The 115343-nt window shown below is 63.5% G+C and carries 92 protein-coding genes (2 of these 92 cut by a window edge); 43 read left to right on the top strand and 49 right to left on the bottom strand.

Going from position 1 to position 115343, the window contains the following annotated elements; translation table 11 throughout:
- The 4 genes in view from ACFQ00_RS11510 to ACFQ00_RS11495 are tightly spaced (at most 1 nt apart) and all read right to left on the bottom strand, a layout consistent with a single transcriptional unit that may run on beyond the window.
- Window positions 1-417 carry the 5' portion of a DODA-type extradiol aromatic ring-opening family dioxygenase gene (locus ACFQ00_RS11510; protein ID WP_381490629.1) on the bottom strand. Its footprint begins 402 nt before the window's first position, so 417 of the gene's 819 nt are visible here — the first part of the coding sequence; the start codon lies at window positions 415-417; its stop codon lies beyond the left edge, outside the window.
- A 1-nt stretch (window position 418) separates the two neighbouring features.
- Complete coding sequence (locus ACFQ00_RS11505; RefSeq protein WP_381490626.1) at window positions 419-745, bottom strand: aromatic ring-opening dioxygenase subunit LigA; 327 nt, start codon at window positions 743-745, stop codon at window positions 419-421.
- Window positions 742-1500, bottom strand: coding sequence for a fumarylacetoacetate hydrolase family protein (locus ACFQ00_RS11500; RefSeq protein WP_381490623.1), 759 nt, complete (start codon window positions 1498-1500; stop codon window positions 742-744). Before ACFQ00_RS11500 ends, ACFQ00_RS11505 begins: the two co-directional genes overlap by 4 nt.
- Window positions 1497-2129, bottom strand: coding sequence for a fumarylacetoacetate hydrolase family protein (locus tag ACFQ00_RS11495; RefSeq protein WP_381490620.1), 633 nt, complete (start codon window positions 2127-2129; stop codon window positions 1497-1499). The genes ACFQ00_RS11500 and ACFQ00_RS11495 overlap by 4 nt, the downstream gene beginning before the upstream one ends.
- Before the next feature lie 80 nt (window positions 2130-2209).
- Here ACFQ00_RS11495 and hpaR point away from each other — a divergent pair, with 80 nt between their 5' ends.
- Window positions 2210-2665, top strand: a complete 456-nt coding sequence (hpaR, locus tag ACFQ00_RS11490) for a homoprotocatechuate degradation operon regulator HpaR (protein ID WP_381490617.1) — start codon at window positions 2210-2212, stop codon at window positions 2663-2665.
- Window positions 2666-2681: 16 nt separating this feature from the next.
- Here hpaR and hpaE read toward each other — a convergent pair whose 3' ends face one another.
- The 8 genes from hpaE to ACFQ00_RS11450 form a co-directional block, all read right to left on the bottom strand.
- Entirely contained in the window at window positions 2682-4184 is a 1503-nt protein-coding gene (gene hpaE, locus ACFQ00_RS11485; protein ID WP_381490614.1) for a 5-carboxymethyl-2-hydroxymuconate semialdehyde dehydrogenase, read from the bottom strand.
- 85 nt (window positions 4185-4269) lie between these two features.
- Window positions 4270-5679, bottom strand: a complete 1410-nt coding sequence (locus ACFQ00_RS11480; protein WP_381490611.1) for an amidohydrolase family protein — start codon at window positions 5677-5679, stop codon at window positions 4270-4272.
- A gap of 29 nt (window positions 5680-5708) precedes the next feature.
- A complete protein-coding gene (locus tag ACFQ00_RS11475) occupies window positions 5709-7022 on the bottom strand; it encodes an amidohydrolase (protein ID WP_381490900.1) in 1314 nt (437 codons plus the stop codon).
- A gap of 49 nt (window positions 7023-7071) precedes the next feature.
- Window positions 7072-9303: a TonB-dependent receptor gene (locus ACFQ00_RS11470; protein WP_381490608.1), complete on the bottom strand. Its 2232-nt coding sequence runs from the start codon at window positions 9301-9303 to the stop codon at window positions 7072-7074.
- Window positions 9304-9529: 226 nt separating this feature from the next.
- Window positions 9530-10888 (bottom strand): spinster family MFS transporter, encoded by a 1359-nt coding sequence (locus ACFQ00_RS11465; protein ID WP_381490605.1) that lies wholly within the window; start codon window positions 10886-10888, stop codon window positions 9530-9532.
- A gap of 26 nt (window positions 10889-10914) precedes the next feature.
- Window positions 10915-12594, bottom strand: coding sequence for a thiamine pyrophosphate-binding protein (locus ACFQ00_RS11460; protein ID WP_381490602.1), 1680 nt, complete (start codon window positions 12592-12594; stop codon window positions 10915-10917).
- A 30-nt stretch (window positions 12595-12624) separates the two neighbouring features.
- Window positions 12625-13749, bottom strand: coding sequence for a histidinol-phosphate transaminase (hisC, locus tag ACFQ00_RS11455; RefSeq protein WP_381490598.1), 1125 nt, complete (start codon window positions 13747-13749; stop codon window positions 12625-12627).
- Between the two features lie 75 nt (window positions 13750-13824).
- Complete coding sequence (locus ACFQ00_RS11450; protein WP_381490595.1) at window positions 13825-15000, bottom strand: Rieske 2Fe-2S domain-containing protein; 1176 nt, start codon at window positions 14998-15000, stop codon at window positions 13825-13827.
- 167 nt (window positions 15001-15167) lie between these two features.
- Here ACFQ00_RS11450 and ACFQ00_RS11445 point away from each other — a divergent pair, with 167 nt between their 5' ends.
- Entirely contained in the window at window positions 15168-15653 is a 486-nt protein-coding gene (locus tag ACFQ00_RS11445; protein ID WP_381490592.1) for a MarR family transcriptional regulator, read from the top strand.
- 25 nt (window positions 15654-15678) lie between these two features.
- Here the strand turns inward: ACFQ00_RS11445 and ACFQ00_RS11440 are convergent, their stop codons facing one another.
- Entirely contained in the window at window positions 15679-16383 is a 705-nt protein-coding gene (locus tag ACFQ00_RS11440; protein WP_381490589.1) for a helix-turn-helix transcriptional regulator, read from the bottom strand.
- A gap of 51 nt (window positions 16384-16434) precedes the next feature.
- On the opposite strand from ACFQ00_RS11440, the gene ACFQ00_RS11435 reads away from it, so the two are divergent.
- From ACFQ00_RS11435 to ACFQ00_RS11410, 6 genes are all read left to right on the top strand, one after another.
- A complete protein-coding gene (locus ACFQ00_RS11435) occupies window positions 16435-18387 on the top strand; it encodes a TonB-dependent receptor domain-containing protein (RefSeq protein ID WP_381490586.1) in 1953 nt (650 codons plus the stop codon).
- A gap of 26 nt (window positions 18388-18413) precedes the next feature.
- On the top strand, window positions 18414-19361 hold the full coding sequence (locus tag ACFQ00_RS11430) for a glycerophosphodiester phosphodiesterase family protein (protein ID WP_381490583.1): 948 nt from the start codon (window positions 18414-18416) through the stop codon (window positions 19359-19361).
- Window positions 19358-19924 (top strand): cytochrome b/b6 domain-containing protein, encoded by a 567-nt coding sequence (locus tag ACFQ00_RS11425; RefSeq protein ID WP_381490580.1) that lies wholly within the window; start codon window positions 19358-19360, stop codon window positions 19922-19924. The genes ACFQ00_RS11430 and ACFQ00_RS11425 overlap by 4 nt, the downstream gene beginning before the upstream one ends.
- On the top strand, window positions 19921-21921 hold the full coding sequence (locus ACFQ00_RS11420) for a TonB-dependent receptor domain-containing protein (RefSeq protein ID WP_381490577.1): 2001 nt from the start codon (window positions 19921-19923) through the stop codon (window positions 21919-21921). Before ACFQ00_RS11425 ends, ACFQ00_RS11420 begins: the two co-directional genes overlap by 4 nt.
- Window positions 21922-22281: 360 nt before the next feature.
- Window positions 22282-23532, top strand: a complete 1251-nt coding sequence (locus ACFQ00_RS11415) for an aminotransferase class III-fold pyridoxal phosphate-dependent enzyme (protein ID WP_381490574.1) — start codon at window positions 22282-22284, stop codon at window positions 23530-23532.
- A 47-nt stretch (window positions 23533-23579) separates the two neighbouring features.
- Window positions 23580-25331 carry a flavin-containing monooxygenase gene (locus ACFQ00_RS11410; protein WP_381490571.1) on the top strand — a complete coding sequence of 584 codons (1752 nt, stop codon included), beginning with the start codon at window positions 23580-23582 and terminating at the stop codon, window positions 25329-25331.
- A 55-nt stretch (window positions 25332-25386) separates the two neighbouring features.
- Here ACFQ00_RS11410 and ACFQ00_RS11405 read toward each other — a convergent pair whose 3' ends face one another.
- Together ACFQ00_RS11405 and ACFQ00_RS11400 are read right to left on the bottom strand one after the other, a co-directional pair.
- On the bottom strand, window positions 25387-26262 hold the full coding sequence (locus tag ACFQ00_RS11405; RefSeq protein WP_381490568.1) for an SDR family oxidoreductase: 876 nt from the start codon (window positions 26260-26262) through the stop codon (window positions 25387-25389).
- 25 nt (window positions 26263-26287) lie between these two features.
- Entirely contained in the window at window positions 26288-28531 is a 2244-nt protein-coding gene (locus ACFQ00_RS11400) for a TonB-dependent receptor (protein WP_381490565.1), read from the bottom strand.
- 345 nt (window positions 28532-28876) lie between these two features.
- Here ACFQ00_RS11400 and ACFQ00_RS11395 point away from each other — a divergent pair, with 345 nt between their 5' ends.
- On the top strand, window positions 28877-30067 hold the full coding sequence (locus ACFQ00_RS11395) for an MFS transporter (RefSeq protein ID WP_381490562.1): 1191 nt from the start codon (window positions 28877-28879) through the stop codon (window positions 30065-30067).
- 34 nt (window positions 30068-30101) lie between these two features.
- Here the strand turns inward: ACFQ00_RS11395 and ACFQ00_RS11390 are convergent, their stop codons facing one another.
- The 7 genes from ACFQ00_RS11390 to ACFQ00_RS11360 all read right to left on the bottom strand — a co-directional run bounded on the left by ACFQ00_RS11390 (window position 30102) and on the right by ACFQ00_RS11360 (window position 37840).
- Window positions 30102-30785 (bottom strand): TetR/AcrR family transcriptional regulator, encoded by a 684-nt coding sequence (locus ACFQ00_RS11390; protein WP_381490560.1) that lies wholly within the window; start codon window positions 30783-30785, stop codon window positions 30102-30104.
- A 272-nt stretch (window positions 30786-31057) separates the two neighbouring features.
- A complete protein-coding gene (locus ACFQ00_RS11385) occupies window positions 31058-32551 on the bottom strand; it encodes an aldehyde dehydrogenase family protein (protein WP_381490557.1) in 1494 nt (497 codons plus the stop codon).
- A 10-nt stretch (window positions 32552-32561) separates the two neighbouring features.
- Window positions 32562-34172: a GMC family oxidoreductase gene (locus ACFQ00_RS11380; RefSeq protein WP_381490554.1), complete on the bottom strand. Its 1611-nt coding sequence runs from the start codon at window positions 34170-34172 to the stop codon at window positions 32562-32564.
- Between the two features lie 28 nt (window positions 34173-34200).
- Complete coding sequence (locus tag ACFQ00_RS11375) at window positions 34201-34458, bottom strand: hypothetical protein (protein ID WP_381490551.1); 258 nt, start codon at window positions 34456-34458, stop codon at window positions 34201-34203.
- Between the two features lie 107 nt (window positions 34459-34565).
- Window positions 34566-34982 carry a c-type cytochrome gene (locus ACFQ00_RS11370; protein ID WP_381490548.1) on the bottom strand — a complete coding sequence of 139 codons (417 nt, stop codon included), beginning with the start codon at window positions 34980-34982 and terminating at the stop codon, window positions 34566-34568.
- Between the two features lie 14 nt (window positions 34983-34996).
- A complete protein-coding gene (locus ACFQ00_RS11365; RefSeq protein ID WP_381490546.1) occupies window positions 34997-36541 on the bottom strand; it encodes an FAD-binding oxidoreductase in 1545 nt (514 codons plus the stop codon).
- Window positions 36542-36559: 18 nt separating this feature from the next.
- On the bottom strand, window positions 36560-37840 hold the full coding sequence (locus ACFQ00_RS11360; protein WP_381490543.1) for an MFS transporter: 1281 nt from the start codon (window positions 37838-37840) through the stop codon (window positions 36560-36562).
- A 241-nt stretch (window positions 37841-38081) separates the two neighbouring features.
- Between ACFQ00_RS11360 and ACFQ00_RS11355 the strand changes: the two genes are divergently transcribed.
- From ACFQ00_RS11355 to ACFQ00_RS11340, 4 genes are read left to right on the top strand one after another with little or no spacing between them, the layout of a single operon-like run.
- Entirely contained in the window at window positions 38082-39530 is a 1449-nt protein-coding gene (locus ACFQ00_RS11355) for a 4-hydroxyphenylacetate 3-hydroxylase N-terminal domain-containing protein (RefSeq protein ID WP_381490540.1), read from the top strand.
- A 22-nt stretch (window positions 39531-39552) separates the two neighbouring features.
- Window positions 39553-40074, top strand: a complete 522-nt coding sequence (locus ACFQ00_RS11350) for a flavin reductase family protein (RefSeq protein WP_381490537.1) — start codon at window positions 39553-39555, stop codon at window positions 40072-40074.
- A 16-nt stretch (window positions 40075-40090) separates the two neighbouring features.
- Window positions 40091-40729, top strand: coding sequence for a TetR/AcrR family transcriptional regulator (locus tag ACFQ00_RS11345; RefSeq protein ID WP_381490534.1), 639 nt, complete (start codon window positions 40091-40093; stop codon window positions 40727-40729).
- A 41-nt stretch (window positions 40730-40770) separates the two neighbouring features.
- Window positions 40771-42171, top strand: coding sequence for an aldehyde dehydrogenase (locus ACFQ00_RS11340; RefSeq protein ID WP_381490531.1), 1401 nt, complete (start codon window positions 40771-40773; stop codon window positions 42169-42171).
- A 58-nt stretch (window positions 42172-42229) separates the two neighbouring features.
- Here ACFQ00_RS11340 and ACFQ00_RS11335 read toward each other — a convergent pair whose 3' ends face one another.
- Window positions 42230-43705, bottom strand: a complete 1476-nt coding sequence (locus ACFQ00_RS11335; RefSeq protein ID WP_381490528.1) for a carotenoid oxygenase family protein — start codon at window positions 43703-43705, stop codon at window positions 42230-42232.
- Between the two features lie 325 nt (window positions 43706-44030).
- Here ACFQ00_RS11335 and ACFQ00_RS11330 point away from each other — a divergent pair, with 325 nt between their 5' ends.
- The 5 genes from ACFQ00_RS11330 to ACFQ00_RS11310 all read left to right on the top strand — a co-directional run bounded on the left by ACFQ00_RS11330 (window position 44031) and on the right by ACFQ00_RS11310 (window position 50854).
- Window positions 44031-46343 (top strand): TonB-dependent receptor, encoded by a 2313-nt coding sequence (locus ACFQ00_RS11330; RefSeq protein ID WP_381490524.1) that lies wholly within the window; start codon window positions 44031-44033, stop codon window positions 46341-46343.
- A 205-nt stretch (window positions 46344-46548) separates the two neighbouring features.
- Entirely contained in the window at window positions 46549-47439 is an 891-nt protein-coding gene (locus ACFQ00_RS11325; RefSeq protein ID WP_381490521.1) for a fumarylacetoacetate hydrolase family protein, read from the top strand.
- A 1-nt stretch (window position 47440) separates the two neighbouring features.
- Window positions 47441-48385, top strand: coding sequence for a cupin domain-containing protein (locus tag ACFQ00_RS11320; protein WP_381490519.1), 945 nt, complete (start codon window positions 47441-47443; stop codon window positions 48383-48385).
- A gap of 49 nt (window positions 48386-48434) precedes the next feature.
- Window positions 48435-49631: an FAD-dependent monooxygenase gene (locus ACFQ00_RS11315; RefSeq protein ID WP_381490516.1), complete on the top strand. Its 1197-nt coding sequence runs from the start codon at window positions 48435-48437 to the stop codon at window positions 49629-49631.
- Between the two features lie 2 nt (window positions 49632-49633).
- Window positions 49634-50854 carry a CaiB/BaiF CoA transferase family protein gene (locus ACFQ00_RS11310; RefSeq protein WP_381490513.1) on the top strand — a complete coding sequence of 407 codons (1221 nt, stop codon included), beginning with the start codon at window positions 49634-49636 and terminating at the stop codon, window positions 50852-50854.
- A gap of 11 nt (window positions 50855-50865) precedes the next feature.
- On the opposite strand, the gene ACFQ00_RS11305 is transcribed toward ACFQ00_RS11310, so the two are convergent.
- The gene (locus ACFQ00_RS11305) at window positions 50866-51588 is read right to left on the bottom strand and encodes an IclR family transcriptional regulator (RefSeq protein ID WP_381490510.1); all 723 of its coding nucleotides are present in this window, start codon (window positions 51586-51588) and stop codon (window positions 50866-50868) included.
- Between the two features lie 116 nt (window positions 51589-51704).
- Between ACFQ00_RS11305 and ACFQ00_RS11300 the strand changes: the two genes are divergently transcribed.
- The 5 genes from ACFQ00_RS11300 to ACFQ00_RS11280 all read left to right on the top strand — a co-directional run bounded on the left by ACFQ00_RS11300 (window position 51705) and on the right by ACFQ00_RS11280 (window position 59852).
- Entirely contained in the window at window positions 51705-52661 is a 957-nt protein-coding gene (locus ACFQ00_RS11300; protein ID WP_381490507.1) for a hydroxymethylglutaryl-CoA lyase, read from the top strand.
- A gap of 2 nt (window positions 52662-52663) precedes the next feature.
- A complete protein-coding gene (gene acnA, locus ACFQ00_RS11295; protein ID WP_381490504.1) occupies window positions 52664-55246 on the top strand; it encodes an aconitate hydratase AcnA in 2583 nt (860 codons plus the stop codon).
- Between the two features lie 127 nt (window positions 55247-55373).
- Window positions 55374-56558, top strand: a complete 1185-nt coding sequence (locus ACFQ00_RS11290) for an HlyD family efflux transporter periplasmic adaptor subunit (RefSeq protein ID WP_381490501.1) — start codon at window positions 55374-55376, stop codon at window positions 56556-56558.
- Window positions 56559-56563: 5 nt separating this feature from the next.
- Window positions 56564-58753, top strand: a complete 2190-nt coding sequence (locus tag ACFQ00_RS11285; protein WP_381490499.1) for a glycosyltransferase — start codon at window positions 56564-56566, stop codon at window positions 58751-58753.
- A 109-nt stretch (window positions 58754-58862) separates the two neighbouring features.
- Window positions 58863-59852, top strand: coding sequence for a bile acid:sodium symporter family protein (locus tag ACFQ00_RS11280; RefSeq protein ID WP_381490496.1), 990 nt, complete (start codon window positions 58863-58865; stop codon window positions 59850-59852).
- On the opposite strand, the gene ACFQ00_RS11275 is transcribed toward ACFQ00_RS11280, so the two are convergent.
- On the bottom strand, window positions 59819-60679 hold the full coding sequence (locus tag ACFQ00_RS11275; RefSeq protein WP_381490493.1) for an alpha/beta fold hydrolase: 861 nt from the start codon (window positions 60677-60679) through the stop codon (window positions 59819-59821). The two genes, ACFQ00_RS11280 and ACFQ00_RS11275, sit on opposite strands and share 34 nt — an antisense overlap.
- 272 nt (window positions 60680-60951) lie before the next feature.
- Between ACFQ00_RS11275 and ACFQ00_RS11270 the strand changes: the two genes are divergently transcribed.
- The 7 genes from ACFQ00_RS11270 to ACFQ00_RS11240 all read left to right on the top strand — a co-directional run bounded on the left by ACFQ00_RS11270 (window position 60952) and on the right by ACFQ00_RS11240 (window position 70305).
- Window positions 60952-63567 carry a TonB-dependent receptor plug domain-containing protein gene (locus tag ACFQ00_RS11270; RefSeq protein ID WP_381490490.1) on the top strand — a complete coding sequence of 872 codons (2616 nt, stop codon included), beginning with the start codon at window positions 60952-60954 and terminating at the stop codon, window positions 63565-63567.
- A 76-nt stretch (window positions 63568-63643) separates the two neighbouring features.
- Window positions 63644-64474, top strand: a complete 831-nt coding sequence (locus tag ACFQ00_RS11265) for an aspartate dehydrogenase (protein ID WP_381490487.1) — start codon at window positions 63644-63646, stop codon at window positions 64472-64474.
- Between the two features lie 67 nt (window positions 64475-64541).
- Complete coding sequence (locus ACFQ00_RS11260; RefSeq protein WP_374598556.1) at window positions 64542-65273, top strand: TenA family transcriptional regulator; 732 nt, start codon at window positions 64542-64544, stop codon at window positions 65271-65273.
- Between the two features lie 69 nt (window positions 65274-65342).
- A complete protein-coding gene (locus tag ACFQ00_RS11255) occupies window positions 65343-65684 on the top strand; it encodes a Rieske (2Fe-2S) protein (RefSeq protein WP_381490484.1) in 342 nt (113 codons plus the stop codon).
- Between the two features lie 25 nt (window positions 65685-65709).
- Window positions 65710-67272, top strand: a complete 1563-nt coding sequence (locus ACFQ00_RS11250; RefSeq protein WP_381490481.1) for an FAD-dependent oxidoreductase — start codon at window positions 65710-65712, stop codon at window positions 67270-67272.
- A gap of 80 nt (window positions 67273-67352) precedes the next feature.
- Window positions 67353-68795, top strand: a complete 1443-nt coding sequence (locus ACFQ00_RS11245) for a hypothetical protein (RefSeq protein ID WP_381490478.1) — start codon at window positions 67353-67355, stop codon at window positions 68793-68795.
- A gap of 10 nt (window positions 68796-68805) precedes the next feature.
- On the top strand, window positions 68806-70305 hold the full coding sequence (locus ACFQ00_RS11240; RefSeq protein WP_381490475.1) for a gamma-glutamyltransferase: 1500 nt from the start codon (window positions 68806-68808) through the stop codon (window positions 70303-70305).
- Between the two features lie 143 nt (window positions 70306-70448).
- On the opposite strand, the gene ACFQ00_RS11235 is transcribed toward ACFQ00_RS11240, so the two are convergent.
- From ACFQ00_RS11235 to ACFQ00_RS11195, 9 genes are all read right to left on the bottom strand, one after another.
- Entirely contained in the window at window positions 70449-71213 is a 765-nt protein-coding gene (locus tag ACFQ00_RS11235; RefSeq protein ID WP_381490472.1) for an SDR family NAD(P)-dependent oxidoreductase, read from the bottom strand.
- Complete coding sequence (locus ACFQ00_RS11230) at window positions 71210-71968, bottom strand: TSUP family transporter (protein ID WP_381490468.1); 759 nt, start codon at window positions 71966-71968, stop codon at window positions 71210-71212. The genes ACFQ00_RS11235 and ACFQ00_RS11230 overlap by 4 nt, the downstream gene beginning before the upstream one ends.
- Before the next feature lie 18 nt (window positions 71969-71986).
- A complete protein-coding gene (locus tag ACFQ00_RS11225) occupies window positions 71987-73435 on the bottom strand; it encodes an aldehyde dehydrogenase family protein (RefSeq protein WP_381490465.1) in 1449 nt (482 codons plus the stop codon).
- A complete protein-coding gene (locus ACFQ00_RS11220) occupies window positions 73432-73902 on the bottom strand; it encodes a GlcG/HbpS family heme-binding protein (protein WP_374598540.1) in 471 nt (156 codons plus the stop codon). Before ACFQ00_RS11220 ends, ACFQ00_RS11225 begins: the two co-directional genes overlap by 4 nt.
- 99 nt (window positions 73903-74001) lie before the next feature.
- On the bottom strand, window positions 74002-74703 hold the full coding sequence (locus ACFQ00_RS11215) for a GntR family transcriptional regulator (RefSeq protein ID WP_381490462.1): 702 nt from the start codon (window positions 74701-74703) through the stop codon (window positions 74002-74004).
- Between the two features lie 181 nt (window positions 74704-74884).
- Complete coding sequence (locus ACFQ00_RS11210) at window positions 74885-76507, bottom strand: long-chain fatty acid--CoA ligase (RefSeq protein ID WP_381490459.1); 1623 nt, start codon at window positions 76505-76507, stop codon at window positions 74885-74887.
- 45 nt (window positions 76508-76552) lie between these two features.
- On the bottom strand, window positions 76553-77767 hold the full coding sequence (locus ACFQ00_RS11205) for an acyl-CoA dehydrogenase family protein (protein ID WP_381490457.1): 1215 nt from the start codon (window positions 77765-77767) through the stop codon (window positions 76553-76555).
- 128 nt (window positions 77768-77895) lie between these two features.
- Window positions 77896-78285, bottom strand: a complete 390-nt coding sequence (locus ACFQ00_RS11200; protein ID WP_381490454.1) for a nuclear transport factor 2 family protein — start codon at window positions 78283-78285, stop codon at window positions 77896-77898.
- A 40-nt stretch (window positions 78286-78325) separates the two neighbouring features.
- A complete protein-coding gene (locus ACFQ00_RS11195) occupies window positions 78326-79360 on the bottom strand; it encodes an AraC family transcriptional regulator (protein WP_381490451.1) in 1035 nt (344 codons plus the stop codon).
- A gap of 414 nt (window positions 79361-79774) precedes the next feature.
- Here ACFQ00_RS11195 and ACFQ00_RS11190 point away from each other — a divergent pair, with 414 nt between their 5' ends.
- Window positions 79775-82087 carry a TonB-dependent receptor gene (locus tag ACFQ00_RS11190; RefSeq protein WP_381490448.1) on the top strand — a complete coding sequence of 771 codons (2313 nt, stop codon included), beginning with the start codon at window positions 79775-79777 and terminating at the stop codon, window positions 82085-82087.
- 43 nt (window positions 82088-82130) lie between these two features.
- On the opposite strand, the gene ACFQ00_RS11185 is transcribed toward ACFQ00_RS11190, so the two are convergent.
- From ACFQ00_RS11185 to ACFQ00_RS11175, 3 genes are all read right to left on the bottom strand, one after another.
- A complete protein-coding gene (locus ACFQ00_RS11185) occupies window positions 82131-82814 on the bottom strand; it encodes a TetR/AcrR family transcriptional regulator (RefSeq protein ID WP_381490445.1) in 684 nt (227 codons plus the stop codon).
- Between the two features lie 82 nt (window positions 82815-82896).
- Window positions 82897-83712 carry an alpha/beta fold hydrolase gene (locus ACFQ00_RS11180; RefSeq protein ID WP_381490442.1) on the bottom strand — a complete coding sequence of 272 codons (816 nt, stop codon included), beginning with the start codon at window positions 83710-83712 and terminating at the stop codon, window positions 82897-82899.
- 45 nt (window positions 83713-83757) lie between these two features.
- Complete coding sequence (locus ACFQ00_RS11175; protein ID WP_381490439.1) at window positions 83758-84798, bottom strand: hypothetical protein; 1041 nt, start codon at window positions 84796-84798, stop codon at window positions 83758-83760.
- Between the two features lie 311 nt (window positions 84799-85109).
- Between ACFQ00_RS11175 and ACFQ00_RS11170 the strand changes: the two genes are divergently transcribed.
- The 3 genes from ACFQ00_RS11170 to ACFQ00_RS11160 are packed head-to-tail and all read left to right on the top strand — an operon-like array spanning window position 85110 to window position 89210.
- On the top strand, window positions 85110-85616 hold the full coding sequence (locus ACFQ00_RS11170) for a hemerythrin domain-containing protein (protein ID WP_381490436.1): 507 nt from the start codon (window positions 85110-85112) through the stop codon (window positions 85614-85616).
- Window positions 85616-87904 (top strand): glycosyltransferase family 4 protein, encoded by a 2289-nt coding sequence (locus ACFQ00_RS11165; protein ID WP_381490897.1) that lies wholly within the window; start codon window positions 85616-85618, stop codon window positions 87902-87904. Before ACFQ00_RS11170 ends, ACFQ00_RS11165 begins: the two co-directional genes overlap by 1 nt.
- Before the next feature lie 22 nt (window positions 87905-87926).
- Window positions 87927-89210 carry a glycoside hydrolase family 130 protein gene (locus tag ACFQ00_RS11160; protein WP_381490433.1) on the top strand — a complete coding sequence of 428 codons (1284 nt, stop codon included), beginning with the start codon at window positions 87927-87929 and terminating at the stop codon, window positions 89208-89210.
- On the opposite strand, the gene ACFQ00_RS11155 is transcribed toward ACFQ00_RS11160, so the two are convergent.
- The 5 genes from ACFQ00_RS11155 to ACFQ00_RS11135 all read right to left on the bottom strand — a co-directional run bounded on the left by ACFQ00_RS11155 (window position 89207) and on the right by ACFQ00_RS11135 (window position 94778).
- A complete protein-coding gene (locus ACFQ00_RS11155) occupies window positions 89207-89860 on the bottom strand; it encodes a glutathione S-transferase family protein (RefSeq protein ID WP_381490430.1) in 654 nt (217 codons plus the stop codon). The two genes, ACFQ00_RS11160 and ACFQ00_RS11155, sit on opposite strands and share 4 nt — an antisense overlap.
- A gap of 72 nt (window positions 89861-89932) precedes the next feature.
- Window positions 89933-91174, bottom strand: coding sequence for a threonine ammonia-lyase (locus ACFQ00_RS11150; protein WP_381490417.1), 1242 nt, complete (start codon window positions 91172-91174; stop codon window positions 89933-89935).
- A gap of 4 nt (window positions 91175-91178) precedes the next feature.
- The gene (locus ACFQ00_RS11145; protein ID WP_381490414.1) at window positions 91179-92327 is read right to left on the bottom strand and encodes an alpha/beta hydrolase; all 1149 of its coding nucleotides are present in this window, start codon (window positions 92325-92327) and stop codon (window positions 91179-91181) included.
- A gap of 26 nt (window positions 92328-92353) precedes the next feature.
- Entirely contained in the window at window positions 92354-93277 is a 924-nt protein-coding gene (locus tag ACFQ00_RS11140; protein ID WP_381490412.1) for an alpha/beta hydrolase, read from the bottom strand.
- 1 nt (window position 93278) lies between these two features.
- The gene (locus ACFQ00_RS11135) at window positions 93279-94778 is read right to left on the bottom strand and encodes a S10 family peptidase (RefSeq protein WP_381490409.1); all 1500 of its coding nucleotides are present in this window, start codon (window positions 94776-94778) and stop codon (window positions 93279-93281) included.
- A 198-nt stretch (window positions 94779-94976) separates the two neighbouring features.
- Between ACFQ00_RS11135 and ACFQ00_RS11130 the strand changes: the two genes are divergently transcribed.
- The 4 genes from ACFQ00_RS11130 to ACFQ00_RS11115 all read left to right on the top strand — a co-directional run bounded on the left by ACFQ00_RS11130 (window position 94977) and on the right by ACFQ00_RS11115 (window position 100329).
- Window positions 94977-95852 carry an alpha/beta hydrolase gene (locus tag ACFQ00_RS11130; protein WP_381490406.1) on the top strand — a complete coding sequence of 292 codons (876 nt, stop codon included), beginning with the start codon at window positions 94977-94979 and terminating at the stop codon, window positions 95850-95852.
- Between the two features lie 29 nt (window positions 95853-95881).
- Entirely contained in the window at window positions 95882-97048 is a 1167-nt protein-coding gene (locus ACFQ00_RS11125) for an alpha/beta hydrolase (protein WP_381490403.1), read from the top strand.
- 177 nt (window positions 97049-97225) lie between these two features.
- Window positions 97226-98878, top strand: a complete 1653-nt coding sequence (locus ACFQ00_RS11120) for a tannase/feruloyl esterase family alpha/beta hydrolase (protein ID WP_381490400.1) — start codon at window positions 97226-97228, stop codon at window positions 98876-98878.
- A 5-nt stretch (window positions 98879-98883) separates the two neighbouring features.
- Complete coding sequence (locus ACFQ00_RS11115) at window positions 98884-100329, top strand: multicopper oxidase family protein (RefSeq protein ID WP_381490397.1); 1446 nt, start codon at window positions 98884-98886, stop codon at window positions 100327-100329.
- Between the two features lie 21 nt (window positions 100330-100350).
- On the opposite strand, the gene ACFQ00_RS11110 is transcribed toward ACFQ00_RS11115, so the two are convergent.
- Window positions 100351-101649, bottom strand: a complete 1299-nt coding sequence (locus tag ACFQ00_RS11110; protein WP_381490394.1) for an amidohydrolase — start codon at window positions 101647-101649, stop codon at window positions 100351-100353.
- A gap of 167 nt (window positions 101650-101816) precedes the next feature.
- On the opposite strand from ACFQ00_RS11110, the gene ACFQ00_RS11105 reads away from it, so the two are divergent.
- The 3 genes from ACFQ00_RS11105 (at window position 101817) to ACFQ00_RS11095 (ending at window position 104397) form a co-directional block, all read left to right on the top strand.
- Complete coding sequence (locus ACFQ00_RS11105) at window positions 101817-102305, top strand: GlcG/HbpS family heme-binding protein (RefSeq protein WP_381490391.1); 489 nt, start codon at window positions 101817-101819, stop codon at window positions 102303-102305.
- 120 nt (window positions 102306-102425) lie between these two features.
- Window positions 102426-103760: an MFS transporter gene (locus ACFQ00_RS11100; RefSeq protein ID WP_381490388.1), complete on the top strand. Its 1335-nt coding sequence runs from the start codon at window positions 102426-102428 to the stop codon at window positions 103758-103760.
- Between the two features lie 4 nt (window positions 103761-103764).
- Entirely contained in the window at window positions 103765-104397 is a 633-nt protein-coding gene (locus tag ACFQ00_RS11095) for a ChuX/HutX family heme-like substrate-binding protein (RefSeq protein ID WP_381490385.1), read from the top strand.
- A gap of 24 nt (window positions 104398-104421) precedes the next feature.
- Here the strand turns inward: ACFQ00_RS11095 and ACFQ00_RS11090 are convergent, their stop codons facing one another.
- Both ACFQ00_RS11090 and ACFQ00_RS11085 read right to left on the bottom strand, forming a co-directional pair.
- Window positions 104422-105597: an alpha/beta hydrolase gene (locus ACFQ00_RS11090; protein ID WP_381490382.1), complete on the bottom strand. Its 1176-nt coding sequence runs from the start codon at window positions 105595-105597 to the stop codon at window positions 104422-104424.
- Entirely contained in the window at window positions 105594-106703 is a 1110-nt protein-coding gene (locus ACFQ00_RS11085) for a DODA-type extradiol aromatic ring-opening family dioxygenase (RefSeq protein ID WP_381490379.1), read from the bottom strand. The genes ACFQ00_RS11090 and ACFQ00_RS11085 overlap by 4 nt, the downstream gene beginning before the upstream one ends.
- Window positions 106704-106781: 78 nt before the next feature.
- On the opposite strand from ACFQ00_RS11085, the gene ACFQ00_RS11080 reads away from it, so the two are divergent.
- On the top strand, window positions 106782-108755 hold the full coding sequence (locus ACFQ00_RS11080) for a copper amine oxidase (protein WP_381490376.1): 1974 nt from the start codon (window positions 106782-106784) through the stop codon (window positions 108753-108755).
- 4 nt (window positions 108756-108759) lie between these two features.
- Window positions 108760-110385, top strand: coding sequence for a tannase/feruloyl esterase family alpha/beta hydrolase (locus tag ACFQ00_RS11075; protein WP_381490373.1), 1626 nt, complete (start codon window positions 108760-108762; stop codon window positions 110383-110385).
- Window positions 110386-110394: 9 nt separating this feature from the next.
- On the opposite strand, the gene ACFQ00_RS11070 is transcribed toward ACFQ00_RS11075, so the two are convergent.
- The 4 genes from ACFQ00_RS11070 to ACFQ00_RS11055 form a co-directional block, all read right to left on the bottom strand.
- On the bottom strand, window positions 110395-111753 hold the full coding sequence (locus ACFQ00_RS11070; protein ID WP_381490370.1) for an alpha/beta hydrolase: 1359 nt from the start codon (window positions 111751-111753) through the stop codon (window positions 110395-110397).
- A gap of 11 nt (window positions 111754-111764) precedes the next feature.
- Window positions 111765-112385 (bottom strand): ChuX/HutX family heme-like substrate-binding protein, encoded by a 621-nt coding sequence (locus ACFQ00_RS11065; protein ID WP_381490367.1) that lies wholly within the window; start codon window positions 112383-112385, stop codon window positions 111765-111767.
- Window positions 112386-112468: 83 nt separating this feature from the next.
- Complete coding sequence (locus tag ACFQ00_RS11060) at window positions 112469-113212, bottom strand: GntR family transcriptional regulator (RefSeq protein ID WP_381490365.1); 744 nt, start codon at window positions 113210-113212, stop codon at window positions 112469-112471.
- A 93-nt stretch (window positions 113213-113305) separates the two neighbouring features.
- On the bottom strand, window positions 113306-115343 hold the 3' portion of the coding sequence (locus ACFQ00_RS11055) for a TonB-dependent receptor domain-containing protein (protein ID WP_381490362.1). The gene runs 917 nt beyond the window's last position; 2038 of the gene's 2955 nt are visible here — the last part of the coding sequence; the start codon falls outside the window, past its right edge; the stop codon is at window positions 113306-113308.

Genomic DNA, 115343 nt, shown 5'->3' with positions numbered 1-115343 from the left:
GATCAGTTCGTTGTGCGGATCGAGGAAATGCAGGGGCACCATGATGCCGTGATCAAACCGCCATTCCTCGCAGAAGGCGACATCTACCGTCTGCTGCACCTCGCGGATGAGGCGCTGCGAAAGCGATGGATCGCCCATCGCCTTGCGCTTTGGAATCGCAAGCCATTCGGGGTCCTCGATCGGCCCTTCGTAGCTTTCGCCCATGCCTAGCGCATAGGCGGGCATGTTGTTCATGAAGAAGTTCGCGAAATGCTCTGCCGCGATCACGATGATCGCATCGGGCTTTGCTGTCTGGAGCCGTGCGCGCATATCGTCGAAAGCGGCGTAAAGTGCATCCTTCTGGTCCGCCGGTGCACGCGCCGCGCGACCGGTGATCCCAGGCGCATGACTGCAAACGCCGCTGAAAACAAGGCTCATCTCAAGCTCCCGCGATCTTTTCGTCAACGGATGTGGTCATGGCGTAAATGCCCGCGCGAACAGGTCCGTGCTGCTTCACGCCGTCCCGCATCCGCTGGAGATAGTCCGACCATTCGATCCCGCAGAGCGCCGCGAAGTGCATGAGGATCTGGCCGTTGACACCGAGCACATAAAGCAGCCCGATATCGGGACGGAGGATTGCCTCCCGCTCCTCCTCGCTGAGCGTATAGCCCGAAACGATATCGCGCGGGTCGGCACGGAATCGAGTCTTCAGCGTGTCGTCCCGATTAAGCTCGTAGAGCAGCTTGCTCAGTTGGTAGAGGCTCATGCTGCCTTGTCCCCGACCAGCCTATTGGAAAGCCTGCCAATGCCCTCGATCTCGCAGACGATCCTGTCGCCGGCCTCGCAGTAGTAAACACCCTGCGGCGTACCGGTGAGAATGAGGTCGCCCGGCATCAAGGTCATCGTGGCTGACAGATAAGAAATCAGCCCGGCGACGCTCATCACCATGTCGGCGGTCGAACCGTCCTGCACGGTTTTGCCATTCACCGTCGTTCTCAACGCAAGCGCCTGCGGATCGGCGATATCAGCGGCATCCATGACCCATGGTCCGAGCGGCGTCGCGCCGTCGCGATTCTTCACGCGCGCGTTCGGACGGTAATAATTCTCCAGATACTCGCGCACGGCGTAGTCGCAGGCGATCGTATAGCCGGAAACATGATCGAGTGCCCGAACGACTGATACGCTGCGTGCAGGCTTGCCGATCACGGCGACGAGTTCACATTCCGGATGCATCTGGTTTGCATCGGTAGGACGCAAAGTCGTGCCGTTGTGGCCGGAAAGCGTGTTCGGGCCCTTCAGGAACACCAGCGGCGGCTCCTTGGATTGGAAACCGAGTTCCTTGTTGTGGTCGGCATAGTTAAGGCCGAGCGCGAAGATGGTTGCGCCCGGTGTGACCGGCGGTAGCCAGACGGCGTCCGCGGCTTTCACGCTTCCACCATCCGGCAGGCGGAGCACTTCGCCGTCTTCCACGACCTCCACCCACAGCGCGCGGCCTTCATGTGCGATCCGTGCGCGCTTCACCAGGCGTCTCCTGCGTTGAACTGCGCCTTCAATGTGGGAAGCGATCCCGATGTCACCGTTACGCTCTGGCCCGCCCGTACGCATGGCGCATCATATGGAAGACCGATGAGCAGCACATCGCCTGCCGCCAGGGTCATGAACGCGGAGAGATCGGCGATCAGCGTAGCGGCATCGCGCACGAGACGCGTGGGCGCCCAGCGATGCACGCTGTTTCCATCTACTGAGGTCACAATTTCCGTGGTGAGGATGGACGGCGCGAACGCGGCGAAATCCCCAAGCGGCAAAAAGCCGTCGCGGCAACGCAGCGGTACAACCGGCCGATAGTAGCTCTCGTGCGGCACCGTGACATCAAGAGCAAGGCAGACGCCTGCCACATGCGCCAGCGCATCCGCTGCCGCAGTTCGAGCCGCATCACGCCCGATCAGCAAACCTAGCGTTGCCGCAACCTCAACGTCTTCATCGCCGATGAAAACCTCAGCACCCGAGCGCGCGAAACAATTGCGCGGCTTGATGTAGACAACAGGCGCTTCCGGCGGCGCCTTGTAGGGAGGGGCCGCAAAGACTTCAGCGAGCCTCGCGCGTTCGTCCCGATCGTTAAGGACCACTCCGTAGACCGTACCCGCTAACATTCTTCCCGCCCGTCGCTGGATTTCATTTTATTTAACACGCTAACTTGTAAACTGCCACAAGCGCTGGCACTCGAAACGTCATGACGAACGCCCGACGGAAACTTCTTCCCTATCGCCAATCCCTGGCCGGGACGCTTCTTGCCGCACGCGAAGCTGTGATGGCGCCGCTGCGCCCGATGCTTCGCGAAGCGGGCGTGACCGAGCAGCAATGGCGTGTCCTCCGCGTTATCAACGACTCGGAACCGGTCGACGCCACCGCGCTTGCTGACGCCGCATTGCTGTTCGGCCCCAGCGTCACGCGCATCCTGAAGGAACTGACCGATCGCGGCCTCATCACGCGCGACACGGACGCGCGCGATCGGCGCCGCTCCATCGTTACGTTGACCGCCGAAGGGCGCAGGCTGATCGAACACACGGCGAGCCGGACCGTGCGCGAACTCGATCGCTACGCGGAACGCTTCGGCTCCGAACGGCTCGAAGCGCTGAAAACCGAACTTCGCGCCTTCATCGCAGCGATCGGTCCGTCTTCCACCTGAAACCACAGGCACGGCGTCAAACGCCCAGTTTCTGGATCGCGTGATCGTCGTGCGCGAGCGCGATGTTCTTCGTCTCCATATAGAAATCGAAGCTCCAGTCGCCGCCATCGCGGCCGATCCCGCTCGCCTTCACACCGCCGAACGGCGTCGGCAGGTGGCGAACGTTCTCGCTGTTCACCCAGACCATGCCGGCTTCCAGCGCCTGAGACACGCGAAGCGCCCGGCCGAGATCGCGCGTCCAGACGTAACCGGCGAGGCCGTATTCAACATCGTTGGCCTTGGCGACGGCATCGGCTTCGTCGTTGAACGAAATCACCGTCAGCACGGGCCCGAAGATCTCTTCATGCGCGATCCGCATGGCCTGCGCCGCATCGGTGAACAACGTGGGCTTGAAGAAATAGCCTTCACCGTCCATCCGTTCGCCGCCGACGGCAACGTTCGCACCATCGGCGCGCGCGATCTCCATGTAGCTCGCAACCTTGTCGAGGTGACGCAGGTGGATCAGTGGTCCCACCTCCGTTTCCGGATCGAGCGGATCACCCACCTTGAGGCGCGCGACACGCTCGGCAAGCTTTGCCACGAACGCCTCACGGATCGATTCCTGAACCAGGAGCCGCGATGACGACGTGCAGCGCTGACCGTTCAGCGAATAGATCATGAACACGACCGCATCGAGCGCGCGGTCGAGATCGGCATCTTCAAACACCACCACGGGATTCTTGCCCCCGAGCTCGAAGTGAACCCGTTTCAGCGTGTCGGCGCCCTGCTTCATGATCGCCGAGCCCGTGCGCGATTCACCGACGAAAGCGACGGCCTTGATATCCGGGTGCTCGGTGAGCCGCCTGCCGGTCGTCTCGCCCAGCCCGTTCACGGAATTGAACACACCTGCCGGAAGGCCCGCCTCGTGCGCAATCTCGACGAGCAGGCGCGCGGAATAGGGCGACCACTCGGCAGGCTTGTGGACAACCGTGCATCCCGCAGCGAGCGCAGGGGCGATCTTCCAGGTGGAGAGCATGAACGGCGTGTTCCACGGCGTGATGACACCAACAGGACCGATCGGCAGACGTGTCGTTACGTTCATCATGCCGCTTGTGGGAAGCGCCTGCCCATCGCGTGCGCCAGGAGCGCGGTCTGCGAAGAAGCGGAAATTTTCCGCGCCGCGGATCGCCGCCTTCGACATGAAACGCCAGCACTGGCCCGAATCCACGCACTCCACCGCGGCGATCTCGTCTGCCCGCTCAATGATCAAATCGGCGATCCGGTGAAGCACGGCGCGCCGCTTGTCACCGGAGACGGAGGCCCAATCCGGGAACGCATCTTTTGCGGCTTTCACGGCGGCATTCAGCTCGCCCTCCGTCGCATCCGCAGCCTTGCCCAACGGAGCGCCCGTTGCGGGTTCCCAGACATCGAAGGCCTGCCCTGCTCCGTTTACGGCTTTTCCGCCGATGAAGTGGCCGAGGCTGTCCGAGTCGATTGCGTGAATGCGGCGGATAGCAGCGCTGCGGCGATCGTTGATCATGAAACTCTCCAAAAACTCTAAGGAGCCCTAGATACTTAACATGTTAAGTTCAATCAAGCGCCAAGATGGCTGTCGTCCGGTGGAATCAGTTCGCTATCGCGCCATCCCGAACGGGAAAGAACAGGTCTTTCAGGGCGGCCGATTGGGCCGGCTCGGCCCGGTAAACGATGCCGTCCTTCATCACGAAGCGCATATTTTCCAGCGCATCGATGTTGACGGTGGGATCGCCGGAAACCGCAACAATATCGGCAAGATAGTCTGCCTTGATCTGCCCCAGACGGTCTTCGACGCCGATCGCCTCCGCGCCGTTCATCGTTGCCGCCTTGATCGTCTCACCGGCCGGAACACCGCTTGCGACAAACAGCTTCAGTTCAAGCAGACTCGTTTCGCGCTCGCTGACGCCCATGTCCGTACCCGTCGCCAGCTTGATGCCATCGCGCCACGCGCGGCCGGGCGTGCCGCGCATCCATTCGGACGTTTCGGTGGCGCGCTTCCAATCCTCATCGGTCATGCGATTGCGGAAGCTCTGCATCATACGCATACCGTAGTCGGCAACAGACGCTGTCGGCACGAGAATGGCGCCACTCTGTTTGAAGAGGCGGATCGATTCCTTGTCATAATAGGCGCCGTGCTCGATGGTGCGCGCACCCCGCTTCAACGCTTCGTTGATCCCGGCGACACTGTGCGCGTGCGCCGCGACCGGGCGCTTCACCTGGCGCGCAGCCTCGAAGATCGCATCCAGTTCCCCGGCGGTGAACTGCACAGGCGAATTCGCCTCGCCGGTGTCGTCCCGGGCGCCGCCAGACGTGACAATCTTCAGAAGGTCGGCACCGTGCCCGACCTCTTCGCGCACGCGCCTGCGACAGCTCTCCGCACCGTCGCAGCCGTTCTGCCCCTGATGCAGCGCGTGGGCAACTTCCGGAAGCACCACTGGATCGGCGCCATGCCCGGAGGTACGCGCGATCAGCTCGCCCGAAAGATAGAGGCGAGGCCCCGGGATCTGGCCTTTCTGAATCGCATTCCGGAGCGAGAAGCCGTTGCGGTTGTTGCCAACGTCGCGAACCGTCGTGAAACCCCGCTCTAACATCCGCCGCATCTGCCGCGCGGAATGGAGCACGACCTCCGTATCGGCCACGGTGACGGACTGCATCGTGAGGTTCATGTCCTGAAGCCCGCTGAGGTGCATGTGCACGTCCATCATGCCGGGCATCACGAACTTGTCGGAAAGATCCACGATCCGCACATCGCCGCCAAACGACGCAGCATCGGCGAAACCGGGCCGCACCTCCACAATGCGGTTGCCGCGCACGACGACCGTCTGCCGCTCGAGCGGCGCCTTGCCCGGCGTGGCGAGCAGCTTGCCCGCGTGGATGAGAACGGTCGGCTGAGCGGCGACGGCACTCCCCTCGGCCTGCATCGCCTGCACCGGCGCCTGGAACCCGATCAGCGCCGCGGCCAGAAGTGCGGCTTTCAGAAGGTGACGGCAGGTTTTCATCGCAGCATCTCCATAACGCGGGCAGGCCATCAGGAACCGGACGGCTTCAGATAGTCGAGCGCCAGCATCGACATCGTTTGAACGCCGCTCTTCATGGCATCCTCGTTCAACATGAACTCCGGCGAATGCAGATCGGCAGTCGCGCCGAGCGATACGCCGGGCGCATTGACGCCAAGGAAGAAGAACAATCCCGGTATCTTCGCCTGGTAGTGGGCAAAATCCTCCGAACCCATCACGAGGCCCATGGACCGGAGCTTGTCTCCCGCCGCGCGTCTGAGCGTGGGCTCCATGCGTTCCACCAGCGCGACATCGTTGTAAACGGGTGGCGCATAGGGCTGGATCTCAACATCCGCCCTGGCGCCTGCCGCTGCGGCGATATCGGTTGCGGTCCGCTTCACGCGGGCAATGATATCCTCGCGCATCTCAGGATCAAAGGTACGGATCGTGCCTTCCATGTCGACGGTTTCCGGCACGATGTTGCTGGCTGTCCCGCCCTGAATGCGGCCGATGGTGACAACGGCGGGCGCGGTCGTGATGTTCACCTGCCGGGCCGGGATCATCTGGAGCCCGGTCACGATCTGAGCCGCGGTGGTGATCGGGTCGATCCCGTGCCACGGCTGCGCGCCATGCGTCTGCTTGCCCGTTACCTTGATGACGAGCCTGTCCGCGCTAGCCATGCTGCCGCGTGCGCGATACGAAATGGTTCCGGCCTCGCCCGGCCAGACATGAAGGCCGAAAATCGCTTCCGGCGCATAAGCGCCCGAAAGCGCACCTTCTTTCAGGATGAGCGCGGCGCCGCCTTCCTCACCCTGCGGTGCGCCTTCTTCAGCAGGCTGGAACACGAACACGACCGTTCCCGCGATGCGATCGCGCATTCCCGAAAGAACCTCGGCCACGCCCATCATCATCGCCGTGTGGGCATCGTGACCGCACGCGTGCATCACGCCTACGGTTTCATCGCCGCGCTTCGCCTTTACCGTGGAAGCAAAGGGAAGCCCCGTGCGCTCCGTTACCGGCAGGGCATCCATATCGGCACGTAGCGCGATGACGGGGCCGGGCAGCTTGCCCTTAAGGATGCCGATAACACCCGTGTGCGCGATGCCGGTTCTGACCTCGTCGAGCTTCAGGCGCTTCAAATGGGCCGCAACAAGGGCCGACGTTCGCGTTTCGCGATTTCCGAGTTCAGGATGCTGATGGATATCGCGCCGCCACTGGACGACATCCGGCTCCACGGCTGCAACGCGCGCCGCAAGGTCCGCATCCTGATCTGCAGCCAGAGCAGGAAGAGCGGAGGCGATCAGCGTGGAGGCTGCAACCAGAAGGAACGCCGGGCGCAAATTCACCTCCACGTGGGGAAATGAAGGCCCGCCGAACGACGGGCCTTCATGGACATCAGAAGTTGATACCGAGCCGTGCACCGATCGTACGCGGACGGTTTGTGAGCACGACATGCGGATCGTTGATCGTGTTGAACACGGTCAGTTCCGCCGCCTTGTCGAACAGGTTGTTCACATAGAGGTCGAGCTTGAACTGATCCCAGCTCACCCGGGCACGCACATCGGCCAGCGTGTATGACCGCGACGGCTGGTTGAAGGCCGTGTAATAGGTCGTATCGATCTTGCCGGTATGCGTTACCGAGAACCCGACGCTGGCCTCGACGGCCTCCGTCAGCGCGAACTCCTGATCGGCGGTGAAGCTGAGATTCACCTTGGGCACATAGGAAAGCCCTGCGCCCTTGACGGCGGCGGCTCCGAGATCCGGCACGTCCTTCGCCAGCTTGGCGTCGGTGTAGTTCCCGGCGAACTGCAGCGTCAGGCCCTGCGCAGGCTTGACCACCAGATCCGCCTCGATACCCTTCGAGCGGGCAGCCGTACCCGAGATATTGCCCACACCGGCAAAGGCGCCGCCCGGCCCGAAACGCTGCTCGACCTGAAGACCCTTGAGATCGATCCGGTAGGCCGCAACGTTCAGGATAACGGCACCGTCAGCCCAGCTGGTCTTGGCACCGATCTCGTAGTTGGAGGTGGTATCCGGATCATACTGCGGAGGGACGCCGGCGAACGAAGATGCGTTGGTGCCGCCCGAGCGGTAGCCTTCCGCGTACTGCGCGTAGATCAGAGCATCCGGCGTGACTTCATAGGAAACCTGCGCCTTGAAGATCACGTCTTCATTCTTCGCCTTCGCCGAGGTCGTACCCGGCGCGCCGAGACCGAAGAACGGCACCAGCGTGTTGGCGAGAAGATCGCGCTTCGTACGGAACCAGCGCGCACCGCCGGTGAACGAAAGCGCTTCGGTGATATCGAACGTGAATTCGCCGAAGATCGCGAAATCCTTGGTGGTATCGGAGAAATTCCGGCGCGAGATGAGCGGGATCGAAAAATCTCCGTTACCGGTAATCGGATCGACGACGACCGTATTCGTTTCGAAATTGTTTTCACGATCCGAATAGAAGACGCCGGCAACACCGTTGAGCGGGCCATCAAGCTTGGTCGCGAGGCGCGTTTCGAACGTCCACATCTTCGTGCTCTGCGGCGAGTAGGAAAGGCTGCCGATCGGCACCGTCACCGGCGGAAACTCGCCGATGCGCTGCAGATATTCGAAGTAACGGAACGACGGGCCGTTATCGACAAAATCGATGACATCACGGTCCAGATAAGAGCCCGATACGGTGAGCGTTGACCAGTCGAGATCGCGATCAGCCGTCAGCGCATAGATCTTCGTCTCGTCGTCATGAACCTCGCGGCCGATCTGGGACGTCGCACGACGGCCGATCGCCGGGAAGAAATTGTCACCGATGGTCGTGGCATAGGGGCGCGTATAGGCACGACCGCCCGTTTCCATGTCCTGGTAGAAGAACTGGCCGACGATGCTGGTGAGATCGTCCGGAGTCAGCGTGAAGCTCGCGCGAATGCCGGAACGCTTCGTATCGTTGAAGTCCTTCTCGTCGCGGTAGACGTTGTCCACCCAGCCCGAATAGTCTTCGGAGTAGCCGACGATACGCACCGCCAGAACATCCTGCACGAGCGGAACGTTCACCATGCCGCGGATGCCGTAGTTGGTTCCGCCATCCTTGGTTGCGGAAACTTCTGCCTGCGCCGAACCTTCGAAGCGGTCGGTCCGCGCCTTGTTGGTCACGAAGCGGATCACGCCGGACTGCGAATTCGATCCGTACAGCGTGCCCTGCGGCCCGCGCAGAACTTCGATCTGCTGTACGTCATAGAGCTGGAGATCGGGCTGACGTCCGCCGAACGACGAGGCGGCGCCGCCGATGCCCGTCATGGGAATATTGTCGTAGTAGAGCGCCGTCTGCGCTTCACCCGCGGCATTGATACCGCGAACGATGTAGCGCTTGTCGCCTGCGCCGCTGTCGATGAAGTTGAGGCCCGCGACGTTGCGCGCGAAATCGGCGAACTCCACGACACCGCGCTTTTCCAGCGTCTCCTGCCCGACAACGGCAATACTGCTCGCCACATCCTGAAGCTGCACGTCACCGCGCTTCAGAGCCGTCACGACGATCTCGTCCGTCGATACAGTCTCGGCTTCAGCCAGCGCGGGAGATGCGTACATGGTTCCGGCGAGCAGGAGAGCAACTCCCGACCTCACGCCGTATTGGCTCGTTTTCATTTTAATTTCCCCTTCCCTGAACAGCCGTCTTCCTTCGTCGGAACGAACGGAATGGAATGCAGCGTTCTCATTCTCTGCCCTGCGACGGCGCACTTTTGCTCCTGCGACTCGTCGCGCCAAAACAATTTAACATGTTATCTGTTTGTCGCAAGCGGGTGATTGATCCGATTTAAAGAAACGTCGAGGATTGCAATCGTGCCACACCTCGATGGCATCATCGATGAACCTATGCGCTGGTCGCGCCTTCCACCTCCGCGAGACGTCGCCGGAACTGCTTCATACCGATGAACAACAGCCCGAACGCAATCGGAGCAATGATCCCCGAGGCGACCGAGAGCGAATAGCGCAACGCGTTTTCATCCCGGAAAACATAGTCGTTGAGCAGCGCCGGAAGAATGGGGCCGAGCGACACGCCAACGATGCCCACCGTGAACATGAAGACAGCCCCAAGCTGCGCCCTCAGCGCCGCGGGCGCTATCATCTGGATCGCTGTCGGGATCAGCACGGGCGTGAAGCCGCCAAAGAACTTGAGCGGCAGCAACAATACGCCCATCAGATAGCCGTTCGGCATAAGCGGCATCAGCACAGCAGGCAGTGCGATCCCCGCAGCGGCATAGGCAGTCAGACGCAGGCAAGCATCACCCTGCCCGTTCTGAATCATCCGGCTCGACCACCAACCCGCTGCCAGCATACCGAGGGGTCCGGCGATCAGAGATGCGGCACCATTCACGAAGCCCGTCTGTTGCGGCCCCCAACCCCACGTGCGGATGAAAAGTTCGGGGAACCACGCGTCCGTGTAGCTCATCACCGAAAACATCGCCGATCCCAGGAACAGCGACACGGACATCAAGGGATAGGACGCGAGGAATTTCCATATGCGCGGCAAAGAGAAGCCAGCCGCCTGAGCATCGGCTGCATCTGCCGGACGCACCCTGCGCACCGGCTCGGTCAGCGTCGCCACCCAGAGGGCCACAAGCAGACCCGGCAGCCCGACGACGATGAACACCACATGCCACGACCGCATCTCGCCGAGCAGCGGCACAACGATGTCCGGCGTCTTTTCAATAGCGCCAACCACTGTGCCGCCGATGATCATGGCAAGGCCAGCGCCGATATAAATGCCGACAGTGTAAACGCTCATCGCTTTCGGCAATCGCGTTTTGTCGAACAGGTCGGACAACATCGAATAAGCGGAAGGCGAGAGCGTCGCCTCGCCCACACCCACACCGATCCGTGCCAGCATGAGCTGCGGAAATGTTCGCGTCAGCCCTGAAAGCGCAGTCATGAGGCTCCAGAGCGCAATGCCGGTGCTGATGATCCACTTGCGGGGATAGCGATCCGCCATCCAGCCGATGGGGAGCCCCATGATCGTGTAGAAGATGCCGAACGCACCGCCTGTCAAAAGCGCGAACTGCACGTCGGTGATGGCGAGATCCGCCTTGATCGGTCCGACCATCAGGTTGAGAATCTGGCGGTCCAGAAACGAGAACGTATAGGCCAGCATCAGCACACCGGTCGTATACCAACCGTAGCGATAGCTGAGCGGCTGTCCGGTCGCCGCTGTTCCCCCCGTGTCGTCCGCCATCCTCAACCCCTCCCTCATTTTCTGGATCAGGCCGCTGTTGGCGCGCCGAGCGGATTGGGCGGCGGCGGCGATACGGGCGGCACGAACGGATGGATGAGCGCCCACGGGCTCGGCATCTCGCCAACCCTTACCGCGATCAGTGCAGGCCCACCGCGCGCCTTCGCCGCGACCAGTTCCGCTTCAAGCGCTTCTGGCGTCTCCACCTCTGCGGATAGAATGCCGTAGGCGGCTGCGAGACCCCGATACTCCGGGTTCCGAAGCTCCGTTGCGAACTCGACGCCGAACGTCCGCTTCTGGATGCGCTGCACATTGCCGTAGCGGCCATCTACGAACACGACGATGCTGAGGTTCAGCTGATCGCGCGCGACCGTGGAAAGTTCCTGAATTCCCCATGCAAAGCCGCCGTCGCCGTTGATCGAAACGACGCGGCGATCGGGATTGCCATGCGCCGCCCCGAGAGCGGTGTTGAAGCCATAGCCGAGCGTTCCCTGATAGCCCGGCGTCACGAAGCGGCGGGGTCCATAAACCGGGAATGCAATATTCGAATAATAGCCGAGCTGGGTGAGTTCGCTGACGAGAATATCGTCGTCCGCCATCGATGTGCGCAAAGCCCGCATGAAGGCATTCTGCGGCTGGATCGCATCGATCTGTTCGGCACACCATGTTTTCACCGCCGCGACCTGCTCGCCGCGTGCCGCCGCCTCGCCTGCCGGAAGAGCGGCAAGGATCGCTTCCACACCGGCCTTCACATCAGCTGCGATGCGTATGCCCATCTGGCGTGGCCCTGCCATGTCTTCCGGCTCGATATTCAGATAGATGAAGTTCGTTCCTTCAGCGACGTGCGTGGGGCGGGCAACGGCATCCACGAAGCGGCTGCCCGCGACCAGCACCACGTCGGCGTGCGGAAGGACCGCCCGGCCGCCCAGCGAAACCAGCGCCAGCGGATGCCTGTCCGAAAGCGTCCCGCGGCCGCCTTCCGTCATCACCACCGGCGCCTGTATACGTTCGGCAAGCGCCCTGATCGCTTCGCCGGCACCGGAGGCCGCTGCGCCGCCCCCCGCGTAGATCACCGGGAAGCGCGCTTCGGCAAGCAGCTTCGCCGCATCGGCGACAGACGCTTCGTCCGGTAACGTCGGCACCGACACGGCGCGCGGGATGACGGCAACAGGCGCCTTGTTCTGAAGGATATCGGGCGGCAACTCGATCGCCACCGGACGCGGACGCCCGGACCGCATCTGCACGAAAGCCTCGTGGACAAGGCTGGGGATATCCTCGACGCGGTGGGCGATGCCATGCCACTTGGTGAGCGATTTCAGGATGCCGCTCTGATCCGGAATCTCGTGAAGCATCCCGAACCCCTGCCCAATGGTGTTCGAAGGAATCTGCCCCGCGATAAAAAGTACCCGCGAATTGCAGGCGTATGCCGTGGAAAGCCCGGCAAGGGCATTCAGAACGCCCGGCCCAGGAACCACCATGCAAACACCTTCCCGGCCCGTGGTTCGCGCATAGCCGTCCGCCATGTAGGATGCGGCCTGCTCGTGGCGCGGCACGATGAAGCGGATGCGATCGGCAGCCTGACGCAGCGCCTCGACCGCCCAATCGAGCTGCACGCCGGGAATGCCGAACACATCCACGACGCCTTCCTCGATAAGCTGCGCAACCAGCGCTTCGCCGCCCGTGCGTTCCTTCAGAGAATTGTCACCCACAACTGCACTCCACATCTATCGTTCGCGCCTTCAGGCGACGGCCGCTTTCGGCATTTCGCTGCGGACTTCGCGCAGCTTTTCGAAGAACAGGTCGTTTTCATGCGGCAAGCCGACGCTCACCCGCAGCCAATCCGGCAAACCATAGTTCGCAACCGGCCGCACAATCACGCCTTTCTGCATCAACGCCCGTGCGTTTGCTGCCCCATCGCCCGTGCGCGCGAGAACGAAATTGCCTGCAGAGGCAATGGTCTCGATGCCCATCGCATCGAACGCAGCCGCCATGCGGGTACGTTCAGTTTCGTTTTCCCGGCGGGCAGTGTCCACGAATGCGGTGTCGCCGAGGGCCGCGACTGCGGCAGCCTGCGCGGGCGCGCTGACCGAGAATGGAAGCTGGAGACGGCGTAGGAGCGCAAGCAGTTCCGGATCACCGATGCCGTAGCCAACCCGCAGCGCCGCAAGACCATAAACCTTCGAGAAGGTCCGCATGACGAGAAGGTTCCGTCGCCGGGCAAACAGCCGCGCGATATCGACCTGCTCGTCATCGGGCAGGAACTCGCGATAGGCTTCGTCGAGCACGAGCAGGACATGCGCCGGCAATGCCTCGGCGAAGCGCTCGAGCTCGTCCCTCGGAATGATCGTACCCGTAGGGTTGTTCGGCGTCGCGAGATAAACAAGATGCACCCGCTTGTCGGTCGCCGCCGCGAGCATGGCGTCGAGATCCGGCTTCCAGTCGCGCACAGGAACGACGATCGGCTCCGCACCTACGGAACGGATCGCGCCTTCATAGGATTGGAACGCATATTGCGGGATGACTGCGGCGCGCGCCGCGTCGAGCCATGCCCGCGCGGCCAGCAAGATGATCTCACTCGAACCCGCCCCGGGAAGGACGTGATCCGCAGCCACGCCGACATGCGCTGCAATGGCATGGCGCAGGGCATGGCAATCGAAATCAGGATAGAGATGTGTTTCGGCGACGGCAACGCGCAGGGCTTCGGCCGCCTTGGGCGAACATCCCAGCGGGTTCTCGTTCGAAGCAAGCTTCACGACCGCCGCCGGATCGAGCCCGAATTCGCGTGCGACCGCATCGATAGGCCGCCCCGGCGGATAAGGAGGAATCGAGACCACATGCGGCAAGGGGAAACCAAAATCGCTCATCAACACGTCTCCGCAACCCACGCAGCCACGGCAGGGCCGGTGATCGCTTTCAAAATTCCATGAAACACGGCAGGTTCAGGCATCCACCGCCTCGACCACGGCCGTGCCCGCATCGAGCATCACCAGTTCTCCGGAAGGGTCAAAGGCCGTTCCCATCGGATTGCCCCCGGCTTCGACGATCTTGATCTGCTCGCGATAAAGCCGCCGCAGCATACCGATGCCGCGATCCGACGTCACGAGATGCTCCTCCGAATGCGCCGTGATGGCGCCCTGGCTCACCTGCGCCTCGTAGTCGCCCGGAAAATCCCGGTGCTCCGCGTCTGTAAGTTCCTGCCAGAGCTTGCCGTTGAAGTGCGAGCGTATCGTCTTCAATGTGCTCGCCTTGGTCACGCGCCCGGCTGAATAGATGCGGAAGCTGGTGTCGTCGATGGGAAGCACCCAGCCGAGAAGTGAACACGGACCGTCCACTGTGGCGCGGGGGCTTGCAACGGCGCGGACAGCCGGAAGCACGGCCTCAGTGATACGCCGATGCACGCGCCCCTCCCCCAGATCGCGCACCTGAAGGCTGCGGATGCCGCGCATGGTATCCTCGAAACGGACCTTGGGCATCAAACCCATGCGCTCGTTGAACTGAACACCGCTGAACGAACCATGCAGGATCGGCACGTGGAACGGGTCCATCACGTTCTCGAAATGCTGCAACCAGTTGCACGGCACAATCGTCGGCCCGCCGCTGCCGATGCTGCTGTCGTCAGCCTCCACGAACTCGCCGGGCTCAAGGTCTTCCAATACGTTGTAGCGCGGCAGAAGCGGCTTTCGATCGAGCGGCCCGAGATAAGCGAAAATCAGGCCGTAGCGCTCTTCCACCGGATAGGCGGGCTGCTGCACGCGCGCGCAGGTCTTCGCACCCAGGTTCGGCTCACACGGCTGCTCCAGGCAATTGCCGTCCACATCGAACAGCCAGCCGTGATAGCAGCAACGTATGCCCTTCTCCTCGGTCTTGCCATAGAGCAGCGAAGCACCGCGGTGCGCGCAGCGAGGGTGCAGAAGCCCGGGCCGGCCGGCATGATCGCGAAACAGGATGAGATCTTCGCCAAGCACCCGAATCTGCCGAGGCGTTTCGTTCGCGTCCCCGATGAGGCCGATGGGATGCCAATAGCGCCGCATCAACTCGCCCATCGGCGTGCCGCGCCCGACAAGTGTCAAAGCGGCTTCACAGGTTGGCGCGGCAAGGCCATAGGCGCTTCTCATGACAAATCGCTCCCGAGGAATCCCAACCAGATCAAAATCATTTAACATGTTATGTAACTTTGAAGACGCTTTGGCAAGAGCCGATCGGAAATTGCGCGATCGGCGGGCAAAGCCTTGACGCCGCTATGATTCAAGCGGGATACCGGGGAAAATCAGGACGAAGTGTCATGAAAAACGCATCAGAGCTTCTCTACGGGCAAACCGACACGGGCAAGAGGTTGCCCGACATGTATCGCGCCCTGCCGGTGAAACTGCACCAGACGCGCGAAGCATTCGCCAATTGCTTCAGGCCGATTTTCCTGAAGTACGACCTGACCGACCCCCAATGGAGGGTGCTGCGCATTTTGAGCGCCGTTGACGAGATCGACACAGCCGCACTGGCGAAGCGCTCGCTTTTGCTCGGCCCCAGCCTCTCGCGCATCTTACGGGATCTACAGGCTCGAAAGCTGATCCGGCGATATACGAGCAAGGAAGACGCGCGGCGCTTCTTTCACGCGATCACACCCGCCGGACAGCAGCTGATCGACAAAATCACCCCCCAGTTCGGACCGTTCTACGAGCAGCTTTCCGCACACATCACCGAACAGGAAGCGGCCACGCTCAACACGCTTCTGGACAAGGTCGCCGCAGCGGTAAACGCTTCAGACATGTAGACATGCAGAAACGGCGGCACTGCCCTCAGCTCTCAAGATCCTCGTAACTGAGAGAAAATACCGGGCCGCCATACGTCAGGATATGCTCATCATAAGCGGTTTTTTCGATCCGCCGTGTTTCGCAGATCGTCACGATCTCATCATCGTCGATGAGGTGGGGCGTATCGAAGTTTTTGAGATGAATGGACTGTCCCGCCGCATCTTCGAACGTCAGAACGGTCAAGGTGAACGCGACATCGCCGCTGAAGATGCCGCTCTTCTCCCATTTTTCCGTCGTTACATCGACGGTTTCGCCGAACTGGCCATAGACGCGGTGCCCCTTTAGTCTTTCGATGATCGTCCCCGTCTCCGCCGCGAAACTTCGGCTGAAGTCGAGGAAACGCGCGCCGGGGCCGACGATGCTCATCGGCGAGGGCGCATAGGTCATCCGAATCTGAAGCTGCTGCTTGAGGCAGGAGGCGTTCGAGGTCTGCAGCATCGCGCGCATTCGGCGGCGCAGCTGCAACGAGGGTAGATCGTGCCCGTTCTCCCATCGCGAAACCGATGCCTGCCGCACCCCAAGCTCTTCCGCCAGCGCAGCCTGAGAGAGACCCGCCCTTCGGCGTAACTGCTTGATCAGATTGGGCCAGCGCCGCGCCTCCGCCGGCCGATTCATCGGCAGATCAGGGCGCCATACGTTTCCATACGCGTCTGCCTTCCAGTGTTCACGGTCGCGAAATCGATCGGTCATGCAGCAGCCCTAGGTGCCCCCCAGAAAGCAAACGAACAGGTAGCCCCCCTTATGACCGCGCATCGTTACATATCCGCGATACTCGCCCTCCCGCTCTCCGCTGTTCTGGCGCCGTCCGCATATGCGGATGTGGCAGCCAAGGATGAGCAGATCATCGTCACCGCGATGCGCGGCAAGTCGAGCGCAGAGAGCGTCGCTGCGCGGACGGAAGTCATCACGCGCGATCTTATTGAGCAGAAAGGCTACGTGACCGCCGCCGATGTGCTGAAGACGGTCCCGGGTCTCAGCGTCGTCCAAAGCGGCGGGGCCGGTACGCTGACCTCCGTGTTTTCGCGCGGCACCAACTCCAAGCATACGCTGGCGCTCTTCGACGGCATCCGCATGAACGACGCGTCGACTCCCAACGGCCAGTTCAACTTCGGCTCGGACACGCTCGGCGACCTGGAGCGGGTCGAAGTCCTGCGCGGCCCCGCCTCCGCCGTTTACGGATCGGATGCCATCGGCGGCGTCATCAACTTTATCCCGCGTATCGGCGGCGAGGAAGCCTTCATGCCCTATGCCGAGGTTGCTGCGGGCAATCTCGACACATACCGCGGCCTTGCAGGCGCGCGCGGTTCGACGGGCGTGCTCGCTTATGGCGTGACGGCGGAATATTTCGAAACCGGCGGCTTCAACAACGTTGCCAGCCGCATCGCGGACGATCTCGGCGAACGCGACGGCAGCCGTTTCCTGACGCTGACGGCAAACGGCGAACTCACGCTTACCGACGCGCTCTCGCTGAGGGGCCTCGCACGTTTCCGCCGCGCGAAAAGCGACTTCGACGACGCCGCGCTCGACCGCGAAGGCCGCAGCGGCACGGACCGCTATTTCGTATGGCGCATCGCACCGCGGCTCACGCTGCTGGACGATCGCTATCAAGGCGATCTCGAATTCGGACAGGTCGACAACAAACGGGTCGATCACAATGATCCCGATGCCAACAACAGCTTCGGCAGTCCCGACGCCACATCGACCGGCCTCCGCACCTTCGCAGCCTGGCGGAACCGGATCAGCTTCACCCCCGTGGACGGCACGGAGGCCACGCTTTCGGGCGGCATCGAATGGCAGAAGGAAAAGGTACGCTCGCTGAGCGGTACCACGGAAACGCTCGCCCGTGCCGAGAAGCAGACAGCACTTTATGCGCTGGCGCAGGTCTCAGTCGTGGAGCGGCTTGAACTGAACGGATCGCTCCGCCACGACGACCCGGAGGCGTTCAAGTCGGTCACCACATGGAACTCCGGCGCGGTGCTTCGCCTGCCGGAGATCGGCGGCCGTGCCTATGTGGCTTACGGCAAATCGTTCAAAGCACCGACGCTGAGCGAGCGCTTCACGGAAAGTGCGTGGAACATAGGCAATCCCGGCCTCCGCCCCGAGCACGGAAAATCCTTCGAAGCCGGCCTCGACGCGGGCGCGGATATCGGCAGCGCGGGCTGGGTCGGCATCACGGCGACCTATTTCGACACGAAGATCCGGAACCTCATCGAATACGACTCCGCAGCGCTCCAGAACCGCAACATCGGCCGCGCCGCGATCGACGGCTACGAAGTCAGCCTCAGTGCACGCGCAGAAGGCGTTGCCGAGTTCAAGGTCAACTACACGCGCACCGATGCCGTCAATGACGCAACGGGCACCCGCCTGCTGCGACGGCCCAAGCATGGCTGGTCCGCCAGCCTCACCGTCACGCCCATCTCGGCCCTGTCGCTTTCCGCCGACTATTTCCGGCGCGGTTCGCGCGAAGACGTCCTCTACGAGAACACAAGTCCCTGGGGCCCGGGCGGCGGTTATCTCGGGAACGGCACGGTGGCCGCCTACGACCTCGTCAACATCTCGGCGCGCTATACCGTTTCGGACGGTATCGAGCTGTTCGCCAATCTGCGGAACGCGTTCGACGAAAGCTACGAGGAGCCCGACAGCTACCGGGGCGCACCGCGCACCTGGCAGCTCGGTGCCCGCGCACGCTTCTGACCCTCCCCAAGCGAAGGTGAAAACGAATGCGTAAAGCCATCCTGAGTGCACTGCTTGTCAGTGTCCTGACGCCCTCCACGGGTCTTGCCGCCTCAACGGCACTTCCCGAGCCGCGTGTTCCAGTCGCAAATCCTTTTGCATCCGTGCATGACCTCCTCGCCTGCACCCGCAGCACCGGAACGCTGGTCAGCGCGCACCGTGGCGGCGCAGCGCCGGGCTTCCCTGAAAATGCGCTGGAATCGGCCGCGCAGACGCTCACCACGTTTCCCGCGCTGCTCGAGGTCGATGTACGGCAGAGCCGCGACGGCGTGCTCGTGCTGATGCATGACGCCACGCTGGAACGAACGACGACCGGAACAGGCCCTGTCTCGGCGCAGGATTGGTCAACGCTCCGCACGCTTCGTCTCAAGGACAATGACGGCAACGAAACCGCATTCCGCATCCCGCAACTGCGCGACATGGCGGCATGGGCAAAAGGACGCGGTCTCGTTCTTGCGGAAGTGAAGGTCAGCGAGACGCTGCCCCGGATCGTGAAGGAAATCCGCGAGTCCGGCGCGCAAGCGAACTTCATGCTGCTGATAAACAGCCTCGACGATGCAAAGCGACTTCAGGCGCTCGATTCTGAGATCAGCATGTCGCTTGAAATCCCCGATGCCGCAGCGTTGCAACGTGTGAAGGATGCCGGAATCGACATGCGCCGCGTCGTACCGTGGACGGGGATCGGCAAGCGAGACCGTGCTTTCTGGCGCGCACTCCATGCCGAGGGGCACACCGTATCCTACGGCACGCTGTGGTACGTGGATGGCGCGATCGAGAATCTCGATCTCAAGGGCATCTATGCGGAGCTTGCGGCAGACGGAGTCGATCTGCTGGCAACCGACCGGGCTTCCGCGGCCTACACCGAGATCGCCCCGGTACGTTCGATCGAAACGGCGCTACGCCAGTGCAAGGCCGTGCGGACCACAGTTCGGTGAGCGGAGACGACTGCGCCGAACGGCGCTGGCCAGTCGCCATTGTCGCAGTGCACTGGACTGCCGGTCTATTGGCCTTCGCGGTTGCAGGGTTTGCGATCTATCTTCTGTCTCCACCGGACTGGAGCCAGCGCTATATCGATCGCTACATGGCGCTCATCGGCTGGCACAAGTTCGGCGGCCTTCTGGTTCTCGGTCTTGCGCTCTTCTGGACCAGCGTGCGCAGGCACACGCCGCGACCCTCCGCAGTGGGTGGGCGGGCTGCACGGATTGTTCACGGAACGCTGCTCGTTTTGCTGATCGCGCTTCCCGTGAGCGGTTATGTGATGGACGCATTCGTGAACGCGCGGCTCGAACTGCCTCTCGGGATATCCATACCGTCCCCCTTTGCGCCGAACGAAACGGCAGGCATTGCACTCAGCTACGCACACAAATGGGGCGGGTTTGCTTTTATCGGCATCGCCGCCGCGCACGCGGCCGCTGCGATCGGCCATGCCATGCGGCCCGGCGATCGCGTTCTGCGAGCCATGACTCCGAACCCTTTCCAGGGAAAGCGCAGCCGTTGAAGACTGCAGTTCTGGCGGTTACCGCCGCGCTTGGCGTGTTGCCCGCGCACGCATGGTCGGCAAGCGACCTTGTCTTCGAGCCCGCCTATTTTGAACAGGCCGCACCCGTGACCGCGTTCGACATGGTGGCGCGGCTTCCCGGTTTCGTCATCGATTCCGGCGACGCCGTCCGCGGCTATGCCGGGGCTGCCGGCAACGTCCTTGTCGATGGCGTGCGTCCCTCCACCAAGAACCGCACGCTCGACGACATCCTGAAGGCGATTCCGGCAAGCCAGGTTGCGCGCATCGAATTGATCCGCATGGCGCGGCCGGGGCTGGACCAGAAGGGCGCGCAGCTTCTGGCCAACGTCGTGCGCATCACCGCTGCCTCCAGCGTCCACGCCTTCACGCTTTCCAACTATACTTATACCGACGGCACCACGCGCCCGGCATTCCGGGCAGAAACCTCGCGGCGCGGCATCGCGGGCGGCTGGGAAGCTTCGCTGCTTCTCTCTCGCAATCAGGACGAAAGCGGCAATGGCGAGCGGGTAAAGCGCAGCCCCTCGGGAGAACTGCTGGAACGCGCGCATATTTCCGTGGACTCCCCTATTCGCGGCGCCGAGGCGCGCATGGCGGCGGACCTTCCGCTGGCTGGAGGCACGGCGCGCGGCAATCTCTCGCTCACGCACCAGGACTATCGCACGCACGAAGCCATAGCCTTTGTCGAGGGCGGAATGTCCGGCCTCAATGCGCGGACGGACGATCGGATCCGTACGAACAGCGGAGAGATCGGCGGCGAATGGTCGCGTGCTTTCGGTGGCCTCAACACGAAGCTCCTCATGCTTGCGACGCGCAAGGATATTGCCGTCCGTTCGGCAAGCGATGATGGCGGCACGCCATCCGACTATGTATCGGACAGTGTCGCCGATGAACGAATCCTGCGCGTAACGGCCGATCGCACGCCCGAGCGGGGTGCCGCATGGGAAATCAGCACTGAGGTTGCCTACAACGCACTGGAGAGCAGGAGCGCGCTATCCATAGCAGGTACGCCGGTTGCGCTTCCCGGCGGGAACGTGACGATCACGGAATGGCGAGGCGATGCGTCGGCCCAGGTGAAGGTGCCTGTCTTCAATCGTCTCTCAGCGGAGATGATGATCCGCGGCGAGGCCTCGCGACTGGAACAGGAGGACCACGCATCGGGCTTCGTCTATTCTCGGGATTTCGGCTTTCTGAAACCGAAGGTATTGCTGCGCTGGAGCCCGGGCACGCGTGGGCAGGTCCGTTTACGGGCGGAACGGGAAGTCGGCCAACTCGATTTCTCGGATTTCGCAAGTTCAGCATCGCTTCTCGAAGGGACCGTGGATGCGGGGAATGTGGGCCTCCGTCCGCAAACCTCATGGGTCTTCGAAGCAGACGTCGAGCGACGGTTCGGCGCGGATGGCGCGCTGACCCTCGCCCTTCGCCACGAACGCATCGACAACGTGCTCGATCTTCGGCCCGTGGAAGGGTTCGATGCGCCGGGCAACATTGGCCGGGGCAAGACCAATGCCGCGTCTGTCCAGTTCACGTGGCCGCTCGACAGTGTCGGCATAGCGGGCGGACGTGTCTCGTTCAGCGGCGAATGGCGACACAGTCGCGTCCGCGATCCGGTGACTGGCAACCGCCGCTCGATCACTGCGCTTGCACCCTTCGAGGGCGAAATCCACGCCTCGCTCGATCGCCCTGCGCTACGCTCGACGTTCGCGCTCGACGTCTATTTCGGCCAGAAGCTGACCTATCGCAGAATTAACGAAGTCCGCCAAACCCTCGCCGAGCCCTATGCCAGTCTGAAATGGACGTTCAATGCAACGCCCCGCGTGACCATTGAAACGAGCGTGCAGAATATCCTCTCCCGCAAGCACGATCGCGACCGCTTCGTCTATGCGGGACCACGCGGTACGGACGACATCCAGTTTGAGGAGAACCGTTGGTATCGCTCAAGGACGGGCGCATTCATTTCGATCCGCTATCAGCATTGAACCTCGCATAGTCCCGCTTCTCAAGCGACCGACAGGACGTATTGATGGCGGCTGGCGACGCCTGCGCGTTTGCCGAACCCATCGAAATTATCAGGTAAATATTAACATTAAAGTCCTGCCACGTCATCGCCCATACCGACCAGACGGCACACCATCTTGATATTATATTATTATAATTACTTTATATTTATCAATTCGAACTAAATTTCGTTTTCCGTACCCTAGAGCAGGACTCGACGATCGTTGCGATAAATTCGGATAATTATCGATTTATACCTTGACTCGCTACGCGAGCCTGCGGCACGACACAAGCGGACTGTTGCAAGGGAGGCAAATGTGTCGGGTCAAAGGGATCAGGAATTGCGCGCGCGCGCGGCGAAGGTCATGCCGAGCTCGGCATTTGGCCACGTGGGCACCGCGCTGCTGCCCGCAAACTACCCCCAATTCTTCGAACGGGCCGAGGGCGCCTATGTCTGGGACGCCGATGGCAACCGCTATCTCGACTATATGTGCGCGTTCGGGCCAAACCTGCTCGGCTATCGCGATCCTCGCGTCGAGTCCGCGGCCAGCGCACAGGCGGCACGCGGCGACGTCATGACCGGCCCCTCGCCTCTCGCAGTGGAACTCGCCGAGAAATTCGTGGAGATCGTCGCTCACGCCGACTGGGCGTTCTTCTGCAAGAACGGCACCGACGCGACCACCATCGCACGCACCATCGCCCGCGCGCAAACCGGACGACGCAAGATATTGATCGCGGAGGGCAGCTATCATGGCGCCGCCCCCTGGTGCACCCCCTTCCCCGCCGGAACAGTGCCCGAGGACCGGGCGCATATGCTCACCTTCACCTTCAACGATATTGCCAGTCTCGAAGCAGCCGTGGCCGAGGCGGGCGACGATCTTGCGGGGATCATCGCAACGCCGTTCAAGCATGAAGCCTTTGCCAATCAGGAACTTCCGACCCAGAACTACGCCCGCCGCTGCCGCGAAATCTGCGATGCGACGGGCGCCGTCCTGGTCGTCGACGATGTCCGCGCCGGCTTCCGCCTGGCGGTCGACTGCAGCTGGGCGACCGTCGGCGTAGAGCCCGATCTCAGCTGCTGGGGCAAATGCTTTGCCAACGGATATTCGATTTCGGCGGTGATGGGATCGAACCGCGTCAAGCAAGGCGCGGACTCGATCTTCGCAACCGGCTCATTCTGGCAATCCGCCATCTCCATGGCCGCGGCACTCGCAACGCTCGACATCATTCGCGATGGCAAGGTGATCGAGAAGACCGCTCGCCTCGGCCAGCGCCTACGCGATGGCCTCGACCAGGTATCGCGCCGGCACGGCTTCACCCTCAATCAAACCGGTCCGGCACAGATGCCGCAGATACTCTTCGAAGGCGATCCGGATTTTCGCATCGGCTTCGCCTGGACATCGGCAATGATCGATCACGGCTTCTACCTCCATCCCTGGCACAATATGTTCCTGTGCGACGCGATGACCGAAGAGGACATCGACCAGACGATCTCAGCGGCAGATTCCGCCTTCGCCTCCGTCCGTGCCGCACTGCCGACGCTCCAACCCCACGAGCGCGTCCTCGCGCTCTTTTCGGCCCGAGCGCACTAGGCGGCGCGCCCTTCTCGCTTTCCAACCAGTCGATTGGAACCATCCTCATGACCATCACGGATCTGAAAGGCTGGACATCGGCCTTTTCCGCTGCGCTCAGTGCCACCGACCGCACCACGCTTGCCGCCCTCTTCTCACCCGCCGCGCTGTGGCGCGACATATTGGCGATCAGCTGGAACCTCGTCACAATCGAGGGCGCCGACGCGATCGCCGACATGTTGTTGGAGACACAGCCGCACGTCCACCTCGGCGAGATGAGCACCAGCGCCGAGCCGGGCGCCACCGAGGGATGGATCAGTTTCGAAAACGCTTTCGGTCGGGGCACTGGCTACGTCCGTCTGGACGGCGGCGTGTGTCTCACCATCCTCACCGCGCTGCAAAGCCTCACCGGCCATGACGAGGCCGTCGGGTCGCACCGAGCCATCGGCACCGGCCGCGCAGACGACAAACGGAACTGGCTTGAGCGGCGACAGCAGGAAGCCGCCGAACTGGGCCGCGAAATTCCGCCCTACGTGATCATCATCGGCGGCGGTCAGGGCGGGTTGGCGCTCGGCGCGAGACTGAAGGCGCTCGGCGTGCCCTGCCTCATCATCGACAAGCATCCAAAGGTCGGCGACCAATGGCGCTCGCGATACAAGTCGCTGACCCTCCACGACCCCGTCTGGTACGATCATATGCCGTACCTGCCCTTCCCCGAAAATTGGCCTGTCTACACGCCCAAGGACAAGATGGGGGACTGGCTCGAAGATTATGCCCGGATCATGGAGCTCGATGTCTGGACATCGACCGAATGCACCTCGGCATCCTATGATGCTACGGACCGACAATGGACCGTCAACCTGGTGCGCCACGGCGAGAAGCTCGCCATTCGTGCGCCACACCTCGTGATGGCTGTTGGCAACGCGGGCTTTCCGAACATCCCCGCATTCGAGGGTGCGGAGGCTTTCCGTGGGACGCTCATTCATTCGAGCCAGCACCCAGGCGGCGAGGGCTATGACGGCAAGCGCGTGGCGGTCATCGGGTCGAACAACAGCGCGCACGACATCTGCGCCGATCTGGTGGCGAATGGTGCACATGTGACGATGATCCAGCGATCGAGCACGCTCATTGTCCGCCAGAAAACGATGCAGGACGTTCTCCTCGCCCCACTCTATTCGCAGGAAGCGGTCGACCAGGGCATCACGACCGAACGCGCCGATCTTCTGGTCGCCTCGATGCCGCTCCGTCTTCAGGAAGCATATCACAAGCAGATTTGGCAGGGCATTCGCGCGATGGATGCCGACTTCTACGCGAGCCTCGAAAACGCCGGCTTCCAACTCGACTTCGCCGAGGATGGAACCGGCATGGCGATGAAATACCAGCGCACAGCCTCGGGCTATTATATCGACGTCGGCGCCAGCGACATGATCATCGACGGCCGCATCGCTCTGCGTTCGGGTGTCGGTGTAAAGCAAATCGTCGAGGACGGACTCATTCTTTCAGACGGCTCGCATCTTGCCGCAGACGCCATCGTCATGGCGACAGGCTTTGGATCAATGGACGAATGGGTGGCGCGGCTGATCTCACCCGGAGTCGCGGCGCGCATCGGCAAATGCTGGGGCTATGGATCGGGCGTCGCGGGCGATCCCGGACCGTGGGAAGGCGAGCTCCGCAACATGTGGAAGCCGACCGCACAGCCGGGGCTCTGGTTCCACGGCGGTAACCTTGCCCAATCGCGCTTTTATTCCCGCTATCTCGCGTTGCAGCTCAAGGCGCGACACGCGCAACTGCCGCTGCCGATCTATGGAGAGCCCAAGTAGACGCGGCGGTCGTGGATGACCGTAGCGTCGGAGGTATCAGGAAGCGCCACTGATATCAGTTCGCCTCCAGCTCGAAATGCTCGGCAATCATGTCTTCCCATTCGTCGGGAGCGAAGGTCGGCCGCGCGTCGAACAGCTCGATCTGCTCGTCAGATGCCACGACGGTGCGCAGCGGTGGAGTGGGATCGGCCGCGAGTTTCGAGATGGCCTTGGCAAGAAGGGAAAGATCCCCGCCGTTGTTCTCGTCGTTCTCAACAATCGCCATCGCGCGCACAAACTTCTCACGATGCGCAGGAGAGACATCGGCCTCGTCGACCAGCGTCCGCGACGAGGTGAAACCGGTCGGAAAATCCCCGGGCTGGATGAGCGACACGCGCACGCTCGAATCCCGCAATTCGAGCCGTAGCGCTTCGCAATACCCTTCAAGCGCGAATTTCGAAGCGCTGTACATGCCCTGATAGGGCACACCGACCGTGCCGGCGAGCGAACCGACGACAATCAGCTTGGCGGCAGGTCGCTGTCGGAGGTACGGCACCGTCGCGCGCACGACCCGATGGACACCGAAGACATTCGTTTGAAACTGCGCCACCATATCGGCCATCGGCGTATCCTCGATCGGCCCCATGACGCCGAAGCCTGCGCTGCACAGGACCAGATCGACCTGCCCCGCCTGCCCGACGACCGAAGCGACCGCCTGCTCAACCGAGGCATCGCTGTCGACATCCATCGCCACAAACTCGACGCCCGGAGCAGCAACGATCTTTCCGGGGTTTCGAGAGGTTCCGAACACACGATAGCCGTCGGCAACCAGCGCCTTCGCCATGATCTTGCCAAGGCCCGAACTGGCACCCGTCACGAGTGCCACAGGCTGCTTGTTGTCATTTGATGCGTTGCTCATGAGTCTTCCCAATCCGTGAAATTCGCTATCCAATGGAGCGGTACTTTTGTCCCAGACCTCAGAAGCTGAAGGACACCTGGACGCCATATGTCTTGGGATCATTGTAGTTGAGCTGATCCTGGGTGATGACCGGGAAGAGCGCCGTGAGATATTTGGTCCCTGTCAGATTTTTCCCCCAAAGCGCGATTTCGAATTTCCCATCGGGCTTGTAAGCAAGGCGGGCATTCAGCTGTGCGTGCTCGCCAACCGCATTGCCGGGGAGGTTGTCAGGGTAAAGATAGATCTTCGAGCTGTAGGATGTATCGACATGCGCGCGCACGGTTCCGTTCTCGCCAACGGGCAGCGTGAGAGTGGCGCCCGCCGACAGCGCGAGCGAAGGCGCGTTGACCAGCTTGTTACCGTCGAAATCGGAGCCGGCGAGGCCGCTAAAATCCTTGTATTCGCTGTCGAGGATACTCGCCGCGACGAACAGTTCCAGCGGCTCCACGGGCTTTGCGGTAACTTCCGCCTCGAAGCCGAGGATCCGTGCATTACCGGCGTTGAGCTTGCGCTGCACCGGGACCGTCGCGCTGGTATCGAACACAAACACCTGAAGATCGCGATAGTCGTAGTAGAACGCAGAGGCATTGAAACGAAGCCGCCGATCGAACAGATCGCTCTTGAAGCCCGCCTCATAAGCGAAAAGCTTTTCCGAGCCGAAAGGCTGGAGCTGCAGCGGATCGGTCGCGGCGCCCCCGGCGAAGCCGCCGCTGTTATACCCCTTCGAAGCAGACGCATAGAGCAGGATATTGTCGCCCTGCCAGGCAAGTGCAGCGCGCCACGAAAGATCCTTGAAACGCCGACTGTCGTTGATGTCGACGAGCGGGACGATGAAGCCCTCCTCATCGAAGAAGCTGCTGAAATCGAATTTGATCTTGTCCGTCGAGTAGCGCAGGCCGAGCGTCGCGGTCAGGCGGTCGGTGAGCTTGATGTCGGCCTGGCCGAAGGCGGCAAGACTGGTCGTCTTCTGCTCATAAGGATAGCGCAGCAGCCCGATCGAGTTTGCCGGATCGAAACCGTTCATCGGCGCCGTCGGATCGCGCAGATCGCGAAGCAGATCATAGTAACTGGCGGTTGTCAGCTTATCGTGGAAATAATATCCGCCGACGATCCACGAAATGCGATCACCCGTGCCCGAGGCAAGGCGCAGCTCCTGGCTGAACTGGCGGGGCCGGTCTTTGTAGAGCGCATTGATGATGTCGTTGGGGCTGGTATCAGTATCCTCAATCGTCGACCGGTTGACCTTCTCGTAAGCGCTGATCGACGTGAGGGTAAGGTCGCCGATATTGAATTCACCGGTGAGCGAGGCGCCGAACACATCCACCCTCTCCTGCCCTTCGATGTCATAATCGCCGGCATAGATGTCATCGTCGGTATCCGCATAACCAAGGCCATCAAGCGGCGTGCCGTCAGGCAGAAAGGCCGGGTTCCCGAAAAAGTCGATGCCTTGGCCGCGATGCTGGAATTGCCGGGCGCCACCGCGATTGGCCCCGCCATGGACGCTAAGACGCAGCAGAGCAGAAGCGCTCGGCGTGAAATCAACGATGCCGCGCGCGGCCCAGATATCGATATCGTTGACATGGTTGCCGGTCACACGGTTGAGCGTGGTGCCGTCGCGGCGATTGTAGAGGCCGGCGACCCGGACCTTGAGCACGTCCTTCACGATCGGGCCGCCCACGCCCGCTTCAAGATGCACTTCGTCGAAACGGCCATAAAGCAGAGAGGCGTTCATCGTCAGCTCGTTGGTCGGCTTGCGCGAGCTGAACCGGATCGCGCCTGCCGTCGTGTTGCGGCCATAGAGCGTTCCCTGCGGCCCCTTCAGCACCTCAATCCCTTCGCTGTCGAAAATGTTGAACAGCTTGCCGGCGTTGGCGCCAAGAAACACGTCGTCGACATAAACGCCGACCGCGCCCGTGGTGTTCGAATTGAAATCGCCGATCCCGACACCGCGGATGAACAGCGAGGTCGTCGTCGCCGCGGTTCCAGCCTGCATCGAAAGGCTGGGTACAAGCAGAGTCAAGTCGCGCGGGTCGCGAACCCCAGCCTCCTGCAATCCTTCGCCCCCAATCGCCGCGATCGCGATCGGCACATCCTGGACATTCTGGGCACGGCGCTGCGCCGTCACAACGATGACACCGATGCCGCCGGCTTGTTCCGCATCCTCCGGCGAAGCAGCCTCGACCTCAGCCGGCACAGCCTGGGCGAATGCGGGAGCAGCCATCGCGGCAAGCGAGGCGGTCATCATCAGAAGCGTTTTACGCATTGCAGTTTCCCCTCCTTTAAGCGGCCGCCTGTCTTCAGATTGCGGCCATCCATAATCAAATTGGACCGGGTGTCCGGTCCACCTCGCGAAGATGGCTCGACACGCGCTCACCCGAGGTCGCGAGGGGATAACGGCGCGGCATCCCCCCGCATCCGTCCACGTCCGCAGATGTTGCCGAGAGCCGACGCCTCCATCCTGTCCCACCGACTCACGCCATCCCTAAAATGGATATTTATCTTATTATTCTTTTTCGATTTGCTATTATGTCAAGCCATATGTGCAAAATTGGCCACCTCCTACCTTTATAATCAGATATGTATTGACTTACAGATGAGATAGGGCAGCGTGCGTGCCGGCATCCAGCGGGCAGGGAGCAGCATGGAGAATCACGCGATCAACGGGCGGAACCTCGGCACCGCCATCGTCATCGGGTCGCTCGGAACAACGGTGCTCGGCATCGAACCCATTCTCCTCAGTGCCATGGTCCATGAAGGACGGATCGCGGAAACGACCGTCGGGGCACTGGTCACGACCGAACTGCTGGCCATCGCTATCGGCAGCGTCATCGGCACGCGCCTGCTCGCGCGCTTCGGAGCCCATGGCGTCGCCGCGAGTGCCGGTCTTCTCACAGCAGCACTCAATGCGTGCACGATAGGTGTCAAAGGCGATCTGGCGCTGATCGCCACGCGCGGCGCGGCCGGCGCGATCGAAGGTATTTTGATGGCTCTCGCCCTCGTCGCGATCGCGCGAAGCAGGCAACCCGAGCGCGCCAGCGGTCTCTTCCTTGCCGCTCAGACCTTCATTCAATTCGTCGCCGTATCGCTCGCCCCCAGCCTTGCGCTCGAAGGATCGAACACCGATGGCTGCCTCACCATCCTTTCGGGTTGCGGACTGGCAGCAGCACTCATCGCAACGATCGCACCTCGGCGGCTTGTCCCACCAGAACGCAAACAAAGCGGCGGCGAACTCGGCCCACGCAGCTTCGTCGGCTTGGCGGCCGTCGGCGCCTTCACCGGAGCGACACTATGCATATGGGGATATCTCGGCCTTTGGATCTCGCACAATGGCTTTCCGGCTGAACTTGAAAGCAGAGCCGTCGCGCTGTCGCTCGCCGCACAGATCATAGGCGCATTGGTCGCCGCGCACCTCGGCTCTCGTTTGCTGCCGCGCGCTACAATTCTCGCGAGCACTGCGCTCGCGATTCTCGTGCTATTGCTGATGCTGCACGCGCAGCATGATATACGCATCCTGTATGCGCTGAGCGCCGCCTTCAGTTTTCTCTGGCTCTTCACGCTTCCCGCCTTTGCCGGCCTCCTCGTCGAGATCGACCCGACCCGGCGCGCACTTCTTTATATCGCAGCGGTCCAGCTCGCGGGGGCCGCGCTGTTGCCAACGCTCGCGGGGATCGCCGTCGGTTATCACGGCATCGGGGGCGCCTTCTGGCTGGCGATAGGCGTGCTGGCGATCGCGATGGCGCTCGTAGCCGGCCTGCACGCGCCGCCCGCGAAAATCGAAAAGGAAGCGTGGCAGGACTGATCGCGAGTGACGACCGCGAAACCTTCAAATTTTCCTAAGCCACCACTTCGGATGCAGCATCCGATTCCTCGATCTCGCGCTGCACCAGAAACTCGGGCAGATAAGTCCGCATATGCGCAAAGCGCGCGCGCCGAACATATTCTTCCTCATGGTCGGGAAGATAGCCGTAGCGATGATTGTACAAGGCCCAAAGCGAGTCATTGAGAACGATCGTCTCGGTTACGCGATCAACGAGGCCCGGGATCTCCGGCAGGACGAAGCATTGCCGGATTTGCGCGATGGCACTCAATGCGAGTTCGCGGTCGAGCTCAAGGTCGCGCGCGCGTATCGTCCAGTTGCTTCCAGCGCCGAAGATGATCTTTCGGGCCGCGACGTTCGCATTGTAGAAACAGCGCGATGCCTCGTAGCGAAAATCCACCAGACTCTGCCACGTCGCGAACGGCGTATCAGAGACGGGATTCATGCCATCCGAGAAAATGCCAAAATAGCGCTCCGCCAGCGCCGCGAAGACGTGCTGCGCGTCTGGAAAGAAGTGGTAAATCGAGGCAGGCGACATTTCCGCCTCTTCGGCAAGCGTATAAATACTGACATCGCCGGGCTCGCGATCCTTCAGCACCCGCGCGGCTGCATCGAGGATCGCCTCGAACCGCTCCTGGCTCCGCTTCTGACGCGGCCTTCGGATTTGGGCTGGCCGGGCTGGAGGTTGATCTTCAATCATAACGGGCGATCATTTATCCAATAATTACAGGGTCTGAGATAAAGCCTGCCCTAATCTCTCGACCGTTGCAACCAGCCAGCGATTGCCCGACACGGCCTCCGCTGCCAGTATAGGCGCTGAAACGGCCGTCGATGCCAGCCTTCGCCAAACCAACTCCTAATTTGAAATATTCGATATTAGTGGAAATGCCTCCACTCCATAGTAATGGTTATGCAACCGCTCGGCGAGATCGACCGCCGCTTCCGGCGAAGTCGGGATCATCGTGGCCGTGATCAATAACCGATCATCACGGCCTTGGTTTCGGTGAACGCCTCGACACCAGCACGGCCGTTCTCGCGGCCAAGGCCGGATTGTCGGAAGCCGCCGAACGGCAGTGCGAATTCCATGCCCGCGCCGTTCACCTTCACCGATCCTGCGCGCAGCCGTTTCGCCATGGCGTGGGCGGCGGTGAGATCGCGCGTCCAGACATAGGCGGAAAGGCCGTAGATACTGTCGTTGGCGCGGCAGGCCAGTGCGTCGAAATCCCCGTCCGAGAAACGCATCACGCTGAGCACGGGGCCGAAAATCTCCTCGCACACGATCCGCATGTCGGCGCGCGCGTCGACGAAGATGGTGGGGCGAACGAAATAGCCCGCCCCCTCGGGCGCGGAGCCGCCGGTGAGCAGACTGGCGCCCTCGCGGAGGCCCGCGTCGATGTAGCCGAGCACACGCTCGCGCTGACGCTGCGAGATCAGCGGGCCAAGCGCCACACCGCCCTGCCAGCCGGGGCCGACCGTCAGCCTGTCCGCGAATTCGGCGAGCGCAGCCATTAAGCGGTCAAAGATCGCATCGGCCACGAACAGGCGCGAGCCGGCGGCGCAGACCTGCCCGCTGTTGCCGAAGATGCCCATGGCGACGGCAGGCACGGCCTTTTCGAGATCGGCATCGGCGAAGACGATCGATGCCGACTTTCCGCCGAGTTCGAGCGAGACGCGCTTCAGGTCGGCGACGCTCGCCCGCAGGATGCCCTGCCCCGTTTCGGTGGAGCCGGTGAAGGAGATCTTGTCGACGCCAGGATGCGCGACAAGCGCCGCGCCGGCCTCCGCGCCGAGGCCGGTGACGACATTGACGCTGCCGGCCGGGAAGCCCGCCGCCTCGACGAGCTCGGCGAGGCGAAGCCCGCTCATCGGTGCAAGCTCGGCGGGCTTCAGGACCACCGTGCAGCCAGCCGCGAGCGCCGCCGACAGCTTGGCGCAGGTGATCGCGAACGGCGCGTTCCACGGCACGATCAGCGCGGCGACGCCGAGCGGATCGCGGGTGGTGTAGCCGTGCCAGTTGCCGGGCACCGAAACCGGCACGGTCTCCCCGCCCAGCCGCCGCGCCCAGCCCGCATTGTAGCGGATGACGCTAATGGCAGCGCCGACGGCGCCGCGCGCGTTCGGAAACGGCATGCCGTTATCGAGCGTTTCGATCGCGGCGATTTCATCCTGTTCCGCCTCGATCAGCGCAGCGAGATTGAGCAGCAGGGACTCGCGCCGTGCAGCGGGCATGTCGCGCCATTCCGGCCGTTCGAAAGCGGCGCGCGCGGCGGTGACCGCAGCGTCGATCTCGCGTGCGGTTCCGGCCGCGATCTCGCCGATGCACTGTTCATCGGCAGGGTTGATCACCGCGATCGGCGGCGCATCCTGCGCCTGCCAGCGCCCGCCGATGAAATGCCCGTGTGGCTGCGCGATCCGCGCCCGCGCGCGTTCGAACACCGGGCTCCACGCCTCGCCAGCTTCCGCCATTTCCCTCTCCTCAGGCCGATTTTTGCAGAATGACGTCCGCCGCCTTCTCGCCGATCATGACGGCGGCGGCATTGGTGTTGGCGCCCACCAGCAACGGCATGATCGAGGCGTCGACGATGCGAAGCCCTTCAATCCCGTGGACGCGAAGCGAAGGATCGACCACGGCGTCCGGCCCCCTCCCCATCGCGCAGGTGCCGACCGGATGATGCACGACGCCCGCAAGCTCCGCCTTCATCGCGTCGAGCTGCTCGTCGCTCTGCCTGTCGGCGCCGGGGAGAATTTCCCGCTCGACGTAGCTGGCGAGCGGCCCCGCCGAATAGATGCGACGCGAGAGCGCGAGCCCCTTCTTCAGCTTCGCCCAGTCGTTCTCATGCTGAAGGAGATTGAGCTGGATGCGCGGCGACGAGCGGGGATCGCTGTCGCGCAGGGTGAGCGCGCCCCGGCTTTCCGGCCGCAGCAGGCAGATCGAATTGTAGAAGCAATCCTTCTTCGCCGCGCGGAAGCCGGGGAACCAGATGTTGGCGTCGACCCGAACCGGGCTCACCATGATCTGCAGGTCCGGCCGGTCGAGCCCCTCTTCCGAGCGCGCGAGAATGCAGGCAGCGGCGATCTGGTTGGCGAACATGCCCTTGCCCATCAGATACCAGCGAAGGAATGAAAGCGCTGCACGATCGAAGCGGAGTTCCTTCGCGAAGCTGTGCGGCGGCGCTGCATCGTACTGGTGCGCTAGGCGGACATGCTCCTGAAGATTGCGCCCGACGCCGCCGAGATCGTGCACCACATCGATGCCGTGTTCCTTCAGCGCGGCGCCGTCGCCGACGCCCGACAGCATCAGCAATTGCGGCGAGCCATAGGCGCCCGCGCTGAGGATCACCTCACGATCCGCGCGCGCGGCCTGAACGGCGCCGCCGCGCTCGTACTCGATGCCCACGGCGCGCCGGCCTTCGAACAGGATACGCCGCACGAGCGAGCGCGTCGCAATCACCAGATTGGGGCGACGACGGATACCGTCGAGGTAGGCGCGCGCCGATCCGCAGCGCCGGCCGTCCCGGATCGCGATCTGGACATCCGCGCAGCCTTCGTTGGAGGCGCCGTCCGCGTCCGGATTATAGTCGAAGCCGCAGAGTGCGGCGGACGCCCGCACCTCCTCCGCCATCAGGCGCGACGTGTCGACCGGCGCGACACCTATCGGTCCGCTCTTCCCGCGCCATGCGTTGCCGCCCGTCCAGTGATCCTCGGATCGCTTGAAATAGGGCAGCACGTCGGCATAGCCCCACCCCTCGCAGCCGAGCGCCGCCCAATCGTCGAAATCCTTCGGATGCCCGCGAAAATGCACCATGCCGTTGATCGACGACGAACCGCCGAGCAGCCGCCCACGCGGCAGGGGAAAGACCTTGCCATCGACCGCAGCCTCAGGCTCCGACGCGAACGCCCAGGTGAGATCGGGATTGCGCAGCGCCTGCAGGAAGCCGAGCGGCATCTGCACATAGGGATGGTTCGCCTCGCCGCCCGCTTCGAGCAGCAAAACCCGGCAGGCCGGGTCCGCCGACAGGCGATTGGCGAGCACGGAGCCCGCCGAGCCGGCACCCACAATGATGAAGTCGAACTGTGAACCGTTCACGCTAGGAGATTCCTTCTTGTGCCGGCGCTCAGACGCGCCAGAAAAATCCGCTCGGCCCGGAGGGTGCGGTCCGGGCCGCGACATGGCGCAGGGATCGCCCGGCGGACCGGGCGATATCGCGCATCAGGTGCATGTCCGAGTAGCCGGTGAGGCCGATGAGAGGCGTGCCCGATGCAAGCCAGCCGGCACCCCGCCCCAGAAACAGCGCGACGATTTCGCCGCGCGGATCGACAAGCTCATACCCCCGGCTGCGCGCGCGGGCTTCAAGCGCGGGCGCGGATGGCATCCGCATATCCACCACGAAACGCATTCCGCCGGCAGCGGCCGCTCCGTTCACCAATCCCGCGAGCGGTAGCGCTGCGAAACCCTTAATCAGCGTTCGGCGATTTGGAGTCATTTCTTTTTCGTCCGAGTCAGATACTCGGCGATCTTGCCCAACTCCTCGTCGGTCACGTCGACTCTGGAGATAGGCGGCATGTTCACGATACCGCTGCGGACCACGGCCTTCACATAGTCGGCGTCGAGATCGGTGCGCGTGTGGAGTTCGGCCATGTCCTTGCCGAGGCGGCGGCCGAGCATGATCGCGCCGGTATTCCGGCCGACGTGGCAGAAGGCGCATTTACTGCCGTACAGGCGTTCGCCGGCATCCGCCGACGCCGTCCCGAAAAGGACCACCTGGGACTGGCGTGTCCTTGCCGGCTCCCGCGTCTGCGCAGGCGCTTCCTCACTGCTTCCCGCGCAGGCAACGATGGCGAGGCCGAGTGCACAGGAGAGCAACACGCGGCCACGCCTTCCACCGTAGAAGTTCACAGGCTTGCCTCTCCTCATGCGCGGTTGGTGCCGATGCCGTTGCGGCCGGGCGCGATGATGTTGTTGGGATCGAGGCAGGCCTTGATCCTGTCGTTCAGCCGGCGCAGCGCGCCGTTGTTGAAGTCGTAGGTGGCGGCGATGATATCCATGTAGGAGATGTGTCCGCGATACTCCGCGAAACCGTGCGACGCCGCCTCGGCGACGAGATGACGGTAGAGCGCATCCACCCGCGCCACCATCTCGGGATCGTCGCGGTCGTAGAGGATCAGGCTGACGTTGTTGACGTGGCGTCGGCCGATCGTGAAGCTGGCATAATAATCGTGCCCGACATGCTCGTAATAGGCCTTCACCTTGCGGGCATAGTCGAGGATCAGCGCGCCATCGGACGGCATCACCGGCGCGAAGCTGAGATGCCCGCCGCGCCCACCATACCAGTTCACGCTCTGCAGGCCGATCGTCGTCGGGATGCCGCGCGCCGATCTGTCGGGTGGATCGTCCTGCTGCCAGAGTTCGAAATTCAGCTCGCGGCCGAGCCTCGGCTCGAACAGGCCGCGGATCAGTTCGACATGGGCCTTCACCGTCGCCGCATGACCGAAGAGGTTGATCTTGGCGTTCCACCAGCCGATGCCGAGCTTCGCGATCATCGCCTCGCACGCCTTGTCCGGGATGGCGCCGGGGCCTTCGTACCATTCCGCGCGCTGCGATACGACCGACGCGGCGCGAACTGGGTTGCCGAACACGATGTTGTGCTGGATGACATCGCGGCGACGGAGATCCGCAAGGATATCGATCGCCCATGCTGCGTCTTCGAATTTCGGAAACGCCAGCTCGATCTTCGCGGTCATTTCCGGCTCGGGCTGAAGCCAGACGCCTGCCTTGGTGACGATGCCGAAATTGGACTGGAAGAACATCTGGTCCCAGCCCGGGCCGTAGCCGTATTTGTAGGCGTGCCAGCCCGCGCTGCCCTCCATCGCCCCCATGCCGGTGCGCAGGAGATCGCCGTCCGGCAGCACCGCCTCGATACCGCAAATCTGCTCGCAGTGATCGCCGTAGGGCGTATAGCCGATACCGCGATCGAGCGCGTTGCCGATGACGCTGCCCCAGCTGTTGCCGGGGGTGGACATCCACAGGCGGCTCTTCCGCGCATCGAGGTGCGCGTAGAGATCGAAGAAGCTGACGCCCGGTTCGATCAGACAGTGCGCCTGCTTCTCGTTTACGTCGAGCACCCGGTTCATGCGGCCGAGATCGAGGATCACGTTGCCGCGCTCGGTGGGCGACGCGGCGCCGTAGCCGAGGTTCTTGCCGCGGCTGACCGGCCAGAGCGGCACCTTGAATGTGTTCGCGGCGCGCACGATCGCTCGCACCTCCTCGACCGAGGCCGGGGCGACGACGGCCGAGCAATCATGATCGAGCCCGTCGCCGAGCGCGTAGGGATCGATATAGGCCTGCCGGTCCTCGTCGCCGTCCAGCACCCAGTCCTTGCCGACGACGGAGCGGAAGGCAGCAAGCGCGCGGGCGAATGCAGCTTCGCCGAGCCGTCGCGGAACCACGGATGTCATGCCGCCCTCCCGATCGATTCAGACACGCGCACGCTTCGCGGCGTAGCCGGCCCAGTATTTCGGCTCGAAACCGAAGCCGATGAACGCGCACACGAACGCCGTCACCACCACCGCGATGAACGGAATCGTGAAGCCGCCGGTGAGATCGACGCCAAGCCCGATCGCCCAGATGCCGCCCGCCGCGCCCAGATGGAAGGAGGCGTTCAGGAAGGCGATGACCTGCGCGATCGGCTTCACGCCGTAAAGATGGCGCGCCAGCACCGGCGCCTGCACGACGACACCGCCATGCGAGAGGCCGCGCACGAACGTGAACAGCACGAAGGTCGCGAAGCCCGACACCGGGAAGGCAAGGAGGACGGCAACGCCGCACAGCGCCCAGCAGGCGGCGACGCCCTTGCTGGAAAACCGGTCGAACACCCAGCCGAACAGGATCTTGCCGAGCCCCGACAGCACGATGACGATGGTGAAGCCGAGCGCGGCCATGTACGCGCCGAGATTGGCCTGCCGCTCCACGAACAGCGGGATATATTCGTTGATGCCGTTGCTGATCGCGCCGGAAAGCGCGGTGGCGACGATGAGCAGGATGAACTGCCGCGACTTCAGGATCTCCCGGAATTCCGGCCCCGGATCGGCGGCGGCCACCGCGGCGGCCCTGGCGCCGCCAGGACCCGGATCAAGCTCCTCCGCCGTGTAGCCATAGGCGGCCGGCGTTTCGCGGAACAGGAAGATCGCGGCCGACGTGACGAAGATGAGCACGACGAGGCCGGCGAAAGCCGAGGTCGCGTGCCAGCCGAAATGCGTGAGCCCGTAGGCGGTAGCGAGCGGCACGATGGCGCCCGCCGCCGCGCCGCCCAGCATCGCGACGCCCGTCATCCGGCCAAGACTGGCCGAGTACCATTTGGCGAGCGTCACCTGCACGGCGATGAGGCTGAGAATGGACGCGAAGCCCGACAGCGCCGCCAGCAGATAATAGACGGGCAGGTTGCGCACGAAATACAGAAGCAAGGTGGCGACGCCGACCACCACGACCGACTGCACGAAGACGCGCTTCAAGCCGAACTTCACGATCAGGCCGCCGGCGAAGAGACCGCCGACCGCCGACACCGCCGACTTGATGGCCATGAAGCTGGTCGTCTGCGTGACGCTCCAGCCCATGTCGCTTGAGATCGTACCGTACATGATCGGCATCATCATCGACACGCCGGCGAGCGCGATGCCCCACACGAGAAATCCCGTCAGGATGTTCATCCACGCATAGCGCCGCATCGTCGCGACGGAAGGGCGACCCTCCTCACTCATAACCAAAATCCTCCCCAAGTCCGTCGGATGAAGGCCCGCAAGGCCCGCACGCGCTTCCCTTCCGCCGCATCGGAAGGCGGTCGTTCTTTTTGACAGAACGATGTTCTTTTATTTTGACATGCCCTCACTGTCAATCGAACATACTCCCCAACGACGTTCTGTTTGACAGAACGTCGTTATATTCTATTTGCACCAAACGCGAATCGTGAATACACGTGTTTTCATTCGGGGAGTAGATCACATGGCAGTTCGCACAGGCACAGAGTATAAATCCGGGCTCGACGACGACCGTTCGGTCTGGCTTGGAGAGAGCAGGATCGACGTGACGACGGACCCGCGCCTCGCCGGTTCGCTGGACGGCATGGCCGGCTATTTCGACTGGCAGACCGCGTATGCGGACGAATGCCTGATCGACGACCCCGAGCGGGCCGGCGAGAAGATGAGCATCAGCCTGATGCTGCCCCGGAGCAAGGACGACCTGAAGCTGCGGCGGCGCGGGCTGGAACGCCTCGCCCGCTATTCCTACGGCATGCTGGGCCGCACACCCGACTATGTGAACGTCGTGCTTTCGGGCCATACCGCGCGCCGCGACCTGTGGGAACGCGGCGACCCCTGCCACCACGACCGGCTTGCCCGCTTCCACCGCGAGGTGATCGACGGCGATCTTTCGATGACGCACACGATCGTCCACGCCAACATCGACAAGGGCGCCGGCGATCTGGAGGGCATGAATTCCGACCTCACGCTGCGCGTCGTCGGCCGCAACGAGAACGGCATCATCGTGCGCGGCGGCAAGGTGCTGGCGACGCTTGGCCCGATCGCGGACGAGATCTACGTCTACCCGTCCGCCCCCATCCCGAGCGGCGCAGAGCAATATGCGCTGATCTTCTCCGTGCCGGTGAAGACCAAGGGCGTCACCATGATCTGCCGCGACCACTACGGCATCAACGCCAGCGTGGCGGACGCGCCCTTCTCCTCGCGCTTCGACGAGCAGGACGCCTTCGTGATCTTCGACGATGTCGAGGTCCCCTACGAGCGGCTGTTCTGCGAGGGCGACCTCGCCGTCTACAACAGCATCACGCAGGGCGTTTCGCCCGGCAACACGCTGCAGCAGACGGCGATCCGCGCCATGGTGAAGCTGGAGTTCGCCTACGATCTCTGCACCAGCATCGCCCGCGTTTCGAACAGCGACAAGCGGCCCGACGTCGCCGTGCTGCTGGGCGAGGTGCACGCCTATCTTTCGATCACCCGCTCCGTCCTGCACGCCGCCGAGGACCGCGCACACGACTGGGGCGCGGGCGCCGTCTTCCCGCACAAGGACCTCGCCGTGCTGCGCTGCGTGATGCCGACATGGATGACGCGCGTGAACGAGATCATCCGCGCGCTCGGATCGCACAACCTGCTGGCGACGCCCTCGCTCGCACTGTTCGAGAATCCCGAGATCGGCGACATGCTGCGCAAGTATCTGCCCGGCGCGAACGGCATTTCGGCGGAGGACCGCGCGCGGATCATGCGCACGGCGTGGGACTTCGCCGGCTCCGCGCTTGGCAGCCGCATCGAGCTGTATGAGATGTTCTATCTCGGCAGCCAGGGCCGCGCGCGCATCGGCGACCACATGGTCGCGCAGCGCGACCACGAATGGGGCCAGGTGCGCGAGTTCATGCAGAAATCCGGCATCCTGCCCGGCTGAGCCGAACGGTTCGGAGCCACAAATGGCAGCAACAGGAAGCGCCCGCGCCGCGATGGCGGACACCGACACACCGGCGTCGTTTCGCGCGGCGATGCGGCGTCTGGCGAGCGGTGTCGCGCTCGTCACCACCGCCGATGACGCGGGCGCGCGCTACGGCATCGCGATGACGGCGCTGATGTCGCTGAGCATGGATCCGGCCTCGCTGCTGCTGGCGATCAACCGGGATGCCTCGCTGTGCCGCCCCCTCCTCGCCTGCCGCCGGTTCGGCGTGAACATCCTCGGGCGCGCGGATGAGGAGACGTGTCAGGCGTTCGTTTCGGCGCCTGCCGGCGAGCGCTTCGTCCACGCCCGCTGGGCGGCGCACGACCGGATTCCGCTGCTGGAAACGGCGCTGGCGCGGGTCGTCTGCACGCTCGACAAGGCCGAGCCCTTCGGCAGCCATATGGTCATTCGCGGCCTTGTCGACTATGTCGCGCTTGCACCCTCGACCGATGCGCTGGTCTATGTGGACGGCCGCTATGGCGGAATGACGGTCAATGCGTGAAAAGGCAGCCGGGACCATGAAACAAGAGCCGCCGCGCGGCGACCTGTCGAGCCGCGAACGCTTTCTGGAGGCCGCGGACGACCAGTTCATCGCGCACGGCTATGACGGCTGCACGATCCGGGCGATCGCCGCGCAGGCGGGCACCAGCCTCGCCTCGCTGAGCCGCAACTGGACGAGCAAGCGGCACCTGTTCGAGGAAGTGTTCCGGCGGCATTTCGATCCGATCCATCAGGCGCAGCACAGCAGCTTCGACGCGCTGGAACAGGCGGGCGATCCGACGATCCGCGAGATCGTCGCGGCCTTCTTCGGCTCGGCGCTCGGCAGGAGCGGCACGGCGGGCGAGAACCGGAAGAGCTATCTTGTCTACTGCTGCGCGCTCGCCGACCCATCCGAGGAAGCCCGCACCATCACGCGCCCGCTGGTCACCCCGGTGCGCGGCCGGCTGATCGCGCTGATGCGCAGGGCCATGCCGACGCTCGACGAGCAGACCTTCTTCTTCGCGATGAATGTCGTGCTCGGCGTCTATCTCTATCCGCAGACGCACGGCGGACGGCTCGCCGGCATCATGAACATCGATGCGGCGACGATCGAATGGCAGAAGGCGGCCGAAATCCTCGCCGAATTCGTCAGCGACGGCCTTTCCAAGCACCAATGACGATCCAGCAATGACGGCACTGCCCGCCAAGGAGGAAAACCGTGAACTTTGAACGCAGCAATCCGATCACCGGCGAGACGGTTTCGTCGGCAGAGGCGATGACGGCGGCCGAGATGCCGGCGATCGCCGCGCGCGCCGGCGCGGCGGCGCCGCGCTGGGCGGCGACCGGCCCCAACGAGCGGCGCACGGTGCTGATGAAGGCGGCGGCGGCGCTGGAGGCGCGCGCCGATGCCTTCGTCGAGGCGATGATCGGCGAGATCGGCGCCACCAGGGGCTGGGCCATGTTCAACGTGGTGACGGCGGTGAAGATGGTGCGCGAGGCCGCCGCGCTGACCACGCAGATCGCGGGCGAGGTGATCCCCTCCGACAGGCCGGGCTGCCTTGCCATGGCGATGCGGGAGCCGGTGGGCGTCGTGCTCGGCATCGCGCCGTGGAACGCGCCCATCATCCTTGGCGTGCGCGCCATCGCGGTGCCGCTGGCGTGCGGCAACGCCGTGATCCTGAAGGCCAGCGAGACCTGCCCGCGCACGCACGCGCTGATCGTCGAGGCCTTCGCCGAGGCGGGCTTTCCGGAAGGCATCGTCAATCTCGTTACCAACGCACCGCAGGACGCGGGCGACGTCGTGGGCGCGCTCATCGATGCGCCGGCGGTGCGGCGGATCAATTTCACCGGATCGACGGGCGTCGGGCGGATCATCGCGCGGCGCGCGGCGGAGCATCTGAAGCCCGTGCTGCTGGAGCTTGGCGGCAAGGCGCCGTTCATCGTCCTTGAAGATGCCGATCTCGACGAAGCGGTGAAGGCGGCCGCGTTCGGCGCCTTCATGAATCAGGGCCAGATCTGCATGTCGACCGAGCGCATCATCGTGGTCGAGGCCGTAGCCGATGCCTTCGCGGAGAAGTTCAAGGCCAAGGTCGCCGCGATGGCGGTGGGCGATCCGCGCGCGGGCACGGCGCCGCTCGGCGCGGTGGTCGACGCGAGGACGGTCGCGCACTGCCGCGCACTCATCGCCGATGCGCTGGCGAGCGGCGCTGAGCAGTTGACGGGCGGCGAGACCACGGACGCGGTGCTGATGCCGCCGCACGTGATCGACAAGCTGACGACCGACATGAAGCTATTCCGCGACGAGAGCTTTGGGCCGGTGGTCGGCATCATCAGGGCGCGCGATACCGAGCACGCCATCGCACTCGCCAACGACACCGAATATGGCCTCTCCGCCTCGGTGTTCACGCGCGACATCGCGCTCGGCCTCAGCGTCGCGCGGCGTATCCAGTCCGGCATCTGTCACGTGAACGGCCCGACCGTGCACGACGAGCCGCAGATGCCGTTCGGCGGCACCAAGGCCTCGGGCCACGGCCGCTTCGGCGGCAAGGCGGGCATCGATGCATTCACCGAACTGCGCTGGGTTACCATCGACACGCAGCCGGTGCACTATCCCATCTGAAGTATGAGGCCACGAAAAAGCCCCCCGATCCAGACCGGACCGGGGGGCTTTCCTTTCGTCAGGCCGCCTGGCTGAGCGCGCCTATGTCGGCTGCGTCGGCCCAGTTGCCGTGCAGGCCGAAGCGCAGCCGGACCGGAATGTTGATCGTCGCGATCGGTCCCTTTGCGATCTCGGTCGCCTCGAAGATGAGGAGGTCGCTGCTACGCTCCTCAAGGCGGTTACACACCATGACGATCCAGCCGTCACCCTCCGCCGCATCGGGCGTACGCGGAACGAAGCACGGCTCCTGAATGCTGGAGACCGGACCGCACCACCATTTCTGCTCGGTGCCGGTTTCGAGATCGACCATGCCGAGCGTGTTCATCACCCAGCCGCCGGCACTGCCGCCCTTCATCTCCACGGGCTGATCGGGGTCGATCACCACCATCCAGCCGAAGCGGTTCTTGCTGCCCGCGAAGCGATCGTCGATGCGCGGGAACTCGCCGATCATTTCCGACAGGCGGACCGAGCGATACTCCTCCTCGTTCTGGTTCATATCGACGGTCCAGCGCGTCAGGAAGGTGCGGCCCGCCATGGGATCGAACGGCGCGTCGTTGATGTCCGGGAAGAACGGCATCATGTTGTTCTCAGCCACCGGCAGATCGAGATAAAGGCGCGTTCCCTCCTGCCACGCATTCATCACATGCGCGGTGAAACAGTTGCCGCCCTTGAACCAGCGGATGTCCGCTGCGGTCGTGCCGGCCTTGCGCGGCATCACGGCGAGATAGGTCGGCATCGACGTGTCGAAACCGAAATGCGGCTTGCCCGCCTCAAGACGTTCCCAGCTGCTCGTCATCGGCATCACCGAGAACAGCGCATAGTCGGGTGTGATCGCGAAGTCGTGCATCATGCAGTAGTAAGGCGTCTCGAACCAGACGTCGTAGAGCAGCTCGCCGGTGGGGCTGATCTCGTAATAGGTCATGTCGCGCGTGAGCACACCCTTCGACGCATAGCCGAAACCGCAGAGATTGCCCGTGGCTGGATCGGTCTTGGGATGCGCGGTGAAGGTCTCGCCCTTCATCCTGCCGCCGAAATCGGTGTAGCCCTCCGTCTCCAGCGTCGCCGGATCCATCACCAGCGCGGGCGAATCCTCCTTGAGCGCGTAGAGCCGACCGCCGTGGATGTAAGCGTTCGTGTTCGCCGTGCCGCGGATCTTGCCCTTCACCGCCTCGTCGTCGGTCAGTGGATTGCGATAGGCGCCGAACACCGCCCGCCCGGCCTCGTTCTCCAGCTTCCACTTGTCGGTCTTCGCCCATCGCTGGGTGAAGTTCACCTTGCCGTTCCTAAACCGGAACATCGAGATCATGCCGTCGCCGTTGAAGGCGATGTCGTTGCCGAGCTTCGGCGGGAACTGGTGTTCGGGCTGCACGCGGTAGAAGGCGCCGTCCATCGCCTTCGGGATTTCCCCATGCACGTTGAGATCCTCCACATTGGCCTCGACGCGGGACGGCGTGTTGAAGCCGGTGAAGGCGGGAACGTCCGGGAAGGTGGTCATAGCGATCTCCTGAGACAGCAATTTAGCCGGCTGACAGCCAAATGAACGACGAGTCTTCAAAAATAGAACGATATTCTAAAATATGATGGGCATTTTGTCCAGCCGACATCGGCAAGGCCCGCCGCAGGTCTCCTACACCCGCGTGAACACATTCAAAATCAATGACTTTCCGGCAAGAGACATGGTTCGGAATCCCCTGCCCTCGCCGGGAATTGACAAGCCTTCGACTCTAAAATAAAAGAACATCGTTCTGCGGAAAAGAACATAAACAGCGTAGCCCTCAGGGCAAGCGCACTGTCGACAAGCATTTTGGGGGAGGAAGTTGATGAAACAGCATTTCCGCGTTGGCGGCCTGTTGGCGAGCGCCGCGCTCGCGGCGCTGATGCCGGCGCAGGCCTTTGCGCAGGACACGTCGGAAACCGACGCCGCGATCGAAGACATCGTCGTGACCGCACAGTTCCGGCAGGAAAGCGTGCAGAAGGCCGCACTCTCCATCGACGTGTTGTCGGCCCAAACGCTGCAGGAAGCCGGCGTCGCGCAGGCCACGGACCTCGCGCGGCTTTCGCCCGGCGTGCAGATCGCGCAGGGCGGCACCGCGCTGCAGATCTACGTGCGCGGCGCGGGCGACTTCTCGACCACCGGCTACAGCAACTCGGCGGTCGCGCAGAATTACGACGGCGTCTTCGCGGCGCGCACGCAATATGTGGCGGGCACGTTCTTCGATCTCGAGCGCATCGAGATCCTGAAAGGCCCGCAAGGCACGCTCTACGGCCGCAACGCCACCGGCGGCGCGCTCAACATCCTGCCGGTGCAGCCGCAGCTCGGCGAATTCGAAGGCTATGTCAGCGCCGGCGTCCAGAACTACAACGGCTTCAGCGCGGAAGGCGCTATCAACATTCCGGTCGGCGAGAAGTCGGCGCTGCGCGCGTCCTTCCAGGGCGTTTCGCGCGAGGGCTACATCAGCGACGGCACGGATGACGACAAGCACCATTCGTTCCGCCTGCAGTTCAAGACCGAGCCGACCGACACGGTCACGCTGCGCCTCGGCCTCAACTATCAGCACATCGGCGGTCGCGGCCCCGGCAAGGTGATCTACGCGCCGACCGCGCCCAACGCGCCCGGTATCGCCACGCCGCAGCCGATCCTTCCCGATGACCGCTGGACCTCGATCGGCGACACGCTGAACGCGCTGATCGCGCAGACGACGGCGCCGCCGGGCATCTATCCGCTCGACATGAGCGAGACCTATCAGGACATGGACGTCTGGGGCGTCAATGCGCATCTCGACTGGGATCTCGGTCCCGCGACGCTGACGATCATTCCGGCCTATCAGAGCGTGAGCATCGATTCTCTGGCGCTGCCGGCGCTGTATTTCAGCACCAACAATCCTTTCACCGATGATCCTTCGACATCGGACACGCAGACGCTCGAAGTGCGCCTCGGCCACGCCGACGACAGGCTGAAGTGGGTGCTCGGCGGCTATTTCTTCAACGAGGACCAGGACAGCTACAGCGCGGTGCGGCTCGGCTTCGCCTCCGACACGGCGTTCGTCGCCAAACTCAACACGCGGTCCTACGCGGCGTTCGGCGAACTCACCTATTCGCTGACCGATGCGCTGCGCCTGACCGGCGGCCTGCGCTACACCAACGAGACGAAGACGGTGGACGCCCACCGCTATGCGTTCATGGGAAGCGCCGGATGCGTCGCGGGCGGCACCGGCCCCGACCAGAGCTGCGAACTCCTGACCTCGGCCGGAACGAACGTCGAGGGCAAGTACGAGGCCAACCGCGTCAACTACAAGATCGGTGCCGAGTTCGACGCCGGACCGGACAGCCTCCTCTACGCAAGCATGGTGACGGGGTTCAAATCGGGCGGCCAGTCCAACGCCGATCTCGATCCGTATCGCCCGGAGGAAGTGACCGCGTACACGCTCGGCACGAAGAACCGCTTCTTCGACCGGCTGATCCAGTTCAACGCCGAACTGTTCTACATGGACTACAAGGACCGGCAGGAGAATTTCTCCGCGCTGGACCGCGGCGGCGCGCAGGTCTCCTCGCTGTTCAACGCCGGCAAAGCGGTGGCCAAGGGCGCGAGCGCCGACCTGATGATCTTCCCGACGGACAACGACCAGCTTCGCTTCGCCGTGGAATATACGGAGAGCAAGTACAAGGAATTCGTCTACCGGAACTACCGCGCCGCCAACCCTTCGGCGCGCACGGCCTGCCCCGTGACGGCGATCACCGGCGGCACGGCGACAACCGGCTTCTGGACGATCGACTGCACCGGCTTCCAGCTGCCGCGCACGCCGAAATGGTCCGGCACGGTCAGCTACAATCACAGCTTCGATCTGGCGAACGGCGCGACGATCGATTTCTCGCCGGACATGACGTTCTCGTCGTCGCGCTGGCTGAGCGCCGAGTTCGTGGAGAACGCACGCGCCAAGGGCTATGCGCTGTTCAACGCAAGCCTGACCTACCGGTCGCCGGACGACAATTATTCGATCCAGCTTTTCGTCCGCAATATCGGCGACAAGGCGGTCTACACCGGCACGCAGCAGTATCCGTTCATCGCCAACTACAACGGCCTCGATATCGCGCCGCCGCGCACCTACGGCGCACGCATCCGCGCGTCGTTCTGATCGCTTGAACACGAGCAGCCGGGCTTTCTTCAGGCCCGGCTGCTCGCTTTCTTTTTCCGCAGATTCCGAAGGCAGGAAACACACCCTGCCCTCGCTCTCCCCAAACCGCACTCCTCCGTGATCGGCGTGCTGTTTTGGATTGATCTTCGACATTATCACAAATAAAATAGAATGATATTCTGTTAAACAGAACGGTACGATTCGCATGAAACTGGCTCGATTCAATGGTGGGCGCCTCGGCGTTGTGGTGGGCGAGGAGATCGCGGACATCACGCGCCTCAGCGGATGCGATCCACAGGAATGGCCCGCCATGGGCATGGTCCGCCTGATCCGCGATTTCGACGCGCTGCGAGAGACCTTCGCCGCGGCACTGCCAAGCCTGCCGCGTTTCGCGCTGGCGCAGGTGCGCCTCGAAACGCCGATCGCATGGCCCAACAAGGTAATCGCCTATCCGGTCAATTATCACGCCCACGGCCGCGAGATGCAGGCGCAGTACCGCGCCACCAACCAGGGCTTTTTCCTGAAACCGAATTCGTCGCTTTCCGGGCCGGCCGATCCCGTGATGCTGCCCGCCGTGCCCGGCCGCGAGGTCCACCACGAAAGCGAACTCGCGATCATCATCGGCAAGGAATGCCGCGCCGTGGCCCGCGAGGACTGGCGCGATGTCGTGTTCGGCTATTCGTGCCTTCTCGACATGGTGGTGCGCGGCCGCGAGGAGCGCGTCTTCCGCAAAGCCTATGACAGTTTCTGTCCGGTCGGCCCATGGATCGCGACCGCCGACGAGGTGCCCGACCCCGCGAATCTCGATCTGAAGCTGTGGGTGAACGGAGAGCTGCGCCAGTCCGCCAACACGCGCGACCTCGTGCTCGACATTCCCGGCATGGTCGCGACCGCCTCGGCCGTCATGACACTCTACCCCGGCGACATCATCGCCACCGGCACGCCGGAAGGCGTCGGGCCGGTCGTGGACGGCGACCGCATCCGCATCCTCATCGATCAGGTCGGCGAGATGAACGTCGATGTCGTGCAGGGCGAGCTCGGCATGAGCGAGGTGTTCGCCGAGCCCTATGTCCCGCCGATCATCAAGCAGAACTGACATGGCACACGCGCCCCAGACCGAACTCGACGCGCTCTACCGGGACTTCGCCGATCTCAACATGGAGGGCGGCTGGCATCGCCGTTTCCCGGCGCTGTGGCCGGAGCCGCGCCGGAACTTCCTGCCGCACGTCTGGCATTATGCCGACGTGAAGCCGATCCTCGACCGCGCGGGCGACCTGATCGACACGCAGCAGGCCGAGCGGCGCAATCTCACCATGTTCAATCCGGTCGAGGGCAATATCTATTCGACGGTCCGCACGATCGTCGCCGCGTACCAGATGATCAAGCCCGGCGAGGTGGCGCGCGCGCACCGCCACACGCCGAACGCGCTGCGCCTGATCCTTGACGGCAAGGGCACCTCCACTGTCGTCGACGGCAAGGAAGTGGAGATGCGCCCGGGCGACGTGCTGCTGACACCGAACTGGGCATGGCATTCGCACGCCAACCACGGCGATGCGCAATGCTACTGGATGGACTTTCTGGACGTGCCGCTCGTCCATCTGCTCGAGCCGATGTTCTACGAGCCTCATCCGAAGGAGATCGAGCCCGATGTGGAAACGCTCGCTGAAGCGCCGATCGCCTTCCGCTGGGAAGACACGCTGGCGAGGCTCGATGCGGAAAGCCGCGCGCGACCGGGTGAACCCGCCGTCGTCGAACTCGGCCCAGCGCAGCTCGATACGATCGCGCTCCACATGATCAGGATCACTGCCGGCGACGCGACCCGCCCGCTGCGCACGACCGCGAACATCATCTTCGCCGCCGTCGAAGGGAACGGCGTCGCGGAGATCGACGGGCAGACATTCGCGTGGTCGCGCGGCGACACCATCGCGGTTCCCGCATGGCGGCGCTTCCGCCTCCTCGCCGACAGCGAGGCCGTGCTGCTCAGGGTTTCGGACGAGCCCGTCATGCGCAAGCTCGGCTGGCTGCGGAGCGAAGCACCATGACCCGCGCGCTGCAAATATCACCCACACGTCATTCGAACTGGAGTCCGTCGTGAGCAAGTCGCCCAAAATTCTGATCGCCGGCGGTGGGATCGGCGGCATGGCGGCCGCGCTGTCGCTGCTGCGCCGGGGCTATGACGTCGAGGTCTATGAACAGGCGCCCGAGCTCGGCGAAGTCGGCGCAGGCGTTCAGATCAGCCCCAATGGTTCGCGCGCGCTCGATGCGCTCGGCGTGTTCGGCGCGCTGCGGCAGGCATCGTGCGAACCGCGCAGGAAGGAATTCCGTCTGTGGAACACCGGCCGCGCGTGGCCGATGTTCGATCTCGGTGCGATCGCCATCGAGAAATACGGCTATCCCTATCTCACGGTCTATCGCCCCGACCTGCTCAGCACACTTGTCGACGCGGTGCGCGCGCTGAAACCGGACGCCATTCATCTCGGCGCACACGTGACGGACGTGACGCTCACGCCCAGCGATGCGACGCTGCACCTCTCCGGCGACCGCCACGTTACCGGCGACGTGTTGATCGGTGCGGACGGGGTGAAGTCCACCGTGCGCAAGTGCCTGTTCGGCGACGACGAGGCGAATTTCACCGGCATGATCGCATGGCGCGCCGTGATCCCCATGGAGCGGCTGCCGGAACGTATGCGCCAGATGGTCGGCTGGACGTGGATCGGGCCGGGCGGGCATCTCGTCAATTATCCGCTGCGCGGCGGCCAGCTGATGAACATGATCGGCACCATCGAGCGCGACGACTGGCAGGTCGAATCCTGGTACGCGCAGGGCGACATCGAGGAATGCGCCAACGATTTCCGGGGCTGGCACGAGGATGTGCAGACGCTGATCCGCGCGGCACCCGCCGTGATGAAATGGGCGTTCATGGAGCGCCCGCCCCGGCAGGTCTGGTCGAAGGGCCGCGCGACGCTGCTTGGCGACGCCTGCCACGCGACATTGCCCTTCCTCGCGCAGGGTGCCGTGATGTCGATCGAGGACGGTGTCATCCTCGGCCGCTGCATCGATGCCTACGACGATATCGAGGAAGCACTGCGCCGCTATGAGGCCGCGCGCGTGGAGCGCACCAGCAAGATGGTGCGCGGCGCCAAGGACAATACCGGACGTTTCCACGAGGCCGCGCTCGCCACCGAGGAAGGCGCGATCAAATACATGGAAAGCGAATGGAGCCGCGATCCCATCCGCGATCGCTACGACTGGCTCTACCGCTACGACGTCGAGACCACGGACATCTGAAGATGACGGAGCGCCTGCCGCCCGCCGACCTGCTGCAAGGCGTGCGGGTTCTCGATCTCACCAACGTCCTCTCGGGGCCCTACGCCACCTATCAGATGGCGATGCTGGGCGCGGAGGTGATCAAGGTCGAGAACCCGAAGGACGGCGATCTCGCGCGCAAGCTCGGTGCGTCGGCGGAACTGAACGACGCGCTGATGGGCACGTCGTTTCTGGCGCAGAACGCCGGCAAGAAATCCGTGACGCTCGACCTGAAGACGCCGCGCGGCAAGGCGCTGTTCGCACAGCTGATCGAACAGTCGGATGTCATCGTCGAGAATTACCGGCCGAAGGTGATGGCACGGCTCGGCTTCTCTTACGAAGACGTGCGCGCGATCAATCCGCGGATCGTCTATTGCTCGATCTCCGGCTTCGGGCAGAACGGCCCGCTGAGCGCCAACCCCGCCTACGACCAGATCGTGCAGGGCTATTCCGGGGTGATGAGCATCACGGGGGACAGCGAGTCCGCACCGCTGCGGGTCGGATACCCCCTCTGCGACACGCTGGGCGGCATGGGCGCCGCCTTCGCGATCGCGAGCGCATTGTTCCGGCGCGCGCGCAGCGGGCAAGGCTGCTTCATCGACCTGTCGATGCTCGATTCCACGATCTCGGCGCTGGGCTGGGCGGTTTCCAACTATCTGATCGCGGGGGTCGAGCCCCGGCCCATCGGCAACCAGAACACGACCGCCGCGCCTTCAGGTGCGTTCATGGCAGCCGACGGCCCGCTCAACATCGCCGCCAACAAGCAGGAGCAGTTCGAGGCGCTATGCGGCATCGTCGGCCTGCCCGAGCTGGTCAGCGATCCGCGATTTGCCGCACGCGATGCACGGAAAGCCAATCGCGAGTTGCTGAACATTCTGCTCAATGCCGCGCTTGCCCGCAAGACGGCAGCGGCTTGGGAAACGGAACTAAACGCGGCGGGTATCCCCGCGGGACGCATCCTCAGCGTGCCGGAGGTACTCGCGCACCCACAGATCACGACGCGCGATCTTATCCAGAACCTGCCGCTAGACGAGGCCGGGCGCAATCATGTGAAAGTCGTCCGCGCCGGCTTCGCGCTTGGCGACAGCCGCCCGTCCGCACGCACGCCGCCGCCTGCCCTCGGCGCGCACAATGCGGAAATCTTCGGTGAACTCGGCGTGACCGAAGCGGACCTCGCGGCGCTACACGCGGAAGGCGTGATCTGATGCGCCGAGGGTCAGGCGCCCCGTGCCGCCTGCAGCGCGGCGAAGTGCGCGGGTGTGTCACCAAGGCTCAGCGACAACCGAACGCTCGCATCGATGACCAGCGGCCGGATCTGCCCGACATAATCCGGATTGAAGCGCACGATCGGGCCGGACAGCATCAGTACGCCCTGGAGCACGCGATTGGCCCCGAACACCGGCGCCGCGATCGCCGCCATTTCCGGCTCGACGCTGCCGAAGGACTCAGCGGTGATCGTCTCCGGCGTCAGTACAGCCGCGGGATCCTGCTCGAACCGGCGGAAGAGCGTGGAGGCCGCACCCTTGTTGAACGGCTGGCGATCTCCCAGCCGGATGTTGTAGTCGCGGATCGCGTGCCGACCATCGATGCGGAACAGGCAGACCTGCTCGTCCCCATCGCGGATGAAGAAGGTCGCGCCCTCGTTGGTCGCCGTAACCAGTTCCTCGAGCACCGGCTCCACGAAATCGCGCAGGTTGAAGCTGTCCTGAAAGATGCTGGCGAGCCCGAGCAGCCCCGGCCCGAGCTGATACAGGCCGTCCGCGCGCTGCCAGACGAAACCGTATTTCTCCAGCGAGCCCATCAGCCGCAGGATCGTGCTTTTGTAGAGACCGGTGATGCGGGAGATTTCCGCGAGGGTGAGAACGGCCTTGTCGTGATGGAAGGCGTGGAGAATGTCGAACGCGCGGTCGACCGCCGCAACTCCGCCCTTGGAACTCATGCTGTTCACTTCTTTCCGGCTCAAACGCCGTTCTATTTAGTAGAACAGAGATCCGCCCTGTCAACGGCTCATTCGGCGGGCACCCTCCCCGCTTCTCATCCCCAGGGAACCCTATCATGAACAGCTTGCCGCCGCGCGTCCACATCCATGAGGAAGGTCCGCGCGAGGGCTTCCAGATCGAACGCGGACCGATCCCGACGGCGCAGAAAATCCGCCTTGTCGACGCGCTCGCCGAAACGGGCTTGGCCGATATCCAGGTCACTTCGTTCGTGCATCCCGGCAAGGTGCCGGGCATGGCCGACGCCGAAGCCGTGGTCGCCGGAATCACCCCGCGCCCGGGTGTTCGCTTCACCGCGCTCTGGCTCAATCAGCGCGGGCTGGAACGCGCCATCGCCACGGGGCGCCTGCATCTGGAAGGCAAGCTGACGCTCTACGGTTCCGACGCCTTCCTGAAGCGCAACCAGAACCGCGATCCCGAAGCGCAGCGCGCCGCGCAGCCGGAACTCATCGCCATGTATCAGGCGCACGACATTCCCGTTCGCACCGGCTTCGTCACCGCCGCCTTCGGTTGTAATTTCGAGGGCGACGTGCCCGCCGAACGCGTCGTCCGTCTGGTCGACGAGATGCGCGCCATCGCGCGCGATCACGGCGAGGAATTGAGCCTCGTCGGGCTGGGCGACACCATGGCGTGGGCGACGCCCGAACGGATACGCCGCGTCGTCGGCGCTGTGCAGGACGCCAATCCCGACGTGGCGCTCTCGCTCCACCTGCACGACACGCGCGGGCTTGGCCTCGCCAACGCCTATGCCGGGCTTCAGATGGGCGTCGCGCATTTCGACGCCGCCGTCGCCGGCCTCGGCGGATGCCCCTTCGCCGCCCATGCCGGCGCGGCGGGGAACATCTGCACAGAGGATTTCGCGTTCATGTGCGCGGAGATGGGCATCGAAACCGGCATCGATCTGGAAAAGCTGATCGCATGCGCCGTGCTCGCCGAGGAGATCGTCGGCCACCCGCTGCCCGGCAAGGTGAAGACGGGCGGCAGCCTCGCCGCGCTGCGCGCCCGGCTGGGCTGACGATGGCAGGCCTGCCCGATGCCGGGCCGGAGACGCCGTGGTCGCGGCTCGGCGGCGAAAGCCGCGCGCGCCTCGCCCGCCTGCCCCGCGCGCTGGCGATCCTGCTCGAGAACATCCTGGCGCACGAGCCCGACATCGCGCCGTATGTACGCCTGTTCGATGCATGGCTGGACGGCGACGAAACGCCGGCGGAAATCCCGTTTCGGCCTTCGCGAATCCTGCTCCAGGACACGGCGGGCGTCGCCGCGCTCGCCGACCTCGCCGCGCTGCGCGACCATCATGTCGCGGCGGGCGGAAAGCCCGAGGGCGTGGACGCCGCGATCCCGATCGATCTGGTGATCGACCATTCGGTGCGCGTCGACCATAGCGGCACGCCCGACGCGCTCGCCCGCAATCTCGCGCTCGAATACGAACGCAATGCAGAACGCTACAGCTTCTTCAAATGGGCACAGCGCAGCTTCCCGCGCCTCTCGGTGGTACCGCCGGGGCACGGCATCTGCCACCAGATCAACCTCGAACAGCTTTCGGAAATTGCCGCCCCCTTGCCGAACCGCCCGGACTGGATCGGCGCGCAGGCCGTAATCGGCACCGACAGCCACACCACGATGGTCAACGCGCTCGGCATCCTCGGCTGGGGCGTGGGCGGCATCGAGGCGGAAATGGCCGCGCTCGGCCATCCGCTGCCGGTCGAGCTGCCGAAGGTGCGCGAGGTCCGCCTGACCGGCAAGGCGCGCGAAGGCGTCACTGCCACAGATATCGCGCTGCATGTCACAGCGCAGCTTCGGCAGGCGGGTGTGGTCGACCAGATCGTCGAGTTCGGGGGCGACGCGCTCGGCACGCTCTCGCTGCCCGACCGCGCCGCGATCGCGAACATGTGCCCTGAATATGGCGCGACCGCCGCCCTGATGCCGATCGACGAGATCACGCTCGCCTATCTCGCGGCCATGGGGCGCAATGCCGAAGCCGTCGCGCGCTACCGCACCTATGCAAAGGCAACCGGTCTTTGGCACGATGCCTACCCGGAACGGCGCTACAGCCGCTCGATCGAAATCGCCCTCGATGAACTAGAGCCAGTTCTCGCTGGACCGCACCGGCCCCAGCAACTCCACGGCCTTTCCGATGTGCCCCGAAGCCTGCGCGAGGCTTTCGCCGGGATCGCAACACCGGTGGACCGGGAGACGTGCGGCGACGGCGCCGTCGCCATCGCCGCGATCACGAGTTGCACCAACACCGCCAACCCGCACCTGATGATCGCGGCGGGTCTGCTGGCGCGCAATGCCGTCGCACGCGGCCTTTCGGTGCCGCCCTGGGTGAAGACATCGCTCGCGCCAGGTTCGCGCCACATCGCGGAAATGCTGCGCCTGAGCGGACTGCAGCCTAGCCTCGATGCGCTGGGTTTCCACGTCGTCGGTTTCGGGTGCACGACATGTGTCGGCAATTCAGGCGACCTCAAACCCGCGGCGCGCGCCGCCCGCGACCCCGCTACCCTGCTTGCCGCGCTCCTCTCCGGCAACCGCAACTTCGAAAACCGCGTTCACTCCGATATCCGCGCCAATTATCTCGCCTCACCACCGCTGGTGGTGGCAGGCGCGCTCGCCGGGAACCTGCTGATCGATCTCGCCTCGGAACCGCTCGGCCACGACACGCAGGGTACACCGGTGATGCTTCGCGACATCTGGCCCGATGCCCGCGAGATCGCCGCGACCGTCGAGCAGGCGAGCGCGGCAATGCAAAGCACAGGGGCTTCGTCCGTCAACGACGATGCATGGCAGGCGCTGCCCTTCAATGAGGCGCCGTGCTTCGCATGGAACGCAGACTCCACCTTCATCCAGCGACCACCCTTCTTTGAGGGTAGCGAAGCACCCGTCCGCGGCGACATTCTCGATGCCCGACCGCTGCTTTACCTAGGCGACGATGTGACGACCGATCATATCTCGCCCATCGGCCGCATCGCGCCTGCCTCCCCCGCCGGGGCATATCTGCAGGCGCAGGGCGCCCTGCCCGCGCGGCTCGGCAGCTATGGCGACCGCCGCGCCAATCACCACGTCATGCTCCGCGGCACATTCGACAACGCGCGCCTCCAAAACGCGCTGGCCGAAACCACAGGGAACTCGACGGTGGACCCCGAAGGCGCGAACGTCTCCGTATTCGATGCCGCCATGCGCTTCGCCGCGCGGGGCACCCCGATGGTGATCGTAGCAGGCAGGAACTACGGCACGGGCTCGGCACGCGATTGGGCCGCCAAGGGCACGGCCCTGCTCGGTGTGCGCGCCGTCATCGCGCGCAGCTTCGAACGCATCCACCGCGCCAACCTCGTCGCGATGGGCGTTCTGCCCATCGTCGTCGCCTCAACCGAGCCCCTGCCCGACATTACTGCGGAAACCCGCATCAGCATCCTCGGCATCGGCACCCTGTCACCCGCACAGCCCGCGCTCACGCTCCGCCTCATTGCGCCGGATGGATCGGAGACGATCCACCCCGCCCGCGCGGACATTCGATCACAGAGCCAGTTCGCCCTGCTGGCGGGCGGCGGCCTGTTCGCCCTGCTGAAAGCTCGATACGGGCGCGAGAGCACGCCGCACTAAGAAACGGCACCGATGCCGCATCGACAAACATTGGTTGTGCCGACGCTGGGTTAACTCGGCATTAGCCAGATTTGTTTATCAAGACGGCAGAGCGCCAACGCCTCGATTGGCGCGAGGGCCGCAGAGCATGAAGATAAACATCCAGAATTTCGCCCGCGCACGCAGCACACGCCTTGTGCTTGCCGCATCGCTTATCGCTGTCAGCGCGATCGGCTTCGCGCCTTATGTCTTCAACGACGTCTCGACGCAGGCGGCGATCAACGCGCCGCTCATTCGCCTGTCGGCGCCGGTTGATGGCACGGTGGCGGACCTGCCCGCAGACGGCCGGTATTTTGCGAAGGCCTCCTCGATCCGGCTGCTTGATCTGTCGCAGGATACGGGAGACGTTGCGGACCTCGCGGCGGCGGCGGATCTGGCGCAGGCGCAGATCGATCTTGCCCAGCGCCAGCTCGCCGAGCTTCGATCGGAAGAGCAGCGGCTTGAAAAGCGCGCATCGGCATTCAACGCGGCCACGAGCGCACGTCTCGGCGAGGATCGCGGCGGCGCCCTTGCCGATCTCAATGGATGCCAGGCAGAACGCGTGCAGCAGGCGGCAACGCTCGCGCGCGTTCGCAAGCTTGCAGGCGAAGGCTTCATGTCCCCCGCCGCCGTGGAAAAGGCCGAAGCTGCGGCAACACGCACGAACAGCGAATGCAGCAGCGCCGCCGCGAAGCTGCGCTCGATCGAGGTCACCGAAAAGGCAGCGCGCGCCGGCGTTTTCATCGGCGACAGCTACAACGACGCGCCTTATGCCACGCAGCAGGCCGACCGGCTGATGCTGCAGCGGCAGATCATCGAAAAGACGCTGGGCGATGCCACCGCTCAGTACACGCAGGCAAAGCTGCGCCTGAAAGACGCGCTCGGCCGCGCAAGCTACCGCGCGCCCGCCGGAACGCTCATCTGGGCGGCAACGGCAAGCTCCGGTGCCGCCGTGCGCGCCGGTGAACCCATCCTCGATCTCGTCGATTGCCGGCGCCGTTTCGTGCAGGTCGCGCTGCCGGAGCGCAAGGCCGAAGCCATCGTGCCCGGCGGCCCCGCCGACGTGCGCCTGATCGGCTCCGATCGCTGGATGAAGGGCCGCATCTCAAGCATCACCGGCGCCGCGAGCCGCCGCGAGGAGCGGCTGCTGGCCGCGTCCACCTATTCGAAGCCGGGCGCGCGCGAAATCATCGTGGACGTCGCGCTTTCGGTATCCGCGCCGGAAGCGCTCGATCCCAGCCGCAGGTGCGATGTCGGGCGGCTGGCCGAAGTGCGGTTCAGCCGAACGATCTGACCGCCTTGAACACACTCCCGCTGATCGAAACGCTGGCGCCCCTCGCCCTGGTGCTTGGGGCGCTGATCCTGTTCGGCGGTGTCCGCTACAGCCGGGCGGGCATCATCACGACTGTCGGCGCCACGATCCTCTACTATCTCCACTGGCGAATCACGCGGACGATTCCATGGTCCGGCGGCCCCGGCGACCTCTGGTGGCCGCTCCTCTGCCTCACCGTGGAGCTCGCGGCCTTGTTTGATGCCGCGATCCTGCTCGCGATCCTCTCCCGTCCCACCGACCGCTCGGCCGAAGCCGACGCTGGCGAAGCCCTGCTGCGCGCACGATGGACCGAGAGCGCCGCGAAGCTGCCTCCCGTCGACGTGTTCATCGCGACCTACAACGAGCCGCGCGACGTTCTGGAAAAGACCATTCTCGGATGCCTTGCGCTGAACTGGCCCGACGCGCGGATTTGGGTGCTCGATGACGGGCGCAGGCAGTGGGTCCACGACCTCTGCGTCGCGAAGGGCGCCGGCTACATCAACCGTCCCGACAACAAGGGCGCCAAGGCCGGCAACATCAACCACGCGCTCACGCTCACGACCGCACCCTATGTCGCGGTGTTCGATGCCGATTTCGTGCCCCGGCGCGATTTCCTGCTGCGCACGATGGGCTTCTTCGAAGACGAGAAGATCGGGATCGTCCAGATTCCGCACAGCTTCTACAACCACGATCCGATGCAGACGAATCTCGGCCTGCAGCAGGCGATGCCGGACGATCAGCGTTTCTTCTTCGAAGCCATCATGCCCGGCCGCGACGGCTGGGATGCCTCGTTCTGCTGCGGCTCGAATTCCGTCACGCGGCGCAAGCTGTTCGAGGATATCGGCGGCGGCCTGCCCGAAGGCTCGATCACGGAAGACATGCTGCTGACGCTGGCGAGCCTGCGCCAGGGCTATGTCACGCGCTATCTCAACGAGCCACTCGCTTACGGCCTTGCGGCGGAAAGCACGGCGGCGTTCTTCGTGCAGCGGCAGCGCTGGGCGCAGGGTGCGATCCAGATCCTCTATCTCAAAGAAGGCCCGCTCGGCCCCGGCCTCAAGCTGCGGCACCGCCTGATGTTCCTGCCCTCGGCATGGATCACGCAGGGTTTGCAATCGGCCTTCGCGATCCTGATGCCGATCATGTTCATGCTCTTCAACCTGTCGCCGATGATCGACGTCGATCTGCCGAGTCTCACGAGTTATCTGCTGCCGCTGGTGCTGGCGCTGCTCGTCGGCATCACGCTGCTTGCGCCCTGCCGGTATTATCCGCTGGCGGCACAGGTTCTCGCGGTGTTCCAGATGTTCCGCATTCTCCCCGTCGTCCTGCAGACCCTGATCAAGCCGCACGGCCACGTCTTCAAGGTCACGCCCAAGGGCTCCGCGGCGGGAGGCGGAAACTGGGAAACGCGCGTGCTTTTCTCCTGCCTCTTTCTGATCGCCGCGAGCGTGGCGGGCATGGTCGCGAACATGGGCGCGGACTATCGCATCGTCGTACAAGACGAACTGCTGCCGATGGTGAGCTTCTGGCTTCTGCTCAACATGCTCGTCATGATCCTCGTCGCGATGATGTGCCTCGAAAAGCCGCGCATCCGCGGTGAGGAGCGGTTCGAGATCCAGCAGCCGCTGTCGCTGCTCAGCGACGCAGGCCACATGATCACCTCGGGCAAGGGCGATATTTCCCTGTCCGGCCTTGGCATGGAGGTCGCCGAGCCTGCTGATCTGGCGATCGGTGAGCGCGTGCAGGTGGTTCTTCCCGAAGTCGGCATCGTTCGCGGTTTCGTCCGCCGAACCGGCCGCCGCATCGGTGTCGCGTTCGATTTCCATTCCGAAGACGTGCGCGACCGCCTGATCGTCTGGCTGTTCACGAACCGGATTCAGGTCAATGCGCAGCGGCCCTCCGCTATGACTGTCGCCGGGGCGGTTATCCGGAGGCTGTGGGCCGCCGATCTCACGGTACAGGCCCTGCCCGCGCCCGCGCCAGAACCCGAAGCGCCGGAGATCAAGCTCTCCGCAGCGACCCGCCTCATTCAGCCCGCCGCCGTGCGCAAGCTGGCGGCGAATCTCGAAGCCGGTGTCGCGCTTGCCTCCTCTTCAGCCGAAGACGAATCGCTTGAAGAAGCCGGCGCCGCGCATTCCGCGAACCTCCCGGCGCCAAGGCAAGCCGGCCTAGGGCGATAAACGTCTACGATTTATCGATTGTCGACAGTATGCATATTGTGAAACGCATGGCTCCTGACATAAAACGCCTGCGCTAACGCCGCAGGGAGCGGCCGGATCAGGAGTCGCCATGCTGGTCAAGTTGCGCCCGGACGGGTTCACGATCGCGCTTTTCACCGTCGTCGCCATCGCCAGCGTGCTGCCCTGCCGGGGCGAGGTAGCAGACGCCTTCGCGATCGCCACGCGGCTTGCCATCATGCTGCTGTTCTTCATGCATGGCGCCAAGCTCTCGCGCGAGGCGATCGTGCGCGGCGCAGGCGCGGTGAAGCTGCACGTGTCGGCCCTCAGCGTCACCTACATCGTGTTCCCGCTGATCGCGCTCGCGATCGCGCTGGCGCCAGACCGGATCATTTCCGCCGACATCAAGGCGGGCCTCATGTTCCTCGCCGTGCTGCCTTCCACCGTCCAGTCGTCGATCGCGTTCACGTCGATCGGGCACGGCAATGTCGCCGCGGCGGTCTGCAGTGCATCACTTTCCAACATCATCGGCGTGTTCCTCACGCCCCTGCTCGCCGGTCTGCTGATCCATGCCCAGGGCGCCGGCGGCGAGATCGACACGGTCGCGGCGATCCGCTCTGTGGTGGTGACACTTCTGATACCGTTCATCGTCGGGCACCTGTCGCGGCCCTTGATCGGCCGCTTCGTCGATCGCCACAAGGCGTTCCTCAGCAAGCTCGACCGCGGCTCGATCCTGCTCGTCGTCTACACGGCGTTCAGCGCGGCGGTTGTCGACGGGCTATGGTCACGCGTTTCGGGTGTCGACCTCGCGACCATCGCGGGGCTTTCCGTCCTGCTGCTCGCCGCGGTGCTGCTGGTTTCCCTCGCGCTGTCGCGTGTGCTCGGCATGTCGCGGGCGGACGAGGTGGCGCTGGTGTTCTGCGGCTCCACGAAGAGCCTTGCGAGCGGCGTGCCGATCGCGGCGGCGCTGTTCGCGGCGCCGCTCGTCGGGATGCTGATCCTGCCGCTGATGATCTATCACCAGATCCAGCTCATCGTCTGCGCCGTGATCGCGCGCGTCTACGCGGATCACCCGGAGGCTGTCGCCAGCGCGGCGGAATGAACCCTTCGCATATGCCCGCGGAAGGCCTCGGCAAAGCAGCGGGGGTGCGAAATGTGCGCGCCGTGTCCCCCGTCCACCGGCGCGACATTCATGGCCGGGAGTCTCGCGGCAATGCGTTCCACAACCGCCGTGTAAGCCGGTAGCGTCCCGGTGCCGGTCGACATCGTGATCGGCCCGTGAAAGCCCGCCAGCGCGCCCACATCCACGGCAAGCCGCTCGGGATCATGGAACTGATCGAGCCAGGTATGCGCATTGTTCAGGATCGCCGCGCGCGCCGCGCCGTCGAACAAGGTATCCCACGTCCCCTCGCCAAACGCGACACGTTCGATGAAGAGCCGCGCGCCCTCTTCCGTCTCGCCGCGCGTCAGCAATTCTGCCGCCTGTTTCATCAGCCCCGCCGCTTCGGCGCGCAGCGCCTCGCTCTCATCTCCGGCAAGCAATGCAAACACGGGCGGTTCATGCAGCATCAGGCTGCGCACGCGCGCGGGGAAGCGCGCCGCGAGCATGATCGCGATCGTCGCGCCATAGGAATGGCCGATCACATGCGCAGCCTCGATTCCAAGCGCCGCGAGCAGACCCGCGGCATCCTCCACATCTTCCCCAAGACGTCCCTGCCCCGGCGGCGCGGTGCTCGCGCTGTGTCCGCGGCGATCGTAGCGAATGATTCGAAAATCGCCGGCAAGCGCCTGCACGACTCCGTCCCAGCTGCCATGATCGTCCCATGATCCGTGAATGCAAAGCACCGGCTCGGTCCCCGAACCCTCTTCACGCCACGCAAGCGATACGGGGCCGAGATCGACACGCGAAATATCATCCGAACCGGTCATGAATTCCATTGCCTCCAGACTTGAATTTGGCTGGAAAACTCATTTCAAACATGGATTTATCGTAGAAGGAGAATTTTTCAGAGGAGCCAGTTGACTCCTTTCGTCCACTGTATACACTTCAATTCGTCCACTGTATACAGTGGCCAAAATCAAAAAAGTTACTGCGAGTATCGAAGAGGGAATTCGACCAACGCGGGCGGAACTGACTCACAACAATCGCTAAAAACGACGTGCCTGAGTCTCGTCCGTGGGTCTTAAGAGGGGGTGAAGCGATGGTTTCGTATCATAATTCGCGCAGTGCTGCGCGAAGCCAAAAGTCGTATTCGTATGCCACGGTCTCGGCACTTCTGGTCGCCACGACGTGCCTTTCCACATTGCCGACAACCGCATTCGCACAGGCGGAAGATCCAGCCGCTGAAGAAACCATCATCGTCACGGGATCGCGCCGCGAGGCGCGCTCTGTGGCCGATCTTCCGGCCCCCGTCGATATCTTCAGTGCGGAGGATCTCTCGCGTCAGGGCAGCCCGGACGTTGCCAATCTGCTGCGTCAGATCGTGCCTTCGCTCAACGTGAACGACAATACGATCAGCGGCACGGCATCGGGCATTCGCCCGGTCACGCTGCGCGGCCTGTCGCCTGACCACACGCTGGTTCTGGTGAACGGCAAGCGGCAGCATCGCGCCTCCGATATCCCGACTTTCTCGGGCGGCATTTCAGACGGCGCGCAGGGGCCGGACATGGCCTCGATCCCCGCGATCGCGCTGAAGCAGGTTCAGGTGCTGCGAGACGGCGCCGCCGCGCAATACGGCTCCGACGCCATCGCCGGCGTCGTGAACTTCATCATGAGCGATGCGCCCGAGGGTGGAACCATCCAGGCGAAAATCGGCAGCACCTACAAGGGCGACGGTGATTCCTATCAGGTCGCGGCAACGTGGGGCACGCGCCTCGGAGAAAACGGTTTCGTCCGCTTCAGCGGCGAATACAGCGACACCGACATGACGACGCGCGCCGTGCAGCGCGGCGACGCGCAGGCGCTGATCGACGCAGGCTTCGAGGATGTGCCCACCCCCGCCACGCGCTTCGGTTCCCCGGCATTCAAGGACGACATCAAGACGTTCGTGAACATGGCGGTCGAAAATGGCCTCGGTGGCGAATTCTACGCCTTCGGCGGCTATGCACAGCGCACCGTCTACAACGATTTCTTCTATCGCAACGCCGCCGATCGGCAGGGCGTGTTCACGGACGGCGCGGGCAATTATCTCGTCGGCGACATGACGCCCGATGATGGCGTCACCTGCGACGGCGGCATCGATTTCGGCGGCACCGGCATCGTCAACGATCCGATCGGCGTCAATGATCCGGATGCCCTCGCCCGTCTTGCCGCGGCGTCCGCCAATCCGAACTGCTTCGTTGCACAGAATGTGCATCCGGGCGGCTACACACCGCTGTTCGGCAACAAGATCAAGGACATCTACGGATCGCTCGGAATGCGCGGCGATATCACCGACAAGCTGAGCTACGATGTCAGCTTCGGTGCCGGTCGCCATTCGATGCACATCTTTGTCGGCAATTCCTTGAACCCGAGCCTCGGCACGGGATCGCCGGTGGATTTCAAGAACAACGGCAAGCGGCACCAGTCCGAAATGGTGTTCAATGCCGACCTCAATTACGCCGCCGACGTCGGCTTCCATTCGCCGCTCAATATCGCGGGCGGTGTCCAGTGGCACCGCGAACAGTTCGAGGTGATCGCGGGCGATCCCGAAACCTATCTCGCGGGCGTGCTCGCGACACAGGGTTTCCTTGTCGGTGAAGAATCCTATCCCGGCTATTCGCCCGCCATTGCCGGCACGTTTTCGCGCCGGAACATCTCCGCCTATCTCGATCTTGAAGCCAACGTCACCGAGGCGCTCGTGCTCGGCACGGCGGTCCGCTTCGAAGACTTCAGCGATTTCGGCAGCAAGGTGACGTACAAGCTCTCCGGCCTTTACAATATCACCGAAGATTTTGGCATTCGCGGCACCTACGCGACCGGCTTCCACGCGCCGACGCCGGGCCAGCAGAACTACAGCGGTCTCACCACCGAACTCACCACCGATGGCCGGCTTATCCAGTCGGGCATCATCCCCGCCACCAATCCGGCGGCGGTTGCGGTGGGCGGCAAGCCGCTGAAGCCCGAAACGTCGAAGAGCTTCAGCCTCGGCTTCGTCTACGATGCCGGCTGGCTGAGCCTCACGGTCGATTATTTCAACATCAAGATGAAGGATCGCCTCACCCAGTCCGCCAGCTACGCGCTGACGGACGAGCAGAAGGCCGCACTCGTCGCCGCGGGTTATCTCAGCGCCGTCGATCTCGGCTCGGTGCGGTTCTTCACCAACGACTTCTCGTCGAAGACGCAGGGCGTCGATGTGGTTGCAACGATGCCGCTCGATTTCATTCCCGGCGGCAAGACGAACTTCAGCCTCGCCGGCAACTGGACGGAAACCAAGGTCACATCCTTCGATCCGACAGACCCCGACGAGCTCCTGAGCGTGACGCGCGTTCTGCAGCTGGAAAAGAACCTGCCCCGTTATCGCGGCAATGCCTCGATCACGCACACGGCAGATAATTGGCGGGCCCTGGCGCGCGTCAATTATTACGGCAAGTACACCGAGATGCACGTCAACTCGGGCGGCCTCAGAATCGATGCCGGTAGCGAAATCACGTTCGATGCCGAACTCGGCTACAATATCACGCCGGCCATCGAACTTTCGGTGGGTGCTCAGAACCTGCTCAACAACAATCCGGACATCAATCCGTATCGCTTCATCCTCGGGTCGAAATATCCCACCACGTCGCCGATGGGCGTGAATGGCGGCACGTATTACGCACGCGTACAGTTCCAGTTCTAGTTTCGTATGAGCAGGCGGTGGCGCGGTGCGTTTCAAGCGCATCGCGCCATAGCCTTTTCAAACACGCAAAAGGCGCATGATGAGGAAAAGCATTGCTGCGGCCCCGCTGAAGGTCGGAATCGTCGGGCTGGGCGTGATCGGCAAGATCGTTTCTTCCGCTCTCGATGAAGGCATCCCCGGCCTGTCGCTCGCAGCCATATCGGTGCGCGACGCAGCGAAAGCTGCCGCGAGTCTCGGCACGCTCCGAACACCGGTTCCGCTGCTTTCGATCGGCGAACTGGTCGCGGCGGCAGACATTGTCTTCGATTGCGCCGTGGCGGCCGCGCATATCGACATCGCGCACCCCGCCATCGCTGCAGGCAAGACCTTCCTCACGATGAACTCGGGCGCCTTGCTGCATCATCCCGAGCTGTTCGATCTTGCCGAAAAAACCGGCGCACGTATCGTCGTACCTTCGGGCGGCATCGTCGGTTTCGATGGCATTCGCGCCCTCGCGCGCGCGGGTTTCGATGCGGTGACGCTGGTTTCGCGCAAACCTCCCGAAAGCCTGATCGGCGCGCCGCACATCGTGCGCGAAGGCTTCGATCTTTCCGGGCTCGACGCGCCAATGCTGGTGTTCGAAGGCAGCGCCGCCGAAGCCGCGCGCGCCTTCCCCGCCAACGCCAACGTTGCCGCAACGCTCAGCCTTGCGACGCTCGGCCCCGATAAAACGCGCGTCGAGATGTGGGCCGACCCCGCAGTCGACTGCATCTATCAGGAAATCCTCGTCAAATCGCCCGCGGCCGAGCTGCGGATCGAGGTGAAGAGCTACAAGATGCCCGATAACCCGCGCACCGGCACGCTCACGCCGCTGTCCGCGATCGCGGCGCTGCGTTCGCTCGTTCCGGCAACGCGGATCGGCGGCTAGAAGCACGTTGACTCATTTATGCATACTGTATACACAAAACGGGATAGCGGATTCAGGGAGAGACGATATGACCGAACTTCTCAGCAAGGAGGCCTTCAAGGCCGCGATCAAGGAGGCCATGCAGGGCCGCGCCGCCAAGGACGCGTCGTTCAGCCTCGCGTGGATGAATGGTGAGCTGACCCGCGAGCATTTCTGCCGCTGGGCGGAAAACCACTTCTACTATGTCGGCCCTTTCGCCGACTATCTGGCCTATATCTATGCGAACGCGCCCGAGCACGCGATGGATGCCAAGGATTTCCTCCTCCAGAACATGTACGAGGAAGAACTCGCTGACATCCGTCACACCGATCTGCTGATCCGCTTCGCCGAAGCCTGCGGCACCACCGCCGAGCGCGTGATGGACCCGACCAACGTGAACCCGGTTACGCGCGGTTTCCAGGGCTGGTGCTATGCCACCGCCATGCGCCGCAACTGGGTCGTCGCCAGCGCCGCGCTGATCGTCGGCCTCGAATCGCAGGTGCCGGACATTTACCGCCGCCAGTATCCGGTGCTGATCGAGAAATACGGCTTCACAGAAGACGAAGCCGAATTCTTCGAACTCCACATCTCGTCGGACGAGGTGCACGGTGCGCGCGGCTACGAGATCGTGCTCAAGTACGCCGACACGCCTGCGCTGCAGCAGGAGTGCCTCGAAGCCGTGCGCGATGCCGCCGACATGCGCTTCTCCTACACCAAGGCGCTTTACGACTATTACGTGCAGGGCAGCAGCAAAACAGCGCCGCAGGCCGTCGCGGCCTAAGCAGCGCGTCGTTGAAGGGGGCAAGGCCGGGCAGGTTTCCTCCCGGCCTCGAGGGGAACGTGCGGGATCATGGCTGAGTGGGTGGAAGCCGTCGAACTCGACGTGCTCCGGAAGAAGAAGAAGGTGCTTGCGAACGTCGGCGGCGAAGATGTCGTCGTCTATCTGTTCGAAGGCGAGCCCCGCGCCATGGCGGACATCTGCGTCCACAAGCAGAAGCGGCTCTTCAAGGGCCTGATCTTCCAGGGCAAGCTCATCTGCCCCGGCCACCAGTGGGCCTTCGACGTCAACACCGGCTGGGAAGAGCAGATGGGCCGCTGTCAGCCCGTCTACGACACGCGCGTCACGAACGGCATGGTCGAGATTTTCGCCGAGCCGCGCGTCATCGTGAGCCCCGTTGCCGTTGCAAACTGAATCCAAAACCGGAGACCAAGGCCCGATGCGGCAATTCGTTCTGATCGGCGGCGGCCACACGTCCGCCTCCGCCGCCCGCGCACTTCGCAAGCAGGGCTTCGACGGCAAGATCGTGATCGTCGGCGATGAAGTCCATGCGCCTTACCAGCGTCCGCCGCTGTCCAAGGACTATCTCTCCGGCAGCGCCGACCACGACGAGATCTGGTCCGTGTCGCCGGACTGGTACGCCGAAAACAACGTCGAACTTCGCCTCGGCGTTCCCGCCAGGCGCATCGACGTCGAAACGCTCGGCGTGGAGCTTGCCGACGGCAGCACGCTCGCCGCCGACGCCGTGCTGATCGCCACCGGCGTGTCGCCGCGCCGCCTGCCCGGCGTCACCTCGTCCGCCGTCCATTATCTGAAGACGCTCGATGACGCGCAGGCGATCAAGGCGAAGCTCCGCGAAGGCCTGCGCGTCGTCATTGTCGGCGCCGGTTTCATCGGCCTCGAAATCGCTGCCGCCGCACGCAGCGCGGGCGCCGACGTCACCGTCCTCGAAGCCGCAGAAACACCGCTCGAACACATCCTCGGCAAGGATATCGGCGACATCGTCGCGCGCATCCACAAGGATCAGGGCGTAGACATCCGCTGTGGCGTGATGGTGGACGCCATCGAGGACACCGCAACCGGCGTCGTCGTCCGCACGAAGGACGGCACGACGCTCGAAGGCGACATGGTTGTCGTCGGCATCGGCGTCACCCCCAACGACCAGATCGCCCGCGCCTCCGAAATCACCGTCGGCAACGGCATCCGCGTCGACGAATTCTGCCGCACATCGGCGGTCGGCGTCTATGCGGCGGGCGACATCGCCAATCACGCGCATCCGGTCGCGGGCCGCGTCCGCGTCGAGCATTTCGACAACGCCACACGCCAGGCGCAGGCCGCCGCCGCGAACATGCTCGGCGTCCGCACCGAATACACCGACGTGCACTGGTTCTGGTCGGATCAATACGACTACAACCTCCAGTTCGCCGGACACGCCGCGAAGTGGGACGAGATTGTCTTCCGCGGCGATGTCGAAGGCCGCGACTTCAGCGCCTTTTATCTGAAGGACGGCCACGTGGTCGCCGTCTTCGGACTCGATCGCGGCGGCGACGTGATGCACGCGAAAACGCTGATCGCCGATAAGCGCAGCGTCGACCGCGCGCTGCTCGCCGACGACGATACCGAGATGACCGAGATCATCTTCGGCAAGGAAGAGCCGGACGAAGAGGATGCAACACCCGCCGAATCCTCACCCGACGATTTCCAGCGCGTCGCGCGCAGCGGGCAGGTGACCGAGGGCATGGTGCGCCGCTTTTCGGTGGAAGGCACCGAGATCGCCGTCGCGCGTGCCAGCGGCAAGGTGTACGCTCTGCACAATCTCTGCACCCACCTCGCCTGCCACCTCGCCTCGGGCAAGGTGGAGGGCAAGGGGCTCACCTGTCTGTGCCACGGATCGATCTTCGAGCTGGAGACGGGCGTGCCGATCAATCCGCCGGCAACCCGGCCGGTCCGCACCTATCCAACGCTGGAGAAGGACGGGCAGATTTACGTCAAGGTTTCGTAGGTTACCGAACAAAAAAATAGCGAGCATACAAACCAACCCGAGAGAGGGCCGGACCTGCGGAGGGCCGGAAAGAGGGGGCGGTGGTACTGAGTATGGGCATGACGCCTGCGCACTGGACATTCGTCCTGGTGGTCGTTGCAATCATTCTGGCCATGGCGTTTCGCCGCGGCGTGATCATCCTGTCGATCCTCGGCATCGTGGCGCTGGGCTTTCAGTCCGTGAACGCCGGAACCGGCGCGGTGGATCGCACGATCTTTGCCGTGCAGAGCGTGTTCAAGGCGATGCTGATGTCCGGCACGCAGCTGTTCGACATCGTGCTGCTGATCGCGCTGATGCTCGCCATGCTGCGTTCGCTGCAGGCACAGGGCGTCGACGAGATGATGGTCGCGCCGCTGCGCAAGTTCATGGTCGGGCCGTGGTCGGCGTTCTTCGTGATCGGCGGCGCCATGTACATCGCCTCGGTGTTCTTCTGGCCCTCGCCCGCCGTGGCGCTGATCGGCACCGTGCTGATCCCCGTCGCTGCCCGCGTCGGCCTTCCCGCGATGGGCGCCGCGGTCGCGATGAACATCGCCGGGCACGGCATGGCGCTTTCCGCCGATCCCGTGATCCAGGCCGCGACCCGCATCAGCGCCAGCGCCGCCAACCTGCCGTCGAGCGCGGTGATGCCCTACACGTCGCTGTTCTCCACGATCCTCGGCGTCGTCGCGTTCGCGGTGGCCGCGCTGCTCCTGCACCGGGATATGCGCAAAGGCCGCCTCGAGGAGGGCCCGGCGATCTCGATCTCGGTCAGCGTCGTCGTCACCGCAGGCGCCCCGCCCGTGCCCGGCCGGTTCAGCCGCCTGCTCGCTTTCTGCGTGCCGCTCGTGCTGCTCGGTGTCGGCGCGCTGATGATCTACCGGGCCGTGTTCACGCCCGACAAGGCGATCTACGGCAGCGATGCGACCGCACTTCTCGGCGGCACCGCAGTCGGCCTACTCATCCTCGCCAGCCTCGCGCATGAAGGCCACCGCGCGCTCGAAGGCATCGTCATCCACCTGACGGAAGGTTTCCTCTTCGCCATCCGCATCTTCGCGCCCGTCATCCCCATCGTCGCCTTCTTCCTGCTCGGCGATCCGAAACACGCGATCACCGTGCTCGGCGATGGCACGCCCGGTTATCTCATGGATGTCGGCCGCATCGTCGGCGAAAGCATAGAGGGCAACACCACCCTGCTCGCCTTCGGCATCCTCCTCATCGGAATGCTCTCCGGCGTGGAAGGATCGGGCTTTTCGGGCCTGCCGCTCACCGGCGCACTCAGTGCCGCGCTCGCGGGCGTCTCGCCCGAAAACGTAGCCATCCTCGCGGGCGCCGGGCAGATCGCGAGCGTATGGGTCGGCGGCGGCACCATCATCCCCTGGTCGGGCGTGTGCGCCGTCGCAGGCATCGCCGGCGTCTCGCCGGAGGAGCTTGCCCGCCGCAATCTCATCCCCGTGTTCCTCGGCCTGCTCACCGTCGGCATCGTCGCCGCGCTGATGCTGGAATAGGGTAGCGCGAATGGCAAAAGGCGACGATGGATCGAGCGCGGCCAGTGCCGTCCGCTGGCGCGAAACCGGCGCCGAAGCGATCATGGCGGAGCAGTGCCAGGCGCGCGGCGAATGGGGCATCGTCGCAGCCGCCGCGCCCACGGCCGCCCTCATCGGCGCCGAGGCATTGCGCGCCGGCGGCAACGCCTATGATGCCGTGGTCGCCGCCGCGCTTGCGGAAACCGTGTTGCTGCCCCCGAAATGCGGGCTCGGCGGAGACCTGATCGCACTGGCCTGGGCGCCCGAGCAGACAGCGCCCGAAGCCCTTCTCGCAATCGGCGGCGCACCCGCCGGGCTCGCCGATGTCGCGGCGCACGGCGCGATGGAAGAAACAGGCCCCACATCAATCGGCGTCCCGGCCGCGCCCATGGGCTATCTCGCGCTCGCGGCGCGCGGACGCCTGCCGCTCGGCGACCTCGCCGCCCCGGCGATCGATCTCGCGCGGCGCGGCTTCGCATGGTCGCGTATCTGCTCGGTGCTGTCGGAGGAAGCCCGCACGCTCGTTGCCGCCATGAACCCGGCGGGCACCGTCTATTATCCCGGCGGCAAGGTGATCGCACCGGGAACGACAGTGCGCCTGCCCGGCATGGCCCGCATGATCGGCGAACTCGTCGAACGCCGCGAAGGCTTCTTCGGCGGCCCGGTCGGAAACGCCGTCGTTGCACGCATCGCCGAAGCGGGCGGCATCGTGACCGCAGCCGACCTGATGAGCGCGAGCGCGGACTGGACTGACGCCGCCAAAGCGCAGCTCTGCGGCATGGACCTGTTCGTTACCCCGCTCCCCACGCACGGTGCTTCGCTCGCCGATGCCGTGGCCGGGCTCGACGCGGAGAAGGCAGCATCGCAACCCGAAGTCTACCGCCACGTCGTCTCCGCGATCGCGAAGCGACGGCGCGAACTCTCCGGCCTGTCCGGCACCTCGATGGTCTCCGCCGTGGACGCGGACGGCACGATGGTCACCGTCATCCATTCGAATTCCTACCCGCGCTTCGGCAGCGGCATCATCGTCGGCGATTTCGATCTGATCCTCGCCAACCGCGCCGGGCGCGGTTTCAGCAGCACACCGGGCCACCCGAATTTCCCGCAGGCCGGGCGCCGCCCGGCAACGACGCTGCACGCATGGGCGACCCAGAAGGCAGACGGCACCCGCTTCCTCGGCGCCACCCCCGGCGGCGCCAACCAGATGCCGTGGAACGCGCAGACGCTCGCGCGCATCGGCGCCGGCGAAACCCATGTCGGCCGCCTTGTCGCCGCGCCGCGCTGGGAATGGAAACCGGGCGATGATTCCGTGATCGTCGAGGACGGCTTCGACGCGCAAACCCTCACGGATTTCGCCGCCGCCGCACCCGCCGTTCAGGCCGTCGACCGCTGGGCAACACGATCCGCAATGCAGATCCTCCGCCGCTCGCCAGATGAAGGCACAGCAGCGGCAGCAGACCCCCGCACCGTCGGTGCTTGCGTCGCGCTTTAGGACCAGTTTCCCCCCTCCCTCTTCAGGGGAGGGGCCGGGGGTGGGGCATCTCCACGAACGCCACGCCGGGCGGAACCGCCCCACCCCAACCCTTCCCCTGAAGAGGAGGGGCTTTCCCGATTCCGCCTGAATCAATCACGGTGCTAGAGACAAAGACCGCCATCGATGTGAATGCACTGCCCGGTAATCTGCCGGGCGTCCGCGCCGAGCAGAAATGCCACCAGCGCCGCCACATCGTCCGGCTCCGCAATGCGCCGCGTGGGTGTTTTTGCGGCCATCGCCTCCATCGCTTCGGCGGACATGGCGCGGTGCCCGGTCGCATCCTTGCGCGTATAGCCGGGCACGACACAGTTCACGGTCACGCCCTCCGGTCCGAATTCGACGGCAAGGGCTTTCGCCAGCGCTTCGATCCCGGCCTTGGCAGCGGCAGTGACCGGAAACAATTCGCCTTCCGCAAAGCGATGCGCAACGAAAGAGCTGATCGCCACGATGCGCCCGGCGCCTCCGCGCGCGAGCGGATCGGCGGCGGCAGTCGCGAGCGCGAAGAATGCCTCCGTCATACCGCGCAGCGAGCGGCTCAGTGTTTCGGGTGCCGCTTGCCGAAGCGGCGTCCGGTCCGCGAAACCCGCGTTTGCGACAAGCGCGTCCAGCCTGCTGAAGCGGGCGAGCGCAATATCGACCACGGATTGTGCGGCGCCCGGCGTATCGAAATCCGCGAACACGGTTTCAACGGGCGCACCTTCGCTCCGCAGCATTTCCGCCAATGCCTCCAATGCGCGGACCTTTTCTTCCGTGCGCCCGCTGGCGTGCAGCAGAAGGCTGTTCCCGGTCCCCGCAATCCGGCGCGCGACGGCCGCGCCGATACCGCTCGCCGCGCCGGTGATCAGCGTGACACGCCCACCCGTCACAGGATGCTCACCATCGCGCGGGCGATCAGAACCAGTGCGGATGCCCCCGAGATCCCCAGCACGAAGCGCCGAACAGCGTCATTCGAGATATGCCTGACGACGAGGTTCGAAAACGCGAAACCGACGAGCATCACCGGCACGTACACGAGCGTCGCCGTAAGCTGCTTCATGCCGAACTTGCCGATGACGATCAGCACGAGCAGCGAAAACATCGAACTCAGCAGGAAGAAAGCCGAAAGCGTCGCCCGGATCACCGGCCCGCCCGATTTCTGGTAGACGAGCGCGATCGTCGGCGAACCGGCGGACGTCAGCGTGCCCATGATCCCCGAGGTGAAACCGGCGAACACGAGGTTGCGCGGCGTCCGCTCGATACGCCCGCCGAACACGCTCAAGAGCACGGCGCCGAGGATGAGGATGCCGAACACCAGCTCATACGCGGAAAGCGGCAACAGGCTGTAGATCGCGCCCGCCACCACCGAGCCGACAACGCGGCCGGAAAAGGAAATGGCAAGGCCGGGCCGGTCGATCGAACCGAACTCGCGCCAGATCATCACCGACGAGAGAATGACGGTAAGGACCAGCACCGGCCCCGGCCCGAGGTTCGGATCGATGATGATGAGCGCGGGCGCGGAGACGAGGCCAAGCCCCATCCCGCTCGATCCCTGCACGATGGCGCCCACCAGCACGGCGAACGCCGCAAGCGTAAGGAGCGTCCAGTCGACAGGCGGAAGGCTTGCGGCAATGCCGCTCAGCATGGCGAACGCAGCCGGGTGTTACGCGCCGAGATAGACCGCCTTGGTGAGCGTGTAGAAGTCCATGACCCCATGCCCGGCCTGTTCCTTGTACGTCTGGTTGCTCGAATGCTTGATGCCGCCGAAGGGCGCCGTGCTGGCGACGCCGCCCGTGGCGCTGTTCACCTTGATGATGCCCGCCTCGATATCCTTCGCGTAGGAGAGGATCGAGGAGAGGTCGCGCGTAACGATCGATGCGGCGAGGCCGTATTCCACATCGTTCGCCAGCGCGACCGCCTCGGCATAGCTCGCGGCCCGGTGGAACGCGAGCACGGGGCCGAAGATTTCTTCCCGTGCCAGCCGCGAGGATGGCGGCACGTCCACGAACACCGTCGGCGGAATGAAGAAACCACCTTTTGCCTCGTCGAGGTCGGGGAGATCGTCCGGCCCGGCGAGCATTTTCAGCCCTTCCGCCTTGCCGACCGCGATCATGCCGCGCACCTTGTCGTATTGCGCGCGCGTCGCCACGGGTCCCATCGTCGTCGCGGCATCGAGGCCGCTGCCGAGCACGAAGCCCTTCGCCGCCGCGACCACCTTCTCGACGATCGCGTCGTAGATGTCGCCCACGATGATCGCGCGGCTGGTTGCGGTGCACGCCTGCCCGGTGAGCGAGAAGGCGCCCTGCACGATGATCTTCGCGGCCTTGTCCGGGTCCGCGTCGGCGAGCACGATGCAGGGGTTCTTGCCGCCCATTTCGAGCTGCAGGCGCTTGTCCGGGCCGGCGGCACGGTGGATGGCGCAGCCGGTCGCATAGGAGCCGGTGAAGGTGACGGCCCGCACGGAAGGCGCTTCGACGAGCGCGTTTCCGAGTTCGGGGCCGTGGCCTTGTACCAGTGCTATGGTTCCGGCTGGCACACCGGCTTCAAGCAGGATCTCGACCATACGCTGACCCGAGAGGGGCGAGATTTCCGAAGGCTTGAACAGCACGCCATTGCCGGTCGCGAGCGCCGGCCCGATCTTGCGTGACGGGAGCGACACCGGGAAGTTCCACGGCGTGATGACGAGCACGATGCCCACCGGCTCCCGCACAGAATATACCATGCTATCCGCAACCGGGAACGTCTCCCCGCGCGTGCGCAGCGCCTCGCCCGCGTACAGGCGGAAGTTCGCCGCCACGCGTTTCCATTCGGTCGCGGCCGACGCCAGCGTCTTGCCCTCTTCGCGGGTCAGCTCGGCGGCGAGCGCATCGACGCGCGTCAGGATGATGTCGGCGGCACGGTTCAGAACCTCGACGCGAACCTCCGGGTTCGTCGCCGCCCACGCACGCCAGCCTTTTTCCAGCCCCGCGACAGCGGCGGCGGCATCGGCGGGCGACGATTTCGGAAACAGCCCCACGAGATCGCTGCCGTCCGCCGGATTGCGCCGCTCGAACGTCGCGCCGTCAGCGGCGGCGACCCATGCGCTGCCGATGAAGTTCAGGAAGGCGGTCATGCCTTCTTCGCCTGCTCCGGAATGGTCACGACGCCGCCGCCCGTCTGGCGCATGTGCTCCGCGAACGCCTCGATCGCCGTTTCGCACACCGCGATGTCCTGCTCGCCGTTGCCGCCCGAAACGCCGATGCCGCCCACGACCTTGCCGTCCACGTAGATCGGATAGCCGCCCACGAACACGGTGATGCGGCCGCCGTGCTGCGTGAAGATGCCCCACGCCTCCTCGCCCGGGTAGGTGTTCGTGAACGTATGCGTCACGCGGCGGTGCGCGGCGGCGGTGAACGCCTTGTTCTCGGCGATCTGCACGCTCGTCACCTTGCCCTTGTCGAGCCGGCGCAGCGCGATCGGATAGCCCGCGTCATCCGCGATGCAGATGACGTGAATCCCTCCCAGTTCCTCGGATTTCTTCTGCGCGGCATCGAGCAGCAGCTCGGCTTCGGCCAGGCTCAGCACGTTCTTGGTGATCACGATTTTCCCCTGAATCGGACAACGGACAGTGAAAGCATACTGTATACACGAACCGCAGGTGTCAAGCACCCGCACCGTATCAGTCGACTGTATCCGCGATCAGGCGTCCGCAGCTTCCCGCGCGGCAATGTCCACAAGAAGCGCCTCGCCAATGCCCTTCACATGCGCCGTCGCCAGCGTCGCCGCCTTCTGCTCGTCGCCCGCGATCACGGCCTTCAGCACGTTCGCGTGCTCCATCCAAGATTCGAGCGCCCGCTCGTAAGACTTGGCGGAAAACAGCCAGTAGGTCCGGTCCCGTAGCGTCCGTACGAACTCGGCAAGGTAGCGGTTGCGCCCCGCATCCGCGAGCTCCAGGTGGAAGCGGTTATTGAGCACACGCAACTCATCAAGGTTCTGCGTTTCATGCGCGGCATTGCCCGCATCAAGCAGCGCGCTCAGCTTCGCCTTCAGCGCCGCATCGCAGTGCCTTGCCGCGTTGCGCGCACCGAGCCCTTCCAGCTCGGCCCGAAGCTCCACCGTTTCCGCGACCTCTTCATAGCTCATCATCTGCACCCGCGCGCCCTTGCGGCGGTTGATCTCGATGAGCCCTTCATGGGAGAGGATGTGCAGCGCCTCACGGATCGGATTGCGCGACACCCCGAACATTTCGGCGAGCTGCGGCTCAGGCAAACGGTCGCCCGGCTTGAACTGGCCGGAAAGGATCGCCTCACGAAGCGCATCCGCCACCACATCATTGAGAGAACGATGGCGGCTCCCGATTCCTTTCCACTCGCCCTTCATTGCAGCGGTCGGCGCTTCCACGACTGTTCCTTCCCAGGCACTTGAATGCAATTGACTGTATGGAGTCTGCACTAGACCCATAGCCCCGCAAGAGTAAAGCACGTGCCTCGCACGCGCCCGCCTGCGTTCAATAGCGTGTAGGTCCGGGAAGGCGGCCTGCCCCCATATAAACAGCTGGTTCTTCTACGTTTCCTTTACGCGCTCAAGCGAGCTCGACGTGCAAACGCGCACGTTCGCGTAGTACGGTTTTCAGCACCTTTCCAGTTGCCGAATGCGGCAATTCTTCCAGGAAGACGATGTCATCCGGCAACCACCATTTGGCGACGTGGGCCTCCAGAAAGCGCAGAATATCGCCGCGCGATACTGCGGAGCCGGGCTTTTTCACCACGTAGAGCAACGGCCGTTCGTCCCATTTGGGATGCGGGATGCCGACAACGGCAGCCTCCGCGACCCCTTCGCAGCCCAGCGCAGCGTTTTCGAGTTGAACGGAGCTGATCCACTCGCCGCCGGACTTGATCACGTCCTTCGCGCGGTCGGTGATCTGCATGTAGCCGAGCGGGTCGATCGTCGCGATATCACCTGTATCGAAGAAGCCGTCGCTGTCGAGCGCGGTCGCCTCGTGTCCGTAGTAACGCTCGACGATCCATGGCCCCCTGACCATCAGGCGGCCCGAGCTGGCATCGTCACGGGGCAAGAGCGCGCCCTCCTCGTCCTTCAGGCACATTTCCACACCGAACAGCGCACGCCCCTGCTTGCACCTTAGATCGAGTTGTGCCTCTGCGGGCAGTTCACTGCCTGCGGCGCTGAGCGCGCCGATCGTTCCGACCGGTGAAAGCTCGGTCATGCCCCAGGCATGCATCACCTCGACGCCGAACTGGTTTGCGAAGGTCTCGATCATCGATCGGGGCGCGGCAGAGCCGCCGATGATCACGCGCCGCAGGCTTCCTAGATCGGCGCCCGTTTCCTCCAGATACTGCAACATCGAAAGCCAGACAGTCGGCACTGCGCCGGTGATGTTCACGCCGTGGTCGATGATGAGATCATGGAGGACCTTCGCTTCGAAGTGCGCACCGTTCAGCACCAGTTTCGCGCCGACCATCGCCGACGCGTAGGGCAATCCCCAGGCGTTCGCGTGGTACATGGGTACGACTGGGAGCAGAACCGAACTCGAAGACAGGCAGAAGGCATCGATCTGGACGATCGCCAGGCTGTGGAGAACGTTGGAACGATGCGAATAGAGAACGCCCTTCGGGTTGCCCGTGGTGCCCGAGGTATAACAGAGACCGGCGGGCGCGTTCTCGTCGATCTCCACCCACGCGAAATCGCCCGTCTGTGCAGCGACCAGCTCCTCGTAGCACAGGAAATCGACACTCCGGCCTATCGGCATGTGCGTCCTGTCGGTCAGAAGCACATAATGTTCGATCGTCTCCAACTGCGGCGCCAGTTGCTCGACGAGGTCAACAAAGCTGAGATCGAGGAAAAGCACGCGGTCGCCCGCGTGATTGGCGATGTAGACGATCTGTTCGTGATAGAGGCGGGGGTTGATCGTATGGGCAACCGCACCAGCCCCCGGAATGCCGAAGCAGCATTCAACATGTCGGTGTGTATTCCACGCGAGCGTCGCCACCCTGTCGCCGATACCGATGCCGAGCGCGTCCAGCGCCTGCGCGAGCCGCCGCGCCCTGCCTGCGACTTCGGCCCAGTTCGAACGGTGCAGCCCGCCTTCGACCGTCTGCGTGACGATCTCACGTGTGCCATGATTGAGCGCCGCGTGATCGAGGAGCCTGGGCACGACGAGCGGCCAGTTCTGCATCAGGTTCAGCACTAACGATCTCCCCACATTTTTCTTATTTTTGTGCCGGTATCCGGCTCAGGCCACCATGGTGTTAGGATCGAGGCCCAGCATCACGCGCCCAAACGGCTCGAACGACGTATCCGGCTCGAACAGGAAGTGGTTGGCCATCATTGTGACGTCGCGCAGCGCGCGCTGCATCGGATGGCCCGCCATGAAGCTCGACGAGCCCGCAGCCGATGCCAGATTCTGCACGACATCCCGCGCCTCCGCTACGCAGTGCGCTGCGCCTGAACGGATATTGACGCGTTGAAGCGTGGTCAACGCTCCCGCCCGCTGCCAGTCCTTCAAATGCCGCGCCAGCGCATAGAGATACTCCTCCGCGGCCTGCAGGCGGGTTTCGGCGCGCGCGAGCCGGGTGACCGCCGCGCTATTGTCGAGCGTTCGCGTACCGTGGATCGGGCTCACATAGTTCGACAGCTTGTCGCGATAGGCATCGATCGCGCCGCGCGCTGCCGCCACGATCGGCGCCGCGGCACCGAAGGTCACGGCGGCGAAACGCGGCACCTTGTATTGCCAGCCTTCGAACTCGGCATAGCCACCGGCACCGCCAACGGCGGAAATCTCATACGGCACCACGCGCCGGTCGGGCACGAAGATATCCGGGAATTCGAGATCGTGACTGCCGGTTGCCCGCATTCCCGAGGCGTGCCACGTATCGTGGACGATGACCTGATCCGGTTTCACGAGGAAATCGGAAAGGCGGCCCTTGCCGTCCGGCCCTTCGCCTTCGGCGATCGTGCTGATCAGAATCCACTGCGCGTGGTTGATGCCGGTCGCCCACTTCGATCGACCGGTGAGCTTATAGCCACCCTCGACCTTCTTCGTATGCACCGTCGTCGGCGAGAGCATCACAGGACCGATACCCCAGCCGCGATCCGCCTGAATCTCGCGGCGTGTCTCTTCTGGGAACCCGAGCCATAGCCAATTGTGAATGATGAAGAAGCCGATCTGCCACGCGGACGAGGCATCGCCGCGGCCAAGCGCAACCACCACGCGGCAGGCCGTTTCCCAATCCAGCTGGTAGCCGCCCAGCGCCTTGGGAACGAGGATCTGATAGAAGCCCGCCTCGCCCGCCTCCCTTATCGTATCGTCGGAAATCCGCCGTGCGGCTTCGCCGTCCGCGGCGCGCGCGGCGACGCGCGGCGCCATGTCCCGCGCGCGTTGCACGAGCATTTCGGCGACCGCATTATCGCTGCCTGCATCCTGATTCCGCTGATCTTTCTCGGCCATGGCTCCGTACCCTTTTTCCGAAGTTCTCGGAGCCATAGTGTCATCGCCTTAGGGAAACGGTTAGGCGTGCCCTGCAAGCCATAAGGCGATTGTGCAATCCGGTTTACGGACGAAAAATAGCGGGTGTATCAGCCTGCCATCACGGACATGACATGGAAACTGTCAAAGAACTCCGTGATCCTCGCAACGCGGCCATCAACAAAATCGAAGATCATGCAATAGTCGTTGTCATATGTTTTTCCGTTCTTCAGGAGCCCACTGCCCTTGAAGGTCACAACAGCGCTGTCACCCGATACGATCAGACGCTCTACGTCATATTTCGGACCGCCATCTTCGAAAGCCGATCCGACCTGCGCCATGAGCGCGCCAATGGCCTCTTTACCCCGTATTTTCTGCGAAAACGGGTGATTACCGGAAATTGCATAAACGACATCATCATGCAGGAAAGCGAGGAATCTTTCCGGCTCTCCCGCCGAGATGGCGCCGAGCGCCTGAACGACGACCTGTTCGGTTGACATGTGCATTGCTCTCTTTTCTCTGGAACCGGCGTACGTGTGGTCAGATCGCTTTCGGAAGTGCCGAACAGCCTTCCCTGCGCTTCACCGTCACCGAGGGCAGCTCGCCGAACATCGCACGATAGGCCGCAGCGAACGCGCTCCCGTCGTAGAAGCCCCAGCGCGCGGCGATGTCCGCGATCGTACTGCGCTGATCGTCGGCCATCAATTCGGCCCGTATGTGATAAAGGCGCAGCTGACGCGCATAGGCTATCGGGCCGACGCAAAACAATTTCTTGAACCAGTAATGCAAAGTCCGCGCCGGCACGCCCGATGCCGCGACGACGGAAGCACGGCACAGGTCCTCATCCTGAAGGCGGCGATCGATGTAGTCGAGCGCCGTCTTGACGAATGCGGGCATTTCCTCCCGCGCGCCCTCATCCTTCCGGTACACATTGTTGGGCTGCCGCCGCAGCAGCGCGGAGGCGATCAACGTCGCCCACGCGCTGGCGACGTCCGGATACTGGAAAAGCGCCTCGTCATTCGCGACATCCACCGCAAGCGCGCGCAGAAGCGGGCTGAAAGCCTCGCCGCCTTCGGAATTCAGATCCATGATTGGAGAGAAATGCATGGGCATTCCAGCCCCGGCCGCGCCGGCCCGGCTGAGCACGCCTTCAAAGGCGCTTCGGGAAATGCGCAGGGCAAAGAGGCGCCCGCCTTCCGGCCAGCGAATGCACTGCGGCCGGCCGGGCGAAGAGACGAGAACGCTCGCGGGCGCGACCGGCTCCCAAGACTTCCGATCGGAGAGGACGGAAAATTCCGGCTCCAGCGGAATCATGATATTGACCCCCCGCTGGGCCACCGTCTCGCTGACGAACGCGGAGCTCGTCTTCACGGCGCAGATCGAAAGCTCCGGGTTCTCCGGGCCGTGGATCACCATGTTCTGGCTGAGGCGATCTTCAGGCCGGAATTTGTAGGAATCACCATGTTTTCCGCAAAGCTGCCGCGCCACGGTACTCAAGGTAGACGGTCTCACGACGGGCAGGCGCAGCTGCTCGAAGACGTCGCTGTCGATCAGATCTCTGGCATTCGATTGCATTAGGCGCCCATTTCCCACCCATCCCGGAAGCCTGCACCCACTTTACTACATAGTGTAATTTATTTGCAAGACACGGCCTCCAGGGCGATTTCGAAGGAATGACCAAAAAGGAAGAAGAGATATCTCTCCTTCTCAACGATTCGGCATAATCCACTTTACCAAGCAGTTTAGTAAAGATCAGCCCAAAAAATCGACGCGACTGATGCCGTAAGATGGCCTTCCAATTGCACTTTGCACACATCGCTTGCGCGGCTCCCCTCTAGGCGAAGCGCGCGCAGTGGCATGTTTCGATACGCGGGAAAGGGAGATTCCGAGGTTCGTGCGCCAAGAGGCGCCCAACACGCCTCGCTCGCCCGGAAACGAACACCGTCACCCCGTTTCGAAGGTGGGGATCATACAGGATTGGAGGGAAGCATGAAAAAGGGCACATGGCGGATATCGGCATCCGTCCTCGCAGTCGCCTTGACGAATGTTGCAACACCTGCGGCCGCACAGGATGAAGGCGCCGCACCAGCACTCGAAGAAATCACGGTCACCGCACGCAAGCGAGCAGAAAGCCTTCAGGACACACCGCTCGCCGTCACCGCCATGAGCGCCGCGGCACTCGAGGAGCGCCAGGTGAGCACCATCGCGGACGTCGGCAAGTTCACGCCCAACGTCAGCTTCGACGGCGCCTCGGCGATCTCGGGCAGCAGCAACTCGGCCACGGTCTTCATTCGAGGCATCGGCCAGACCGACTTCAACCTCACGATCGACCCCGGCGTCGGCATCTACCTTGACGGCGTCTACATCAGTCGCGCGGTCGGCGCGCTGCTCGATACCGCAGACACCAGCCAGATCGAGATTCTTCGCGGGCCGCAGGGTACGCTGTTCGGCAAGAACACGATCGGCGGTGCCGTCGTCATCACCTCCAAGGCGCCCTCACAGGATTTCGAGCTGAACCTCGAAGGCGCGACGGGCCGCTACAGCCGCACGGACTTCAAGGGTGGTATCAACCTTCCCGTTTCCGAAGATTTCGCCGTGCGCGCCTCTCTCAGCTATCAGGGCCGCGACGGCTATGGCAAACGCCTGACGGACGGCTGGGACACGGGCAACAAGAACAGCCTCTCGGGTCGGATCGTCGCCGCGTGGACGCCGGCCGACGACATCACCGTCACCCTCGCCGCCGACGCGACGCGGGCGCGCGAACATGAGCCGCCGATCAAGGTTCTCGCCATCAACGAGTTCGGCTTCTTCCCGCTGCTCTATAATAACTTCGGCGCGGGTGGCGTTGCGGGCTGCGCCAACATGATGACCGGTCCGAGCCCGCTCGACAATCCGGCCTGCTACAACAGCCAATGGCTGACGGACAGCAAATACACGAACTCCAATAGCCAGATGAACAGATCGTCGCTCGACGTTTGGGGTCTCAGCCTCACGGTCGAAAAGCGCAGCGATATCGTCAACGTGAAGTCGATCACGGCTTACCGCGATCTCGAAAGCACCTTCTCGCTGGAGCACGATGGCGCTCCGGTCCGCGCGACGAACTCCGCGAACGACTACAGCCAGTGGCAGTTCAGTCAGGAACTGCAGTTCAGCGGCACTGCGTTCGACAGGCTGAAGTGGCTGATGGGACTTTACTACCTGAAGGAGAAAGGCACGGACAGGAACGGCATTCAGCCCGGCACGGATCAGCCGATCGGCTTCCTCAGCGGCGGCAAGGTCGACAACGACAGCTACGCGGCGTTCGCCCAGCTGATCTATCCTGTCACGGACCAGCTCAATCTCACGCTCGGCGGGCGCTATACCCATGAGAAGAAGCGCTTCCTCGCCGATCAATATGTCACCTCGATCGCGCCTTCGGTGTCCGGCTTCCTCGCCATGCTCGGGATCGTGGATTTCAACGGGGATGGCGGACCACTGGAGGTCGGCGATCGCTTCCTGCCCTATGCATGGAGCGCGACAACCGCGAAGGAGTTCACACCCGCCGTCACACTCGACTATCGCTTCGATGACGGCCCCATGGTCTATGCGACCTATTCGCGCGGCTTCAAATCGGGCGGCTTCACGCAGCGCGTCTTCCCGCCGCTCACGCAGACTCCGTCGTTCAAGCCAGAGTTCGTGACAAGCTACGAGATGGGTGTGAAGAGCGAGCTGTTCGACCGCCGCCTTCGTCTCAACGTCGCGGGCTTTTACACGGACTACAAGGATCTCCAGACCACGGTCACCGTGTTGATCGCTCCCACCGTACAGAATGCCGGCAAGGCGCGCATGAAGGGTATCGAAGCCGAATTCGAGGCCGCGGCAACGGGCTGGCTGACCCTGAACGGCGGCTTCGGCTATACGCACTCCGAGTATCTGGAAGTGCCGGCGGTCGCGGCGCCGGTCACGGTGGACAGCAAACTGCCGAACGCGCCCAAATGGACGGGCACAGCCGGCTTCACCTCGGATCTCCTTACCCTAGAAGCCGGGAAGCTCAGCCTGCGCGGAGACTGGGCCTACAGGAGCAGCCATTACAAAGACGCGGCCAACACCGCGCTGCTTCGTCAGCCCGGTTACAGCACGTTCAATGCCTCGCTCACGTTTACCAGCGACGACGCACGCTGGGCGATCAGCACCGGGGCGACGAACCTCACGAACAAGAAATACATGATGACGGGCTACGCGGACCTTTCTGGCGCAGGCATGGCCTATGCCATCTATGCCCGCCCCATCGAATGGTTCCTGCGCCTGAAGTATAGCCTGTAATGCATCGCCGGGCCGGGATGCGCGTGGCGTCCCGGCCCGGGTTTCACGCCTTACCGTAAGCCTTAAGGAAAATCGTCAATCCCTTGCGAATGAAGTCGTCGATCTGCTTTCCGGTCAGGGAATCGTGGCCGAAAAACAGCATGTGGTTCCGTGGCGGGTTGATCGTCAGGCCATAGAAATGATGCGCGGCCATTTCCGGGTCCGAGATGTCGAGCTCCCCGAGCTGCGCGAACGCGGCGAGATAGCTTGTCACGCCCTCCAGCGCTTTCGCAGGGCCCGCATTGTAGAAGAGTTTTCCGAGATGCGGGAAACGCTGCGCCTCTCCCACCCCGAGACGATGGACGGCAAGCATCTCCTTGCTGAGTAGAACGTCAGCATAGCGCTTGGCAAATTCATAGAGCGCAGCCTCAATCGTCTTCACCGATTTAAGGCTCTGCTTCGTCGGCAGCAGAATCTCGTCCGCAGCCGATCTCAGAATCTGCTCGAACAGTTCTTCCTTGTTTCCCACCAGACTGTAGAGCGTCGGCTTCGAAACCCCGGCGGCGGCCGTCACCGCATCCATGCTCGCGCCGTGATATCCGTGCTCGAGGAATATCTTCGTTGCAGCCTCGATGATCTGTCTGCGCTTCCGCTGAGACAGGCTCGCCCGGCTAGTTTTTCGGACACGCAGATCGCCGTCGCGCGGTTTCGCATCTCCGGCAATCCTTGCGCGCGCGCCTTTTGTCATGGCCGATCCTCTACCCCAGGAACCTCCCCATAATATGAAGCCGGGCGCTTGTCATATTCACTTTGCCGCTGCGAAGGTTCGATCAAACACCTCTCGACGTTTCGAGCAGAAATTCAAGCACCTGACGGTTGAACACATCGGGCGCCTCGATATTGATGAGGTGCCCTGCCCCTTTCAGAATACTCAGCCGCGCGGTCGGAATGAGGCGCGCGATTTCCTCCGCCTCATCCGGCGGCGTGAGTTGATCGTCCTCGCCCACCATCACCAGCGTCGGCGCCGCGATTTTCGTGAGATCGGCGAGTACCGCATCCGACACATTGGTTTCGATAGCCTTCAGATAGCTGTCCTTGTGGAGACGCCCGAGGCTGTCGACGAGCTTCGCCAGGGCTTCGGCGCTTGCGTTGGGAGAAACAAGCGACCTCGCCACGTCGTTTGCGATATCGGCAGGGGTCAGCCCGTTCAAAAGCGGTTCCTGCCGCGAGCGTATGAAGTCCAGGCGCCGTTCTTCTGTCCAGCCTTTTGGGCCTTGCGTTGTATCACAAAGCACGAGCGAACGGACACGCTCCGGATAATTGTCCGCGAAATGCATGGCGACGCGCCCGCCCATCGACAAGCCGACCAGATGCGCCCGTGTATGCCCGAGGAAATCGATGACCCTGCACAGATCTGCCGACATGTCCGCGAAGGTCAATGGGCCGTCATAATCATCGCTCTCGCCCCACCCCCTCGCATCCCACGCTGCAACGTGGAAATGTTCGGCGAACACCTCCAGATTGTCGATCCAATTGCGTTTGTTGCCGCCAATTCCATGAAGCAGCAATATCAGTTCGCCCCGCCCGGCGTGATCGATGGCAATAAAAGGCGCAGGCCCGATACGCTCACGGTGCAGCAGCGGCATCCGTTTACTCTCCTTACATGACAATAACAGGCCCGTACCGCCCCCCTAAAGAACGCGGAGCCGACCTCGATCGACCACCATGCGATCGTCGACATGGATCGTGGCGCCGCGCGTCGGCAGATCGAAGTGATTCAGCGTTTCGCGCCGCGCGACATGGCTCGCGCCGATCCCCAGCAGGAAATTGCCCGCGAACGTCCGCGCCTCGATACCGTTGGTATCGCACTTGTCGTACATGGCCATGCTTTCCCAGCGTGCCTTCGGGTTTGTGCCCCAGCCGAGATGGGAGGTTGTCAGCGCATTCTCGTCGTTCCACGCTGCCGAATAGCTGCGGAAGAGTTCAGCATCGACGCCATCGCCCTCCACTGCAACGATGATATCCTTCTCGATATGGAGCGTTATCGGACGTTCCAGATAGCGTTTGAACGTGCAGTTGAGATCGCCGACGTCGACGACGACCTTACCGTTCACGCACCCCGCCGCCGGCGACACCGCGACAAGCCCGCCGGGCCAGTGGCCAAGCGGCATTTGCGCATCGACGACGCCCGTGGCGGCGGCACAGTGCCCGCCGACCATGTCAACGGTCAGGTCGGTTCCGGCATCGGACACAATTTTCATGACCTTCCCGGCGTTCAGGATTTCCCAGCTACGCAGCGTCACCGCGATTTCGGCGGGGCTCATGTCGAGCCGCTCCAGCGCCTCCGGATGCTCGTTGAGGATGTAGAGCGCCCGCAGCCCAACCGAGAGCAGGTCATGAAGCTCGGGCGAATGCAGCATACCTTCGACGGTCAGGTCGACAATCAGGTCGCACGGCGCGAATCCCTTGATGATTGGCCCAAGCCCGGCCATCGATGCGGAGGTACCCGTCGAGCGCGTCGGCACGATCGTATCGACGCGGGGCGTCGTCGCCACGAACTTGAAACTCCGCGCGCCGAGCATCGTTAACGCAAGCTCGACGAGATGCACGTTCAGCGTGCGCGACTGCGTTTCACAAATGATGCCGACAAGGCTGTTTTCACCGATGCCCGACGCCGCCAACACGTCGCGGAACATGAGTATCCATTTGCCTTCGATACGATCGCTTAACATGCCGGCCCTCGCCCCGTTCCCTCGTCTCCGGGCACTATAATGTGCCGCCAGGATGAGACGGTATGCGTTTACTGCAATAACCATATCATATTGTATAGAAAGGGCTTTCAGCTTCTTTCCTTACATTGACACCATTGCCGGCTTGCAAATTTCCCGTCCGCGGCGCCTCTCCTCTGCTCCGTTCGCCGCAGGAGAAGCTGCGGTGAACCGTGGGGAACATGCCGCGCTCTCCACGCGTTTGATCGGACAACCACATAATGAACATGATTCGGCGTTCGCGAGACCAGCGTTTGCGGCAAGGAGATACAGCCATGGCGGAATATACCGATGCGATCGCCCTTCTGAAGGCGGACCATCGCAAGGTCGAAGCGTTGTTCGAAGCCTTCGAAAAAGCGCGCGATAGCAAACGTAAACGCGAGATCGTTCAAGAAATCTGCACCGAGCTCAAGGTGCATACGATGATCGAGGAAGAGATTTTCTATCCCGCGCTTCGCGACAAGATCGAAGATGACACGCTCGACGAGGCCTATGTGGAACATGATGGTGCCAAGCTGCTCGTGAACGATCTGCAGACCGCATTTCCGGATGAGCAATATTACGACGCAAAGGTGACCGTGCTGGCAGAGGAAATCCGGCACCACGTCGCGGAGGAGGAACGCCCTTCGGATGGCATGTTCGCGCAGGCCCGTAAGGCGGATGTTGATCTTGTCGCGCTCCGCGACCAGATGCTCGCCCGCAAGCAGGCCTTGATGGCTAAGGCAGGCAGCAAGGCGCTCCCCACGGCAAAGCCAAGTGCCCTGAAGCTGATCGCAGCGTGATGGGAGGGCGCCCGGCGGCCGCCCCGGATCCGCCGTTTCCGTCTTCGCTCCGGCATGTTGCGCTCATCGGTAACAGCGAGCCGCGCCGTTGCGGCATTGCCACCTTTACCACCGATTGCCGAAACGCGCTGAAAACGGCGTTCCCTAAGCTTTGCATCGATCTTTATGCGATGAAGGGTAAGGCCTACGAATCCTACCCCTCCGATATCCGCCTTCTGGATGATCAGGACCTGTCCGCCTATTCCGAGGCCGCGCGAGCCATTGAGGAAAGCGGCGCTCAGGCGATCTGGCTGCAGCACGAATTCGGTATTTTCGGCGGAAGCGGCGGGGATTTCATCCTGCACCTGCTCGCCCGCACAAACCTGCCGCTCGTCACCACGCTCCATACGGTGCTCGAACATCCGGATGCGGACCAGCGCCGTGTGATGAACGCGCTGCTCACCCGCAGCAGCCGCATCATGGTGATGGCGGAACGTGGGCGCAGCATCCTCTCCGAATGCTATGGGATGGCATCCGGGCGGATCAGCGTTATCCCGCACGGCGTTCCCGACCGCCCCTGCGTCGATCCGGATACCGTGAAGCCCCGCTTCGGCTGGGAAACGCGCAAGGTGATCCTGACCTTCGGGCTGCTTGCCCCGGACAAAGGTATCGATACGATGGTTCGCGCGATGCCGACGATCGCGGCGACGCATCCCGATGCGCTCTACGTCGTGCTCGGTGCCACGCACCCCAACCTGCTCGGAACCGAGGGCGATACGCACCGGGAACGACTGACGTCGCTCGGCCACGAGCTTGGCGTGGATCAACACATCGCCTTCATCGACCGGTTCGTACCACGCGACGAACTTCTCGATTACCTGCAAGCTGCGGATATCTATGTCACGCCCTACGTGAATCCGGCGCAGATCACGTCGGGTACGCTCAGCTATGCGGTTGGCCTTGGCAAGCCTGTGGTGTCGACGCCCTATCTGCACGCAACGGAAATTCTCGATACCGATCACGGCATCCTCGTTCCGTTCCGCGACAGCGACGCTATGGCGGAAGCCATATCCGGGTTGCTTTCGAACACGCACACCCGCCTCGCATATAGCGCGCGTGCCTATGCGCGAGGCCGTTCGATGCTCTGGTCGGAACTGGCCCGCAGTGCACATGCGCTCCTCGTCACGGCAGAGGCGCAAAAGCCCGCGCGACTCTCGCCTCGGCCTGCCCAAACCATCCTGCCGCCGGATGCGAGCGCCGTGTTGCGCATGAGCGATACCACCGGTCTTCTCCAGCACGGCACCTTTGCCGTGGCCGACCGCAACCACGGCTATTGCACAGACGACAACGCCCGCGCGCTCATCCTGATGCACCGCCTGCCATCGCTTGACGACGCCGTGCGCGATCGCTGGACAGCAGTCTACGCCGCCTTCCTTCAGCACGCGTGGAACCCTGAACGCCGCCGCTTCCGGAACTTCATGACCTACGACCGAAGGTGGTGCGAGGAAGAAGGCTCCGAAGACTCTTGCGGCCGCGCACTGTGGGCGCTCGGCGTCACGGCGCGCGAGGCGCCTATGGGCAAACACCGGGAATGGGGCCTGCGCCTTTTCGAAACAGCCGCCCGCGACATTACACTCGATGCACCGCGCGCCATGGCCTTCACGATACTGGGCGCGACAGCCGTGCTCGATGCGGTGCCGCATCATGCCATGGCCCGTGAACTCATCGAACGATCAGGCGATCAGTTGCTGGCAATCCTCGATACCGCCCGCCGTCCCGACTGGGCATGGTTCGAGGCGATGCTGGCCTACGACAATGCACGGCTTCCGGAGGCGCTTCTGGCGGCTGGACAGCGACTGCAGAATTCCACGTTCATCGAAACAGGCCTTGCGACGCTGCGCTGGATCATGGAGCGGCAGACCGCGCCGGGAGGCCATTTCCGCGCAGTCGGTACGGAGAGTTTCGGGCGCCCCTACAAGCACCCCCTGCCGTTCGATCAGCAACCGCTCGAGGCGCACGCCACGCTCGAAGCGTGCCTCGCCGCTTTTGAGGTGGCACCGGACAGGCATTGGGTCGAGATGGGGCGAAGCTGCTACCAGTGGTTCCTCGGCTACAACGATCACGGCACCCCGCTCGCCACGCGTGGTGACGGCGGGTGTTTCGACGGGCTGACCCCGGTCGGCGTCAACCGCAATCAAGGCGCAGAGTCGCTGCTTGCACTGCAATTGTCCTCCTGCGCCATGATCAGGCTTTCGAAACTGGCCCAATCGGTGGCACAACAACACCCGGCGGAGAAGCTTTCCGCCTGAGCCGGAGAGACGGGGCCGATCCTTGCAAGCAATCCAGACGTTGCCGCTCCGCCTGACCGCAGACCCGTCGCGGGTCGTAGTGCGCCCGTTCCATCTGGGCTGGCAGGCGACCAGCGCTGCGCCGAGCCGAAGCCGTCGGATCGTCGACGCGGTGCTTGCGCTCGATGAGCAGACGGTCGCGGACGAGCTTGCGCTCGTGATGCGCGATTTCGAGGCGCGGCACTGGCAGACGCAGAAGGTATTCATCACCCGCTGCGACGAGGTGGCCGCGATGCTGGAGCTGGATACATGCCTGCTCAGCGCAGCGCGGCGGCAGCTGATCGGCGCCTATTTCTGTCACGAATACAGCTATGCCGCTGCCGCACTCATGAACCCGAGCGTCGTGCCACATGTCGATCAGAGCGGCCTTGAAAAGGACAGCGTGCGCATCGTGCTGTCGCTGCGCGCCGTTGGTGAGGGGCATATCTCCTCCGTCGCCTTTCGCGAAGGCATTCTGGGATCGAAAGGCAAGCTTCAACTCGCGCCGCAGCCGCCGTTTGCGACGGCAGCGGACGCGCAGAGCCCCGAAGACAGGCTGCAGGAAGGCCCCGTCTGCGTGTATCGCCATGCCGACAGCACGCTTTCGGGTACGGTACTGTTCCCGATCACCCCCGCACAGACCAACGGCCTTGAAGACCTGCGCCTGCTGCGCTTCGAACATGAGGACGGCAGCTACGAATGGCTCGGCACCTACACCGCTTATAACGGGCGCGAAATCCGCTCCGAACTGCTCTCGACACGGGATTTCCGCAGCTTCCACCTAACGCCGCTGACAGGTCGCGCCGCCCGCAACAAGGGCATGGGCCTTTTCCCGCGCAAGATCGGCGGCCGCTACATGATGATCGGGCGCCAGGACGGCGAAAACCTTTACCTGATCGCATCCGACAGTCTCACCCATTGGGACGAAGGCACGTTGCTGCTCGCACCCCGCTATTCCTGGGAACTCCTCCAGATTGGCAATTGCGGCGCCCCAATCGAACTCGACGAGGGCTGGCTCGTGCTCACCCATGGCGTCGGCGCCATGCGCAAATACTCGATCGGCGCCGTACTGCTCGACAAGACCGATCCGTCACGCGTGCTTGGCCGCACCGCCACACCCATTCTCGCCGCGTCCGAAGAGGACCGCGAGGGCTATGTACCGAATGTCGTCTACACATGCGGGGCGCTACGCCATGGAAACTCGATCTTCATGCCCTACGGCATTGCGGACAGCGCAGTAGCCTTCGCTTTCATACGCATCCCCGATCTGCTCGCGTCGCTTTCTTAATCCCGATCGGGGGCGCCGGGTGGGAAGTAGGCGCGGTACGGGCGGGCTTCGTCCACGCACCAGGCGACGGACGGGCGCGCGAGCAGCCGGGCACGATAGGCCTTGAGCCGCGCCTGCGCGGGAGCAATCGGGCGCACCCAATCGGCATAGAAAAGCGCGGGTGCTGCTGCACAATCGGCGATTGTGAAATCCTCGCCGCAGGCCCAGTCGCCCTTCAGCCGTTCGTCGAGCCAGGCGTAAATCGTGTCCAGCGCAGCGCAGGCGCGGTCGATCCGCGACCTGTCGGGCGCCTGCATATCGATCAGGTATTCGCCCACGACAGCCTGCATCGGCGCCATCACATGGTTGTCGAACACACGGTCCAGAAACCGCGCCGCAAGCGCTGCCTCGGGCGTCTCCGGAATAAGTCGGGGCGATCCGGGAAAATGCAGGTCCAGATATTCTATGATGATCGAGGATTCGATCACCGGGCGCTCGCCGTCGACGAGCACGGGAAACTTTCCGGGAGACCAGTGTCCGCGCAGCGCTTCGACATTCTCTGCATGTTCCGGATCGAGGATACGAAACGTGTAAGGAATGCCCTTTTCAAGGAGCGCGATCTCCGCCTTCCATGTGTAGGAGGAAAAGGGGTGGCCGTAGAGCTGGAGCATGGCGGTCTCCGTTCAGGGATCAGGGGTGGCCCTCTCTACGCGCCCATACGTGTCACGGAAAGTGTCCGCCGCTCAGACCGCGTCCTGCCACAACGTCGGCGTGAAGCCCTCCTCCCGCAGCCGTTCCACGATGACGGCCCGGTGCGCATGATCCTGAACCTCAACGACCACATCGATCACCGCGCCCTTGGGGCTGGACGACAGCGCCAACCGGTCATGCATGATCTCGATAATGTTCGCGCCAAGCTGGCCAAGCAGCGTCGCGAGGCGGGCGAGCGTTCCGGGCTGGTCGTTCACCGCGATGCTGAAGCGCATCAGCTGCCCGCCGCGCACCAGGGCGCGCATCGCGACCGAGGCAAGAACCCTGAGATCGATGTTACCGCCGCTGAGCGGCACAGCCACATTGAGGCCCCGAAACCGCTCCCGGTTGCTCATCACGCCCGCGAGCGCCGCCGCGCCCGCACCTTCGGCCACGGTTTTCTCGATAGCGAGAAGGTCGGCGATGGCGCGCTCGATCGCGGCCTCCTCGACAACCAGCACCTCGTCGACAAAACGCGAGACGATCGCCCGCGTATAGGGATGCGCCTCTTTCACGGCGATGCCCTCGGCGATCGTGAGTCGATCCGCCGCAGGCGGCTGCGTTCCCGCCATCGCGCAGGCCATCGACGGATACACCTCCGATTGTACGCCGATGATGCGGATCGAAGGCTTGATCGCTTTCGCCGCGACAGCGATGCCCGAGATGAGCCCGCCACCGCCCACAGGCACGACGATCACATCGAGTGACGGCACTGCGCCCAGCATTTCGAGCGCAAGCGTCCCCTGCCCCGCGATCACCGCCGGATCAGCATAAGGATGGACAAACGTCATCCCGTCGCGCTCGGCAAGTTCGTTCGCCAGAGTGAGCGCGGCATTCAGATTGCTGCCGTGCACGATGACGTTCGCGCCGTGATCGCGCGTGCGCGAGATCTTGGTGAGCGGCGTGCCTTCCGGCATTACGATCGTTGCCGCGATGCCGAGCCGGTGCGCATGATACGCCACTCCCTGCGCGTGGTTGCCGGCGGACATCGCGCAGACGCCCGCCGCGCGCTCCGTCGCCGACAGAGACAATAGCTTGTTCAGTGCACCGCGCTCCTTGAACGAGGCGGTGAACTGGAGGTTCTCGAACTTCAGGTAGAGCTTGCACCCCGCGCTTGCCGACAGGGTCTCGCTGAGCATGAACGGCGTGTCCGCAACCGCGCCGGCAATGGCGCGCGCGGCCTGTTCGACATCGGCGAGTGTGGGCAGCCGCCCGGGTTCGAAGGACGAAGCCATCGGATCAATAGGGGACCGGCACGGTGCCGGTCTTTCGGTCCCAGCGATCGTGCTGTTTTTGCACGGCCTCACGCTCGTGCGCCGGAAGCGCCGCGATCCAGCCGCGCAGGCGGCGGTCGAATGCTGCGGGATCTGCGTTGGTGAGGCTACGCCCGGCACGGCGTACAGCAGCCTGCCGCTCAGGCGTCAGTTTGAAATAAGCGTCCGCATCCTCGATCGCCTTTGCGTCGACGCCCAGGTCATACGCCTTCAGATAGCTCGCTTTGTCCGTGTCCGTCGCCGCGAAAACGGTGTCGTAGAAACGTGTGAACGCGGGCGTCGCGACAGAGATATGCTCTTCGCCCGGAAACGCCACATAGGTGAAATCGAGCCGGTCATATTTCGCTGCCGCGATGCGCTTAGCCATGGCGTCAGCGTCGGCGACCATGTGCGGAAGCTCGCTGGCACCGATACCCATGAAGAGGTTAGCCCGCCCCTTGTGCTTCGCAAGCGCGGCCGGAAACGCCTTCTCCTCGTCCGTCACATACGCCTTGTTCCACCAGATCGACGGGCTCATCGCGCCGAAATACTGGAAGCTCTCCGGGCGCGTGAACGCGGCGTGCAGTGTGAACAGACCGCCGAGCGAATGGCCGTACAGTGCCTGCCGGCTGGTATCGATCTTGAATTCGGCCTCGATCATCGGCTTCACGCGCGTCTTGAGAAACGCGAGGAAATCCTCCGACCCCCCGGTGCGCGACCACGGCCTGCCGCCGGGCTCGGGCGGCGGTTCGCGGAGTTCCGCGGGTGGTGTGAAATCCCACGTCCGCCGCTCGGTATGAAACGGCCGTTCGCCGGGATAGCCGATGCCGACGACAACGGCAGGCAGCCGCCCGTTGTGATCGGGGCGACGGCCGACCATGCGGGCGAGCTGCGCGAACGGCAGGAACCAGCCGTTGCCGTCGAGCACATAAACGACGGGCCAGCCGCCCGGCGGCGCCTGCTCCGTGGGCGTCGAAATAAAGATGCGGTAGTCGAGGCCTTCAGCGGACTGGAGCGAACGCTCTTCCGTCCCTTCGAGCGCGACCGGCGCAGCCTGGGTGATTTCGGCCCGCGCCGCCGCATTCACGGGAAGCCCTGTGGCCAAAAGCAGCACGGTGATGAAACGTGTCTTCATTGGGAGCAGTCCTTTGAATGCGATCTTTACGCCATGGCGGCGAAAACGAAGCGCGAGGCGCGGCTGATCAGGGCGGGTACGGCAGAGCGGTGATGCTCGTCCGGCGCGATCGCGAAGCCGTTTGCAAAACCGCGCGCCGTGAGCGGCTGCAACACGTCGGAGACCAGCCGCGCATTGTCGACCATCCGTGTCTCTTCGGGTTCGCTGCTGTCCTGCTCACGCTCCCCGACGCCGATGAACAGGCTTTCGGTCCACACCCGCGCCTGCTGACGCGCCGCGAACTCTTTTGCGGCAGTAAGGATGTAGCGCCGCTTCCACCATACCGAAGGGCTGAGCGCGATATAGCCGCGAAAGTGCCCGAAATGGTGGAACATCATGTTCAGGCAAAACAGGCCGCCGAGCGAATGGCCGGAGAGGATTTGCCGGTTGCGATCGACCTTCCAGCGCCGCGCGATTTCCGGCTGCACCGTTTCAATGATGAAACGCGTGAAAGCATCCGCACCGCCGGTTGCATTCTCGTCGCGGGGTTTGCCGTCCGGTCGGGGCGGGAATTCCGATGCCGCCGTCGGCACGGTGAGGTCGAACACGCGCCGCTCGGAATCGAAAGGCCCATCGATCGGGTAACCGATGCCGACGACAATCGCGGGCGAGATACCCGTGTCCTTCGGAAAACGGCTCTGCCCCCGCACCATGTCCGTCACCGTGCCGAACACTGAATTGCCGTCGAGCACATACAGCACCGGAAAGCCTTCCGGCGGTGTCGGTTGGAGCGGAAGTGAAACCAGAATTCGGTAGGTGTACCCTTCCGCGTTCTTCATCTCGAATTCGGCACTGTTGCGAACGGTTACGGAGCCGCTGGCTTCCGCAGCCATGACTGGCCGGGAGATCAACACCGCCCCGGCCGCGGCACTCGCACCGAGCAACGCGCGACGATCGAGAACTCCCGCCATGTCAGTTCCCCCGGCTGTAGGCCCAGCGCACGTCGCGCATGTAGGCGGCACGACTGTCGGCGCGCGAATAGAACATGTGCCCGCCGGGATAGACCGTGAAGCGCGCACGGCCTGCGTCGCCCATCGGCGGAAGCTGCCCGAACACAAGCTTGCTGGCGAAATAAGGCGTGCGCAGATCGGTGTAGCCGTGGGAGATGAGCAGCTTCATGTTGCCGTCCATCGCCATCGCCTTGCGAAGGTCGCTCGCGGACTCAAGCCCCTCCTTGCTTTCCCAGCTCCTGTTCAGCGGGATATTGAGCGTCATGTAGGTGTTTTCCGGTTTCCAGCCGATATCCTGCGTCACGTAATGAACGATGGAGGACGTCAGCGGAGCGATACTCCCCTGCAGGATCGCGTCGTCGCCCTGCCGCTCAGCGGAAAACGGATAGGGATCGAAATTCGTCACCACCGGGTCGTAGGCGCTGACGAACACGCCTTTCGCCTTCTCAAGCTCCCGCGTGTAGACGAGGTTACTCACGCGTCCGCCGAGACGGCGGACCATTTCCGTCGGCAGCCCGATCAGATCCGCAACCTTGTCCGCCGCACGGACGGCAGCCGCCGGATCTTCGCGTCCGAGCATCAGGTCACGTATGTATTCGCCGCGCGCATAGTCTTCGACGTCCCGGATCGCGGCATCGGTGAGCTTGCCCTGCCGTTCGAGATGGGTCGCCGCCATCGACGGCAAACGCGATACCCAGGGCAGTGGCGAAATATCAGGCTCAGCAGACATCACTGTATTGAGCATCGGCGACAGCAGGATGATTCCCGAAATCGCGACACCTTCCACTTTCACGAGACGATACGCCATCTTGGGCACGCGAATACCCGCATAGCTTTCACCGACCAGATATTTGGGCGACGCCATGCGACCGTTCTTCGCCAGCCAACGTGCCACGAAGCCAGAGAGGTAGTCGGCGTCCTGATCCGTACCGAAAAAATGTTTGCGCGCAGTATCCGGCGCGACGTGCGCCTTGCTGAAGCCCGTGCCCACCGGATCGACGAACACGAGATCGGTGAAGGCGAGCCACGTGTCGGGATTGTCCAGAAGCGGCGTCGCATCGGAGGGTGTCGATCCCGCGATGGCGAAATCGACGCGCTTCGGCCCAAGGAGGCCGATGTGGAGAAACACCGAAGACGCACCGGGACCACCGTTGAACGCGAAGGTCACAGGGCGGCGTCCCCTGTCCTGCCCCGCGGCCACATAGGCCGTGTAGCTCACCTCACCGAGAAGCTCTCCGCCCGGCCCTTCAACCGGAAGCGCCCCCGCCGTGACCTGATAGGCGAGCGCCTTGCCATCGCTGAGGCGGACCGATGCCTGACGCGTCACGGCGTCCGGAAGCTTCGCGGGCTCCGCCTCAGCCGCCGCGACCGGCACCAGCAGTGTGAGGAATGCAGCGGCCAGGCAGGCAACCGAACGACCGATTCGCGGCGCTCCCGCAATCGCACCTGCTCCACCCCTCAATCTGGCATTACCCCGTTTCCACAACCAAATCATGAGCTTGTGCAACGCCCCCTCCTGCTTATAAAATATCGATAAAAACACACGATGAAGACAGTCGAATAACAATAATCCGTAACATACGCCATTTTTTTCGAAATTTATTGACGATCACGTCTCAAGCGCGCGAAAAGGTTCTGAACGAACAGGGAGAGACGTTCGATGAAGATATCCGGCCTGCTTATCCCCGTCGCAAGCGCACTCCTTACAGCAGCGGCGACGCCGGCCGCGTCCGCTGCGGTAGCAGGAGGCGTTGACGTTTCGTCGCCTCCCGTCGAGGCACCTGCCACGATCAGCGGCGCGCGGCAGTTCGATATCACCTCCGAAAACGGCACCTATCGCATCTTCGTCTCCACACCGACCGGACCGGAGCCCGCGGGTGGCTATCCGGTGATCTACCTGCTCGATGGCAATTCGGTGTTCGGATCGATGGTGGACGCCGCGCGGCTGCAGGCAGGCCGCATCGGTCCCGCGATCATCGTCGCGGTCGGCTATCCGATCGACACGGCGTTCGACGGCCCCCGCCGCTTCTTCGACATGACACCGAAGACCGATCCCAAATACGTGCCCGGCAAGATGAAGAACGTGCAGCGCACCGGTGGACGCGAGGCGTTCCTCTCCCTGCTTCTCGATCGCGTGAAGCCTCTCGTTGAAAGCCGCTACCGGATCGATCCCAGGCGGCAGACGCTGTTCGGCCATTCGCTCGGTGGGCAGTTCGTGCTCCACGTGCTGTTCAACCGCCCGGACGCGTTCCAGAAGTACGTGTCCGGCAGTCCTTCGATCTGGTGGAACAACCGCTCGCTCCTCACCGAGCGCGACCGCTATCTCGCGGAACGGGAGAAGCAGGATCGCAACAACGAACTCATGCTGATCGTCGGTGCCGAGGAACTCGGATACATCGTTCAGGATGCCCGCGAGATGGTGAAATCGGTGGCGCCGATGCGCGTCTACTACAAGGAAATCGAGGGGCAGGAGCACGTGTCGATGCTGCCCGCCGCACTCAATACCGCGCTCCGGTTCGCGCTCGATCCGCGCTGATACGCACCCGATCGTTTGCAAAAAGGATCATGACCAGCATGTACCGCACGCTCTGTCTCGTTGCCGCCACGATCGTCACCATATCGCCCGCGCACGCCGAAACCCCGGCACGCATGGTGCACGAGGCGATCGAGACCTTCTCGCTCAGCGCCGCAAACGGCCGCCCCTACGAGATCGTCGTCGCAACGCCGACAGGCCCTGCGCCCGCCACAGGCTATCCCATCGTCTATGTTCTCGATCCGCACATCATGTTCGGCGCGATGACCGAATCGGTGCGGCTGATGGCACGGCGGCAGGATGTGGGCGAGCAAAGCGTCGTCGTCGGTATCGGCTACCCGGCAGGTGCCGATCCGCGCAAGGAACGCGCCATCGATTACACGCCCGCGTTCGGCTCCCAGCCCAACAAAACCCCCGGCACCGGCGGTGCAGAAGGCTTCCTCACATTCGTCCACGACACACTGAAGCCCGCGATCGGCAAGCGCTGGAAGATCGACAGCAAGCGCGAAATGCTGTTCGGCCATTCGCTAGGCGGCCTGTTCACGCTCTACACGCTCATCAACCGCCCCGACACGTTCGACACCTATGTCGCGGCGAGCCCGTCGATCTGGTTCGAAGACGGCATGGTGAAGCGCGGCAACTTCCGTGGAAGGCTTGGCCCGAAGATGGAAACGCAGGGTCTTTCGGCGCGCGTGCTCATCACCGTCGGCGAGTACGAGCAGGATCCTGACCCCGATTTCCCGCCCGAATCGCCACGCGATCTCCAGCAGCGCACGCAGGTGGACAACGCCCACGAATTTGCAGGCTGGCTCGCGGGCTTGCCCGGAATCGAAGCGAAGTTCATCGAAGTGGAGGGTCTCGATCACGGCAGCGTGATCCCGGCCGCCATCGGCCACGGCGTCCACTTCGCCTACTCGCGCACCGCGAAGATGCCTGCTCCTGCGCCGAAGCCCGCGGAGTTCAACAACCCGACAGGAATTCCCGTGCCTGACGCCCCGACCTATATGCTCATGACGGACGAAGATCGCTATCGGCTCCGCCTGCGCATCCGCGCCCTGCCCGAAGCCCAGCACAAAGCCTGGAACGATCGCTTCCAGTATCAGCTCGGCGCGGGCCTCACCTACGATCAGCACCGGCGCCTGCACGAAGAGCGCGTGCGCATGGATGAGAAATACGGCACTGCACCAGTCGACGAATAGACGGGTGGGCATCTCCGTCCTCGAGGTCGAGAGCCTCGGCGCGGAAGGAGACCGGACGGAAAGCCAGATATAAATATCGAAATAAATCGATATTTTCCGGTTAAAATCTATCTGGACGAATTTATTTTCGAAATTATCCTATTGCACAAGAGAGCAACAGGAGGGGTTTCGAGTCCAATGATCCGCACAGTCCGTCATGCACTTCTGCCGCTCGTCGGCAGCCTCGTCTCGGCGTCGGCCAACGCCGCCACGCCGCCCGCGACAACTCAGGCCGCTATCGACGATTTCGCTGCGCGCTGCGAAGCGCTGAACGGCCTCAGCATTGAAAATGCCGCCGATACGCCCGGCAATATCGTCGCCGCGATCTTGGTGAAGGATCGCAAGGCGACGCCGCCTGAAAAGATCATGTTCATGAAGCGCGGCCATTCGCAGGGCAACGTCACGCCGCAGCTCGACACCTTCCCGGTGCACTGCCGCGTCGAGGGCTACGTGACCCCGGCCGTGAAGTTCAACCTGCTGCTGCCGCTCACGGACACGTGGAACGGCCGCTTCCTGCTCGCCGCCTGCGACGCATGGTGCGGCAAGGTCGGCGAGGATATCGTCATGCCCGGCCTCTACGATGGCTACGCGACGATCACCAACGATGGCGGTCACTATGGCCGTGCACCGTTCGACGGGATCTGGGCGTACAAGAACGATCAGGGCCGCGTCGATTTCGCATACCGCGCCAACCATGTCTCGGCGCAGGTCGGCAAGTTCATCACAAAGGCTTTCTACGGCAGCGCTCCGAAATACTCGTACATCACGGGCTTCTCGAAGGGCGGCAATGCGGGCCTGTTCGCGGTGCAAAAATACCCAGAGGATTTCGACGGTGTGTTCGTGAAGGCGCCAGTCGTGAACTACAATCCGAAGAACGCCGCGCACTTCCCGTGGATTGCGCTTGCCGTCCATCCGGACGGCAAGACGCCGCTGCTCAAGGCCGACAAGATCCCACTGCTCATGAAGGGCGCCAACGACGCCTGCGATGCGATCGACGGCCTCAAGGACGGAGTCATCGATGATCCCCGCAAGTGCAAGTACGATCCCGTCGCACTGCTTTGCAAATCGGGCCAATCCGAAGCGAAGAACGAGTGCCTCAATCAGGCACAGGTCGATGCCGTCCGCAAGCTCTACGCAAAGCCGGTGAACGCGAGCGGAGAGGTCTATTTCGACTATCCGACAGACATCGGCTCGGAGCATGACTGGGCCCGCTCGATCCTGCCGATCCCCGGCAGCAACGAGGTCGGTGTTCCCTTCGCGCTCAACGGCGCGGCGACCGGCATCCGTTATTTCGTGACGCGCGATACGCCGGGTCCGAACTACGACTGGACGCAGTTCGATTACGTTGCGGAAAAAGCCAAGATCGATGACATGTCCACGATCTTCGATCCGGACGAAGTTGATCTCAGCGCCTTCTACAAGCGCGGCGGCAAGCTCCTCATCGTGCACGGCTGGGGCGACGCCATGATCACCGCGAACATGACGATCGACTGGTTCGAGAAGGTCCGCAAGCAGATGGGCAAGGACACCGTCTCGAAGTTCGCGCAGCTTTATCTCGTGCCGGGCGCGAACCACGGCAGCGGCGGCTCCGGCCCCTATGTCTTCGATACGCAGGACGCGCTTGTGAAGTGGGTGGAAGAAGGCGTCGTGCCGACGGAGTTCATCCTGACGGACGGCCCCACCGACCCGACGCAGCGCACGCGCCCGATGTACCCCTACCCCGCCTACGCGAAATACAAGGGTAAGGGTGACCCGAACGTGGCGAGCAGCTTCAAGCGTATGGAAAAGTAAAAACCATGTCGCAGCAGGACGGTTTCACCAGACGTAGCTTCGTGGGTGGAACCGGCCTGCTGCTTGGCGCGTGCACGGCACCGGGCGCGCTTGGCGGTGCGGGCGAACGCAAACCGGATGTTCGCCTGACGATTGCGCCGCAAAAGATCGAACTCGCACCCGGTATTTCTTACGAGACCTTCACCTACAACGATCAGGTTCCAGGCCCGATCCTCCGCCTCCCCAAGGGTCGCAATGCAATCGTCGAAGTGACGAACCTGCTGCAAACGCCCGAACTCGTGCATTGGCACGGTCTCGAAATCCCTTCGAACGTCGACGGTGCGGAAGAGGAAGGCACACCGCCCGTGCCGCCGCTCCAGACGCGGCGCTATGAATTCGCGCCGACACCCGGTGGCGCGCACTGGTATCACACGCACATGATCGCGGATAAGGCGCTGATGTTCGGCGCCTACAGCGGGCTGTTCGGTTTCATCATCGTCGAGGGCGACGATCCCGGCGCCTACGATCAGGAAGTCTGCGTCGCGATACACCACTGGGGTTCGCGTTGGGTGCCGGGACAAACACTGCGCCCAAACGATCCCAAGCATGGGTTCGAGGTCGGGTTCGACTACGGCACGATGAACGGCCGTCTGATGGGGCACGATGCGCCGGTACGCGTGCGGCAGGGTCAGCGCGTGCTGTTCCGTATGCTGAATGCAAGCGCCACTGAAATCAGCTGGATCAGCCTTGCGGGCCACACCCTGCGCGTCGTCGCGATGGACGGTTACCCCGTGCCGACACCCTGTGAGATCGACGTGCTGATGATGGGCCCGGGCGAACGCGCGGACGTGATCGTCGAGATGAACAATCCGGGCAAATGGATTCTCGGCTCCACCGACGACAAGGAACGCGAGCGCGGCATGGGCATGATCATCGAGTATGCGGGCGCGACGGGCGCGCCGCAATGGACGCCGGTGAAACGCACATGGAGCTTCCAGCGGTTTGCTGGCGCGCGCGCCGTACCCGAACCCGACGAGCGGATCGAACTTACGATCGGACGAATTCCGGGCGGGCCCGGCGGATACAATATGTGGACGATCAACGGAAAATCGTGGCCGGAAACCGACCGCATCCATGTCGAAAAGGGCAAGCGCTACCGTATCGTCTACAACAACCAGACCGATCTCGGCCATCCGATGCACCTGCACCGGCATCATTTCGAGGTCGTGCGCTGGGACAAGGAGTATTGCCCGGGTCTGATGAAGGACACGATCAACGTGAAACCTTTCACCACCGCCGAACTCGATTTCGTCGCGCACAATCCCGGCCCGACGCTCATCCACTGCCATCAGGCCAAACATCAGGATTACGGCATGATGGCGCTGATGCTTTACGAAGGCGATGTCGAACCGAAGGTCGACCACACTGCCATGCATCGTGCCATCACCGAGGCCTACTGCCGCGAGGGCTGAACGCCCCCGCTCAATTCGCGCCTATTTCGCGCGGGAATCGAGGAACTTCAGCGCGGTCAGCACGTGCGCCTTCACGCCGATCGGCAGCACAGCCTCATCGATATCGAAGCTGTCGCTGTGATTCGTCGGCGCCTTCTCGATCGGAATACCCGGCGGGGTTGAACCGAGGATGTAATAGAGCCCCGGCACCTCGGCCTGGTAGAACGAGAAATCCTCCGCCGCGCCGCGCATCAGCGCGTCGGTGTTCACACCCTTCGGCGCGGCGGCCTTGAGAGCGGGCATCACGAGATCGAGCAGCGCCGGATCGTTGCCGGTGACGAGCGCGACATCTTCGAAATTCACGTCTGCCTGCGCTTCGTATCCAGCCGCAAGGCCGGCGACCGTCGTACGGATGCGCGCCTTCAGATCATCGCGGCGCGCAAGATCGAAGGTGCGGATCGTGCCGTCGAGCGTTGCTTCGCCGGAAAGGATATTGCTGCGGTTCCCGGCGCGGAGCGCGCCGATGGAAACCACGTTCGGGTATTCGAAAACGTTCACCTGCCGCGCCGCGATCGTGTTCAGCGATTTTACGATATCCGCGGAGAGATTGACGAGATCGGTGCCTTCCCACGGACGCCCCGCGTGCGTCTGGCGGCCCTTGAGCTTGATCGAGATTCCGGTCGCGCTCGAAAGCATCGGCCCCGGCCGCGCATCGATCTCGCCCACCCGGCCCGGCTCGACATGAAGCCCGAAAATCGCATCCGGCTTGATCGGCGAGAACGCCCCCTCTTTCAGCATTAGCTGTGCGCCGGCTTCTTGCCCGGCAACGCCCTCCTCGGCAGGCTGGAACACGAACAGGATCGTGCCCGCGATGCGATCACGCATCCCGGCCAGCACCTCCGCCGCGCCCATCAGGATCGCGGTGTGCGCATCATGCCCACAGGCGTGCATCACCGGCGTCGGCGTGCCGTTCACGTCGACGACGACCTTCGAGGCGAACGGCAGACCGGTCACCTCGCGGATCGGCAGTGCGTCCATGTCCGCGCGCAGCGCCAGCACGCCGCCGGGGCGCTTGCCCTTCAGCACGCCAACAACGCCCGTATGCGCGACGCCCGTGCGCACCTCGTCGAAGCCGAGCCTTTTGAGGTGCGCCGCGACCAGCTTTGCTGTGCGGACCTCCTGGTTGCCGAGTTCGGGATGCTGGTGGATATCCCGCCGCCACGCGACGACACGCGGTGTGACGCTTTCGATCCGGCTGTCGACATCTGGCAGCACCTCGGCCCGCGCGGGAAGCGCAGCCGCAGCGAGCAGAACCGGAGTCAACGCGCAGCACCACTTCATCGCAAACCCTCTCTCGTCCAATTTTCCATATTATGCTGCATCATTATGCATTTTAGCGCAATAATCTGTTTGATTTTCGAAAATTTTAATTGGCGGATCGAATAGGACGCTCAGGCACCCGCAAACTAAAGCTCACTTGGCGGAGACTGAAAGGAAAGCAATCGACAATGCGGAAAACAATCATCATCGCGCTCGCTGTTCTCACACTAAGCCCACCTGCCGCTGCACAAGGGCCGCAGACACGGACCACGATCAGCATCGACATGGCCGACACGCTGGTGAATGCCGCCGCAAAAGAAGCCGAAACCCGCAAGCTCGGCCTTGCCATCATCGTCGTCGATGAGCAGGGCAGCATCGTGCTCGCCCGCCGCATGGACGGCGCATTTCCGCACAGCGTCGAAATCGCCCGGCGCAAGGCGATGACATCCGCCCTCACCCGACAGCCGACGAAAGTGATTCAGGAGATGGTTGCGAAAGGCGACAACCTCATCCTCGCCATCGACAACATGCTGCCGATCGAAGGCGGCCTGCCTGTGTTTCACGACGGCAAGATCGTCGGCGCGATCGGGGTAAGCGGTTCGCCTTCGCACATCGATGCGGCGGTGGCGCAAGCCGGTGTAGATGCGCTGGCGGCCCATGCGGGCGACAGACAATAGCCCGCTTGCTATTTATCGAAATTTTTAATGCAAAAAGGGCGAGAATTGCCGGTATTTCACGTTGACCGCGGGCTTTATTTTCGAAATAAATGCCGAATACAATAATCTGAAAGGTGGGGGATGGCGGCACCGGCAGCAACAGGAAGCGCAACCCCGATCGACGCGATCCTTGATCGCGCACCGATCGGCTGGTTCCAGATCCGGGTGGCGCTGCTTTGCGCGCTCGTCGCCATGCTCGACGGCTTTGATACGCAGTCGGTCGCCTTCGTCGCGCCGGTTCTCGGCCAGGAATGGGGTATCACGCCCGATCGTTTCGGCCTGATCTTCGCCGCCGGCCTCGTCGGCATCATGGTTGGGCAGGTCGTGCTCGGCCCCCTGTCAGATCGCTGGGGCAGGCGCCCTGTCATCATTGCCTGTACGGTTGCCTTCGGCATCGGCAGCTTCGCGACGGTGCTTGCCGACAACTGGATCGTGCTTCTCCTGCTGCGCTTCCTCACGGGTGTTGGGCTCGGCGGCGCGACGCCCAACATCATCGCGCTCACGGCCGAAGTCGCGCCGCCGCGCGCACGCTCCACGATGATCACCACGATGTTCGCGGGCTTCCCCCTGGGCGCCGCGATCGGCGGCTACATCAGCAGCCACCTCATCCCCGCCTTCGGATGGGAAAGCGTGTTCATCCTCGGCGGCGCCGCGCCGCTGGTGCTGCTGCTCGCGCTGCTGCCGTGGCTTTCGGAAAGCCCGCATCATCTGCTCCGCCGCGAAGGGCGCACCCCGCGCCTCGAAAGCCTGCTGGACAGCATGGCGGGGCCAGACCGCGCGCCGCTTCCCGAAACCCCTGCCCCGTCGCCGGGCACGGCCAAACCGCCCGGCTACGGCGCGCTGTTCGCAGGCGGCCTCGCAGCCACAACCGCACAGCTCTGGCTCGCCTATTTCAACAGCCTTCTGATGATCTATTTCCTGATGAGCTGGCTACCCACGGTCGCCCGCGAATCCGGACTCGCGCTCGATACGGCGATCATCTCGGCGGTGTTCCTGAACCTCGGCGGCGCCATCGGCGGCATCGTGCTCGGCCGCTTCGCCGATCGCTTCGGGCCGTTCCAGACGCTCGCCGTCGGTTTCGCGATCGCCGGGATCAGCCTCGTACTGATCGGCTTCGTCGGTAATCAGACCGTTCTGCTGATGACGCTGGCGTTCATCGCCGGCCTGTTCACGATCGGCGGCCAGACTGCAATGAACGCAGCGAACGCCGGGCTCTATCCCGCCGAGATCCGCGCCACCGCGCTCGGCGGCGCACTTGCCGTGGGGCGGATCGGCTCGATCGTCGGACCAACCGTCGGGGGGCTTCTGCTGGCGGCGGATTGGCCGCTTTCCAGCATCTTCATCGCCGTGTCGCTGCCCGCACTGCTCACCGCCGTGCTGGCCGTCAACCTGTCACGCACAATCCGGAGACCATGAAAAGATGATCGCACATATCTCTGCCTTCCTGCTGACCGCCGCGTTCGCGGCCCCCGCACTCGCAGGCGCCCCCGCCTGCGCCACCACCGAGCAAGCGAGCAACATCAGGGCCTACTACGAGAAGACCCGCCCCGGCGTGCCGCTCGCGGTCTCCAGCCGCTTCTTCAACGTCCCCGAATTCGTGATCGCAAGCGGCCTTCCCGCTTCGCTCAGCGTCGGCACGGCGGTAACGCCCGATCAGGTGAAAACGATCTGGAGTTCGATCGATGCGTGGGGCGCGACGACACGCGTGTCGCTGGTGGTATCGCCCGGCAGCAAGCACGCCTTTGCGTTCCCCAGCCTCGTGCCGATCACACAGAAGGACGCGAAGGACGGCTACATCGACGTCTATGCGGACGAAGGCCGCGGCGTACACTCGCACATCCAGCTCGATCAGGTCGCGGCTATCTACGCCACCGAGCTTGCCGATCCGAAGCCCGGCTTCAAGACGCGCGCGATCTCGCTGTTCGGACCGGACGGAAATCTGGTGATCGGCGTCTACGCCTCGATCAAGAGCGATCCGTTCGACGACAAGGCCGTCGCCGGCTTCGAGCGCACGCGCGCGCTGATCGCATCAATGCCGCGGATTTGCGGATAACGGCTACGAAGCCGCGCCGGTCGTTCAATCGACCGGCGCGGTGCCGTGCTTCTTGTCCATCGCAATCCGCTCTTCCGCCAGCACGCGGTGCGGACCATAGGTGAGGCCAGTCTGCAGGCTGCGATCGAACGCTTCCACCCACGCCTTTCGCTGGGCTGCTTCCGGCAAACGGCGCACCTTCATGCGAAGGTCGTAACGCGCCTCTGGCGTCATCTTCAGATAAGTCGCGGCATCCGGCACCTTGTAGCGCGTCGGGTTCTTGAACGGTGCGGGCTTCGGCGCAGGCGTTGGCTGCTTCGCGCCGGGCGCAAACACAAAGCGTATGCCACGCGTCATCGCCACCGGAATCACACTGCCGTGATCTTCGCCCGCGATCTTTTCGAAGCGCGCTTCGATGCCGGGCTGCGCGGCGAGGAATTCGGCATACTCGCGCGCGTTGTCCACCATCTTGCGTTCCATCAGCAGGGGCAGACGCGGATTCGGGAATTCCGGATCAATGCCCTGCTCGTATTCGCCCGCAGTAACGAGAACACGCCCCGTCGCACCGGTCGCCGCCAGCTTTGGACCGATACGGTCGCGGACGTTGTGATTGGCAAGCAGCTGGTTCTCGAACCACAGCGAGGGGCTCGCGGCGATCCAGTTGTCGAACAGCTCCGGCCGGTTCACCAGCGTGTAGAGAACGAAGTGGCCACCATAGGAATGTCCGAAGATCGTCTCGCGCGCTGGATCGATCCGGAAGCGAGTCGCGATCGACGGTTTCAGCTCGTTCGCGATAAAATCCGCGAAGGATTCCGCACCGCCCGTTCCCGGCAGGGTCGGCTCCTGCGTGCCGAGGCGTGCAGTCAAATCTCGCGCGCGCTCAATGCGAGGGTCCAGATCAAGCGGATAGCCGATCCCGATGACCACCGCCGGCTGCGATGCCTCGCGGCGTTCCATTGCGCGCACCGTATCCACCATCGTGCCGAACATGATGTTGGCGTCGAGCACATAGACGACGGGCCAGCCCCCGGCGGGCGCCTCGCCCTTCGGCCACGCCGCGAAAATCCGGTAGCGATGCCCCGCCTTCGAAGTCACCTCCCACGCGGTCGTATCGGGTAGCACGGAAACCTGCGCGGATTGCGCCTGCGCATCCACAGGTGCCGCTGCCATTACCGTGACGGCTGCAGCCAGTATCAGTCCAAGTGCCGTTTTCGTCTTCATGCCTTCACCCCTCCCGCCGGCGGAAAGATCGCCGTCACCTTGCTCGAATTGAACACATAGGTCTGCACGAAATCGGACCATTCGCAGCGCTGGCCAAGTGCGTTCATCGCGCCCGCGAGTGCGAACCAGTTGAGCAATTCCTGATCGCCGGATTCCTCGATCTGGCGCAGGCTGAGATTGCGCCACACGTCCCAGTCACCGGCAACGAGCGCATCGTAAAGCCTGCGATCAAGCTCCACATCCGGCTGCATCCGGTAGGTCCGATCGACGAGGAAGGCATGGCTCCAGCTCGACGACGCGATCAGCGCCACACGCCACGGGCTCTCGGCACAGATGCGTGCGACCTCCGCGCCCATGTCGAACACGCGGCGCGGCGAAGGTGACGGTGGATCGAGTTCGCGCCCGCGATCGGCAAGGCGGCTGATGAAGCCCCGGTAGCTGATGACGGCGCGGCCGTAGCAATTGATCTGGAACGGTACCACCGGCCAAGGGAAACCCTTGCGGTCGTAATCGAGATAAAGGATCGAATTCAGGAACGCGTGCGGCAGGCTCGGATGGTGCAGCGGCTTGTACGCATAGGAGACGTCGAAGTCGCGATCGAGCAGCGATTCCGCGAGATACTTGGCGGCCTTGCGATGGCCGCGCACTGTAATCTCGAAGTCCTTGCGCTCATTCCACACGTTGGGCTTGCCACCGCCCCACTCGTCTTCCTTGTCCGAAAACATCGCGGATTCGGATGCGTGTCCCCACGGGTGCACGGCCATGTCGTCATAGGCCATCACGCAGAACGGCGGGATGATCGTCTCGCGGAAATTCTCGTACTGGTCGTCACCCCAGATGATAACGAAATCCGGGTTGAAGGCGTCAAGTGCCTCGCGCGCCTTGCGCAGCCCATGAAGCATCGCCGTGCGATGCCGCGCCGCGCCCGCAAGTCCCTCGTCGCTGCCCCACTCCGCCTGCATGTCGGCGGGCCAGTTGGCGGGATCCTTTTCGTGGGCGGGAACATCCGGGTCCTGAAGGCGGCCCTTCAGGATATTGGCCATGTCGGCATCTCGCCCGCTGAGCGGCGGATAGTGCGACACACCGAGACCAAGCACTTCTCCCACGACGTCCGTCCCCTCTTTACATATACAACGTATACGTTGTAATTCGATGTTCGGGACAGGAAGTCAAGGGGGGATGGAATGAATCATCGCGTCTTGTTGCTACTCGCGACCGGAATTCTGGGTCTTGCGACCACGGCCGCGGCACAGCCCGCCACACCGCAACCGGAGGTTCGGCACCCGCTCGACCCTCTCGGATGGAATGAACACTGGCGCGTTCTCGAGGTCCTCGAAGCGTCCGGTCGCCTGACGCCGAAGACGCGTTTCACGCGCATTGCCCTCAGCCCGCCCGAAAAGACGAAGGTTCTGGCATGGAAACCGGGCGCGAAAGCGCTACCCCGTCAGGCGGAAGTTCGCCTGAAGGAAGGCCCGAACGCCGTCGAAGCGCTGGTCGATCTCGACAAGGGCACGGTCACGAACTGGAAGGTTCGCAGCGACGTTCAGCCCGCGTGGCTGATCGAGGAATTCCTCGGTGCGCCCGTGCAGGCGGTGATCAACCATCCCGATTTCAAGGCGAAGCTGAAGGCGCGCGGCATCGAATCGACGCGCTTCCTCAACTGCCGCGCCATGCCGATCGGCAACCATGCCGAGCTCAGATATGCTGGCAAGCGCATCGCCATCGTGCGCTGCGACCCGGTGAACGGCGTGCGCAACCTGTTCGTGCGGCGTGTCGAAGGTCTGATCGCCATCGTCGACGTCAACACCAACGAAGTGCTGGAAATCAGCGACGACGAGGTGGTGCCGACCACGACGACAAAGGCCGATTACGACCGCGCCAATCTCGGCAAGCTGCGCGGCTTCCCGACACCGATCGCGCTATCGCAGCCGGATGGCCCGAGCTTCATCATCGACGGGCACACCGTCACATGGGGCAACTGGTCGTTCCACCTCCGCTCGGACCAGCGCGTCGGCACGCAGATCAGCCGTCTCGTCTGGAACGAAGCCGGCAAATCGCGTGACGTGATGTACGAAGGTTATCTCTCCGAGATTTTCGTACCTTACATGGACCCGCGCCGCGACTGGTACACGCGCACGCTGCTCGACGCGGGCGAATACTCGATGGGCGGCCTTTCCGGCCCACTCACCCCCGGCATCGATTGCCCTGAAACAGCCGCCTACATGAGCGGCCTCATCACGCAGGACAACGGTCGCCCCGCGGAGAAGGACAACGTGATCTGCGTCTTCGAACGCACCACGGGCGATATGAGCTGGCGTCACGCCGACGATGGCCGCCCGAAGCGCGAACTCGTCGTCCGCATGGTCGCCGATCTCGGCAACTATGATTATGTGTTCGACTGGGTGCTCGAAAGCGACGGGCAGTTCCGCGTCGTCACAGGCGCGACCGGCATCGTCGCCGTGCAGACTTCAAAAGGCGAAGACGCAACCAGCCTCGTCAACGGCAAGCGAGACGATGCCTATGGCCGCTTCGTCGACAAGGGCGTCATCGGCGTCAATCATGACCATTATTTCAACTTTCGCCTCGATCTGGATGTCGACGGCCCAGTGAACAGCTTCCTGAAGGACGAGCTGAAAACCGTCCGCCTGCCCGACGATCATCCGCGACGCAGCATCTGGGTTTCGGAGGAAACGACGCTAGGCCGTGAAAACGACGGCAAGCTCTCGGTCGGGCATGGCAACCCTGCACTGTGGCGGGTCATCAACCCCGCAAGGCGCAACCATGTCGGCTACGCGCCGAGCTATCAGCTCATGCTCGGGCACACCGCACACACACTGTTCAGCAAGGACGACATCCCACGTCAGCGCGCCGGGTTCATCGACAATGACCTGTGGATCACGGCCTACGATCCGAATGAGCGCTACGCGGCGGGTGAATACGCCGTGCTGAGCCCGCCGGGCGAAGGCCTGCCCAAATTCGCCGCCGCCAACCGCCCGATCGCGAACGCCGACATCGTGCTATGGCCGACCTTCGGAATGCAGCACAAGGTTCGCTCCGAAGATTGGCCGGTGATGCCCGTGCTCTGGCACAGCATCACCGTGCGGCCGTTCGATTTCTTCGACCGCAATCCCGCAATCGATATCGACGTGAAGCCCTGATCTGATGCGGCATATTCTGCCTGCGATCCTCGCAGCCTCCGCCCTGACCGCCCCGGCCAGATCCGCACCGGCAGCACTGCCCACGGACACACCCGCCGCGCAGTGCGAAGCGCTGAATCACCTGAGCCTTGAAACCGCTGCGGATTCACCGGGGCAGATCGTCTCCACCGCTTATGTCGCGGGCCGCCAGGCCACAGCGGAGGAACAGGGGATGTTCGCATATCGGGGCGTCACGCAGGGCAACCCCACGCCGCCGCTCGGCAGTTTCCCTGACCATTGCCGGGTCGAGGGTTATGTCACGCCGAACGTGAAGTTCATGATGATGCTGCCGCCGTCCCCGCAGTGGAACAACCGCTTCATGCTGGCGGCGTGCGAAGGTTGGTGCGGCAAGGTGAACCCCGAAACGCTCGTGCCAGGTCTTCACCGAGGCTACGCCTCCATCACCAACGATGGCGGCCACTACAGCCGGGAACCCTTCGACGGCATCTGGGCGCATCGCAATATCGAGGCGCGCATAAACTTCGCTTACCGCGCCAACCATGTCACCGCGCAGGTCGGCAAGGCAATTGCCGAGGCTTACTACGGCGCGCGCCCGAAATTCTCATACATCGCGGGCTTCTCGAAGGGCGGCAACGCCGGGCTTTTCACGGCACAGAAATATCCGGAAGATTTCGACGGCGTGTTCTCGATGGCGCCCGTCGTCAACTACAACCCGAAGAACGCCGCGCATTTCCCGTGGATCGCGAAGGCCGTCCATCCGGACGGCAAGACACCGCTCCTCTACAGCGACAAGGTGCCGCTCATCCACGGCGCAGTCACCAAGGCCTGCGATGCCATCGATGGTCTTCGAGACGGCATCATCGGCGATCCACGCCAATGCAATTTCGATCCTGCGGTTCTGCTTTGCAAGGCGGGGCAGGCGGAAGAGAAGAACGAATGCCTGAACGCGGCGCAGGTGGATGCCGTCCGCAAGATTTACACGAAGCCGACCACCGCCGACGGAACCGTCTATTTCGACTACCGCGTCGATCCCGGCTCCGAACAGGAATGGCCGATCGCGATCCTCCCCGAGCGGGGCAACCCGATGCAGCCTTTCGTGCTGACGGGCGCGGCGACCGGCCTTCGCTACATGGCGACCCGCGAAAATCCCGGCCCCGGCTACGACTGGATGCGCTTCGACTACCCGGCCCGCAAGGCGGAGATCGACGAGATGTCGGAAATCCTCGATCCCGACAGCGTCGACCTCAGCGCGTTCAAGGCGCGCGGCGGCAAGATCATCATCGTCCACGGCTGGTCGGATGCCTTCATCACGGCAGCCATGACCATCGACTGGTTCGAAAAGATGCAGGCTTTCATGGGCGGGCGCGCAGCGACGGATGCGTTCGCGCAACTCTATGTCGTGCCGGGGATCAGCCACGAAGGCGGCGGCCCCGCCCCGCACATCTTCGACGCGCTGACTCCGCTCGTCGATTGGGTCGAGAACGGCAAGGCGCCCGAGCGGCTCGTGCTGTCCGACCCGGCAGACAAGGCGCCCCGACGCACACGCCCGGCGTTCCCCTACCCCGCCTATGCGAAATACAAGGGCAAGGGCGATCCGAGCGCGGCGGAGAGTTTCCGCCGCGCCGAATAGCGCTCTTTCTTACTTCTTGAAGCCGTCTCCGATCCGCGCACGCAGTGCGCGGCTGAGCGCGGTCGGCACGATCGAGCCGTGGTCCTCGCCTTCGGCAATGTAGATGTCCGTCTTCACGCCCGTCACGGCCTTCAGGCGCGAGACGACCTCACGGCTGTCGGACACCATCGGGATCCGCTTGGTCTCTTCAAGGCCGCCCGTCGCAACGAACACGCTGACGGGCGGATCGCCCGCCTTGCGCGCGGCGATAAACCGGCGCTCATCCTCAAGAAGCGAGCGGTTATTCCACCAAACGGACGGGCTGAACGCCAGATAGTTCTGGAACGCCTGCGGGCGGTTGAACAGCGTGTAGAGCGTGAAGAACCCGCCGAACGAATGGCCGAGCAGCGTCTGCCGTGTCCGGTCGACAACATAAGCCTTTTCGACCGCCGGTTTCAGCTCGGTCTCGATGAACGAGAGGAAATCCGCCGCCCCGCCCCCGCTATCGGGTTCAAGCTGCCCGCCTTCGCCATGCTTGGGCGAAGTCGAACCCGGCGAACGCACGACATAATCGTAACCGCGCCGCTTCTCGTCGAACGGCCCATCAATCGGATAGCCGATGCCCACGACGAGCGCCGCCGAAACCCCGGTGCGATCCGGCCGCCGCCCCTGCAGGCGCAGCGCATCCGAAACCGTCCCGAAATTGGCGTTGCCGTCGAGCACGTAGACAACAGGGTAGCCCCCCGCCGGCGGCGGCGTGAGCGGTGGCGCGATCATGATGCGGTAGGTCTGGCCCTTGGAGGATGTCAGATCCCACTGCACCGATTGCGGCGTCGAGACCGCCTTCGGTGCGTCACTGTAGAACGCCCCGATACCGGGACGCTTGCAGGGATCGAGACCAAGATAGGCATCGTACCGCACGGCCTCTTCCTGCAGCGCGGCCTGCAGCCATGCCGGAAGTTTCGCCATCTCCTCGGCCATCTTCGCGTCGTAAACTGCCTTTTCGGCAGCGGGCAGACCCCGCGCGCGCAGGCGGTAGTGATAGCGCTGGTGCGGCACGCGCTTCACATAGCCCCACGCGTCGGGCACCGGCGGCTTCGGCATCGGGCCGTTGTAGCTGCCGGTCGTGCAATGATGCCGCGCCACAAGCTCGTTGCTCAGCGCTTCGTAGAGCCACGTCGGCAGCGTGTTGACGTTGGCCGATAGCTTGGTGGTGTGCGCCTCCCGAAGCTCGGGCGGCAGGGCATCGACGCGATCGCGAAGCGCGCTGCGCTCCTCGGGCGTCATCCGCACATAGTCCCAGGCCTCCGGCACGGGGATGCCCTGCGCCGCGGCGGTTGAAGCAGAAAGCGTGGCGGCGAGGCAGAGGCCGAGCAGAAGCGGTTTCATCGTCATCCTCCTCAGCGCCCGCACTCCTGCGGCAGCGTGCGCATCAGCGCCATCGTCTTCTCGAACGCCGGAATCGCCGCCTTGTTGAGGTCCTCTCCGGCAAGGCTCGCATACAGGCCGAACACAGATTCCTGCGAGGCATCATAGAAGATCACCGCGCGCGTCATGCCCTCGCGCATCTTGCCGTCGCGGCCCACACCGCCCGGCAGAGCCACGGCATGGATCGAGGTGACGAGGTCGGGCCGGATATGGCTGATGAGGCCATTTGCGCCCGGCGCTTTCACGTCGGTGAAGGCATCGTTCCGCTTGTTGCCGAGCAGCGCGGGCACCGGACCCTCGAACTTCATGATCCAGCCTTTCTGGTCCATGATGAAGAAGGCGACGGGCCATTCAGCCACAGAATCCCACACGGCCTTGAAATGCGCGCCCGAAACGCCGGTCGCATAGTCGGTCGGCAGGCCCGAAGAGACGACTTCCTCGGCGAGGTTCATGTGCCGCCGCGCGACGAGCGGCGGCGCGCTTGGAAGCGAGGCATAGAAGCTGCGCACGGCGGTGGCCTGTTCGGGCGTGGCACACGTCGCCTGCGGAGCGGCCGTCGCAGCGGCAAGCGCGATGAGCGCGGTCGTTATCATAGTGAATACCCCTCCATCCAATTACAACGTATACGTTGTTTTATATCCTCAAAAGCCAACATTGGTCTCGTCAAAAGCGTCTTTCAGCGCGTGGGCTGCCGCCTCTTGCCTTTGGGCGGTGCTGTTTCGTCCGCGCGCGCGCGCATCGCTTCCCGTACGGCATCGGCCGTCCGCTGCAAGTGAACCTCGATCAGACGGCTGGCGCGCAGCGACTTGCGGCTGAGCGCCGCCTCCGCGATGGCCTCATGTTCGTCGTGAACGTCGCGCCCGGCCGGACGGTTCGCGAGCGAAATCGCCCGGTAACGCTCCGAATGCTGATGCAGCGTCCGGCGGAGACGCACGAGCCACGCCGATCCGCACGCCGAAACGAGCGCCTCGTGGAACTGCGCATTGGCGCGCTCCCACTGGGCGAGCACACCTTCGTCATTCTCGGAAAGCCGCTCCTCCAGCGACGACAGCGTCTCATAGGCCTGTCGAACGCGCTCTTCCCACTCCGGGCCGCCGTTCTCGATGGAGCGGACCACCGCTTCGGTCTCGATAAGCGTACGGATGGCCATGGTATCGTCGAGCTCTTCGATCGAGATCGGCGAGACCCAGAAGCCCCGCTGCCCTTCCGCGTGCACCAGCGCGTCGCCGGTGAGCTTCACGAGCGCCTCGCGCAGTGGGCTCATGCCAACGCCGTAGCGCTTGATCAGCATGTCCATGCGCAGCTTGGTGCCGGGCGCGAGCACGCCCGATACGATATCGCGGCGGAGCTGCTGGTACGTATGGTTGGCGATCGTCTTGGCGACCGCCACGTCTTCGTTGCTGTCAGGGTCTTCGGTCATCGACGCATTCTAGAATGAACGGCACGCCGTTGGAAACCACCCCTGTGAAGAACGGGGACCGATACAAGCTGCACCGGTCCCCGCCTGCCCTGCCTAGAAGCGCTTGCGCAGCGTCAGCGACACCGTGCGCCCGATGATCGTGGCGTTCGCCTGATCATAGGGCTCGGCCGCGTTGTTCGTGACGACACGGCCGGTATCGATGAATGGCGGGTCCTGGTTGAACACGTTGAGCGCGTTGAAGGTGAGCCCGGCATCACGGAAAGCACCGCCAAGGCCGGTGAGGTCGACACCGAGCTGCAGATCAAAGGTCAGCCAGGAGTCGATCTTGACCGGCGAGGTGTTGGTGATGGGGGCACCCGTCGCCGACGGCACGTAGCAGCCGGAGACGCACTCGTAACCGCTCGTATAGTTCGCCGAAAGGACCGCGTTGAACGCCCCCTTCGACCAGGCGATACCCTGACGCGACTTGAACTCGACCGGGTTGCCGGTGCTTTCGTAGAGCCCCAGCTTGTCGATATAGCCGGCACCCGGAACACCTTCGATCTCGTAGCCGGTGATCAGCGTGCCGTTGCCGAAGAGTTCGAATTCGCCCAGCGATCCCGCGTCGAACGCGTAGTTGAGCGAAAGATCGAAGCCCTGCATCTTCAGGTTCGCGAGGTTGGTCTGCGTCGCGTAGATGATGCCCTGGATCTGGCTTGCGGTACGGGTCGGGCCCGCCCCGGAAAGACCGATGAAGCGCGGATCGTCCATCAGCGACTGAACGAGCGCATCATCCGGGTTGAAGATCAGGTTGTTGATGTAAGGGCTGGTACCCGTGGCGAAATAGTTCGCCAGAATGCCGCTCAGCGTACCGCCGGTGATACGCACCAGTCGGTTCGCGATCTTGATGTTGAAATAGTTCAGGCCGATGCGCAGGCCCGGCATCGTCGGCGGTGCGACATCGAGACCGAGCGTCCATGTCGTGGCCGTCTCGGGCTTCAGCGTCGGACCGGCGCCGCCGGAAACGACCATGCCGGTAAACGAGCAGTTGCCGCCCGACGATGAGAAGCCGTTCAGCTCGACAAGCGTCGTGTCGCAGGGCGCGAAATAGAGCCCGTTGCCATAGAAGATCGCATTGCCGCCGCCGACCGGCTGCGGGCCGTCATACTGGAAGCGCATCGGCGGGGCGTGGAACGACGTGCCCCAGCTGCCGCGGATGTTGAAGCCCTCGACCGGCGCGTAGCGGAATCCGAACTTGGGATCGGTCGTCTTGAAGTCCTTCAGGCCCTTCGAGCTTTCGTGCCGAACCGCGGCCGAGAATTCGAGCGCCCGAATGCCGGGAACCGCATTCTCCTCGCCGAAGATCGGAAGCGAAACCTCGCCGAACAGCGAGAAGATCTTCTGCTTCGTGGTGCCATAAGGCACAACGTGCGGATTGATGCTGCGGTAATTGAAATCGAGGACGCCGTTGATCTTTTCCTCGCGGTAATCGACGCCGCCCGCAAGCCGCAGCGGCCCACCCGGCAGATCGATGAGCGTACCGTCCGCCTTCAGCGTCGTCTGGATCACGTCGGACTTGAACGTCAGATCCTCGTAACCGATCAGCTGATTGAGCACGGCCGTCGAAAGCGGCTCCGACGAATAAGGATTGAACGTTTCATAGTTGAGACCGGCGCAATAGGTCTGCGCCTGCGTCGGCACGGCAATCGCACCTATATTGGAGGAATTAAGCCCCATCAGCGAACAGACGAGCGAGCTGGGCGCGAACGCGCCGCTCGGCAGATATTCCATCACGTTCGAATCGCGCAGCGCCTGGCTTTTCCGGAACTGCTTCTCGCGGCTGTAGGAGACGGTCGCATCGGCGATCCAGTCGCCGAACATCTCGTAGCGAACCCCGCCTTCGAGCGCGAGGCTCTTCACCGCCACATCGCGGTGAAGCGACAGGTCGTCGATCACGACGCCGAAATTGTTCGTCACGCCCGTGATGTAGTTCGGATTGGTTGCGGGGAGGCTGTTGTAGCTGACGCCGTAGCCGGTGTTGTAGCTGCCCTTGCGGTGCGTGTAGCGAGCGTCGCCGTAAACTTCGAGCCGATCGCCGATCTGCTGATCGAACGACATGAACAGACTGTGCCGCTGCATTTCTGGCAGGATG

Origin of the sequence: Sphingosinicella xenopeptidilytica (assembly GCF_042676985.1) — a bacterium.
GTDB classification, from domain to species: Bacteria; Pseudomonadota; Alphaproteobacteria; order Sphingomonadales; family Sphingomonadaceae; genus Sphingosinicella; species Sphingosinicella xenopeptidilytica.
The sequence above is the reverse complement of the archived record's forward strand: the minus strand, read 5'-3'. Positions and strand labels throughout refer to the sequence as shown.

What these genes read in the sequence shown, in the direction of transcription:
- ACFQ00_RS11070 (WP_381490370.1), bottom strand. Translation starts at nt 111,753, where the DNA reads ATGAAACCGCTTCTGCTCGGCCTCTGCCTCGCCGCCACGCTTTCTGCT.
- ACFQ00_RS11270 (WP_381490490.1), top strand. Translation starts at nt 60,952, where the DNA reads ATGGTTTCGTATCATAATTCGCGCAGTGCTGCGCGAAGCCAAAAGTCG.
- ACFQ00_RS11060 (WP_381490365.1), bottom strand. Translation starts at nt 113,212, where the DNA reads ATGACCGAAGACCCTGACAGCAACGAAGACGTGGCGGTCGCCAAGACG.
- ACFQ00_RS11105 (WP_381490391.1), top strand. Translation starts at nt 101,817, where the DNA reads ATGCGGAAAACAATCATCATCGCGCTCGCTGTTCTCACACTAAGCCCA.
- ACFQ00_RS11165 (WP_381490897.1), top strand. Translation starts at nt 85,616, where the DNA reads ATGGGAGGGCGCCCGGCGGCCGCCCCGGATCCGCCGTTTCCGTCTTCG.
- ACFQ00_RS11360 (WP_381490543.1), bottom strand. Translation starts at nt 37,840, where the DNA reads ATGAGTGAGGAGGGTCGCCCTTCCGTCGCGACGATGCGGCGCTATGCG.
- ACFQ00_RS11095 (WP_381490385.1), top strand. Translation starts at nt 103,765, where the DNA reads ATGATCGCACATATCTCTGCCTTCCTGCTGACCGCCGCGTTCGCGGCC.
- ACFQ00_RS11410 (WP_381490571.1), top strand. Translation starts at nt 23,580, where the DNA reads ATGACCATCACGGATCTGAAAGGCTGGACATCGGCCTTTTCCGCTGCG.
- ACFQ00_RS11390 (WP_381490560.1), bottom strand. Translation starts at nt 30,785, where the DNA reads ATGATTGAAGATCAACCTCCAGCCCGGCCAGCCCAAATCCGAAGGCCG.
- ACFQ00_RS11240 (WP_381490475.1), top strand. Translation starts at nt 68,806, where the DNA reads ATGGCAAAAGGCGACGATGGATCGAGCGCGGCCAGTGCCGTCCGCTGG.
- ACFQ00_RS11310 (WP_381490513.1), top strand. Translation starts at nt 49,634, where the DNA reads ATGACGGAGCGCCTGCCGCCCGCCGACCTGCTGCAAGGCGTGCGGGTT.
- ACFQ00_RS11470 (WP_381490608.1), bottom strand. Translation starts at nt 9,303, where the DNA reads ATGAAAACGAGCCAATACGGCGTGAGGTCGGGAGTTGCTCTCCTGCTC.
- ACFQ00_RS11265 (WP_381490487.1), top strand. Translation starts at nt 63,644, where the DNA reads ATGATGAGGAAAAGCATTGCTGCGGCCCCGCTGAAGGTCGGAATCGTC.
- ACFQ00_RS11465 (WP_381490605.1), bottom strand. Translation starts at nt 10,888, where the DNA reads ATGGCGGACGACACGGGGGGAACAGCGGCGACCGGACAGCCGCTCAGC.
- ACFQ00_RS11180 (WP_381490442.1), bottom strand. Translation starts at nt 83,712, where the DNA reads ATGCCGCTGCTGCACCGTGAGCGTATCGGGCCTGCGCCTTTTATTGCC.
- ACFQ00_RS11115 (WP_381490397.1), top strand. Translation starts at nt 98,884, where the DNA reads ATGTCGCAGCAGGACGGTTTCACCAGACGTAGCTTCGTGGGTGGAACC.
- ACFQ00_RS11200 (WP_381490454.1), bottom strand. Translation starts at nt 78,285, where the DNA reads ATGTCAACCGAACAGGTCGTCGTTCAGGCGCTCGGCGCCATCTCGGCG.
- ACFQ00_RS11145 (WP_381490414.1), bottom strand. Translation starts at nt 92,327, where the DNA reads ATGAAGACACGTTTCATCACCGTGCTGCTTTTGGCCACAGGGCTTCCC.
- ACFQ00_RS11440 (WP_381490589.1), bottom strand. Translation starts at nt 16,383, where the DNA reads ATGACCGATCGATTTCGCGACCGTGAACACTGGAAGGCAGACGCGTAT.
- ACFQ00_RS11330 (WP_381490524.1), top strand. Translation starts at nt 44,031, where the DNA reads ATGAAACAGCATTTCCGCGTTGGCGGCCTGTTGGCGAGCGCCGCGCTC.
- ACFQ00_RS11260 (WP_374598556.1), top strand. Translation starts at nt 64,542, where the DNA reads ATGACCGAACTTCTCAGCAAGGAGGCCTTCAAGGCCGCGATCAAGGAG.
- ACFQ00_RS11230 (WP_381490468.1), bottom strand. Translation starts at nt 71,968, where the DNA reads ATGCTGAGCGGCATTGCCGCAAGCCTTCCGCCTGTCGACTGGACGCTC.
- ACFQ00_RS11175 (WP_381490439.1), bottom strand. Translation starts at nt 84,798, where the DNA reads ATGTTAAGCGATCGTATCGAAGGCAAATGGATACTCATGTTCCGCGAC.
- ACFQ00_RS11385 (WP_381490557.1), bottom strand. Translation starts at nt 32,551, where the DNA reads ATGGCGGAAGCTGGCGAGGCGTGGAGCCCGGTGTTCGAACGCGCGCGG.
- ACFQ00_RS11400 (WP_381490565.1), bottom strand. Translation starts at nt 28,531, where the DNA reads ATGCGTAAAACGCTTCTGATGATGACCGCCTCGCTTGCCGCGATGGCT.
- ACFQ00_RS11335 (WP_381490528.1), bottom strand. Translation starts at nt 43,705, where the DNA reads ATGACCACCTTCCCGGACGTTCCCGCCTTCACCGGCTTCAACACGCCG.
- ACFQ00_RS11195 (WP_381490451.1), bottom strand. Translation starts at nt 79,360, where the DNA reads ATGCAATCGAATGCCAGAGATCTGATCGACAGCGACGTCTTCGAGCAG.
- ACFQ00_RS11170 (WP_381490436.1), top strand. Translation starts at nt 85,110, where the DNA reads ATGGCGGAATATACCGATGCGATCGCCCTTCTGAAGGCGGACCATCGC.
- ACFQ00_RS11505 (WP_381490626.1), bottom strand. Translation starts at nt 745, where the DNA reads ATGAGCCTCTACCAACTGAGCAAGCTGCTCTACGAGCTTAATCGGGAC.
- ACFQ00_RS11375 (WP_381490551.1), bottom strand. Translation starts at nt 34,458, where the DNA reads ATGCCATCCGCGCCCGCGCTTGAAGCCCGCGCGCGCAGCCGGGGGTAT.
- ACFQ00_RS11100 (WP_381490388.1), top strand. Translation starts at nt 102,426, where the DNA reads ATGGCGGCACCGGCAGCAACAGGAAGCGCAACCCCGATCGACGCGATC.
- ACFQ00_RS11345 (WP_381490534.1), top strand. Translation starts at nt 40,091, where the DNA reads ATGAAACAAGAGCCGCCGCGCGGCGACCTGTCGAGCCGCGAACGCTTT.
- ACFQ00_RS11075 (WP_381490373.1), top strand. Translation starts at nt 108,760, where the DNA reads ATGCGGCATATTCTGCCTGCGATCCTCGCAGCCTCCGCCCTGACCGCC.
- ACFQ00_RS11480 (WP_381490611.1), bottom strand. Translation starts at nt 5,679, where the DNA reads ATGAAAACCTGCCGTCACCTTCTGAAAGCCGCACTTCTGGCCGCGGCG.
- ACFQ00_RS11155 (WP_381490430.1), bottom strand. Translation starts at nt 89,860, where the DNA reads ATGCTCCAGCTCTACGGCCACCCCTTTTCCTCCTACACATGGAAGGCG.
- ACFQ00_RS11325 (WP_381490521.1), top strand. Translation starts at nt 46,549, where the DNA reads ATGAAACTGGCTCGATTCAATGGTGGGCGCCTCGGCGTTGTGGTGGGC.
- ACFQ00_RS11280 (WP_381490496.1), top strand. Translation starts at nt 58,863, where the DNA reads ATGCTGGTCAAGTTGCGCCCGGACGGGTTCACGATCGCGCTTTTCACC.
- ACFQ00_RS11080 (WP_381490376.1), top strand. Translation starts at nt 106,782, where the DNA reads ATGAATCATCGCGTCTTGTTGCTACTCGCGACCGGAATTCTGGGTCTT.
- ACFQ00_RS11290 (WP_381490501.1), top strand. Translation starts at nt 55,374, where the DNA reads ATGAAGATAAACATCCAGAATTTCGCCCGCGCACGCAGCACACGCCTT.
- ACFQ00_RS11225 (WP_381490465.1), bottom strand. Translation starts at nt 73,435, where the DNA reads ATGACCGCCTTCCTGAACTTCATCGGCAGCGCATGGGTCGCCGCCGCT.
- ACFQ00_RS11250 (WP_381490481.1), top strand. Translation starts at nt 65,710, where the DNA reads ATGCGGCAATTCGTTCTGATCGGCGGCGGCCACACGTCCGCCTCCGCC.
- ACFQ00_RS11430 (WP_381490583.1), top strand. Translation starts at nt 18,414, where the DNA reads ATGCGTAAAGCCATCCTGAGTGCACTGCTTGTCAGTGTCCTGACGCCC.
- ACFQ00_RS11450 (WP_381490595.1), bottom strand. Translation starts at nt 15,000, where the DNA reads ATGAGAAGCGCCTATGGCCTTGCCGCGCCAACCTGTGAAGCCGCTTTG.
- ACFQ00_RS11190 (WP_381490448.1), top strand. Translation starts at nt 79,775, where the DNA reads ATGAAAAAGGGCACATGGCGGATATCGGCATCCGTCCTCGCAGTCGCC.
- ACFQ00_RS11305 (WP_381490510.1), bottom strand. Translation starts at nt 51,588, where the DNA reads ATGAGTTCCAAGGGCGGAGTTGCGGCGGTCGACCGCGCGTTCGACATT.
- ACFQ00_RS11255 (WP_381490484.1), top strand. Translation starts at nt 65,343, where the DNA reads ATGGCTGAGTGGGTGGAAGCCGTCGAACTCGACGTGCTCCGGAAGAAG.
- ACFQ00_RS11185 (WP_381490445.1), bottom strand. Translation starts at nt 82,814, where the DNA reads ATGACAAAAGGCGCGCGCGCAAGGATTGCCGGAGATGCGAAACCGCGC.
- ACFQ00_RS11205 (WP_381490457.1), bottom strand. Translation starts at nt 77,767, where the DNA reads ATGGCCGAGAAAGATCAGCGGAATCAGGATGCAGGCAGCGATAATGCG.
- ACFQ00_RS11150 (WP_381490417.1), bottom strand. Translation starts at nt 91,174, where the DNA reads ATGGCTTCGTCCTTCGAACCCGGGCGGCTGCCCACACTCGCCGATGTC.
- acnA (WP_381490504.1), top strand. Translation starts at nt 52,664, where the DNA reads ATGGCAGGCCTGCCCGATGCCGGGCCGGAGACGCCGTGGTCGCGGCTC.
- ACFQ00_RS11300 (WP_381490507.1), top strand. Translation starts at nt 51,705, where the DNA reads ATGAACAGCTTGCCGCCGCGCGTCCACATCCATGAGGAAGGTCCGCGC.
- ACFQ00_RS11140 (WP_381490412.1), bottom strand. Translation starts at nt 93,277, where the DNA reads ATGGCGGGAGTTCTCGATCGTCGCGCGTTGCTCGGTGCGAGTGCCGCG.
- ACFQ00_RS11275 (WP_381490493.1), bottom strand. Translation starts at nt 60,679, where the DNA reads ATGACCGGTTCGGATGATATTTCGCGTGTCGATCTCGGCCCCGTATCG.
- hisC (WP_381490598.1), bottom strand. Translation starts at nt 13,749, where the DNA reads ATGAGCGATTTTGGTTTCCCCTTGCCGCATGTGGTCTCGATTCCTCCT.
- ACFQ00_RS11355 (WP_381490540.1), top strand. Translation starts at nt 38,082, where the DNA reads ATGGCAGTTCGCACAGGCACAGAGTATAAATCCGGGCTCGACGACGAC.
- ACFQ00_RS11120 (WP_381490400.1), top strand. Translation starts at nt 97,226, where the DNA reads ATGATCCGCACAGTCCGTCATGCACTTCTGCCGCTCGTCGGCAGCCTC.
- ACFQ00_RS11495 (WP_381490620.1), bottom strand. Translation starts at nt 2,129, where the DNA reads ATGTTAGCGGGTACGGTCTACGGAGTGGTCCTTAACGATCGGGACGAA.
- hpaE (WP_381490614.1), bottom strand. Translation starts at nt 4,184, where the DNA reads ATGATCAACGATCGCCGCAGCGCTGCTATCCGCCGCATTCACGCAATC.
- ACFQ00_RS11125 (WP_381490403.1), top strand. Translation starts at nt 95,882, where the DNA reads ATGACCAGCATGTACCGCACGCTCTGTCTCGTTGCCGCCACGATCGTC.
- ACFQ00_RS11365 (WP_381490546.1), bottom strand. Translation starts at nt 36,541, where the DNA reads ATGACATCCGTGGTTCCGCGACGGCTCGGCGAAGCTGCATTCGCCCGC.
- ACFQ00_RS11320 (WP_381490519.1), top strand. Translation starts at nt 47,441, where the DNA reads ATGGCACACGCGCCCCAGACCGAACTCGACGCGCTCTACCGGGACTTC.
- ACFQ00_RS11435 (WP_381490586.1), top strand. Translation starts at nt 16,435, where the DNA reads ATGACCGCGCATCGTTACATATCCGCGATACTCGCCCTCCCGCTCTCC.
- ACFQ00_RS11090 (WP_381490382.1), bottom strand. Translation starts at nt 105,597, where the DNA reads ATGAAGACGAAAACGGCACTTGGACTGATACTGGCTGCAGCCGTCACG.
- ACFQ00_RS11350 (WP_381490537.1), top strand. Translation starts at nt 39,553, where the DNA reads ATGGCAGCAACAGGAAGCGCCCGCGCCGCGATGGCGGACACCGACACA.
- ACFQ00_RS11130 (WP_381490406.1), top strand. Translation starts at nt 94,977, where the DNA reads ATGAAGATATCCGGCCTGCTTATCCCCGTCGCAAGCGCACTCCTTACA.
- ACFQ00_RS11445 (WP_381490592.1), top strand. Translation starts at nt 15,168, where the DNA reads ATGAAAAACGCATCAGAGCTTCTCTACGGGCAAACCGACACGGGCAAG.
- hpaR (WP_381490617.1), top strand. Translation starts at nt 2,210, where the DNA reads ATGACGAACGCCCGACGGAAACTTCTTCCCTATCGCCAATCCCTGGCC.
- ACFQ00_RS11110 (WP_381490394.1), bottom strand. Translation starts at nt 101,649, where the DNA reads ATGAAGTGGTGCTGCGCGTTGACTCCGGTTCTGCTCGCTGCGGCTGCG.
- ACFQ00_RS11065 (WP_381490367.1), bottom strand. Translation starts at nt 112,385, where the DNA reads ATGATAACGACCGCGCTCATCGCGCTTGCCGCTGCGACGGCCGCTCCG.